The sequence below is a fragment of the Pseudomonas sp. 20P_3.2_Bac5 genome (assembly GCF_025466035.1).
Lineage (GTDB): Bacteria > Pseudomonadota > Gammaproteobacteria > Pseudomonadales > Pseudomonadaceae > Aquipseudomonas.
Window position 1 is genome coordinate 1 of the sequence record NZ_JANLOA010000082.1, and the last position, 114,190, is coordinate 114,190.

Annotated in this window: 98 protein-coding genes, 1 tRNA gene and 1 pseudogene (1 of these 100 cut by a window edge); 47 read left to right on the forward strand and 53 right to left on the reverse strand. The window is 63.3% G+C overall.

The genetic code is table 11. The features are described 5' to 3' along the window. The 5 genes from NTD88_RS14595 to kdpF form a co-directional block, all read right to left on the reverse strand. Positions 1-1,684: DUF4118 domain-containing protein (locus NTD88_RS14595; protein ID WP_262191733.1), on the reverse strand; the 1,684-nt coding region annotated here is incomplete at its 3' end. 9 nt (positions 1,685-1,693) lie between these two features. Continuing rightward, positions 1,694-2,254, reverse strand: a complete 561-nt coding sequence (gene kdpC / locus NTD88_RS14600; RefSeq protein ID WP_095157836.1) for a potassium-transporting ATPase subunit KdpC — start codon at positions 2,252-2,254, stop codon at positions 1,694-1,696. Between the two features lie 15 nt (positions 2,255-2,269). Then, on the reverse strand, positions 2,270-4,324 hold the full coding sequence (kdpB, locus tag NTD88_RS14605) for a potassium-transporting ATPase subunit KdpB (protein WP_262154726.1): 2,055 nt from the start codon (positions 4,322-4,324) through the stop codon (positions 2,270-2,272). Continuing rightward, a complete protein-coding gene (gene kdpA / locus NTD88_RS14610; protein WP_262154727.1) occupies positions 4,321-6,030 on the reverse strand; it encodes a potassium-transporting ATPase subunit KdpA in 1,710 nt (569 codons plus the stop codon). Before kdpA ends, kdpB begins: the two co-directional genes overlap by 4 nt. 9 nt (positions 6,031-6,039) lie before the next feature. Next, positions 6,040-6,294, reverse strand: coding sequence for a K(+)-transporting ATPase subunit F (gene kdpF, locus NTD88_RS14615; RefSeq protein ID WP_315975158.1), 255 nt, complete (start codon positions 6,292-6,294; stop codon positions 6,040-6,042). A gap of 109 nt (positions 6,295-6,403) precedes the next feature. Here kdpF and NTD88_RS14620 point away from each other — a divergent pair, with 109 nt between their 5' ends. Continuing rightward, positions 6,404-7,189 carry a sulfite exporter TauE/SafE family protein gene (locus tag NTD88_RS14620; protein WP_095157844.1) on the forward strand — a complete coding sequence of 262 codons (786 nt, stop codon included), beginning with the start codon at positions 6,404-6,406 and terminating at the stop codon, positions 7,187-7,189. A 199-nt stretch (positions 7,190-7,388) separates the two neighbouring features. On the opposite strand, the gene NTD88_RS14625 is transcribed toward NTD88_RS14620, so the two are convergent. The 4 genes from NTD88_RS14625 to NTD88_RS14640 form a co-directional block, all read right to left on the reverse strand. After that, positions 7,389-8,003 carry a hypothetical protein gene (locus NTD88_RS14625; RefSeq protein ID WP_095157846.1) on the reverse strand — a complete coding sequence of 205 codons (615 nt, stop codon included), beginning with the start codon at positions 8,001-8,003 and terminating at the stop codon, positions 7,389-7,391. Next, the gene (locus NTD88_RS14630; protein ID WP_262154728.1) at positions 8,000-8,944 is read right to left on the reverse strand and encodes a DUF2515 family protein; all 945 of its coding nucleotides are present in this window, start codon (positions 8,942-8,944) and stop codon (positions 8,000-8,002) included. Before NTD88_RS14630 ends, NTD88_RS14625 begins: the two co-directional genes overlap by 4 nt. Before the next feature lie 37 nt (positions 8,945-8,981). Beyond that, the gene (locus tag NTD88_RS14635) at positions 8,982-9,473 is read right to left on the reverse strand and encodes a PAAR domain-containing protein (RefSeq protein WP_262154729.1); all 492 of its coding nucleotides are present in this window, start codon (positions 9,471-9,473) and stop codon (positions 8,982-8,984) included. Positions 9,474-9,651: 178 nt separating this feature from the next. Continuing rightward, complete coding sequence (locus tag NTD88_RS14640; RefSeq protein ID WP_262154730.1) at positions 9,652-10,800, reverse strand: DUF1624 domain-containing protein; 1,149 nt, start codon at positions 10,798-10,800, stop codon at positions 9,652-9,654. Positions 10,801-10,942: 142 nt separating this feature from the next. On the opposite strand from NTD88_RS14640, the gene NTD88_RS14645 reads away from it, so the two are divergent. The 3 genes from NTD88_RS14645 (at position 10,943) to NTD88_RS14655 (ending at position 13,485) form a co-directional block, all read left to right on the forward strand. Further along, positions 10,943-12,229, forward strand: a complete 1,287-nt coding sequence (locus tag NTD88_RS14645; RefSeq protein ID WP_262154731.1) for an arsenic transporter — start codon at positions 10,943-10,945, stop codon at positions 12,227-12,229. A 43-nt stretch (positions 12,230-12,272) separates the two neighbouring features. Beyond that, positions 12,273-12,710 carry an MAPEG family protein gene (locus tag NTD88_RS14650; protein WP_262154732.1) on the forward strand — a complete coding sequence of 146 codons (438 nt, stop codon included), beginning with the start codon at positions 12,273-12,275 and terminating at the stop codon, positions 12,708-12,710. Between the two features lie 256 nt (positions 12,711-12,966). Continuing rightward, positions 12,967-13,485, forward strand: coding sequence for a cysteine hydrolase family protein (locus NTD88_RS14655; protein WP_095157861.1), 519 nt, complete (start codon positions 12,967-12,969; stop codon positions 13,483-13,485). A 53-nt stretch (positions 13,486-13,538) separates the two neighbouring features. Here the strand turns inward: NTD88_RS14655 and lysA are convergent, their stop codons facing one another. Then, the gene (lysA, locus tag NTD88_RS14660; RefSeq protein ID WP_262154733.1) at positions 13,539-14,777 is read right to left on the reverse strand and encodes a diaminopimelate decarboxylase; all 1,239 of its coding nucleotides are present in this window, start codon (positions 14,775-14,777) and stop codon (positions 13,539-13,541) included. 128 nt (positions 14,778-14,905) lie between these two features. Between lysA and NTD88_RS14665 the strand changes: the two genes are divergently transcribed. From NTD88_RS14665 to NTD88_RS14680, 4 genes are all read left to right on the forward strand, one after another. After that, positions 14,906-15,820, forward strand: a complete 915-nt coding sequence (locus NTD88_RS14665) for a LysR family transcriptional regulator (protein ID WP_095158031.1) — start codon at positions 14,906-14,908, stop codon at positions 15,818-15,820. Between the two features lie 490 nt (positions 15,821-16,310). Continuing rightward, positions 16,311-16,637, forward strand: coding sequence for a DUF485 domain-containing protein (locus NTD88_RS14670; RefSeq protein WP_095157865.1), 327 nt, complete (start codon positions 16,311-16,313; stop codon positions 16,635-16,637). Next, positions 16,634-18,292 (forward strand): cation acetate symporter, encoded by a 1,659-nt coding sequence (locus NTD88_RS14675; protein WP_095157867.1) that lies wholly within the window; start codon positions 16,634-16,636, stop codon positions 18,290-18,292. The genes NTD88_RS14670 and NTD88_RS14675 overlap by 4 nt, the downstream gene beginning before the upstream one ends. Before the next feature lie 91 nt (positions 18,293-18,383). Continuing rightward, the gene (locus tag NTD88_RS14680) at positions 18,384-19,628 is read left to right on the forward strand and encodes an OprD family porin (protein WP_262154734.1); all 1,245 of its coding nucleotides are present in this window, start codon (positions 18,384-18,386) and stop codon (positions 19,626-19,628) included. Between the two features lie 179 nt (positions 19,629-19,807). On the opposite strand, the gene NTD88_RS14685 is transcribed toward NTD88_RS14680, so the two are convergent. Next, positions 19,808-22,399, reverse strand: coding sequence for an EAL domain-containing protein (locus tag NTD88_RS14685; RefSeq protein ID WP_262154735.1), 2,592 nt, complete (start codon positions 22,397-22,399; stop codon positions 19,808-19,810). A 389-nt stretch (positions 22,400-22,788) separates the two neighbouring features. Between NTD88_RS14685 and NTD88_RS14690 the strand changes: the two genes are divergently transcribed. Beyond that, positions 22,789-24,408 carry a sensor domain-containing diguanylate cyclase gene (locus tag NTD88_RS14690; RefSeq protein ID WP_262154736.1) on the forward strand — a complete coding sequence of 540 codons (1,620 nt, stop codon included), beginning with the start codon at positions 22,789-22,791 and terminating at the stop codon, positions 24,406-24,408. Positions 24,409-24,426: 18 nt separating this feature from the next. Here the strand turns inward: NTD88_RS14690 and NTD88_RS14695 are convergent, their stop codons facing one another. Further along, entirely contained in the window at positions 24,427-25,386 is a 960-nt protein-coding gene (locus NTD88_RS14695) for a DMT family transporter (protein ID WP_095157873.1), read from the reverse strand. 103 nt (positions 25,387-25,489) lie between these two features. Here NTD88_RS14695 and NTD88_RS14700 point away from each other — a divergent pair, with 103 nt between their 5' ends. The 4 genes from NTD88_RS14700 (at position 25,490) to NTD88_RS14715 (ending at position 30,510) form a co-directional block, all read left to right on the forward strand. After that, on the forward strand, positions 25,490-26,374 hold the full coding sequence (locus tag NTD88_RS14700) for a LysR family transcriptional regulator (protein ID WP_262154737.1): 885 nt from the start codon (positions 25,490-25,492) through the stop codon (positions 26,372-26,374). A gap of 88 nt (positions 26,375-26,462) precedes the next feature. Next, entirely contained in the window at positions 26,463-27,473 is a 1,011-nt protein-coding gene (gene dusA, locus NTD88_RS14705) for a tRNA dihydrouridine(20/20a) synthase DusA (protein ID WP_110972650.1), read from the forward strand. A 118-nt stretch (positions 27,474-27,591) separates the two neighbouring features. After that, positions 27,592-28,518, forward strand: a complete 927-nt coding sequence (tal, locus tag NTD88_RS14710; protein WP_095157881.1) for a transaldolase — start codon at positions 27,592-27,594, stop codon at positions 28,516-28,518. Positions 28,519-28,608: 90 nt separating this feature from the next. Further along, entirely contained in the window at positions 28,609-30,510 is a 1,902-nt protein-coding gene (locus tag NTD88_RS14715) for an alkaline phosphatase D family protein (protein WP_262154738.1), read from the forward strand. Between the two features lie 36 nt (positions 30,511-30,546). Here the strand turns inward: NTD88_RS14715 and rssC are convergent, their stop codons facing one another. The 3 genes from rssC to NTD88_RS14730 all read right to left on the reverse strand — a co-directional run bounded on the left by rssC (position 30,547) and on the right by NTD88_RS14730 (position 33,232). Beyond that, positions 30,547-31,029 (reverse strand): anti-sigma factor antagonist RssC, encoded by a 483-nt coding sequence (gene rssC / locus NTD88_RS14720; protein WP_095157885.1) that lies wholly within the window; start codon positions 31,027-31,029, stop codon positions 30,547-30,549. After that, positions 31,026-32,210 (reverse strand): two-component system response regulator RssB, encoded by a 1,185-nt coding sequence (gene rssB / locus NTD88_RS14725; protein WP_095157887.1) that lies wholly within the window; start codon positions 32,208-32,210, stop codon positions 31,026-31,028. Before rssB ends, rssC begins: the two co-directional genes overlap by 4 nt. A gap of 317 nt (positions 32,211-32,527) precedes the next feature. After that, the gene (locus NTD88_RS14730; protein ID WP_262154739.1) at positions 32,528-33,232 is read right to left on the reverse strand and encodes a VacJ family lipoprotein; all 705 of its coding nucleotides are present in this window, start codon (positions 33,230-33,232) and stop codon (positions 32,528-32,530) included. A 169-nt stretch (positions 33,233-33,401) separates the two neighbouring features. Between NTD88_RS14730 and NTD88_RS14735 the strand changes: the two genes are divergently transcribed. Further along, the gene (locus NTD88_RS14735; RefSeq protein ID WP_110972655.1) at positions 33,402-33,992 is read left to right on the forward strand and encodes a phosphonoacetaldehyde phosphonohydrolase-related protein; all 591 of its coding nucleotides are present in this window, start codon (positions 33,402-33,404) and stop codon (positions 33,990-33,992) included. 122 nt (positions 33,993-34,114) lie between these two features. Beyond that, positions 34,115-34,378, forward strand: coding sequence for a DUF4404 family protein (locus NTD88_RS14740; protein ID WP_095157892.1), 264 nt, complete (start codon positions 34,115-34,117; stop codon positions 34,376-34,378). Positions 34,379-34,425: 47 nt separating this feature from the next. Here the strand turns inward: NTD88_RS14740 and queF are convergent, their stop codons facing one another. Together queF and NTD88_RS14750 are read right to left on the reverse strand one after the other, a co-directional pair. Next, positions 34,426-35,256, reverse strand: a complete 831-nt coding sequence (gene queF / locus NTD88_RS14745) for an NADPH-dependent 7-cyano-7-deazaguanine reductase QueF (RefSeq protein ID WP_262154740.1) — start codon at positions 35,254-35,256, stop codon at positions 34,426-34,428. A gap of 57 nt (positions 35,257-35,313) precedes the next feature. Further along, positions 35,314-35,805 carry a cupredoxin family protein gene (locus tag NTD88_RS14750; RefSeq protein WP_262154741.1) on the reverse strand — a complete coding sequence of 164 codons (492 nt, stop codon included), beginning with the start codon at positions 35,803-35,805 and terminating at the stop codon, positions 35,314-35,316. Between the two features lie 153 nt (positions 35,806-35,958). On the opposite strand from NTD88_RS14750, the gene NTD88_RS14755 reads away from it, so the two are divergent. Together NTD88_RS14755 and NTD88_RS14760 are read left to right on the forward strand one after the other, a co-directional pair. Beyond that, positions 35,959-36,639: a heavy metal response regulator transcription factor gene (locus tag NTD88_RS14755; RefSeq protein ID WP_095157899.1), complete on the forward strand. Its 681-nt coding sequence runs from the start codon at positions 35,959-35,961 to the stop codon at positions 36,637-36,639. Further along, on the forward strand, positions 36,636-37,979 hold the full coding sequence (locus NTD88_RS14760; RefSeq protein ID WP_095157901.1) for a heavy metal sensor histidine kinase: 1,344 nt from the start codon (positions 36,636-36,638) through the stop codon (positions 37,977-37,979). The genes NTD88_RS14755 and NTD88_RS14760 overlap by 4 nt, the downstream gene beginning before the upstream one ends. 9 nt (positions 37,980-37,988) lie before the next feature. Here the strand turns inward: NTD88_RS14760 and NTD88_RS14765 are convergent, their stop codons facing one another. The 3 genes from NTD88_RS14765 to NTD88_RS14775 all read right to left on the reverse strand — a co-directional run bounded on the left by NTD88_RS14765 (position 37,989) and on the right by NTD88_RS14775 (position 41,241). Further along, positions 37,989-39,233, reverse strand: a complete 1,245-nt coding sequence (locus tag NTD88_RS14765; RefSeq protein WP_095157903.1) for a lipoprotein-releasing ABC transporter permease subunit — start codon at positions 39,231-39,233, stop codon at positions 37,989-37,991. 66 nt (positions 39,234-39,299) lie between these two features. Further along, the gene (gene lolD / locus NTD88_RS14770) at positions 39,300-39,983 is read right to left on the reverse strand and encodes a lipoprotein-releasing ABC transporter ATP-binding protein LolD (RefSeq protein ID WP_175653784.1); all 684 of its coding nucleotides are present in this window, start codon (positions 39,981-39,983) and stop codon (positions 39,300-39,302) included. Positions 39,984-39,990: 7 nt separating this feature from the next. Next, on the reverse strand, positions 39,991-41,241 hold the full coding sequence (locus NTD88_RS14775; protein WP_262154742.1) for a lipoprotein-releasing ABC transporter permease subunit: 1,251 nt from the start codon (positions 41,239-41,241) through the stop codon (positions 39,991-39,993). Positions 41,242-41,335: 94 nt separating this feature from the next. Between NTD88_RS14775 and NTD88_RS14780 the strand changes: the two genes are divergently transcribed. After that, entirely contained in the window at positions 41,336-41,923 is a 588-nt protein-coding gene (locus tag NTD88_RS14780; protein ID WP_095157909.1) for a PilZ domain-containing protein, read from the forward strand. A 27-nt stretch (positions 41,924-41,950) separates the two neighbouring features. Continuing rightward, the gene (locus tag NTD88_RS14785; protein ID WP_095157911.1) at positions 41,951-42,673 is read left to right on the forward strand and encodes a glycerophosphodiester phosphodiesterase; all 723 of its coding nucleotides are present in this window, start codon (positions 41,951-41,953) and stop codon (positions 42,671-42,673) included. 42 nt (positions 42,674-42,715) lie between these two features. Here NTD88_RS14785 and sthA read toward each other — a convergent pair whose 3' ends face one another. The 3 genes from sthA to NTD88_RS14800 form a co-directional block, all read right to left on the reverse strand. Further along, entirely contained in the window at positions 42,716-44,110 is a 1,395-nt protein-coding gene (gene sthA, locus NTD88_RS14790; protein WP_095157913.1) for a Si-specific NAD(P)(+) transhydrogenase, read from the reverse strand. A 173-nt stretch (positions 44,111-44,283) separates the two neighbouring features. After that, the gene (locus NTD88_RS14795; RefSeq protein WP_262154743.1) at positions 44,284-45,306 is read right to left on the reverse strand and encodes an FAD:protein FMN transferase; all 1,023 of its coding nucleotides are present in this window, start codon (positions 45,304-45,306) and stop codon (positions 44,284-44,286) included. Between the two features lie 87 nt (positions 45,307-45,393). Beyond that, positions 45,394-46,857, reverse strand: a complete 1,464-nt coding sequence (locus NTD88_RS14800) for a glyceraldehyde-3-phosphate dehydrogenase (RefSeq protein ID WP_095157917.1) — start codon at positions 46,855-46,857, stop codon at positions 45,394-45,396. 169 nt (positions 46,858-47,026) lie between these two features. On the opposite strand from NTD88_RS14800, the gene mfd reads away from it, so the two are divergent. From mfd to NTD88_RS14815, 3 genes are read left to right on the forward strand one after another with little or no spacing between them, the layout of a single operon-like run. Continuing rightward, positions 47,027-50,476, forward strand: a complete 3,450-nt coding sequence (gene mfd / locus NTD88_RS14805) for a transcription-repair coupling factor (RefSeq protein WP_095157919.1) — start codon at positions 47,027-47,029, stop codon at positions 50,474-50,476. A gap of 10 nt (positions 50,477-50,486) precedes the next feature. Continuing rightward, positions 50,487-51,059: a CsiV family protein gene (locus NTD88_RS14810; RefSeq protein ID WP_095157921.1), complete on the forward strand. Its 573-nt coding sequence runs from the start codon at positions 50,487-50,489 to the stop codon at positions 51,057-51,059. A 4-nt stretch (positions 51,060-51,063) separates the two neighbouring features. Next, complete coding sequence (locus NTD88_RS14815; RefSeq protein WP_262154744.1) at positions 51,064-54,360, forward strand: DEAD/DEAH box helicase; 3,297 nt, start codon at positions 51,064-51,066, stop codon at positions 54,358-54,360. Positions 54,361-54,406: 46 nt separating this feature from the next. On the opposite strand, the gene nagZ is transcribed toward NTD88_RS14815, so the two are convergent. The 3 genes from nagZ to NTD88_RS14830 are packed head-to-tail and all read right to left on the reverse strand — an operon-like array spanning position 54,407 to position 56,711. Continuing rightward, positions 54,407-55,405: a beta-N-acetylhexosaminidase gene (nagZ, locus tag NTD88_RS14820; protein WP_175653864.1), complete on the reverse strand. Its 999-nt coding sequence runs from the start codon at positions 55,403-55,405 to the stop codon at positions 54,407-54,409. 22 nt (positions 55,406-55,427) lie between these two features. Continuing rightward, complete coding sequence (locus NTD88_RS14825) at positions 55,428-55,952, reverse strand: L,D-transpeptidase (protein ID WP_262154745.1); 525 nt, start codon at positions 55,950-55,952, stop codon at positions 55,428-55,430. A 45-nt stretch (positions 55,953-55,997) separates the two neighbouring features. Then, the gene (locus NTD88_RS14830; RefSeq protein WP_095157929.1) at positions 55,998-56,711 is read right to left on the reverse strand and encodes a TetR/AcrR family transcriptional regulator; all 714 of its coding nucleotides are present in this window, start codon (positions 56,709-56,711) and stop codon (positions 55,998-56,000) included. A gap of 205 nt (positions 56,712-56,916) precedes the next feature. On the opposite strand from NTD88_RS14830, the gene lexA reads away from it, so the two are divergent. Next, positions 56,917-57,531, forward strand: a complete 615-nt coding sequence (lexA, locus tag NTD88_RS14835; protein ID WP_262130908.1) for a transcriptional repressor LexA — start codon at positions 56,917-56,919, stop codon at positions 57,529-57,531. A gap of 13 nt (positions 57,532-57,544) precedes the next feature. Further along, a complete protein-coding gene (gene sulA, locus NTD88_RS14840) occupies positions 57,545-58,015 on the forward strand; it encodes an SOS-induced cell division inhibitor SulA (RefSeq protein ID WP_262154746.1) in 471 nt (156 codons plus the stop codon). Between the two features lie 57 nt (positions 58,016-58,072). Here the strand turns inward: sulA and NTD88_RS14845 are convergent, their stop codons facing one another. The 7 genes from NTD88_RS14845 to NTD88_RS14875 all read right to left on the reverse strand — a co-directional run bounded on the left by NTD88_RS14845 (position 58,073) and on the right by NTD88_RS14875 (position 66,370). Further along, the gene (locus tag NTD88_RS14845) at positions 58,073-58,306 is read right to left on the reverse strand and encodes a hypothetical protein (RefSeq protein ID WP_095157935.1); all 234 of its coding nucleotides are present in this window, start codon (positions 58,304-58,306) and stop codon (positions 58,073-58,075) included. A gap of 51 nt (positions 58,307-58,357) precedes the next feature. After that, positions 58,358-58,879 (reverse strand): DUF6586 family protein, encoded by a 522-nt coding sequence (locus tag NTD88_RS14850; RefSeq protein WP_095157937.1) that lies wholly within the window; start codon positions 58,877-58,879, stop codon positions 58,358-58,360. A gap of 157 nt (positions 58,880-59,036) precedes the next feature. After that, on the reverse strand, positions 59,037-61,646 hold the full coding sequence (gene topA / locus NTD88_RS14855) for a type I DNA topoisomerase (protein ID WP_262130910.1): 2,610 nt from the start codon (positions 61,644-61,646) through the stop codon (positions 59,037-59,039). A 100-nt stretch (positions 61,647-61,746) separates the two neighbouring features. Beyond that, positions 61,747-61,998, reverse strand: a complete 252-nt coding sequence (locus tag NTD88_RS14860; protein WP_095157941.1) for a DUF1653 domain-containing protein — start codon at positions 61,996-61,998, stop codon at positions 61,747-61,749. A gap of 77 nt (positions 61,999-62,075) precedes the next feature. Next, positions 62,076-63,251: an acetyl-CoA C-acyltransferase FadA gene (gene fadA / locus NTD88_RS14865; protein WP_095157943.1), complete on the reverse strand. Its 1,176-nt coding sequence runs from the start codon at positions 63,249-63,251 to the stop codon at positions 62,076-62,078. Positions 63,252-63,282: 31 nt separating this feature from the next. Next, on the reverse strand, positions 63,283-65,430 hold the full coding sequence (gene fadB, locus NTD88_RS14870; protein ID WP_262154747.1) for a fatty acid oxidation complex subunit alpha FadB: 2,148 nt from the start codon (positions 65,428-65,430) through the stop codon (positions 63,283-63,285). Positions 65,431-65,932: 502 nt separating this feature from the next. Continuing rightward, positions 65,933-66,370 (reverse strand): hypothetical protein, encoded by a 438-nt coding sequence (locus NTD88_RS14875; RefSeq protein ID WP_262154748.1) that lies wholly within the window; start codon positions 66,368-66,370, stop codon positions 65,933-65,935. Positions 66,371-66,479: 109 nt separating this feature from the next. Between NTD88_RS14875 and NTD88_RS14880 the strand changes: the two genes are divergently transcribed. Then, entirely contained in the window at positions 66,480-66,923 is a 444-nt protein-coding gene (locus tag NTD88_RS14880; protein ID WP_095157951.1) for a universal stress protein, read from the forward strand. 42 nt (positions 66,924-66,965) lie between these two features. Here NTD88_RS14880 and NTD88_RS14885 read toward each other — a convergent pair whose 3' ends face one another. After that, the gene (locus NTD88_RS14885) at positions 66,966-68,885 is read right to left on the reverse strand and encodes an ATP-binding cassette domain-containing protein (RefSeq protein WP_095157952.1); all 1,920 of its coding nucleotides are present in this window, start codon (positions 68,883-68,885) and stop codon (positions 66,966-66,968) included. A gap of 205 nt (positions 68,886-69,090) precedes the next feature. Here NTD88_RS14885 and NTD88_RS14890 point away from each other — a divergent pair, with 205 nt between their 5' ends. Beyond that, complete coding sequence (locus NTD88_RS14890; RefSeq protein ID WP_410017281.1) at positions 69,091-71,016, forward strand: transglycosylase SLT domain-containing protein; 1,926 nt, start codon at positions 69,091-69,093, stop codon at positions 71,014-71,016. Positions 71,017-71,112: 96 nt separating this feature from the next. Here NTD88_RS14890 and NTD88_RS14895 read toward each other — a convergent pair whose 3' ends face one another. After that, a complete protein-coding gene (locus NTD88_RS14895; protein WP_262154749.1) occupies positions 71,113-71,916 on the reverse strand; it encodes an MOSC domain-containing protein in 804 nt (267 codons plus the stop codon). A 73-nt stretch (positions 71,917-71,989) separates the two neighbouring features. Then, positions 71,990-72,925 (reverse strand): chemotaxis protein CheV, encoded by a 936-nt coding sequence (locus NTD88_RS14900; protein ID WP_095157957.1) that lies wholly within the window; start codon positions 72,923-72,925, stop codon positions 71,990-71,992. Between the two features lie 384 nt (positions 72,926-73,309). Between NTD88_RS14900 and NTD88_RS14905 the strand changes: the two genes are divergently transcribed. The 3 genes from NTD88_RS14905 to NTD88_RS14915 all read left to right on the forward strand — a co-directional run bounded on the left by NTD88_RS14905 (position 73,310) and on the right by NTD88_RS14915 (position 75,805). Next, a complete protein-coding gene (locus tag NTD88_RS14905) occupies positions 73,310-73,747 on the forward strand; it encodes a histidine kinase (protein WP_262154750.1) in 438 nt (145 codons plus the stop codon). Positions 73,748-74,249: 502 nt separating this feature from the next. Beyond that, positions 74,250-75,155, forward strand: a complete 906-nt coding sequence (locus NTD88_RS14910; RefSeq protein WP_256587814.1) for a sensor histidine kinase — start codon at positions 74,250-74,252, stop codon at positions 75,153-75,155. Then, complete coding sequence (locus tag NTD88_RS14915) at positions 75,152-75,805, forward strand: response regulator (RefSeq protein ID WP_095157960.1); 654 nt, start codon at positions 75,152-75,154, stop codon at positions 75,803-75,805. The genes NTD88_RS14910 and NTD88_RS14915 overlap by 4 nt, the downstream gene beginning before the upstream one ends. Here NTD88_RS14915 and yegS read toward each other — a convergent pair. Beyond that, the gene (yegS, locus tag NTD88_RS14920; protein WP_262154751.1) at positions 75,789-76,688 is read right to left on the reverse strand and encodes a lipid kinase YegS; all 900 of its coding nucleotides are present in this window, start codon (positions 76,686-76,688) and stop codon (positions 75,789-75,791) included. The genes NTD88_RS14915 and yegS overlap by 17 nt on opposite strands. A gap of 304 nt (positions 76,689-76,992) precedes the next feature. Between yegS and NTD88_RS14925 the strand changes: the two genes are divergently transcribed. After that, entirely contained in the window at positions 76,993-78,231 is a 1,239-nt protein-coding gene (locus tag NTD88_RS14925; RefSeq protein ID WP_262154752.1) for a glycosyltransferase family 4 protein, read from the forward strand. Positions 78,232-78,326: 95 nt separating this feature from the next. On the opposite strand, the gene glp is transcribed toward NTD88_RS14925, so the two are convergent. Next, positions 78,327-79,553: a gephyrin-like molybdotransferase Glp gene (gene glp / locus NTD88_RS14930; protein WP_262154753.1), complete on the reverse strand. Its 1,227-nt coding sequence runs from the start codon at positions 79,551-79,553 to the stop codon at positions 78,327-78,329. Beyond that, entirely contained in the window at positions 79,537-80,076 is a 540-nt protein-coding gene (gene moaB / locus NTD88_RS14935; protein ID WP_095157968.1) for a molybdenum cofactor biosynthesis protein B, read from the reverse strand. The genes glp and moaB overlap by 17 nt, the downstream gene beginning before the upstream one ends. A gap of 194 nt (positions 80,077-80,270) precedes the next feature. Here moaB and NTD88_RS14940 point away from each other — a divergent pair, with 194 nt between their 5' ends. The 3 genes from NTD88_RS14940 (at position 80,271) to NTD88_RS14950 (ending at position 81,214) form a co-directional block, all read left to right on the forward strand. After that, positions 80,271-80,492 carry a YgdI/YgdR family lipoprotein gene (locus NTD88_RS14940; protein ID WP_095157970.1) on the forward strand — a complete coding sequence of 74 codons (222 nt, stop codon included), beginning with the start codon at positions 80,271-80,273 and terminating at the stop codon, positions 80,490-80,492. A gap of 140 nt (positions 80,493-80,632) precedes the next feature. After that, positions 80,633-80,709 (forward strand) — tRNA-Pro (locus NTD88_RS14945). A 136-nt stretch (positions 80,710-80,845) separates the two neighbouring features. Continuing rightward, positions 80,846-81,214, forward strand: coding sequence for a glycine zipper domain-containing protein (locus NTD88_RS14950; RefSeq protein WP_262154754.1), 369 nt, complete (start codon positions 80,846-80,848; stop codon positions 81,212-81,214). A gap of 122 nt (positions 81,215-81,336) precedes the next feature. Here NTD88_RS14950 and NTD88_RS14955 read toward each other — a convergent pair whose 3' ends face one another. The 4 genes and pseudogenes from NTD88_RS14955 to NTD88_RS14965 all read right to left on the reverse strand — a co-directional run bounded on the left by NTD88_RS14955 (position 81,337) and on the right by NTD88_RS14965 (position 86,906). Beyond that, positions 81,337-82,920: a malate:quinone oxidoreductase gene (locus NTD88_RS14955; RefSeq protein WP_262154755.1), complete on the reverse strand. Its 1,584-nt coding sequence runs from the start codon at positions 82,918-82,920 to the stop codon at positions 81,337-81,339. A gap of 384 nt (positions 82,921-83,304) precedes the next feature. Then, on the reverse strand, positions 83,305-84,072 hold the full coding sequence (locus NTD88_RS29255; RefSeq protein ID WP_410017282.1) for a methyl-accepting chemotaxis protein: 768 nt from the start codon (positions 84,070-84,072) through the stop codon (positions 83,305-83,307). Positions 84,073-84,237: 165 nt separating this feature from the next. Beyond that, positions 84,238-84,930: pseudogene (locus NTD88_RS29260) on the reverse strand (methyl-accepting chemotaxis protein); the annotation flags it as partial. A gap of 215 nt (positions 84,931-85,145) precedes the next feature. Beyond that, entirely contained in the window at positions 85,146-86,906 is a 1,761-nt protein-coding gene (locus NTD88_RS14965; RefSeq protein WP_262154759.1) for an ABC transporter transmembrane domain-containing protein, read from the reverse strand. Between the two features lie 246 nt (positions 86,907-87,152). Here NTD88_RS14965 and NTD88_RS14970 point away from each other — a divergent pair, with 246 nt between their 5' ends. Beyond that, complete coding sequence (locus tag NTD88_RS14970) at positions 87,153-87,326, forward strand: PA1571 family protein (protein ID WP_175653801.1); 174 nt, start codon at positions 87,153-87,155, stop codon at positions 87,324-87,326. A 188-nt stretch (positions 87,327-87,514) separates the two neighbouring features. Here the strand turns inward: NTD88_RS14970 and pdxB are convergent, their stop codons facing one another. Continuing rightward, positions 87,515-88,660, reverse strand: a complete 1,146-nt coding sequence (gene pdxB, locus NTD88_RS14975; RefSeq protein ID WP_262154760.1) for a 4-phosphoerythronate dehydrogenase PdxB — start codon at positions 88,658-88,660, stop codon at positions 87,515-87,517. A 159-nt stretch (positions 88,661-88,819) separates the two neighbouring features. Between pdxB and NTD88_RS14980 the strand changes: the two genes are divergently transcribed. Further along, on the forward strand, positions 88,820-90,211 hold the full coding sequence (locus NTD88_RS14980) for an MATE family efflux transporter (RefSeq protein WP_262154761.1): 1,392 nt from the start codon (positions 88,820-88,822) through the stop codon (positions 90,209-90,211). A 3-nt stretch (positions 90,212-90,214) separates the two neighbouring features. On the opposite strand, the gene tusA is transcribed toward NTD88_RS14980, so the two are convergent. Next, the gene (gene tusA, locus NTD88_RS14985; protein WP_095157984.1) at positions 90,215-90,457 is read right to left on the reverse strand and encodes a sulfurtransferase TusA; all 243 of its coding nucleotides are present in this window, start codon (positions 90,455-90,457) and stop codon (positions 90,215-90,217) included. A gap of 27 nt (positions 90,458-90,484) precedes the next feature. Next, on the reverse strand, positions 90,485-91,549 hold the full coding sequence (gene rlmM, locus NTD88_RS14990) for a 23S rRNA (cytidine(2498)-2'-O)-methyltransferase RlmM (RefSeq protein WP_262154762.1): 1,065 nt from the start codon (positions 91,547-91,549) through the stop codon (positions 90,485-90,487). Positions 91,550-91,797: 248 nt separating this feature from the next. On the opposite strand from rlmM, the gene acnA reads away from it, so the two are divergent. Together acnA and NTD88_RS15000 are read left to right on the forward strand one after the other, a co-directional pair. Beyond that, entirely contained in the window at positions 91,798-94,497 is a 2,700-nt protein-coding gene (gene acnA / locus NTD88_RS14995; RefSeq protein WP_262154763.1) for an aconitate hydratase AcnA, read from the forward strand. Between the two features lie 608 nt (positions 94,498-95,105). Next, positions 95,106-96,671 carry a methyl-accepting chemotaxis protein gene (locus NTD88_RS15000; protein ID WP_095157990.1) on the forward strand — a complete coding sequence of 522 codons (1,566 nt, stop codon included), beginning with the start codon at positions 95,106-95,108 and terminating at the stop codon, positions 96,669-96,671. 57 nt (positions 96,672-96,728) lie between these two features. Here the strand turns inward: NTD88_RS15000 and NTD88_RS15005 are convergent, their stop codons facing one another. Then, entirely contained in the window at positions 96,729-97,631 is a 903-nt protein-coding gene (locus NTD88_RS15005) for an EamA family transporter (protein ID WP_262154764.1), read from the reverse strand. Between the two features lie 114 nt (positions 97,632-97,745). Between NTD88_RS15005 and NTD88_RS15010 the strand changes: the two genes are divergently transcribed. After that, the gene (locus tag NTD88_RS15010; RefSeq protein WP_262130929.1) at positions 97,746-98,528 is read left to right on the forward strand and encodes an AraC family transcriptional regulator; all 783 of its coding nucleotides are present in this window, start codon (positions 97,746-97,748) and stop codon (positions 98,526-98,528) included. 14 nt (positions 98,529-98,542) lie between these two features. Here the strand turns inward: NTD88_RS15010 and NTD88_RS15015 are convergent, their stop codons facing one another. The 4 genes from NTD88_RS15015 to NTD88_RS15030 all read right to left on the reverse strand — a co-directional run bounded on the left by NTD88_RS15015 (position 98,543) and on the right by NTD88_RS15030 (position 100,668). Beyond that, positions 98,543-99,427, reverse strand: a complete 885-nt coding sequence (locus NTD88_RS15015) for a pseudouridine synthase (RefSeq protein WP_262154765.1) — start codon at positions 99,425-99,427, stop codon at positions 98,543-98,545. 50 nt (positions 99,428-99,477) lie between these two features. Continuing rightward, positions 99,478-99,789, reverse strand: coding sequence for a transcriptional regulator (locus tag NTD88_RS15020; RefSeq protein WP_095157997.1), 312 nt, complete (start codon positions 99,787-99,789; stop codon positions 99,478-99,480). A 93-nt stretch (positions 99,790-99,882) separates the two neighbouring features. Next, the gene (locus NTD88_RS15025) at positions 99,883-100,314 is read right to left on the reverse strand and encodes a D-Ala-D-Ala carboxypeptidase family metallohydrolase (protein ID WP_262154766.1); all 432 of its coding nucleotides are present in this window, start codon (positions 100,312-100,314) and stop codon (positions 99,883-99,885) included. A 117-nt stretch (positions 100,315-100,431) separates the two neighbouring features. Next, positions 100,432-100,668, reverse strand: a complete 237-nt coding sequence (locus tag NTD88_RS15030; protein WP_095158001.1) for a glutaredoxin family protein — start codon at positions 100,666-100,668, stop codon at positions 100,432-100,434. A gap of 169 nt (positions 100,669-100,837) precedes the next feature. Between NTD88_RS15030 and NTD88_RS15035 the strand changes: the two genes are divergently transcribed. Then, positions 100,838-102,796 (forward strand): monovalent cation:proton antiporter family protein, encoded by a 1,959-nt coding sequence (locus NTD88_RS15035; RefSeq protein ID WP_095158003.1) that lies wholly within the window; start codon positions 100,838-100,840, stop codon positions 102,794-102,796. Between the two features lie 6 nt (positions 102,797-102,802). Here NTD88_RS15035 and NTD88_RS15040 read toward each other — a convergent pair whose 3' ends face one another. Then, the gene (locus NTD88_RS15040; RefSeq protein WP_095158037.1) at positions 102,803-104,011 is read right to left on the reverse strand and encodes an ammonium transporter; all 1,209 of its coding nucleotides are present in this window, start codon (positions 104,009-104,011) and stop codon (positions 102,803-102,805) included. 310 nt (positions 104,012-104,321) lie between these two features. On the opposite strand from NTD88_RS15040, the gene NTD88_RS15045 reads away from it, so the two are divergent. The 7 genes from NTD88_RS15045 (at position 104,322) to NTD88_RS15075 (ending at position 112,539) form a co-directional block, all read left to right on the forward strand. Beyond that, entirely contained in the window at positions 104,322-104,636 is a 315-nt protein-coding gene (locus NTD88_RS15045; protein ID WP_262154767.1) for a YqjD family protein, read from the forward strand. A gap of 9 nt (positions 104,637-104,645) precedes the next feature. Beyond that, positions 104,646-105,014, forward strand: coding sequence for a phage holin family protein (locus NTD88_RS15050; RefSeq protein ID WP_095158007.1), 369 nt, complete (start codon positions 104,646-104,648; stop codon positions 105,012-105,014). Beyond that, positions 105,011-105,355, forward strand: coding sequence for a hypothetical protein (locus NTD88_RS15055; protein ID WP_262154768.1), 345 nt, complete (start codon positions 105,011-105,013; stop codon positions 105,353-105,355). Before NTD88_RS15050 ends, NTD88_RS15055 begins: the two co-directional genes overlap by 4 nt. Before the next feature lie 100 nt (positions 105,356-105,455). After that, entirely contained in the window at positions 105,456-106,619 is a 1,164-nt protein-coding gene (locus tag NTD88_RS15060; protein WP_095158011.1) for an EAL domain-containing protein, read from the forward strand. A gap of 62 nt (positions 106,620-106,681) precedes the next feature. Further along, positions 106,682-108,013, forward strand: coding sequence for a deoxyguanosinetriphosphate triphosphohydrolase (locus tag NTD88_RS15065; protein ID WP_262154769.1), 1,332 nt, complete (start codon positions 106,682-106,684; stop codon positions 108,011-108,013). 229 nt (positions 108,014-108,242) lie between these two features. Then, positions 108,243-108,869: a response regulator transcription factor gene (locus NTD88_RS15070; RefSeq protein ID WP_262154770.1), complete on the forward strand. Its 627-nt coding sequence runs from the start codon at positions 108,243-108,245 to the stop codon at positions 108,867-108,869. Positions 108,870-108,876: 7 nt separating this feature from the next. Continuing rightward, entirely contained in the window at positions 108,877-112,539 is a 3,663-nt protein-coding gene (locus NTD88_RS15075; RefSeq protein ID WP_262154771.1) for a transporter substrate-binding domain-containing protein, read from the forward strand. Positions 112,540-112,578: 39 nt separating this feature from the next. On the opposite strand, the gene NTD88_RS15080 is transcribed toward NTD88_RS15075, so the two are convergent. After that, positions 112,579-112,923 carry a YggL family protein gene (locus NTD88_RS15080; protein WP_095155712.1) on the reverse strand — a complete coding sequence of 115 codons (345 nt, stop codon included), beginning with the start codon at positions 112,921-112,923 and terminating at the stop codon, positions 112,579-112,581. Positions 112,924-113,137: 214 nt separating this feature from the next. On the opposite strand from NTD88_RS15080, the gene dacB reads away from it, so the two are divergent. Beyond that, positions 113,138-114,190, forward strand: the 5' portion of a protein-coding gene (gene dacB, locus NTD88_RS15085) for a D-alanyl-D-alanine carboxypeptidase/D-alanyl-D-alanine-endopeptidase (RefSeq protein ID WP_095155711.1). It continues 396 nt past the right edge of the window; only the first 1,053 of its 1,449 coding nucleotides appear in the window; it begins with the start codon at positions 113,138-113,140; the stop codon falls past the right edge of the window.

Here is a 114,190-nt window from a genome sequence, read left to right on the forward strand (position 1 = left end):
CGTTGTCGCTGAATTGCAGCACGCCGCCACTGGCCACCTGCAAACGGCCTTCGGCGTCGCGCTCCAGCAGGCACGCCTGCAAGTCCGACCAGCCTTCCAGGTGTTGCCCGGCGGCGCTGAACACCGCCTGGCGGTCAGTGGCCGCGGTGAGTTTGCGCGACAGGTCGAGCAGTTGCCCGGTCTGCTCCTGAGTCTCGCGCAGCGCTTTGAGTTGCCGACGCTGCCGCGCGGCGAGGTTGCCGGTGAGCACCGCCATCAACAGGAAGAACAGCGAGGTCAGCACGTCTTCTTCGCGCTGGATGGCGAAGGAGAAATTCGGCGGGATAAACAGGAAGTCATACGCCAGGAACGACATCGCCGCACAGGCCAGCGCCGGACCGATGCTACTGCGCACCGCCACCAGCAGGACCGCAGCGAGGAACACCAGCGAGATGTTCGGCAGGTCCATGACCCGCGCCACCGCCGAAGCCAGCCCGGTAGCGAGCAAGGTCGCCAGCAGCGCCAGGGCGTAGTGACGCCAGACCCAGACGCGAGGCGCGACCGTCCGCGTCGGTTCCGGCTGGGCATCGCGGTCAAGGACGTTGATTTCCAGGCCGTGGGCCTCGCGCAGCAGGCGGGTCGCCACGCCCGCGCCGAACAGGCGGCGGCGCAGGCGATCCCGCGACTGCCCCACCAGCACCAGGCTGGCGCGGCGCTCGATGGCATGCTGGATCAGCGTGCGCGCCACTTCCCCGGCGCGCAGCACCACCACTTCGCCGCCCAGGCGCTCTGCCAGTTGCTGCGCCGCTTGCAGGCGCTGGCGAGCGGTTTCGTCGCGCAGGCGGCCGTTGTCGACATGCACCAGGCTCCACGGCAGATGACGGCGCTGGGCGACCCGGCTGGCATGGCGCACCAGCCGCTCGGCCTGGGCATCGCCATCCACCCCCACCAACAAGCGCCCGCGCAGCGCCGGGGCATCCTGGCCGAGACGACGATAACCATGGGCCAGGTCGGCATCGACCTGGGCCGCGGCGGTCTGCATCGCCAACTCGCGCAAGGCGGTGAGGTTGGTCTGGGTGAAGAAGGCATCGATCGCCGCCCTCGCCTGTTCCGGCACGTAGACCTTGCCGTCGCGCAGGCGCTCCAGCAGTTCTCGCGGCGGCAGGTCGATCAGCACCAGTTCGAAGGCTTCCTGCAGGACCCAGTCCGGCAGCGTCTCGCGCACCTGTACGCCGGTGATGCCGCGCACATGGTCGTTGAGACTTTCCAGGTGCTGGACGTTGACCGTGGTGTAAACGTCGATGCCCGCCGCCAGCAGTTCCTGCACATCCTGCCAGCGTTTGGCGTGACGGCTGCCGGGGGCGTTGCTGTGGGCCAGTTCGTCCACCAGCACCAGCTCCGGCGCGGCCTTGAGCAGGCCGTCGAGGTCCATTTCCTCAAGGGTCACGCCGCGGTATTCCGAGCGCACCAGCGGCTGCTGCGGAATACCGCCGAGCAGCGCCTCCGTCTCGCTGCGCCCGTGGGTTTCCACCACCCCGGCGAGCACGCGCACGTTATGCCGCAGGCGCGCATGGGCGGCCTGCAGCATGGCGTAGGTCTTGCCCACCCCTGGGGCGGCGCCGAGAAACACCTTGAGCCGGCCGCGGCCTTCGCGCGGCAGTTCGGCAAGCAGCGCGTCGGCGCGCTGCGAATCACTGTGGGTCACGCTGTGTCCTTATTTCGAAAGCGGGGCGAGCCGGTCGAGGGCCGCGTTCAGCGCCAGCACGCTGACCACCGGCGGACCGATCAAGGGTTGCAGGGTGGCCTGCTCCACCAGCGCTTGCAACGTCTGTTGCGAGATCTGCCGCGCCGCCGCCACCCGCGGCAGTTGATACGCCACCGCCGCCGGCGGCAGGTGCGGATCGAGGCCGCTGCCGGAGGTGGTCAGCAAGGCCAGCGGCACCGGCCCCTGCGCCTCACGATAGAGACCGCCGGCGGCCTCGTCGATCCGCGTGGCCAGGGCCGGGTTGCTCGGCGCCAGGTTGCTCGCACCGCTGGCCACGGTAGCGTAGTCGGCGGCGGACGGCCGCGACTGGAACCAGGCGTCGCCGCTGAACGGCTGGGCGATCAGCCAGGAGCCACGGACCTGGCCCTGTTCGTCGCGCATCAGGCTGCCATTGGCCTGCTCGGGAAAGGCCACCTGGGCGATGCCGGTGACCAGCAGCGGATAACCGACCCCGGTCAGCAGGGTCATCAGCAACAACAGGCTCAGGGCCGGACGTAGATGAGTCGTCATGGGTAATTCCTCGGTTCAGACCAGGTGCAGGGCGTTGAGCAGCAGGTCGATCAGCTTGATACCGGCGAACGGCACCAGCAGACCGCCCAGGCCATAGATCAGCAGGTTGCGCCGCAGCAGGTGAGCGGCGCTCGCGGCCTTGACCCGCACCCCGCGCAGGGCCAGCGGAATCAGCACGACGATAATCAGCGCGTTGAACACGATCGCCGAGACGATCGCGCTCTGCGGGCTGGCCAGGTGCATAAGGTTGAGCACGCCCAGTTGCGGGTAGATCGCGGCGAACAGCGCCGGCAGGATGGCGAAGTACTTGGCCACGTCGTTGGCGATGGAAAAGGTGGTCAGCGCGCCACGGGTGACCAGCAGTTCCTTGCCGACCTGAACCACATCCAGCAGCTTGGTCGGGTCGCTGTCGAGGTCGACCATGTTGGCCGCCTCGCGGGCCGCCTGGGTGCCGTCGTTCATCGCCATGCCGACATCGGCCTGGGCCAGCGCCGGGGCATCGTTGGCGCCGTCGCCGCACATTGCGACCAGGCGGCCGTCGTCCTGCTCCTGGCGAATGCGCGCCAGTTTCTTCTCCGGCGTGGCTTCGGCCAGCACGTCATCGACCCCGGCCTCGGCGGCGATGGCGGCGGCGGTCAGCGGGTTGTCGCCGGTGACCATGACGGTGCGGATACCCAACTTGCGCAGTTCGGCGAAACGTTCGCGGATGCCCGGCTTGACCACGTCCTTGAGGTGAATGACCCCGAGCAGGCGCTTGTCGACGCAGACCAGCAACGGCGTGCCGCCGCTCTGGGCGATCTTGTCCACTTCGCGGGCCAGCGGTGCCGGCATTTCCAGGCGTTGCAGGCCGACGAACGCCAGCACCGAATCCACTGCGCCCTTGCGGTAGCGACGCGGACCGAAATCCACACCGGACAGCCGCGTCTCGGCGCTGAACGCCACCGGCACCAGCTCCGCCATCGACGGCTCGGCGAAGTCATGCAACTGGCGCAGGTACTCGACGATGGACTTGCCTTCGGCGGTGTCGTCGGCCAGCGAAGCGAGCAAGGCGCCCTCGGCCAGCTCCCGCGCGGTGACGCCAGGCGCGGCGAACACGGCGCTGCAACGGCGGTTGCCAAAGGTGATGGTGCCGGTCTTGTCGAGCATCAGCACATGCACGTCACCCGCCGCCTCCACCGCGCGGCCGGAGCGGGCGATGACGTTCAGGCGCACCAGGCGGTCCATGCCGGCGATGCCGATGGCCGAGAGCAGGCCGCCGATGGTGGTGGGGATCAGCGTCACCAGCAGCGCCACGAGAAACACCATGGGAATGCTGCCGCCGGCGAAATGGGCGAACGGCTGCAGCGTGACCACCACCACGAGGAAGATCAGGGTCAGGCCGATCAGCAGGATGTCGAGGGCGATTTCATTGGGCGTCTTCTGCCGCTTGGCGCCTTCGACCAGGGCGATCATGCGGTCGAGGGTCGACTCGCCGGGGTTGCTGGTGATCCGCACCAACAGCCAGTCGGACACCAGCCGGGTACTGCCGGTGACCGCCGAACGATCACCGCCGGACTCGCGGATCACCGGCGCGGATTCACCGGTAATCGCCGCTTCGTTGACCGCGGCGATGCCTTCGATCACTTCGCCGTCGCCAGGGATCATCTCGCCGGCTTCGACCCGCACCACGTCACCCTTGCGCAGGGCCGTGGCGGCGACCACTTCGAAACCGCCGGCGCCGGTCCGGCGCCGGGCACTGAGGCCCTCGTTGCCGGCCTTGAGGCTGTCTGCGCGGGCCTTGCCGCGGCCCTCGGCGAGGGCTTCGGCGAAGTTGGCGAACAGCACGGTGAACCACAGCCACACCGCGATCTGCAGCGACACGCCAGTGGGCACGCCGCTGTCGGGCAACAGGCACAGCACCGTGGTGAAAATCGCGGTCAGCTCCACCACCAGCATCACCGGAGCACGCTTGAGCTGACGCGGATCCAGCTTGACGAAGGCCTGCAACAGCGCCGGGCGCCACAAGGCGGCGAACGAGGTCCGCGGGCTGCTGTTGGCTGCCGTGTTCACTTCGGGAATCGGCATGTTCATGGATTCACTCCTTGCAAGCCCAGGCTCAGGAATTCAGCGACCGGACCCAGGGCCAGGGCCGGCAGGAACGTCAGGCCACCGACCAACAGGATGGTGACCACCAGCAGGGTGACAAACAGCGGGCCGTGGGTCGGGAAGCTGTTCAGGCCCACCGGCGCGGTCTTCTTCAGCGCCAGGCTACCGGCCAGGGCGAGCACCGGGAGGATGTAGCCGAAGCGCCCGATCAACATGCCCAGGCCGATCATCAGGTTGTGGAAGGTGGTGTTGGCGCCCAGCCCGGCGAAAGCCGAACCGTTGTTGGCGCTGGCCGAGGTGTAGGCGTAGAGCAACTGGCTGAAACCGTGAGGTCCGGGGTTGCTGACGCTCGCCGCCGGACCGGGCAACGCGGTGGCGAGGGCGCCGAGGACCAGCACACCGAGCGGCATCACCAGCAGGGTCGCGACCAGCAGTTGCACCTCGCGGGCCTGGAGTTTCTTGCCGAGGTATTCCGGGGTGCGGCCGATCATCAGGCCGGCGAGGAACACCGCGATCAGCACGTTCAGCAACATGCCGTAGAGCCCGGCGCCGACGCCGCCGAAGATCACTTCGCCGACCATCATGTTGACCAGCGCGACCATGCCGGTCAGCGGGTTGAGGCTGTCGTGCATGGCGTTCACCGAGCCGTTGGAGGCGGCGGTGGTGGTCACGGTCCAGAGCACGCTGCCGGTGGTGCCGAAGCGGCTTTCCTTGCCTTCGAGCGGCGCGCTTTGCTCGACCTGCGGGTTACTCAAGGTCGGGTTGGCCTGGTACTCCGACCACAGCGCTGTAGCGCCGCCGATCAGGAACAGCGCCAGCATGCCGGCGATGATCGCGCGGCTCTGGCGCAGGTCCTTGACGTAGTGGCCGAAGGTGAACACCAGGGCCACCGGAATGAGGATGATCGACGCGACTTCGAACAGGTTGCTCCAGGCCGTGGGGTTCTCGAACGGGTGCGCCGAGTTGACGCCGAAGAAGCCGCCACCGTTGGTGCCCAACTGCTTGATGGCGATCTGGCTGGCGGCCGGGCCGAGCGGAATGAGCTGATCGGCGCCTTGCAGGGTGACCGCGTGAACGTAGTCACTGAAGGTCTGCGGCACGCCCTGCCAGACCAGCAGCAACGCCAGCACCAGGCACAGCGGCAACAGGCCGTAGAGGGTGGCGCGGGTCATGTCGACCCAGAAGTTGCCGAGGGTGCCGACGGAACGCCGGGCGATGCCGCGGCACAGGGCGACCAGCACGGCCAGGCCGGTGGCGGCGCTGACGAAGTTCTGCACGGTCAGGCCGATCATCTGGCTCAGGTAGCTGACCGAGGCTTCGCCGCTGTAGGACTGCCAGTTGGTGTTGGTCATGAAACTGACCGCGGTGTTGAACGCCAGCGACCACTCCTGGCCCGGCAGGTGCTGCGGGTTCAGCGGCAGGAACGCCTGCAGGCGCAGCACCGTGAACAACAGCAGGAAGCCGGCAAGGTTGAACGCCAGCAGCGCCAGGGCGTACTGCTTCCAGTTCTGCTCCTGTTCGGCCTTGACCCCGGCGATACGGTAGCAACCGCGCTCGACCGGTCCCAGCACGGGCGTCATCCAGGTGCGCTGGCCTTCCATCACCTTGTAATAGAAGCGCCCGAGCCAGGGTGCCGGCAACAGCACCAAGGCGAAGAACACCAGCAGCAATGCGTAATCGTAACTGTGCATGGCTGCTCCCTAGCCGCGATCGGCGCGCAGCAACGCGGCCATCAGGTACACAAACAACGCCACTGCCAGCAGCAGTGACACCCCGTCCAGAATGCTCATGAGAAATCTCCGTCCAACGGCACCTGCCGCGTAGGGAAATTCTCTGGCTGAGGCGAGTAAAGGGACGAGACCGAAGATGCGTGTTGCGCATAAAGAAAGCGTAAAACCAGCGCCCGCCGGCGATTTTGATGCGCTCGGCACAATCAGACCTGCACGCATATGCATAGAGCGAATCGATATCGGTTATAAGCTAATTCGATATGAATATATTTGGGTATAAAAAAAGTGGTTATGCTGCGCGCGCCCTTCGATTCAAGAGCGTGTCAGGTAACGTATGGATGTCGGTTCTTTTGGCTTCACCATTGCTGGTCTGGTAGTCGGTTTCATTGTCGGTATGACCGGTGTCGGCGGCGGCTCGCTGATGACCCCGATCCTGCTCTGGTTCGGCATCAACCCGGCCACCGCGGTCGGCACCGACCTGCTCTACGCGGCCATCACCAAGGCCAGCGGCGTCTGGGTCCATAGCAAACAGAAAAACATCGACTGGGCGATCACCGGTTGGCTGGCCCTGGGCAGCGTGCCGGCGGCGGCGGCGACCTTGTGGTTCCTCAGCACCCTGCACACCGACACTGCGGCGCTGAACGCCATCATCAAGCAGGGCCTGGCGGTGGTGCTGATCCTCACGGCGCTGGCGATCCTGTTCAAATCCCGTCTTCAAGCCTTTGCCAGCAAGCATGCCGGTGACCGTTACCACCTGAGCGGGCGCAGCCTGAATGTGCTGACCGTGATCACAGGCGTGGTCCTCGGCGTGATGGTCTCGCTGACCTCCATCGGTGCCGGCGCGCTGGGCACCGTGGCGTTGTTCCTGCTTTACCCGTACCTGGTGACCCGCCGCCTGGTCGGCACCGAAATCGCCCACGCCGTGCCGCTGACCCTGGTCGCCGGCCTTGGCCATGCCAGCATGGGCAACATGGACTGGTCGTTGCTGGGTTATCTACTGCTGGGCTCGTTGCCGGGGATCTACATCGGCAGCCACCTGACCGGGCGGATCTCGGACAACGTGCTGCGCCCTTGCCTGGCGACGATGCTGTTGTTGATCGGGTACAAGCTGGCGTTTTGAGATGCCGGAGAGGTGAATGAAAGAGGGCCGCTATTGCGGCCCTTTTGCATTTTTGGGGTTTGGGTGCAGGTGGGGGGAGCTGGCTTGGCAGTTTCCAGGCCGGTGTTGTCGGATGACAACAGGAGGGGCTTTACTGCGAAGTAGGACAGCTCTTCACGGCTGCCTCGAATGCCGTTTTGAACTCGGAAACGATACCGGCTTATGGATATCCCCATGGGGTGGCCAGTTGTAGCGTGATGAGGTAACGCTCCTCTGTTGGGCGACTATCATCTCTGAAGCGTCCAACTACCAGCATCACTTCATATTTGTTACTCGCTCGCCAGTAAGCACTACCGCCTCGGTTGACGTCTCGCAATCGGGCACGCCACTCAGGCGTGTCGGCGAACGGAGGGTCTTTTTCTGTCCCGATGGAAATCCAACCAGCCTTGCGCCATTGCTCCTGCAAATCCAGCACGACCCTTAGGGTGTCGTCGAGCACTAGCGGCTCAATTTGAGGGGACATGCGGATGCCGTCGACCAGCTCATCAGTGAAACCTATCGTGAAGAAACGGGCCAGAGGGGTTACAAATCCATATTGAGGGTCTATGAGTCGCAGTCGGGCATCAGTCTTTGGCACCATGAACCAGTGATGCCCAGGAATGGCGGGGTCGATCGCTGCGCTGGAGCGCTGACGCATGTCTTCCCAAGGTTCGCCAGGCGTCAATGCGATTTCGGGTTCATCTGCAAAAAGACGCACGCCCCCAAAGACCAGAAGTGCGGCAACGAATAGACCAAGCCCGCCACGTTGCCAACCTATCGGCCCGAGCCGGTTCATCGGACACCCAGGCCTTTGGCGATATCGTCAATGGCCTGTTCGATTCGATGCTGCTCAGTGCTGTGCAACAATCCTTCAAACTCCGCAGCTGCTTTAAGCACGAAAGTCATGCGTTGGTTGATATCGGCTAGGTTAGCGATGGGGTTGTTGCTGAACTCAATGGTGCGGCCATCGTTGAGGGAGCGGCATTGGCTTGCGAGCGTCAACTCAATCGCTTGAGCTACGCCGGACGGTATGCCCGTGACGTAGGAAAGATGGTTGCCTCGTAACAGGCTTACCAGTTTGGGGTCGGTATACATCGTGGGCTGAAGGATATTTCGTTGCTCATGGTCAGCTAGATACTCAACGCTTTTAGCGATATTGCCAGCATCAATAGCTTCGAAGGCTTGCAGGATTTCCCTATAGTCAGTACCGAACCTTAATTTATCTTGCTCGATGGGCCATAGCACTGGAGATTGGGCATTTCCATAAATATTCTTGCGCAAGCGTAAGCACGTTTTAAGCGACTGAAATCCCTTATCTTTATAAAACGCATGCAACGGAAACACATCCAAAAACAGCGTTGTATTACCCATCGCCATCATTTCGTACACATGCTGATAAAGCTGTTGCACGCTGGACAACGGCTCACCTTCACTCCGTATATCAACGCTTGGCACCGGATTATTACGGTTAGCCTTTTCATACTCCTTTTGTCTTTTCTCGTACTCCAGAAACCTGGCCCGTCTTTCGCGTTCTTCGGTGCTGAACAGTCCCCACACACCTGCTCTGGCACTTGTCCTCAAATGCTCCGCAGCCTCATATTCCGCCTGAATTTTCTCGATGGATTCAGATGCATGCAACAAGCCGCAGCCCACTTGTTTGGATGCAAACGCGGCGAGGCCAGTCCATTGAAAACGGTGATCGGATTGCCATAGCTGGGCGTAGGCAGAGTTGATCATCTGGTTACGCACCTTGGGATCGGCTATCAACTTTCCGCTAGGTGCAATGAAGTCTTCGGCTTGTTTCTGGTAAAAACGCCAGTTTTTCTCGCAGGCGGACTCGATTGTTTCCGTGAACCCGGAGGAGGCGATAGGGGCCGAGGCGAAGTTTTGGTGGATAGAGAAGGATTGTTGCCCCCAGGCTGGATTGGCCGGGCTGCTTGAAGCCGTGGTCGAGGGCTGATTGTGCCTCGGCGCCATGACGCTGTTGGTGGACTCGTAAGAGAAGCCGAAGTCCGAGGGAATCAACCCGGCGTAACACGGGCAGCCACTGAAGCTGTCCAGGCTTCCCGCGACCAGCACCGCCTTCGTTGATAAATGACGGAATGCCGCCGTGGATCTGATAGGTCTTCCCGGTCACGCCGCACGTCACCGAGTCACCCTGACGGGCCGAAGGCAAGCCCTCGATGATGAATTCGCTGTCGCCGGTTAGAACCTGGCCGCCACAGGTGGTCTTGTCGCCAATGCGAATGAGGTGGCCCAGCACCATGAATCTGCGTCCTTGTAGGTTCGCTCAAGAGCTCCCGGGAAAGGGTTCACCGGGCAAAGGGCAGATACTTGCTGGGCGCAGGCTGGCAGTCAGCAGGGCGATTCTTAGTGATATGTAGGATGTTTCTGAGGCAGCAATCGCTGACGGCCCTGGACCCATGGACCGTCAGTGATCTCGCTTATAAATACTTCAACCAGGCAATATCCCGCCGCCGTGCCTTCAACCGCGCAAACCAGCGCACCGGCAGGTACAACGCCAACGCCAGCAGTGCCGCCGCGATCCACACCGCCAGCACCGAATCAAAGCCGAAATACTGCCCATGGTTGGTACCCCAGATCGCCACGCTGGCGAGGTACAGCAGCTTCAACACATACAAGTGCAGCAAGTAGAAGAACATCGGCGCCGCGCCGAACACCGCCAGCCAGCGCACTGCGCGTCCGTCGTTGCGGCGTTCGAACAGCACCAGCAACAGCAGGCCGATCCCCAGCGTCAGGGCGAGGAACAACAACGACGGCGGGTATTTGGTGATGTTGAAAAAGCTCATCAGCGTCTGCACGGCCGTGTCACCGCTCAACCAGGGCTTTTCGCCATAGCCGTTGAGCAAGCGCAACACCAGGAACAGGCCCAAAGCCCCGATGGCAGTCCCCAGCAATAACTGGCGACGCTGACCCGCCTCAGTGCCCCGCGCAAACCATGGGCCGATGGCATAGCCCAGCGAAATCACGCCGATCCACGGCAACAGCGGATACGACGTGCGCAACCGCAACCCCTCGGACACCTCGATCCAGCCACGGTCATGCAGCACCGCCCACGGCACATGGGCCCAGTGCCCGACCGCGAAATGCAGTCCGTCGAGGAGGTTGTGCCCGGCCACCAGCAACACGCCAAGGGCGATCAGCACACCGCGCGGCAGCCACAGCAACGCGCTCAGTGCCAGCATGCTCAGGCCGATGGCCCAGATCACCTGCAGGTAGACCACGCTCGGCGGCAACTGGAAGGTCCAGGCGAAGTTGACCAGGGTGAATTCCAGCACCACCAGAAACAACCCGCGCTTGAACAGGAAGGCCGAGACGGCCGCCTTGCCCTGGTATTTCTCGCCGTAGAGAAACGCCGACAAACCGGTCAGCAGGATGAACACCGGCGCGCACAGGTGCGCCAGGGTGCGGCTGAGGAACAAGGCCGGATCGATCTGGGTCACATCCATCGGGTCGGCGACCTGCAGGTGCAGGTAGAAGGTTTCCCGGACGTGGTCCAGCAACATGAAGAGGATCACCAGCCCGCGCAGGGCATCGATCGAATGGAGACGCGTTGAAGGTAGGGGGGACATGCGACAGGATTTCTCATTCATGCAATGTAATAGTGTTACACATGATGGCACGTAGCCGCGCACCCTGTCACTTTGCCGATTACCCGATCCTCGCTACATTGACCGGCCTTGCGCCCATCACTCACCCCGCCGAGCCCACGCCATGCTGATCGCCGTCTCGATTTTCGTCCTCACCCTGGTGCTGGTGATCTGGCAACCGCGAGGCTTGAGCATCGGCTGGAGCGCCAGCGGTGGCGCGGTCCTGGCGCTGCTCGCCGGGGTGGTGCATCCGGGCGATATCCCGGCGGTCTGGGCCATCGTCTGGAACGCTACCGCCACCTTTATCGCGCTGATCATCATCAGTCTGCTGCTGGATGAAGCCGGCTTCTTCGAATGGGCCGCACTGCACATGGCGCGCTGGAGCAAGGGCCGCGGCGCACGCCTGTTCACCCTGATGGTGCTGCTCGGCGCGGCGGTGTCGGCGCTGTTCGCCAACGACGGTGCGGCGCTGATCCTTACCCCGATCGTGGTGGCGATGCTCCAGGCCCTGCGCTTTTCGCCGGCGGCGACCCTGGCCTTCGTCATGGCCGCAGGTTTTATCGCCGACACCGCGAGCCTGCCGCTGGTGGTGTCGAACCTGGTGAATATCGTCTCGGCGGACTTCTTCGGCATCGGCTTCGGCGAGTACGCGTCAGTGATGTGGCCGGTGAACCTGGCGAGCATCGCCGCCACCCTCGGGATGCTCTGGTGGTTCTTTCGCAAGGACATCCCGCGCCACTTCGAGCCGACCCTGAAAGCCCCGCGCGACGCCATCCGCGACGTGCACACGTTTTACGCCGGCTGGGTGGTGCTGGTGTTCCTGCTGCTGGCGCTGTTCGCCCTGGAACCGCTGGGAATTCCGGTCAGCCTGGTATCGGGTGTGTGCGCGCTGGTCCTGCTGCTGGTGGCCGGGCGCGGCAAGGTGATTTCCACGCGCAAGGTCATGCGTCACGCGCCCTGGCATATCGTGGTGTTCTCGCTGGGGATGTACCTGGTGGTCTACGGCCTGCGCAACGCCGGGCTGACCGAGTACATCAGCGGCCTGCTCGACCTGCTCGCCAGCCACGGCCTGTGGGCCGCGACCCTCGGCACCGGGCTGCTCGCGGCGCTGCTGTCGTCGGTGATGAACAACCTGCCCAGCGTGCTGGTCGGCGCGCTGTCGATCCACGGCGCCGAGGCCAGCGGGGTGATCCGCGAGGCGATGATCTACGCCAACGTGATCGGCTGCGACCTCGGCCCGAAGATCACCCCGATCGGCAGCCTCGCCACCCTGCTCTGGCTGCATGTGCTGGCGCGACGGGATATCCGCATCACCTGGGGTTACTACTTCAAGGTCGGCAGCCTGCTGACACTGCCGGTGTTGCTGGTCACGCTGGCCGCGCTGGCGCTGCGCCTGAGCCTGCCTGGCTGAGCGAAAGACTCAGCCAGACCTGATGTTTCTCAAAGGAGTGAATATGAGCCTTACCCTGTCGGTTTACGCCCTGTGTGTCGTGGTCCTGTTCCTGAAAATGCTCGGTATCTCTTGCTACCAAGGCTTTCACCGCATCAGCCGGTTGACCTTCGCCAACCCCGAGGACGCCCGCTTCGTGGGGCGCGCGGCCAGCCCGCAGGAACTGCCCGAAGTCACCCGGGCGGCAAAAGCCTGGGGCAACGACCTGGAAAACATCCCGCTGTTCTTCGTCCTCGGCGGCTTGTGCGTAGTACTCAAGACCAGCGTCAGCGCCACTATCCTGTTGTTCTGCGTGTTCACCCTGGCGCGGGTGGCGCACACTCTCGCGTACCTCAACCAGTGGCAGCCATGGCGGACGATGTTCTACGCCGTGGCGCTGGTTTGCCTGCTGGGCATGGCCGGGATGATCGTGGGCAGTGCCAGCGAGGCGCTGCTGGGTTGATCGCCCATCTCATGGAGTGGCAGCCATGTGCTGTCCAACAGATATTCAGCGCACTTGCCATCACCCCGCCAGTAACGCTACTGTCAGCCCCATGAATCGGTTCCGCAGCACCTCGACCACCCTGACCACTACCGCCACCGGCGGGCCGTGCGGGTGTTCGTGAGCGTCTGATGCCACACCCGAAAGGCCCCGCCAGCGATGGACGGGGCCTTTTTCGTTGTCCCGTGTCGCTGGCTCATCACAAGGAGCGACACCCATGCATGCACTCTTGATTCTCGATCTGCAGGTCGGCCTGTTCCACGGCCCGGAGCAGCCGTGGCGCGGCGACGCGCTGCTGGCCGCAGTGAACAGCCTGCTGGCCAAGGCCCACGCCGCCGGTGCGCCGATCTTCCTCGCCCGCCATGTCGGCCCGCCCGGCTCGCCGCTGGCGCCGGACAGCGCGCTGACCCAACTGATTCCGGAACTGGACCTGAACGGCAGCGAGACGGTATTCGAGAAACAGCGCCCCAGTGCCTTTGCCGGCACCGGGTTGCTGGAGAAACTCAAGGACGCCGGCGCCAGCGGGCTGGTGATCGCCGGGATGAAGACTCAGTACTGCGTCGACAGCAGTTGCCGCGTGGCGCGGGATCTGGGGTTCGACGCGGTACTGATCGAGGACGGCCACACCTGCTCCGACACGCCGCAACTGAGCGCCGAGGCGATCGTTGCTCATCACAACGCGACGCTGGCGGGGCCGTTCTGTCGCGTGGTGAAGGCGGCTGACTGGCAGTTTTGAGGAAGGAGCGGCTCGCACTTCGCGAGCAAGCTCGCTCCTACAAGGGCCTCGGGTTAGAGACCCTGTTCCAGCGCCAGCAGATCCGACAGCGGCTGGGCCCGGCGAATCAGCCGCGCCTCGCCGTTGTCCAGCAGCACTTCGGCCAGCAGTGGCCGGCTGTTGTAGTTGGACGACATCGACGCGCCATAGGCGCCGGTGTCGTGCATCACCAGCAGATCGCCCACCTGGGGTTGCGGCAACAGACGCGGGACCAGGCCCTGATCGTCCTGGGTGAAGACGTCGCCGGACTCGCACAGCGGACCGCCCACCACGCATTCCACCAACGGCCGCTCGACCGCCTGGCCCTGGGCATCCAGCACGCTCATGTGGTGATAGGCGCCGTACATGGCCGGGCGCATCAGGTCGTTGAAGCCGGCGTCCACCAGCACGAACTGGCGGCTGCCCGCGCGTTTCACCGCACGCACTTCGGTCACCAGACGGCCCGATTCGGCGACGAGGAAACGCCCCGGCTCGATTTCCATGCGCACCGGATGCGCGAGGAAGGCTTCGATTTCTTCCTTGGCTTTCTGCCAGGTGCTGGCATAACGCTCGACATCCACCGCCACATCGCCTTCGCGGTACGGCGTGGACAGGCCACCGCCAATCGAGAACGCCTCGATATCGTGGTCCAGGGCCTTGATGACCTCGACCATCGCCCCGCCGACCTGGGCCAGGTGGCCGTAATCGACGCCCGAACCGATGTGCATGTGCAGGCCCACCAGGTGCAGGCCCTTGGCACGGATCACCGCGAGTGCGTCGCCGATTTCTTCGTGCCAGATGCCGTGCTTGCTGTTCTCGCCGCCGGTGTTGGTCTTGCGGCTGTGGCCGTAACCGAAGCCGGGGTTGATGCGCAGCCAGACGCGGTGGCCCGGCGAGTGCTCGCCCAGTTGACGCAGCATGTCGATGGAGCCGCAGTTGACTTCAACCTTGAGTTCCACCACCCGGCGCAGGGTCGGTTTGTCCAGCAGGTCGCAGGTCAGGACCACCCCGGCCGGGTCGCCGTCCGGGCTGTAGCCCGCCAGCAGCGCCCGCTCCAGTTCACCAACGGACACCGCGTCGACGCGCACGCCGTGCTCGCGCATCAGCCGCAGGATGTGCAGGTTGGAGCTGGCTTTCTGGGCGAAACGGACCACGTCGAAGCAGCGCAGTTGCACGATGCGGTCACGGATGATGGCGGCGTCATAGGTCCAGAACGGCGTGGGGAACTGCTGCGCGGCGGCAACCAGGGTCTGCTGGGCGAAAGGAAGGGTCATGACGCGGGAATCCTGCGGGCGATGAGAATGACGCCATCATGCCCAACGCCTTCCATGCAGAAAAATATCTATTCTTTGTCAGTCGATTCAGTTTTGATATGACCACTTTTCCAGAGCAGGCCATCGCCGTGAGCATCTCCGTCCGCCACATCGAAGTGTTCCGCGCCATCATGCTGGCCGGCAGCGTCACCGGCGCGGCGCGCTTGCTGTTCACCTCGCAGCCGACTTTGAGCCGGGAACTGGCGCGCCTGGAAAGCCTCAGCGGATTGAAGCTGTTCGACCGCCAGGGCGGTCGCCTGTTGCCGACGGCACAGGCGTTGATGCTGCTGGAGGAAGTCGAGCGCTCCTATGTCGGGCTGGAGCGGATCAACAGCCTGGCGCAGTCGATCCGCCGCTTCGAGCACGGCCAGTTGCACCTGACCTGCCTGCCGCTGTTCTCGCAGACCCTGCTGCCGCGGGTGTGCAAACAGTTCCAGCGCCAGCAGTCGGGCATCAGCCTGTGCATCAGCGCCCAGGAATCACCGCTGCTGGACGAATCCCTCAGCGCCCAGCGCCATGACCTCGGCCTGACCGAGGGCGAGCAGGTGCCACGCGGCACCCGCGGCGAGTCGCTGTTCAGCGCCGACATGCTCTGCGTGCTGCCCGACGGCCATCCGCTGGCGGCGCGGGAGCAACTGGCGATGAGCGATTTTCACGGGGTCGATTTCATCAACCTCGCCGGGCGCGACATCTACCGCCAGCGCCTCGACGAGCACTTTCGCACTGCCGTGGTGGAGCGCCATACGGTGATCGAAACCACCAACGCCGCGTCGGTCTGCGCCATGGTTCGCGAGGGTCTTGGCGTGGCGATCATCAACCCGCTGAGCGCCCTGCAGGAAGCTGGCCGGGGCCTGGCGGTGCGACGCCTGACAGTGTCGATCCCTTACCGGGTGATGCTGATCCGCCCGGAATTCCGACCGTCATCGGTGTTCGTCGAAGCCTTTTGCCAAGCCCTGCACAACGAGGCGGCGAGCCTGATGGAGCGTCTGGCGCGGCTCGACTGACTGCACGATGCGCTCCGACTAGCGACTAATCCATTCAGCTACACCCGATCAGCCTCGAATCAGCCTTAAAACTACGAACACGTATAGTACAAATACCATATCAAACAGGTAACACTTCCATATCTGCACCGGAATGATATATAAAGCCCCCGGAGCCATCTGCGCCGCTTCCCGTCGACACGGAAACGGCAAACATAAAGAGCTAACAATCAGCCACCGGGTGCCACACATGTCGAAACTTGCCCAGGGCCTCGCCCCTGCCGCCCTCAGTACGTCCGCGCGACCGTCCGTTGTTCACGACCGCCGTCACCTCTCACACCGAACACCCGTCCACGACGATCCCCATCGCCGCGAATAACCGCGCGCGCTGACGCGCCAGCACTTCTCACGTTTCCCTCCGGTGACGGGCCACGCCCGCCGCCCCGGTGTCGCGCACCCTGAAATCCGTGCGTGGCGTGCAAGACCATAAGAAAGCCAAGGAGCCCCACCCATGAGCAATGCTGAACTGTCCCATAGCCAGCGATGTGCGCGGATCCGCGCCAATCCGAAATTCCAGCACCTGGTGCGCAGCCGTTCGCGGCTGTCCTGGTCACTCAGCGCCGCAGTGCTGACCGCCTATTACCTGTTCATGCTGGTGGTCGCCTTCCAGCCGCAATGGCTGCACACCCCACTGGCCGAAGGCCGCCAACTGACCCTCGGGATTCCCGTGGCGGCGTCGCTGATCGTGCTGTCCTGGCTGCTCACCGGCTGGTATGTGCGCAGCGCCAACACCCGCTTCGACGCGATGAGCGCCGACCTGCTGGAGGAGTTGAAATGAACCCACGCCTGCTCGCCCTCGGCGCCCTGCTGCTGGCCCCGGCACTGGTCTTCGCCGCGCCCATCGTCGCCGAAAAACAACCGGTCAACCTGCATGCCATCGGCATGTTCTTCGTCTTCGTCCTCGGCACGCTGGCGATCACCTGGTGGGCCGCCCGCCAGACCCAATCCACCTCCGATTTCTACACCGCCGGCGGCGGTATCAGCGGCTTCCAGAACGGCCTGGCGATCGCCGGTGACTACATGTCCGCCGCCACCCTGCTGGGCCTCTCCAGCCTGGTCTTCGCCAAGGGCTACGACGGTTTCATCTACACCGTGGCGTTCTTCGTCGGCTGGCCGATCATCACCTTCCTGATGGCCGAGCGGTTGCGCAACCTGGGCCGCTTCACCTTCGCCGACATCGTCTCTTACCGCCTCGACCAGACCCGCATGCGCACCTTCGCCGCCTTCGGTTCGCTGACCGTGGTGTGCTGCTACCTGGTGGTGCAGATGGTCGGCGCTGGGCAACTGATCAAGCTGCTGTTCGGCCTCGACTACCGCACTGCGGTGATCGTGGTCGGCGCGCTGATGCTGGTGTACGTGATCTTCGGCGGCATGATCGCCACCACCTGGGTGCAGATCATCAAGGCGGTCCTGCTGCTCGCCGGCGGCACCACCCTGGCGATGCTGGCCATGGCCGAGTTCGGCTTCAGCTTCGAGACCCTCGCCACCCGCGCCGTCGAAGCCCACGCCATCGGCTGGAACATCATGGGCCCGGGCGCGATGCTCGCCGACCCGATCAACGCCGCGTCGCTGTCCCTCGGCCTGGTGTTCGGCATCGCCGGCCTGCCGCATATCCTCATGCGCTTCTTCACCGTGCCGAACGCCAGGGAAGCGCGTAAATCGGTGTTCTACGCCACCGGCTTCATCGGCTTCTTCTTCCTTGTGGTGATGGTGCTGGGCTATGCCGCCATCGTCATCGTCGGCACCGATCCGCAGTTCTATGTTGGCGGCGACCTCAAGGGCGCGCTGATCGGCGGCGGCAACATGGTCGCCATGCATCTGGCCAAGGCCGTGGGCGGCAACCTGTTCCTCGGTTTCCTCTCGGCGGTGGCCTTCGCCACCATCCTCGCGGTGGTTTCGGGGCTGGCGCTGGCCGGTGCTTCGGCAATTTCCCACGACCTGTACGCCACCGTGCTGAAGAAAGGCACCGCCAGCGAAGCGCAGGAAATGCGCGTCACCCGCTTCGCCACCGTGGGTCTGGGCGTGATCGCCATCCTGCTGGGCTTCCTCTTCGAGAACCAGAACATCGCCTTCCTGGTTGGCCTGACCTTCGGCATCGCCGCGTCGACCAACTTCCCGGTGCTGATCATGGCCATGTACTGGAAGAACCTGACCACCCGCGGCGCCCTGGCGGGCGGCTTCGCCGGTCTGATTTCGGCGCTGGTGCTGGTGATCCTGTCGCCGGCCGTGTGGGTGACCGTGCTGGGCAATGCCAAGGCGATCTACCCCTACGACCACCCGGCGCTGTTCTCCATGCCGTTGGCGTTCCTGGTCACCGTGGTGGTCTCGCTGCTGGACACCAGCGCCCGCGCCGCCCGTGAACGCGACGCCTTCGACGACCAGTTCGTCCGCGCCCAGACCGGCCTCGGCGCCGCCGCCGCATCCAACCACTGATTCCTGTCACATCCCCCTGTAGGAGCGAGCTCGCTCGCGAAGGCCTGCGCCAGCAGGCCCCGCCCCACACATAACAACAAGAGAACCCAACATGCTCCGCACCCTGACCCCACTGGCCCTGGCCATCCTCTGCAGCAACGCCCACGCCGCCTTCCTCGACGACAGCAAGGCCAGCGTCGAAGCCCGCAACTTCTACTTCAACCGCGATTTCCGCCAGGACGGCGCGGCCCAGTCGAAAGCCGAGGAATGGGCGCAAGGCTTCATCCTGCGCTACGAATCCGGCTTCACCGAAGGCACCCTTGGCTTCGGCGTCGATGCCATTGGCCTGCTCGGCCTCAAGCTCGACTCCAGCCCCGACCGCGCCGGCAGCGGCCTGCTGCAACGGGACCGCGAAGCACCGAAGCGCGCCCAGGACAGCTCCAGCGACCTCGGTCTGACCGCCAAGGTCCGCGCGTCCAATAGCGTGCTCAAGCTCGGCACACTGATCCCCAAACTGCCGGTGCTGATGCCCAACGACTCGCGCCTGCTGCCGCAGGTTTTCCAGGGCGGCCAGGTGACAGTGCAGGAAATCAGCAACCTCAGCGTAGACCTGGGCCGGTTGCGCCAGGTCAACCAGCGTGATTCCCAGGACTACGAGGACATGAGCGTCACCACTGGCGCGGCGAAGAACATCGTTGTGCGCCAGACCACCACCGACCGCTTCGACTTCGGCCACGCGCTGTACAAGTGGAACGACAGCCTGAGCACCAGCTACAGCTACGGCGGCCTGGAAAACCTCTATCGCCAGCACATGCTCGGGCTCACTCACACCTGGGCGCTGGGCGACGGCCAGACGCTGAAAAGCGACCTGCGCTTCGCCCGCTCGCTGGACGACGGCGGCAGCAATATCGACAACAAGGCGCTGGGCGCGATGTTCACCTACGGCCTCAAGGGCCACGCCTTGGGGCTCGGCTACCAGCGCATGAGCGGCGACACCGGCTTCGCCTACATCAACGGCGCCGACGCATACCTGGTGAACTTCGTGCAGATCGGCGACTTCGCCAACAAGGACGAGCGCTCGTGGCAGGCGCGGTATGACTTCAACTTCGCCAGCGTCGGTATCCCCGGCCTGACCTTCATGACCCGCTACCTGAGCGGCGACAACGTCGACCTCGGCGCGTCACGGCCGAACGGCAAGGAATGGGAACGGGACATGGATATCGGCTACGTGATCCAGAGCGGACCGCTGAAAAACCTGGGGGTGAAATGGCGCAACGCGACCGTGCGCTCGACCAATTTCGGCAATGACCTGGATGAGAACCGGCTGATTGTGAGTTACACCGTGGCGCTTTGGTAAATCGCATCCCGTCGCTAGCCGACAGATCTTCAGCGTTCTGAAGATCGAGCGCCGCCCGCGCGGCGCTTCGCGGCGGTTCGGCGCCCCGACAAGCTCGCTCCTGCACTAAAGCGCTGATTCAAAACTTTGCGCGATTCTGTAGGAGCGAGCTTGATCGCGATGCGCACCACCCCGAAGTCCTACCCCACAACCCCCGCCTCTTCTTCGATCACCACCCGTTCCTCCAGCCACTGCGCCAGCGCATCCGGCGCCAATGGCGGAGAGAACAGATAGCCCTGGGCCACCGGATAACCCTGCTCCTGCAGCCAGACACTCTGCGAGTCGGTCTCGATACCCTCGGCCACCACCGTCAGGTGCAGGCTCTTGCCAATGCCGAGAATGGCATTGCTCAACGCCCGCGCCGCTTCGTCATGCTCAAGATCCGCGACAAAACTGCGGTCCAGTTTCAACTCCGACACCGGCAGGCGCCGCAGGTAGCTGAGGCTGGAATAGCCGGTGCCGAAATCGTCCATCGACAGGCGAATGCCCTGGGCATGTACTTCCTCGATGGTCTTCATGGTGCTGGGGTTGGTGTCCAGCAGAATGTTCTCGGTCAGTTCGAGGGTCAGGTCCGCCGGCGCCAGGTGATGGCTGCGCAGGGTGTCGGCGATCATCCGCGGCAGGTCGAGGTTGTGGAAACTGGTCGGCGACAGGTTGACCGCCACCGCCGGCACCACCAGGCCCCGGGCGCGCCATTCGGACAACTGCCGGCACGCCTCGCGCAGCGCCCAGCGTCCCAGTTCGGCCACCAGGCCACACTCTTCGGCCAGCGGAATGAAACGCGCCGGCGATACGTCGCCGAACTGCGGATGGGTCCAGCGCGCCAGCGCCTCGACGCCGTACAGGCGCCCGGTGGACATCTCGATCTGCGGTTGGTAATGCAGGCGCAACTGGCCTTTCTGCAGGGCCTCGCGCAGGGCGTTTTCCAGCGCCAGGCGCTCCTGCGCCAACTTGTTCATTTCGCTGCTGAAGAAACTGAAGCAGCCGCGGCCGCTGCTCTTGGCCTGGTACATGGCCATGTCGGCGCGGTGCAGCAGGGTTTCCACGTCGCAACCATCGGACGGGTACATGGCGACGCCCACGCTGGCGGAAATCGACAGGTTGGTGTTGGCGATGGTCATCGGCTGGCACAGCAACGTCTGGATGCGCTCCACCGCGTCGGCGGCATGGTCGCCGTCGCACTGCGGCAGGATCACCACGAACTCGTCGCCCGACAGCCGCCCGGCGATATCCGAACCACGCAGTTCACGGCGCATTTTCGCCGCCACGTTACGCAGCAGTTCGTCGCCGGCCGGATGACCAAGGGAATCGTTGACCTGCTTGAAGCGGTCGAGGTCGATGAACAGCACCGCCAGTTGCTCGTTGTTGCGCGCGGCGGTGGCGATCGCCTGATCGGCCTTGGCCTGCAACAGGCTGCGGTTGGGCAGGCCGGTCAGGGCGTCGTAGTAGGCCAGTTGGCGGATCCGCTGACGCGAGTTTTCCCGCTCCAGCGCCAGCGAACAGAGGTGCGCGCAGGCGTCCACCAGGCGCTGGTGGAACAGCGCCGAGGCGACATTGCGCGGCTGGCGGAAATAGAAGGCGAAGGTGCCGATGGCCTCGCCCTGGCTGTTGCGGATCGGCGTCGACCAGCAACTGCGAAAGCCCAGCGGTCGCGCCAGGTCCTGGTAGCCGGCCCACAGCGGGTCGCTGGCAATGTCGTCCACCAGCACCGATTCGTTGCGCCAGGCGGCGGTACCGCAGGAACCCACCATCGGGCCGATACGCACGCCATTCAGTTGGCGGCTGTAATCGCTCGGCAGGCTCGGCGCGGCGAGCGAATGCAGTTGCCCCTCTTCGTCGACCTTGAGGATCGAGGCGGTGATTTCCGGGGCGATGCGCTCCACTTCCAGGCAGATCAGCTCCAGCACTTCAGTCAGCGGCTGCTCCCGGGCCATGGACTCCAGCACCCGGTGCTGCAGGGCTTCGTGCATCTTGGCCTGGGTGATGTCGGTGAACAGGGTCACGGTGTGCTGCAACTGGCCGGCACTATCAAAGATCGGGTTGCTGACCACCTTCGCCCAGTAGCGCTGGCCATGCTTGCCGGTGACGATTTCCTCGCGCTGCATGGCACCGGCGGCGTACATCTCGGCGTAGTACTCGGCGATGGTCTGCTCGTCCCGGTCCGGCACCAGCAGCGCCATCGGGCTCAGGCCTTTGATCTCGTCGCCACGCCAGCCGAACATCCGCCCGAAGCCGGCGTTGGTGTAGGCGATGCGCCGCTGGCTGTCGCTGATCATCACCGCGGTGTCGCTGGCATCCGCCACCAGCGACAGCATGCGCAGGCGTTCCTGCTGGACCCGTTCCTGCTCCAGCCGCGCGCTGATATCGGTGGCCAGCTTGAGTACCTGGACAACCTCACCGTTGCCGTCGAACACCGGCGTATAGGTCGCCTCCAGCCAGCAACTGCTGCCGTCGCTGCGCACCCGTTCCTGGATTCCGGAACTTCCGCTGCCTTCGCGCAAGCGTGGCCAGAACAATTCGTAAGCCGGGCTCTCCACCAGCGTGCGCGGGCAGAAGAAGCTGTGGTGGCGGCCGCAGATGTCCTCCAGCGAGTACCCCAGCAGCACCAGGTAGTTCTGATTGGCCCGCAGCAGCGTGCCATCCGGGGCGAACTCGGCGATGGACATCACCCGGTCGAGGGCGGCCAGTTGAGCCAGCGACAATTCGATGGAACGGTTGTCGTGAGACGTCATGTTCTACTCAAGAGAATCCAGCCAGGCAGTGGCCGGGATAGACCAGGAACCTGTGCCCACTGCGGCGCCCGAAACCCGCGGCCGCATCCATGGCACATGCATTGATGTCAGCATGATATTACCCCTCCCGCATGGCGGTCCATCTCTCCACCGTGCAAAACAAGCCCTTCGGCGCAGTTGCCGGCCTCACCGAAACAACACAACTGTCTGAATCGGCGTGGTTTTCGGTTCACTGCGTGACCCATCAGTCAAATTCATGTCCACGTATACACTGTGGCTATTCGACCAAAGTCTCATTACCCTTGGCGCGACAACTTCGGGCTTCAGGCGCAGTATGCCGCGCTTCGTCACGGCCCATGGCGGTTTGCCATGACCGTGCGCGCCTTCAAATGATTCAGGATCGGGGCAAGGGGACTTCGGTGCAGTTGAGACATTTCTTCCGTTGGGATCTGCGCAGCCTGATTCTGCTGCTGACGCTGATCACCGCTCTGGTCACCCTGCTCAACAGTTTCTATGCCAGCTATCGCGTGCAGTACCAGTTGCTGATCGACAACGCGCTGGAAGCCAACCACGCCTATGCCTCGAAGCTCGCGTCCAGCACCGAAACCTACCTGCAAGCCTCGCAGCAACAACTGGCCTACGCCGCCGACCTGCTCGGCGAGCACTTCGACGACCTCGCACAACTGAACCGCGAAGCCGTGCGCCTGCGCCTGCAGACCAACACCTTCAACTCCATCGTCATTACCGACGACCAAGGCGTGGTGCGCTCCACCTCGCCGGACACCCTGCAGATTCTCGGCAAGAAGCTGCAATCGGAGGGTGCCCTGGCGGCCCTGCGCGAGCGCCGGCCGCTGATCTCCAGCCCTTACATGTCGGCGGCGAACAACCTGATCATCTTCATCTCGCAACCGGTGTTCGACAAAGCCGGCCGCTACCGCGGACTGATCGGCGGCAGCATCTACCTCAAGCACAAGAGCATCCTCAACGAACTGCTCGGCGAGCACTACTACAAGAACGGCTCCTACCTGTACGTGGTCGACAGCAACCGCCGCCTGCTCTATCACCCCGATGCCGACCGGGTCGGCAGCATCGTCGGCAGCAACAGCCTGATCGACACCCTCGGCACGCGGGACAACGGCACCCAACGGGTAATCAACAGCCAGGGCATGGACATGCTCGCCGGTTTCGCCTCCGTGCCCTCGGCGCATTGGGGCATCGTCGCCCAACGCTCCACCGAATCGACCCTCGAAGGGCTCGACCAGTTACTGATGAGCGTGATCTTCAAGACCATCCCGCTGGCGATCGTCAGCTTCATCCTGATCTGGTGGTTCTCGCGGATCATCGCCCAACCGCTCAGGCAGTTGGCCGCGGGCGCGAAGAAGATCAACGAGCCGGAAACCAGCGCGCAAATCGAGAGCGTGCGCTCCTGGTACTTCGAATCGTCGGAACTCAAGCGCGCCCTGTTGATTGGCCTCAACCTGCTGCATGAGCGCCTGGGCAAGCTCAATCACGACATCCAGACCGACCCGCTGACCGGCCTGCGTAACCGCCGCGGCCTCGACCTCGCGGTGACGCTGTGGCAGGCGGAAAAACGCCCGTTCTCGGTGATCGCCATCGACATCGACCACTTCAAGCAGGTCAACGACACCTACGGGCACGCCGCCGGGGACGAGGTGCTGCAAGCGCTGGCGGAGGTGATGCGCGGCTGCTCACGGGACCACGACGTGATCTGCCGTTCCGGCGGCGAGGAATTCTTCATGCTGCTGCCGGGCACCCGCCCCGACACGGCCGCGCGGGTGGCCGAGCGCTTGCGCCATCGGGTCGAGCAGATGGAATTCGAAACGGTCGGCAACCTCACGCTGTCCATGGGCGTGGCCAACTGGCCGCTGCACTCGGACAACGCCGCGCGGGTCTTCGAAGTGGCTGACGAGCAGCTTTATCAGGCCAAGATCGGCGGGCGCAACCGGGTCCGCGTGGCCGACGCAGCAGAGGTTGCCCATCAGGTCTGAGCCTCACAGGCCAAGGTGTCAGGCCGGGGCATCCTTGCCCTGGGCCTGCGGCGCAACCCTGGCCTTGCCCGGCTTCAACCGCGACACCCCGAACAGCACCAGCGCCAGCCCGGCGATCTGATACGCGGAAATGTCCTCGTTGAGCAGCGCCCAGGACGCCAGCACCGTCAGCACCGGGCCGAGGTTGCCCACCGCCGCCGTTTGCGTGGCGCCCATGCGCTGGATCGCCAGCGCCACCCAGTAAATCGGCAACACCGTGGAAAACAGCGCCATCAACGCGGCATTCACCCAGACCGCCGCGGGCAACTGGCCCAGTTGCGAGAAATCCCCGGTCAACAGGTAATGACCCAGAACCATGAGCGACGAAGCCGTGCCCGCCAGGCCGGCGAGGCGCATCGAACTCATGGTCTTGAGCATCACGCCGGTGCCGGAGTAGTACAGCGCGTAGGTCACGGCGCTGGCGAAAACCCACAGCGAACCGAGAATCACCTGATCGCCCACCCCCGAAACGCTGACGTCATGCACAAAGGCCACGCCCAGGCCGAGGTAGCAGATGCCCATCGCCACTAGCACTCGTGGGGTCGGCCGCTCGCGCAGGGCCACGGCCTGGAAGATCAGTACCAGGGTCGGATAAGTGAAAAGGATCAGCCGCTCCAGCCCGGCGCTGATGTATTGCAAGCCGTAGAAGTCGAACAGGCTCGCCAGGTAATAGCCGAACAGCCCGAGCAACAGCACCCGCCCGGCACTGCCCCAGCTCAGCGGTGCATTGGCGTGGCCGCGACTGAACCACACCAGCCAGAGAAACAGCGGCAACGACAGGGCCATGCGCAGGGCGAGCAAGGTGATCGCATCCACCGGGCCCGCCGCGTAGGCAAGCTTGACGAAGATCGCCTTGAAGCTGAAACCCAAGGCCGACAGCACTGCGAACAGGCTGCCGTTATCGATGTAACGCTGAATCCGGGGAGGAAAGCTGATCATGGAGGTCCGCACCAAAATGTGACAGGCTTTATTCTGAACAGAAAGCCAGCACGCCAGAATCGCTTTTTTACGAAGCAGGCTTTCTGAATTGGAGAACCCCCTGATGCACTTCGACCTTCCCGACCTGCGCCTGATCGCCGCCATCGCCGAAACCGGCAGCCTGAGCAAGGCGGCGGCGAGCTTTCCGGTGGCGGTATCGGCCGCCAGCACCCGCCTGCGCCTGTTCGAGGAACGCAGCGGCCTGACCCTGTTCGTGCGCAAGGCCGACGGCATGCACCTGACACCGGCGGGCCGGCTGGTGCTGGAATCTGCGCGCGGCGTCCTCGGCGAAGCCCGCAAGCTGCACGACACGCTCAAGGAACTGGCCGGGCAGAAACGCATCAACCTGCACCTTGCGGCATCCACCGTGACCAACAGCACCATCCTCCCGACGGTGCTCGGCCCGTTCCTCTTCGACTACCCGGAAATCGACCTGCAACTGGTGGAGCACAAGAGCGTCGACATCTTGCGCATGGTCCTCGCCGGCGAATGCGAGATCGGCGTCTACGACGGCAACCTGATCAACGACGGCGTGGTCTCCCTGCCCTTCCGCACCGAGCGCCTGGTGCTGCTGGTGCCGCTCGACCACCCCCTGACCGAACGGACCGCCTTGCGCCTGCGCGACGCCCTCGACTACGCCTTCGTCTGCCTGCCGGCGGAGCGGGCCATGCAGCGCTTCGTCGAAGAACTGGCGATCAACCTGTCGATGCCGCTCAAAGTCCGCGTCCGCGCCCCCGGCTTCGAAGCCATCGCGCAACTGGTGGCCCAGCGCGCCGGCATCGCCATGCTCCCGGAAACCACCGCACGCCGCCTGGAACAGGAACTGCCCGTACGCTGCCTGCCACTGGAAGAGCGTTGGGCGACGCTGGAGTTGCGGATTTGTTTTCGTGAGTGGGAGAAGCTGAGTTCACATGGGCGGCAGTTGGTGACGTTTTTGTCGGGGCGATAAGCCGGCAAAGCGCATTCCTGTTAAACTCCGCCGCCTTTTTTCAGGGTGCGTAATGCATCCGAAGACGGCAGCAGACGAGACCACCGGCATGCACAATACCCCCGCGGAAAACCCGAGCAATCCTTCGAGTCCGGTACTCAGGAGGTTTTCCGTCGCCCCGATGATGGACTGGACAGACCGCCGCTGCCGATTCTTCCTGCGCCTGCTGTCCCGCCACGCCCTGCTCTATACCGAAATGGTCACCACCGGCGCCCTGCTTCATGGCGATGCCGCGCGTTTTCTCGGCCACGATGCCGCCGAGTACCCGCTAGCCCTGCAATTGGGCGGTAGCGTGCCGGCCGATCTGGCCGCCTGCGCGAAGCTGGCCGAGGTGGCGGGCTACCAGGAAGTGAACCTGAACGTCGGCTGCCCCAGCGACCGGGTGCAGAACAACATGATCGGCGCTTGCCTGATGGGTCACCCGGCGCTGGTGGCCGATTGTGTGAAGGCGATGATGGACGCGGTATCGACCCCGGTGACGGTCAAGCACCGGATCGGCATCAACGGCCGCGACAGTTACGCCGAGCTGTGCGATTTCGTCGGTCAGGTCCGCGATGCCGGTTGCCGCAGTTTCACCGTGCATGCCCGGATCGCCATCCTCGAAGGGCTGTCGCCGAAGGAAAACCGCGAGATCCCGCCGCTGCGCTATGACATCGCCGCGCAGTTGAAAGCGGACTTCCCTGACCTGGAAATCATCCTCAATGGCGGGATCAAGACCCTCGAGGAATGCCACGAGCACCTCAAGACCTTCGACGGCGTGATGCTCGGCCGCGAGGCTTACCACAATCCCTATCTGCTGGCCGAAGTCGACCAGCAACTGTTCGGCAGCGATGCCCCGGTGATTTCCCGCAGCGAGGTGCTGGAGCAGTTGAAGCCATACATCGCCGCCCACCTGCAGGCCGGCGGCGCCATGCACCACATCACCCGGCATATCCTCGGTCTGGCCCAGGGCTTCAAGGGCGCGCGCAAGTTCCGTCAGTTGCTTTCGGTGGATGTGCACAAGACCAACGACCCGCTGGCCCTGCTCGATCAAGCTGCTGAATTGTTAAAGGGCCACTAGGAACCGGCGCGCTCCGCGGCACTCGAAGACATACCCTCCCGACGCCCGCCGGCACGGCCCTTGAGCCGCTGACGGCGCTCGGGTAATGTCGTCGCACCGCACAGGACAGAGCACGCTCATGACTTCCAAGCTGGAACAACTCAAGCAGTTCACCACGGTCGTCGCCGACACCGGCGATATCGACGCGATCAGCCGCCTCAAGCCGGTCGATGCCACCACCAACCCTTCCCTCCTGCTGAAAGCGGCCGCCATGCCCGGCTACGCCGACCTGCTGAAGCAGGTGATCGCCAGCAGCAAGGGCAATGTCGATCTGGCCTGTGATGCCTTCGCCGTCGCGGTGGGCAGCGGCATCCTGAAAGCGATCCCCGGCCGCATTTCCACCGAAGTGGACGCGCGCCTGTCCTTCGACGAGCCGGCGCTGCTGGCCAAGGCCCGCCAACTGATCGAGCTGTACGACAAGGCCGGCGTTGGTCGTGATCGCGTGCTGATCAAGCTGGCCTCCACCTGGGAAGGCATCCGCGCCGCCGAAACCCTGGAGAAGGAAGGCATCCAGACCAACCTGACCCTGTTGTTCTCCTTCGCCCAGGCTGCCGCCTGCGCCGATGCCGGGGTGTTCCTGATTTCGCCGTTCGTGGGCCGCATCTACGACTGGTACAAGAAGTCCAGCGGTCAGGACTATGTCGGCGCCGAAGATCCGGGCGTGCAGTCGGTCACCCGCATCTACAACTACTACAAGGCCAATGGCTACGACACCGTGGTCATGGGCGCGAGCTTCCGCAACCTCAGCCAGATCGAAGAGCTGGCCGGCTGCGATCGACTGACCATCAGCCCGGACCTGCTACAGAAACTCAGCGAAGACCAGGGCACCCTGGCCCGCAAACTCGCCCCCGGCGCCAGCGCCGAGCCACGCCTGACGCTGAACGAAAGCCAGTTCCGCTGGGCCTTCAACGAAGACGCCATGGCCACCGAAAAACTCGCCGAAGGCATTCGCCTGTTCGCCCGTGACCAGGAAAAACTCGAAGCCCTGCTTTCTGCAAAGGCTTGATACAAATCTCGGTTTGCCAGTAGTCGCGACAGCGCGGAAAGTCCCGCCTCTTCCGCAACTACTGGCAAACAGCCTCGTGTTCCCGCATTGATGTCCGACTCTTCTTTTTTGCCGTTGGTCCTGGCCGGGCCACTGCTTCGCCGCCTGGAGCCGACGCGCATGGTGTTCTGGCTGGTCGCCTCGCAGCCGCTGAACGCCGAACTGCACCTTCATGTTGCACATTCCGATCCGCTGGTCCTGCCACTGGACGCCACTCGCTGCCAGATCATTCCGGTGGGTCGCCAGGCGTTCGTGCACCTGATCGATGTGTCTCTGGAAACACCGCTACCCTGCGACACCCGGATCGACTACGACCTGCTGCTCGATGGCCACGGCATCGCCGAGTGGGCGCCGCATCTGCTTTATGACGGCGCACAGCGTGCGAACTTCGTCGTCCGCGAACGGCTGGATCAGTTGCTCCACGGCTCCTGCCGCAAACCTCACTTTCCCGCCGAAGACGGCCTGCTCTGCGCCGACCGGCTGCTGGCCAGCCCGCATCAGCCCGCACAGCGCCCAGCCTTGTTGATGATGAGCGGCGATCAGGTCTACGCCGACGATGTCGCCGGGCCGATGCTGCGCGCCATTCATACGCTGATTGCACGGCTCGGCCTGTTCGAGGAATGCCTGGACGGCGCGGTGATCCGTGACAGCGTCGAGCTTTATGGCCATCCCGCCAGCTACTACCACCGTGGCGACCTGCTGCCAGCGCTGAAAAGCAACGAAACCCTGCGCGAGCGCTTCTTCGGTGGCGTGCGCAAACCGATCTTCACCAGCAGCAATGCCGACAACCACTTGGTGACCTTCGGCGAAACCCTGGCGATGTACCTGCTGGTCTGGTCGCCCGTGCCGTGGACGCTGATTGCGCCGGACATGCCGCCGCTGAACGCCGAACACCAAACGCGCTACAGGCTGGAACAGGGTTGCCTGGATGGCTTCGTCGCCGGGCTGGGCGGGGTCGCCCGGGTGTTGGCGCACTTGCCGAGCCTGATGATTTTCGACGACCACGACATCACCGATGACTGGAACCTTTCGGCGCAATGGGAGGAAACCGCCTACGGCCATCCGTTCTCGCGCCGGATCATCGGCAACGCCCTGCTTGCTTACCTGCTCTGCCAGGCCTGGGGCAACAACCCGGACGTGTTCGGTGATCTCCTGGAAAAATGCCGGCAACTCTTCGCCAGCACCGCGGACGACCGCCACCTGGACAGTCCGCAGCAGGATCAGTTGATCAACGACCTGCTGCGCTTCCAGCAGTGGCATTACCAACTCCCGACCAGCCCAGCGCTACTGGTGCTGGACACCCGCACCCGGCGCTGGCGCAGCGAAAGCAATCTGAAGAAACCTTCAGGCCTGCTGGACTGGGAAGCGCTCTGCGAGTTGCAGCAAGCGCTGCTCGACCACCCGTCGGCGATCATCGTTTCGCCCGCACCGATCTTCGGCGTCAAGCTGATCGAGACGGTGCAGAAGGTGTTCAGCTGGTGCGGTTACCCGCTGCTGGTGGACGCGGAAAACTGGATGGCTCACCGCGGCGCGGCACAGGTGATCCTGAACATCTTCCGCCACTCGCGCACGCCGGGGCACTACGTGATCCTCTCCGGCGACGTGCACTATTCCTTCGTCTACGAAGTGCTGATCCGCCACCGCCAACGCAGTCCGCACCTGTGGCAGATCACCAGCAGCGGCATCAAGAACCGCTTCCCCGCGCGCCTGCTGGACACCTTCGATCGCCTCAACCGCTGGCTCTACGCACCGCGCTCGCCCTTGAACTGGTTCACCCGCCGGCGACTGATGGAAGTGGTGCCGCGCATACCCAGCCACAGCAAAGCCGGCGAGCGGCTGTGGAACAGCGCGGGCCTGGGCCAGGTGTTTTTCAATGAACAGGGGCAACCGGAGCGGGTGTTCCAGTTGAATGCGGATGGGTCAGAGGCGACGGAGTTTCCGCGGCGGGAATGACAAGGGCCTCATCGCGGCGATGAGGCCCTGAAGGATTCAGCTACGCTCGAGCGCGTTCACCAGGTCATGGAAGGCTTCACGGTTGGAGTCATTCAAGCCCATCAGGATTTTGTGCGCCTCCAGCACCTTGGCCCGCACCACCTCTTCGTCCTGGTCCTGGGAAGGCAGGTCGGTCAGGCATTCCGGGCACGGAATCGGCCGGTCGACGATGTTGAACACCTGATCGAAGCCCATCGACTGCAACAGGCGAGTGATGTCGGCGTGGGTGGTCACCACGGTCGGCAGCAGGCCAACCTTCTGCCGCGACAGAATCGACAGCTTGGCCAACAGGCCGAGCGTGGTGCTGTCGATGCTCTGGGTTTCTGTGAGATCGATGACGATCGCCGAGAAATTCAGCGCGGTGAAGATCTTCTCAATAGTTGCATCCAGCGCCGAACACAGGGTCAGACGCACTTCACCGACAAACTTCAGAACAAAGGTGCCGCTCTGTTCGGCGAACTGGATTCTACCGGTACTCATTGAAGGTTCCTGCTCAACACCAATAGGGCGATATCATCCGGCATCTCCCCAAGCGTAGCCAATCCGAATCGTTGCCGCAGGCCATCCAGGCTGCCGCCCGCATCCCTGACAATCTCAGGCAGGGATGCTTCTTTTTCTTTGAGTGTTGCGCCGGGCAAAAGGTCCAGAATGCCATCAGATAGCAGGGTCAGGCTGAACTGCGACGGCAGCTCCAGGACGTGATCCTGGTACGTTGCTTCGTCGAACAGACCGACCGGCAATCCTCGGCCTTCCAGATAAAGGCTCTGCTCCGGGGTATACAGTACCGGCAGCGGCAGGTGGCCGCCGATGGCATAGGTCAGCAATCCGTTGTCTTCATCGATGACACCGCCAACCATGGTCACGTGCTTGCCCAGCTTGCAGTTGATCAGGCCGCGGTTGATGTGCCCGAGCACTTCCGACGGCTTGAAGTCCCGCAGGGTGCCGCTGCGCTTGAATTCGAACAGCAGGCGGGTGGTCATGAACTTCAGCAGTACGGTCACGAAGGCCGAGGACGCGCCATGGCCGGACACGTCCGCCAGGTAGAAGGCGATCCGCCGCTCGTCGACGCGGAAGTAATCAGCAAAGTCGCCAGAGAGATACAGCGACGGGATGATCTGGTGTTCGAAGGAAAACTCGCCAATGCTCCACGGGCTTTCCGGGAGCATGTTCATCTGCACCTGGCGACCCGCTGTCTGGTCTTCCTGAAGCAGGTGGAGGCTGGCTTCAAGTTCGCGGTTGGCGGTTTCGAGCTTTTCCCGGTAGCGCTGGTTTTCCTTGATCAGGTACGCACGATCGAGCGCGCGGCGAACCGAGTGCTCGAGCACTGCGAGGTCTTCAAGCGGCTTGATCAGGTAATCGGCAGCGCCCAGACGCAGGGCTTCGACAGCATCGTTCATCACGCCCGCACCGGAAACCACGATCACCGGCAGGTCAGGCGCACGTTCGGTCACTTGTCGGATCAGCTCCAGACCGCCCATTTGCGGCATGCGCAGGTCACAGAGCACAAGGTCGGGACGATCCTGCTCGAAGACTTGAAGGCCCTGCTGGCCATTGCTTGCCTGCAGGACACTGAAACCGCTGTCTTCCAGGTAGGCGGCGAGGCTCTCGCGCACCACGTCGTCGTCATCGATTATCAGCAGCGTTGCACTGGTTTTCTGCATGTGGGCAAACGGCGCCAGAAATAGGTTGGCGTAAGCGGCTCGACAGGTTGGAGCACACGTACTGGATTCTCTTCTAGCCACTCTGTCTATCTGAGTTGTAGGTCAGAAAAAGCCGACCGGCAACTTGCAGAGGTGCCCTGTAAGGCGCAGACGGTACTCCCATCCGCCAGGCGTTTCAAGCATGCACCGCCGCTCGCGTGCGGCTGTTTGCAGTGCAAATCACCGGTGGTTATAAAAACCCGGTTTGTGGCAACTCAATGGAAGGATGCCCCAATGAAAAAGGCGACCCGGAGGTCGCCTTTTCTACTTGCCGACGATCAGAAATCGTCTTCGACGTCGCCGTCCTTGACCTTGAACTCGCGGTTCTGCAGGTAGGCGTTGCGGATGAAGATGTACTTGTCGCCCTGGATCATCTTCTCCGCCGACAGCAGGCTGGCGCGTGTGTCGACCAGGTCGACGCCGATCGCGGTGTTGCGGGTCGGCACGTGATTCACGTAGCGGTAGGGTTCGGTGTAGGTATCGGGATACTTGCCCAGCGCATCGCGCACGGTGCTCGGACCCAGCAACGGCAGCATCACGTAAGGACCGCTGTGTACACCCCAGTAGCCCAGGGTCTGGCCGAAGTCTTCATCATTGCGCTGCAGGCCCATTTTGGTCCCCACATCGAAGAAGCCGCCAAGACCGAAGGTGGTGTTGACGATCAGCCGGGCGGTATCGACACCGGCCGCATGGGGCTTGAGCTGGAGGATGTTGTTGGCCAGGTTGGTCACATCACTCAGGTTGAGGAACATGTTATGGATGCCGTCTTCCACGAACTGCGGCGTTACAAACCGGTAGCCCTGGGCGATCGGCTTGAACGCATAGGTGTCGACCGTGTCGTTGAAACGGAAAATCGGCCGGTTGATGCTTTCCCAAGGGTCTTCCTCGGTAGCCGCCTGAGCCGCGAAAGGCGCCAGCAGCGCAGTTGCGCACACGCTGGCCCGGAACAAACGATCGAGCACGCTCGCACCGATCCCACGCATAGATGTTCTCCTGATGAACGCAACGCGCGAAACAGCTCCGCGCCAAAGTGGACGAGTATAAAGCCTAGTAACGTTTGCGTCGCAAATAGTTGACGCCACGCGCGTCAAACGCCCGTCACCAAATCGTCACGAACGGCCAGTAGTGTCCTGATATTTCAGGGATGTTGCCATGCCTCACGCGCCCGCCTTCACCGCGCTCCTGTTCGGACTTCGTGGCTGCCTGGTCGACTTCGGCGGCCGTAGCCTGGACAGCGCGCCGGACCTCCCCGTTCTCCCCACCCCCGGTGCCCTCGACGTACTCGACTGGCTACGCCGCCATCGCGTGCCCTGCGCCTGGCTGGACGAAGTGCCGGCGCACACCGGCCAACACCTGAGCCGCGCCCTGCCCGACTGGCTGGCGGCAACGCCGCACCACGACGCCAAGCCCTGGCCCGCGCCGGACGCCTGTTGGCGGGCATTGATGGCCATCGAGGCCAGGCAACTGGATGGCTGTGTGCTGATCAGCGGCGAACCGCGGCTGCTCCAGGCCGGCCTCAATGCCGGCCTGTGGACCATCGGCCTGGCGGCCTGCGGCCCGTTGTGCGGGTTATCCGAAACCGAGTGGCAAGCGCTGGACGACAAGCAGCGCGAGCACAAACGCGGCAAGGCCACCCTGCAACTGTTCAGCCTCGGCGTGCATTCGGTGATCGATCATTTGCAGGAGCTGGCCGACTGCCTCGCCGATATCAGCCAGCGCCGGCTCAAGGGCGAAAAACCCTGATCACCCGCGCTTGATCCGGATCATGCAAAGCCGGCCCGTGTGGATTAATCTGTCAGCCATGCATGGACCTTTCGCACAAGGCAGGGGTCCATGGCTGTGCCTACTGATAAAGGGAGATCACCATGCCTGCCCGCGAACTGCAAGAACAGCTCAACACCCTGCGCGAGCAACTGGAGCAAAACCCGCCGCTGTCGCTGGAAGAGCGTGAGCAACTCCAGGTGCTGATGCAGCAAATCGATGCCCAGATCAAACTGGAAGCGGCAACCCAGGACACCAACCTGGTCGACGGCGTCAACCTCGCCGTGGAACGCTTCGAGGTCGATCACCCGGGCCTGACCGCCACCTTGCGCAATATCGTCCAGAGCCTGCAAAGCATGGGGATCTGAACCCACCCCGCTCAAATAAAAAGCCCCGTCCAGACGGGGCTTTTTCGTTACTGCCGGACCAACCGCCGGTTATCCGGGCTCACCTGACCGAGGCTGCGGTACGGGTTGATGTCCAGCCCGCCACGGCGCACATAGCGCGCGTACACCGTTAGGTGCTGCGGATCGAGCAGGCGCTTGAGGTCGAGGAAGATGCGCTCCACGCACTGCTCATGGAAGTCCGCGTGCTGGCGGAAACTGATCAGGTACGTCAGCAGGCTTGCCGCGTCCAGCTCCGGGCCGCGGTACTCGACGACCACGCTGCCCCAGTCCGGCTGACCGGTCACCGGGCAGTTGGACTTGAGCAAATGGCTGTGCAGGGTCTGCTCGACCACCTTGTCCGTGTTGCAACGCAGCAACTCAGGTTGCGGTTGCTCGTAGTTGCTGATGCTGACGTCCAGCTCGTCGATGCACTGGCCCGGCAACCCGGCCACACCCTCTTTTTCCACATCACCCAGGGTGCGGATACGCACGCTCACCGGCTTGCCGGCGGCCGCGCCGAGGTCTTTCTCCAGGCAGGCCTGCAGCGCCTGCGGCGAGTCGAAAGCGGTCTGGTTCAGCGAATTGAGGTAGAGCTTGAACGACTTGGACTCGATGATGTTCGGCGAATCCGCAGGAATGGCGAACTCACCGATGGCCACCACCGGCTTGCCCGATGGCAGCAGCCAGGACAGCTCGAAGCAGTTCCAGAAATCGGTGCCGTGCCACGGCAGGGTCTCGGCGCTGACGCCCAGCTCGGCCCATTTGGCGGTACGCGGGATCGGGAACAGCAACGAAGGCGTGTAAGTGGAAACGTATTCGCTGGCTTTACCCAGCGGGGAATGTTCTGCAGCGGGGTGCATGGCTCAAACCTGAAGGACGAAATTGCCGTAGTTTATCGGGTTTGCGCCTGCCTTTGGTCATTGCGCGATGGTCAGCTTGCCAACCATCCCGGCCTGATAGTGCCCCGGCACGTTGCAAGCGAACTCGATCGGGGTCGACTGGCTGAAGCTCCAGGTCAATTCACCGCGCTGGCCCGGCGCGACCATCACCATGTTCGGCTCGTCATGCTGCATCGCGCCGTGCTCCATTCCCCCATGGCCCATGCTGGCGTGGTCCATCGTCGCCATCGCCAGCATTTCCTTCTGGTGCTGCGCATGCATGGCCGCATCGCCAAGGTTGAACTCGTGGGTCACCTGACCCTTGTTGATCACCACGAAACGCACCGTCTCCCCGGCCTTCACCTCCAGGCTGCGCGGCTCGAAGTACATGTCGCCCAGCACCACCTCGACGGTGCGCGTGGCCTTGGCCGCTGGCGCTGGCTGGCCGAAAGCGAACTCGTGTGCGCCCGGCGCGGCCATGGCCGGAAGGCTGAGCAGTGCGAGGACGGCAGCGGTTATCAGGGATTTCATCGGGGTGTTCCTCATCATCGATTGCTTCATGCCGCCATAGTGCAAAGCCGGCGCTGGCGTCCACCTGACGAAAAGATTACAACTTTGTCAGCTTCGCCCTGCCTGAATGCAGGAAAGGTATAACGTCCCTGCCCCACCGCCTCCGAGAACCCCATGAAACTGTTGATCGTCGAAGACCAGGCCAAGACCGGCCAGTACCTGCGCCAGGGCCTCAGCGAGGCGGGGTTCAGTACCGAGCTGGCCAACGACGGCGACAGCGGCCAGCACCTGGCGCTGACCGGCGACTATGACCTGCTGATCCTCGATGTGATGCTGCCCGGTCGCAATGGCTGGCAGATTCTCCAGGCTGTGCGTGACGCCGGCCTCAATGTGCCGGTGCTGTTCCTCACCGCCCGCGATGCCGTGGAAGACCGGGTCCACGGCCTGGAACTGGGCGCCGACGACTATCTGGTCAAGCCGTTCGCCTTCTCCGAGCTGCTGGCGCGGGTCCGCACCCTGCTGCGTCGCGGCCTCAACCCGGCTCAGGAAACCACCCTCGGCCTGGCCGACCTGCGCCTGGACCTGATCCGCCGCCGGGTCGAACGCGGCGGCCAGCGTCTGGACCTGACCGCCAAGGAGTTCGCCCTGCTGGAACTGCTGCTGCGGCGCCAGGGCGAGGTGCTGCCCAAATCGCTGATTGCGTCGCAGGTCTGGGACATGAATTTCGACAGCGACACCAACGTCATCGAAGTGGCGATCCGCCGGCTGCGTCTGAAGATCGACGATGCCCACGACAATAAGCTGATCCACACGGTGCGCGGCATGGGCTATGTGCTCGAAGAGCGTCCGGCCTGATGCTCCGGCTGTCCCTCGGCGCCCGCCTCGCCCTGCTGTTCGCCGCCTGCACCGCCGTGGTGTCGCTGCTGGCGGGGATCCTGTTCAGCCGCGCCAGCGAAACCCACTTCATCGAACTCGACCAGCAATTGCTCAACAGCCGCCTGCCGGTCCTGCAGCGCATGCTCGAGGGTGTGCACAGCAGCGCCGACCTCGCCTTGCGCCTGCCCGCCCTGCAGAGCGAGCTGAGCCACCAGTCCGATCTGGCCCTGCGTATCCGCGGCACCGACGGCGAGATCTGGTTTGACAGTCGCGCGGGCCTGCCTGATGCGCCGGCAGGGCCTGGCCTGAACACCCTGCGCGCCGAACATGCCGACTACCGCAGCCTCGGCGTGCAACTGCCAGACCTGCAACTGACGCTGCTGCTCGACATCACCCACCACCAACATTTCCTGCAACGCATGCAGCGGCTGATCTGGCTGACCGTCGGCCTCTGCGCCCTGGCCACCGCCCTGCTCGGGGTCTGGGCTGCGCGCAGCGGCCTGCGCCCGTTGCGCCAGATGGGCGAAATTGCCGCCAGCGTTTCCGCGCGCTCGCTGACCACCCGCCTGCCGGTGGGGCAGATGCCGGTGGAACTGGCGGAACTGGCAACCACGATGAACGCCATGCTGGAGCGACTGGACGACGCCTTCCAGCGCCTCTCGGCCTTCTCCGCCGATATCGCCCATGAATTACGCACGCCGCTGTCGAACCTGCTGACCCACACCCAGGTCACCCTGACCCGGCCGCGCAGCCTGGACGAATACCGCGAAGCGCTGCACGGCAACCTCGAAGAGCTGCAATGGATGGCGCAACTGGTCAACGACATGCTTTACCTGGCCAAGGCCGACCACGGCCTGCTGATGCCCAACCGTGAGCCATTGGCGTTGCACGAGGAAGTCGATGCGCTGCTGGAGTATTACGCGCCACTGGCCGAGGACGCCCAGGTCCGGCTGGCGCGCAACGGCGCCGCCACGCTGGACGGCGACCGGCATATGCTGCGCCGCGCCTTGTCCAACCTGCTCGACAATGCGCTGCGCTACACCGCACAGGGAGGGGATATTCAGGTAGGTATCGCGGAAAGTAGCGGGCAACTACGCCTGGAAGTGGCCAACCGTGGCGAGCCGATCGATCCGGCGCTGCTGCCGCGGCTGTTCGATCGTTTCTACCGCGCCGACCCGGCACGCCGGGCTGGCAGCAGCGAACATGCGGGGCTGGGCTTGGCCATCACCCAATCCATCGTCCGTGCCCATGGCGGGACGCTGCGCGCCGAATCGGCCGATGGCTGGACGCGTTTCATCATCCAGCTACCGGCCGCCTGACAACGCCGTTTACTCGTAGCGCAGCGCCATGGCCGGCTCGACCTGCGATGCACGCCAGGCCGGGTAAATCGTCGCGAGGAAGCTCATCACCAGGCCGGCGCTGCAGATCAGCGCCACATCGCCCCACTGCAACTCCGATGGCAGCGAGCTGATGAAATACACGTCAGAGGTGAAGATATGCTGGCCGCTGATGCGCTCCAGCCAACCCACCAGCGCGCTGACATTCAACGCCGCTAACACCCCGAACACACCGCCGATCAGGGTGCCGACCACGCCGATCAGGCTGCCCTGAACCATGAACGCGCCCATGATCTGCCCGGGTGTTGCGCCGATGGTGCGCAGGATGGCGATATCCGCGCCCTTGTCGTTCACTACCATGATCAGGGTGGCGATGATGTTGAACGCCGCCACCGCGATGATCATCAGCAGCAACAGGCCGATCATAGTCTTTTCCATTTTCATGGCGCTGAACAGGCTGCCCTGGGTGTGGGTCCAGTCGTCGGCGCGGTACTGATCGCCAAGGCCCGCGACAATCGCCGCGGACACCGCCGGCGCGGCGTACAGATCCTTGAGCTTGAGGCGCACGCTCTGCACCTGGTTCGGCTCCCAACGCTGCATCTGCGCGGCGTCGGCCACATGGATCATGCCCATGGAGCCATCCAGCTCGGCGCCTACCTTGAAGATCCCGACCACGTTCAGGCGCTGCATGCGCGGGGTGATGCCACCCGCTTCGCTGCTCACCTCGGGCACGATCAGGGTCAGCTTGTCACCGACGCTCAGGCGGAAACGCCGCGCGGTGATTTCGCCGATGACCACGCCGAACTCGCCCGGCTTGAGGTCTTCCAGGCGACCCTGGACGATGTGCTCGGCGACGATCGAAACCTTGCCTTCCTGTTCCGGGTCGATGCCATTGATCTTGATCGGCTGCATCGAGCCCTTGTAGGAGAGCATGCCTTCCATTTCGGTGAAGGGCACCGCGGCGATGACCTCGGGATTCTTCAGCGCGGCGGCGGCCACCGGCTGCCAGTCGTCCAGCGGCTTGACGCCGACGATGGTGGCGTGCGGCACCATGCCGAGGATGCGCGAGCTCATCTCGCGCTGGAAGCCGTTCATCACCGACAACACCACGATCATCGCCAGCACGCCCAGGGACAGGCCGATCATCGAAGTCATGGAAATGAACGAGATGAAATGGTTGCGGCGCTTGGCGCGGGTGTAGCGCGCGCCGATGAAAATAGACAAAGGTCTGAACATGAACGGATGCACCCAGCAAGAATAACGGCCAGGGCGCCCGGCATCGGCACGGGCGCCCTCCTCGAATCAGATCGGAACCAGGTGACCCTCTTCCAGGCGCAGCACACGATCCATCTGCCGCGCCAGGTTCAGGTCATGGGTTACCACCAGGAACGCGGTCTGCGACGAGCTGCTCAGCTCGCGCATCAGGTCCTGGATGCCCTGGGCGGTGTGTTGGTCGAGGTTGCCGGTGGGCTCGTCGAGCATCACCAGGCCCGGCCGGTTGACCAGGGCGCGGGCGATGGCCACGCGCTGGCGCTCGCCACCGGACAGTTCGGACGGCTTGTGGCTCAGGCGGTGACCGAGACCGACACGCTTGAGCAGCGCCTCGGCGCGCTCGCGGGCTTCCGGGATCGGCGTGCGGCCGATCAGCAGCGGCATGCACACGTTTTCCAGCGCGGTGAATTCCGGCAACAGGTGATGGAACTGGTAGACGAAGCCCAGCGCGCGGTTGCGCAGCAGGCCGCGGGCACGCTCGCCGAGGGCCGAAAGCTCCTCGCCGGCCAGCCAGACGCTGCCTTGGCTCGGCGTATCGAGGCCGCCCAGCAGGTTGAGCAAGGTGCTCTTGCCCGAACCGGAACTGCCGACGATCGCGACCCGCTCACCGGGGAGCAGTTCCAGTTGCAGGTTCGACAGCACCTGCACCGACTCCGGGCCTTCCTCATAGGATTTGCCCAGGTTGCGGCAACTCAGTACGGCTTTATCACTCATGCCCAACTCACTCATAACGAAGCGCCTCCGCGGGCTGGGTGCGTGCCGCACGCCAGGCCGGATACAGGGTGGCGAGGAAACTCAGGACCAGCGCCGCGCCACAGACCATCCACACGTCTTCGGCCATGATCCGCGACGGCAGGTAGTCGATGAAGTAGACATCGGCGTTGAGGAACTTGTGACCGATCAGCCGCTCGAGGCCGGCGATGGCGGCACTGACATTGAGCGCCGCAAGGATCCCGACCGCGGCGCCGATGGCCGTGCCGACCACGCCGATCACCGTGCCCTGGACCATGAAGATCGCCATGATCTGCCGCGGCGTCGAACCAAGGGTCCGCAGGATCGCGATATCGCCGCGCTTGTCGTTCACCACCATCACCAGCGTGGATATGATGTTGAACGCCGCCACCGCGACGATCAGCAGCAGCAACAGGCCGATCATGGCCTTTTCCATGCGGATCGCCTGGTACAGGTTGCCGTAGCTGCGGGTCCAGTCGCGGGCGTAGAACTCTTGGTCGCCCAGTTCCCGGGCAATGTTGTAGGCGTTGCGCGGGGCCTGGAACAGGTCATCGAATTTCAGCCGCAGGCCCTGGACCTGATCGGCTTTCCAGCGGTGCAGGCGGGACAGGTCGGAGAGGTTGGTCAGGCCCAGGTAGCCGTCGATTTCACCGGCGCCGACATGGAAGATGCCGGTCACGGTGAAACGCTTCATGCGCGGGAACATCCCGGCCGGGGTGACGGTGACCTCGGGCGCGACGAAGGTCAGCTTGTCGCCGACGCTGACGCCCAGTTTGGCGGCCGCCTTGTCGCCGATCATGATGCCGAAGCTGCCGGGCTCAAGGTCTTCGAGGCGGCCTTCGCGGATGAAGTCGCCGATAATCGAAACCTTGCGCTCTTGCGCCGGGTCAACACCGTTGAGCAGTACCTTCTGTACCTTGCCTTCGTGGGTCAGCAAACCCTGCATCTGAGTGAATGGCGCCACTGCCAGCACGGACGGATTCTGCTTAACTCTATCGGCAAGGGCTGGCCAATCGCTCAGCGGTTGACCGGTCTCCAGCGTGGCATGAGGGACCATGCCCAGTACGCGGGTACGCATCTCATGATCGAAGCCGTTCATGACCGAGAGCACCACGATCATCACCACCACGCCGAGGGCGAGGCCGATCATCGAGGTCAGGGAAATGAACGAAACGAAGTGATTGCGCCGCTTGGCACGGGTGTAGCGCGTACCGATGTATACGAAAAGAGGTCTGAACATGTCGGGGCTTGTTCGGATGAAAGAGGAACGTCCTTGTGGCGGGGCCAGGACGGCGGATTTACACTCAGACCACCGCCGCTACCATGGGTTCGCCATGTCGACAATAGATGAAGAAGATCGCCGCGAATACTACCGTATCGAGGACCGGATCGCACTGGAAATTACCCCGCTGAGCGCGGCTGAAGCCCTTGGCACAGACTTGTTGCAGGATGATTCGCCGCTGTTCAATCTGCTTAGCGAACTGCACCTCAGCGAGTTCGAATCCCAGCACCTGCTACGCCAGCTCAGCGAAAAGGATCGCACCCTGGCGGCCTTCCTCAAGGCCCAGAACAAACGCATCGACCTGCTCAGTGCAGTGGTGGCACAGACCCTGATCGGCGAGATTGGCGCGCCGCAGCCGGTCATCCTGTCCGAAGGCGGTGTCGAGTTCACGCACGCCAGCGCGTTCACGCCCGGCAGCCGCGTGGCACTGAAAATGGTGCTGATGCCGCGGGCCTCGGGCTTGCTGTTGCGAGCGAAAGTCACGCACTGTGACAAGAAGGCCGACGGCCATTACGAGATCGGTACCGAATTCGTCGATATCAGTGACGCCCAGCGTCAACTGCTGGCGCGCTACATCCTGCAACGGCAGGCGCAACAGCGCCGCCAGGCCCTGGAACAGAACGGCCCGGCAGCCTCCTGAGCTTCAGTCTTTCTTGAAGGAACAAACGTGACCCAGATTTACGGCCATCGTGGCGCCAAGGGCGAAGCCCCCGAAAACACCCTGACCAGCTTCCAGCAGTGCCTGAAACACGGCGTGCGGCGTTGCGAACTCGATCTGCACCTGTCAGCCGACAACGAACTGATGGTGATCCACGATCCTACCCTCAAGCGCACCACCGGCCGTCGCGGCAAGGTGGTGGAGCACAGCGCTGCGGAGCTTGTGACCTACGACGCACGCAACGGTGGTCCGGGCTGGGTGCAGCCGTGCCCGATCCCGCGCCTGGAAGAGTTGTTCGAGAAATGCCCGTTCGAGCACTGGCAACTGGAGGTCAAGAGCGCCTCGCGCACCCGCGCCGCCACCACGGTCCTGGCCATCCGGGAAATGGCCCAGCGCTTCGGCCTGCTCGACAAGGTGACCATCACCTCCAGCTCGCGGGAAGTGCTCGCCGCTGCCCTGGAACTGACGCCGGACATCTCACGTGGACTGGTAGCGGAATACACCTGGCTCGACCCACTGAAGGTCGCGCAGAACTATGGCTGTGAATTGCTGGCACTGAACTGGACGCACTGCAGCCCCGAACGCCTGGCCAAGGCCCAGCGCCAGGGGCTGCATGTGTCGGTGTGGACGGTCAACGAACCGGCGCTGATGCGTCGGCTCGCTGACTTCGGCGTAGACAGCCTGATTACAGACTTTCCCGGTTTGGCCACTGCCACCCTCGAGAATCGCTGAAATCGGTCTCCCCGGCCGGCTCAGGCCACCGGCCGGAGCCGCTCAAAAAAGCCGGTTGAGGCCGTCGTACGCAGCCACCCGATAGGCCTCGGCCATGGTCGGGTAGTTGAAGGTGGTGTTGACGAAGTACTTCAGCGTATTGCGCTCACCCGGCTGGTCCATGATGGCCTGGCCGATGTGGACGATCTCCGACGCCTGGTAGCCGAAGCAGTGCACGCCGAGGATTTCCAGGGTTTCGCGGTGGAACAGGATCTTCAGCATGCCTTGCGGCTCGCCGGCGATCTGCGCACGCGCCATGCTCTTGAAGAACGCCTTGCCGACTTCGTAAGGCACCTTGGCCTGGGTCAGCTCCTGCTCGTTCTTGCCGATCGAGCTGATCTCCGGAATGGTGTAGATCCCGGTCGGCACGTCGTTGACGAAGCGCCAGCTACCGTTGTCGACGATGCTGCCGGCCGCCGAGCGACCCTGGTCGTGGGCAGCACTGGCCAGGCTTGGCCAGCCGATCACGTCACCGGCGCCATAGATGTTCGGCACCTGGGTCCGGTAGGCTTCGTCGACTTCGATCTGGCCACGGCTGTTGACCTTGATGCCGATGTTTTCCAGGCCCAGGCGGTCGGTGTTGCCGGTACGGCCGTTGCACCAGAGCAAGGCGTCGGCCTTGATCTTCTTGCCCGATTTCAGGTGCAGGATCACACCGTTGTCCAGGCCTTCGACACGCTCGTAGTCTTCGTTGTGGCGAACAGTGATGTTGTTGTTGCTGAAGTGGTAGCTCAGGGCCTGGGAGATTTCCGAGTCCAGGAAGCTGAGCAACTGGCCACGGTTGTCCACCAGTTCCACCAACACGCCGAGACCGCTGAAGATCGACGCGTATTCGCAGCCGATCACACCAGCGCCGTAGACGATCAGTTTGCGCGGGGTGTGGCCGAGGCTGAGGATGGTGTCGCTATCGTAGATACGCGGGTGGTGGAAATCGATATCGGCCGGGCGATAAGGACGCGAGCCAGTGGCGATGATGATGTGCTTGGCCACCAGCTTCTCGACCACACCGTTGGCGCAGACCACTTCGATGGTCTGCTCGTCGGCGAAGCTGCCGGTGCCGACGAACACGTCGACGCGGTTGCGGGCGTAGTAGCCGGTACGCGAAGCGACCTGCTTGGAGATCACCTTTTCCGCGCTTTTCAGCACGTCAGGGAACGAGAACCAGCGCGGCTCACCAATGGCCCGGAACATCGGGTTGGTGTTGAACTGCATGATCTGGCGCACCGAGTGACGCAGGGCCTTGGACGGGATGGTGCCCAGATGGGTGCAGTTGCCGCCGACCTGACGACGGCTATCGACCATCGCTACCTTGCGTCCTGCTTTGGCGGCATTCATTGCCGCCCCTTCTCCTGCGGGGCCGGAACCCAGCACCACTACGTCGTAGTTGTAGACAGCCATGCGTACTCCTTCAGAACAGGCCCGGGCGCCACGCCGGCGGCCGGGGCTTCGATCATGACGCCTCGGGGGCGCCATGAAAAAATTCGGGTGCAGTCTAATCAAGCTTGAACGGCGCGCACATTAACCCTTGGTCGCGTCGTAGGCTATTTTTCTCTGCACTACATGCAAGACATTCATTTCTCGTTCGTTGCGTCGCCCGTTCCGACGATTCGCTCGAATGCCGGGGTCACACGGGCAATGAACCCCGTCTCGGCCCGCACCACAAATACGGCGGCGAGGTCCTGTGCCACGGCAAACTCCCAGCCCTGCTCCGGGCCCAGTATCAGCAACAGCGTGGAATAACCGTCAGCCACCAGCGCGGAGGGATCGAACACCGTCACCGCCGCCAGCGCATGCGCGACCGGCCGGCCAAGACGGGCGTCGAAGGTGTGGGAAAAACGCTGGCCATTCTCCTCGAAATAGTTACGGTAGTCACCCGACGTCGACACACCAAGGCCGTCGATACTGAGCACCTGCTGGGCAATCTGGCGGTCTTCGCGCGGCAGTTCCAGAGCGACTCGCCAGGGACTGTCGTCAGGCTTGTGCCCCACGGCCTTGAGTTCGCCCGTGACCTCCACCAGCATATTGTTGATGCCCAGGGCGCGCAGGCGCTCGACGATCAGATCAACACTGTAGCCGGCGGCGATGCTGTTGAAGTCCAGCTCCAGGGCGATGTCCTTGCACAACTGCTCGCCGTCGATGCGCAGATGGCCCTGGCCAATACGCTGGCGCACCTCTGCCAGCCGGTTCGGATCGGGGATTTTCTCCTCCCGCGCCTGAGGACCGAACCCCCACAGGTCCAGCAGCGGCTCGACACTCAGGTCGAAGGCCCCACCACTTTCGCGCCACAACGTGTCGCCCAGTTGCACCAGCTTGAGCACACCTTCCGGCATGACCTGACAGCTGCCTGCGGGCAGACGATTGAAGCGCGCGACCATGGAATCGCTACGGTAGGTGGAAAACTGCTGGTCGATGCTCGCGAGAATGCCCTCGATCTCGCGCTGCACCTGCTCCGCATCCGGCCCCTCGGCGGGCCGCACGTACTGCACGGTGTAGCTGCTGCCCATGGTGGGGCCGCTGATGCGCTCGACCGGGTCGTCCTTTTCGCAGCCGGCCAACATCAACAAAGCACAGAGGGTGCCCAAGGCTCCTTTCAAAACGCTCCTCCTTACTCGGCCGGCTTCACAACGCTCAAAAAAAACGGGAACCCGTAGGTTCCCGTTCTTTTCAACACACCAAGAAGCTTAGCGTGGGAATGCAGGCGGGTTCACACCAGCCATGTCTTCCATCACGCGCACTACCTGGCAGCTGTAACCGAACTCGTTGTCGTACCAGACGTACAGAACAACGCGGCTGTCGTTGCAGATGGTCGCTTCGGCGTCGACCACACCCGCGTGGCGGGAGCCGACGAAGTCGGTGGAGACCACTTCCTGGGAGCTCACGTAGTCGATCTGCTTGTGCAGTTCCGAGTGCATGGCGGTCTGACGCAGGTACTCGTTGATCTCGTCGCGCGAGGTCGCCTTTTCCAGGTTCAGGTTCAGGATGGCCATGGAGACGTTCGGCGTCGGAACGCGGATGGCGTTGCCGGTCAGCTTGCCCTTCAGGACAGGCAGAGCCTTGGCGGCGGCGGTAGCAGCGCCAGTCTCGGTGATCACCATGTTCAGCGGCGCGGCGCGGCCACGACGGCTGCCCTTGTGGAAGTTGTCGATCAGGTTCTGGTCGTTGGTGAACGAGTGAACGGTTTCGACGTGGCCGTTGATGATGCCGTACTTGTCATTCACGGCTTTCAGCACCGGCACGATGGCGTTGGTGGTGCAGGAAGCGGCGGAGATGATCTTGTCGTCGGCGGTGATTTCGCCGTGGTTGATGCCGTGAACGATGTTCTTCAGCGCGCCCTTGCCAGGTGCGGTGAGGATCACGCGGGCAGCGCCCGGGCAGGCCAGGTGCTGGCCCAGGCCGTCGGCGTCACGCCATACACCGGTGTTGTCGACGATCAGGGCATTGTTGATGCCGTACTGGGTGTAGTCGACTTCACTCGGGCTCTTGGCATAGATCACTTGGATCAGGTTGCCGTTGGCGGTGATGGTGTTGTTTTCTTCGTCGATGGTGATGGTGCCATCGAACGGACCGTGAACCGAGTCACGGCGCAGCAGGCTGGCACGCTTGACCAGATCGTTCTCGGCGCCTTTGCGCACAACGATGGCCCGCAGGCGCAGGCCGTCGCCGCCACCGGTTTTCTCGATCAGGATGCGCGCCAACAGGCGGCCGATGCGACCGAAGCCGTACAGGACAACGTCGGTGCCTTTGCGTGCGGAAGCGTTCTGCTGACCGACGACTTCAGCCAGTTCTTCGCGAACGAACTGCTCGGCGCTACGGCCATTGCCTTCCAGCTTGAACTTGTTGGCCAGCTTGCCGAGGTCAACCGAAGCAGCGCCCAGTTTCAGCTCGCTCATGGCCTTGAGCAGGGGGAATGTCTCGTGGACGGACAGTTCGGTTTCGTCAGTCTGGCGATGGCGAGCAAAGCGGTGAGCCTTGAGGATCGCGATCACCGAACGGTTGATCAGGCTACGGCCATAGATCGAGCTCACCACGTTGTTATTGCGGTAGAGCTGACCGATAAGCGGGATCATCGCTTCTGCAAGTGCTTCACGATCGATCCACTCACCAAGACACTGGTCGGGCTTCTGAGTCACGGGAACCTTCCACATGTAGGGACAGAAAAAAGGGGCTACATTATGACGCCGCATATCGCTTCGAGCAATGAGCGCCTGTCGACAGTCCCACCTGAAAGGATTTTGCCCGCTGCACGCCTGACAGCACGGGCATTGGCCCGTTACAATCGGCCTCTTTGTCGCAACGCTTGGAGCTCGACCTCCCGTGCCTGTTCTGCGTCTACCGCACCTTCCGGCCACTGCCGGCAAACAAACCTGGGGCAACCTGCCCGGCGCCGCACTCAGCCTGGCCATCGCCGAAGCTGCCAGTGCCGCCAAACGCTTCACCCTGCTGCTGACCGCCGACAGCCAGAGCGCTGACCGGCTGGAGCAGGAGCTGCGTTTCTTCGCGCCTGAACTGGCGGTATTGCCGTTCCCCGACTGGGAAACCCTGCCCTACGACCTGTTCTCGCCGCACCAGGACATCATTTCGCAACGGATCGCCAGCCTGTACCGGCTGCCGGAGCTGGACCACGGCATTCTCGTGGTGCCGATCACCACCGCCCTCCATCGCCTGGCGCCAACCCGCTTCCTGCTGGGCAGCAGCCTGGTGCTGGACATCGGCCAGAAGCTCGACGTCGAGCAAATGCGCACGCGCCTGGAAGCCAGCGGCTACCGCTGCGTCGACACGGTCTACGAGCACGGTGAATTCGCCGTCCGCGGCGCCTTGATCGACCTGTTCCCGATGGGCAGCAAGCTGCCATACCGGATCGACCTGTTCGACGATGAAATCGAAACCCTGCGTACCTTCGACCCGGAAACCCAGCGTTCCATCGACAAGGTCGAGTCGGTGCGCCTGCTGCCCGCGCGGGAATTCCCGCTGCAGAAGGACGCCGTCACCCGCTTCAAGGCGCGCTTTCGCGAGCGTTTCGATGTCGACTTCCGCCGCAGTGCGATCTTCCAGGACCTGACCAGCGGGATCATCCCCGCCGGCATCGAGTACTACCTGCCGCTGTTTTTCGACGAAACCTCGACCCTGTTCGACTACCTGCCCCAGGACACCCAGGTGTTTTCCCTGCCGGGCGTAGAACAGGCCGCCGAACACTTCTGGAACGATGTGCGTGGCCGCTATGAAGAGCGCCGCATCGACCCGACCCGCCCGCTGCTGCCACCCGCCGAGCTGTTCCTGCCGGTGGAAGACTGCTTCGCCCGGCTCAAAGGCTGGCCGCGCATCGTCGCCAGCCCGGACGACATCGAGGGCGGTGGCGGCCGTGAGCGCTTCCCCGCGCGCAAGCTGCCGAACCTGGCCATCGAAGCCAAGGCCAGCCAGCCGCTGGCCGCGCTGTCGGCGTTCCTCGATGATTTCCCCGGCCGGGTGCTGTTCACCGCCGAGTCGGCGGGCCGCCGTGAAGTGCTGCTGGAGCTGCTCGAACGCCTGAAGCTGCGTCCGCAGACCGTGGAAGGCTGGGAAGACTTCGTCACCGGCAAGGACCGCCTGGCGATCACCATCGCGCCGCTGGACGATGGCCTGGTACTCGACGACCCGGCCGTGGCGCTGGTCGCCGAAAGCCCGCTGTTCGGCCAGCGCGTCATGCAGCGCCGGCGCCGGGAAAAGCGCAGCGACGTCAACAACGACGCGGTCATCAAGAACCTCACCGAGCTGCGCGAAGGCGCGCCGGTGGTGCATATCGACCACGGCGTCGGCCGCTACCTGGGCCTGGCGACGCTGGAAATCGACAGCCAGGTCGCCGAGTTCCTCACCCTCGAATACGCCGAGGGCGCCAAGCTCTATGTGCCCGTCGCCAACCTGCACCTGATCGCCCGCTACACCGGCAGCGACGATGCCCTGGCGCCGCTGCACCGGCTCGGCTCCGAGACCTGGCAGAAAGCCAAGCGCAAGGCCGCCGAACAGGTCCGTGACGTGGCCGCCGAACTGCTCGACATCTACGCCCGCCGTGCCGCGCGCAAAGGCTACGCCTTCGCCGACCCGGCCGCCGACTACGCCACCTTCAGCGCCGGTTTCCCCTTCGAGGAAACCCCGGACCAACAGTCCGCCATCGAAGCCGTGCGCGAAGACATGCTCGCCGCCAAGCCGATGGACCGCCTGGTCTGCGGCGACGTCGGCTTCGGCAAGACCGAAGTGGCGATGCGCGCGGCGTTCATCGCCGTGCACAGCGGCCGTCAGGTGGCGATCCTGGTGCCGACCACCCTGCTCGCCCAGCAGCACTACAACAGCTTCCGCGACCGCTTCGCCGACTGGCCGGTGAGCGTGGAAGTGATGAGCCGCTTCAAATCGGCCAAGGAAATCAGCAGCGCCATGGCCGAACTGGCCGAGGGCAAGATCGACATCGTCATCGGCACCCACAAGCTGCTGCAGGACGACGTCAAGTTCAAAGACCTGGGCCTGGTCATCATCGACGAAGAGCACCGCTTCGGCGTGCGCCAGAAAGAGCAACTGAAAGCCCTGCGCAGCGAAGTCGACATCCTCACCCTCACCGCCACGCCGATTCCGCGCACGCTGAACATGGCGGTGTCGGGCATGCGCGACCTGTCGATCATCGCCACCCCGCCGGCGCGGCGCCTGTCGGTGCGCACCTTCGTCATGGAGCAGAACAAGAGCACCATCAAGGAGGCGCTGCTGCGCGAGCTGTTGCGCGGCGGCCAGGTCTACTACCTGCACAACGACGTGAAGAGCATCGAAAAATGCGCCGCCGACCTCGCCGAGCTGGTGCCTGAGGCGCGCATCGGTATCGGCCACGGGCAGATGCGCGAACGCGAACTTGAACAGGTGATGAGCGACTTCTACCACAAGCGCTTCAACGTGCTGATCGCCTCGACCATCATCGAGACCGGCATCGACGTGCCGAGCGCCAACACCATCGTCATCGAGCGCGCCGACAAGTTCGGCCTGGCGCAGTTGCACCAGTTGCGCGGCCGGGTCGGACGCAGTCACCACCAGGCCTACGCCTACCTGCTGACGCCGCCGCGCCAGCAGATCAGCGCCGACGCGGAAAAACGCCTGGAAGCCATCGCCAACACCCAGGACCTGGGTGCCGGTTTCGTCCTGGCGACCAACGACCTGGAGATCCGCGGCGCCGGCGAGCTGCTCGGCGAAGGCCAGAGCGGGCAGATCCAGGCCGTCGGGTTCACCCTGTACATGGAAATGCTTGAACGCGCGGTCAAGGCCATCCGCAAGGGCACCCAGCCGAACCTCGACCAGCCGCTGGGCGGCGGGCCGGAAATCAACCTGCGGTTGCCGGCACTGATTCCCGAGGATTACCTGCCCGACGTCCATGCCCGCCTGATCCTGTACAAGCGCATCGCCTCGGCGGTGGACGAGGAAGGTCTCAAGGACCTGCAAGTGGAGATGATCGACCGCTTCGGCCTGTTGCCCGAGCCGACCAAGAACCTGGTACGCCTGACCCTGCTCAAGTTGCAGGCGGAAAAGCTCGGCATCAAGAAAGTCGATGCCGGCCCCAATGGCGGCAAGATCGAGTTCGAGGCCGAGACACCGGTCGATCCGCTGGTGCTGATCAAACTGATCCAGGGTCAGCCCAAGCGCTACAAGTTCGAAGGCGCCACGCAATTCAAGTTCATGGTGCCCATGGAGCGCGCCGATGAACGATTCACCACACTGGAAGCGCTGTTCGAGCGCCTGACACCGAAAACCGCTTGAAGGAAGATCCATGCGCGCCATTCGTAACCTGAGCCTGCTGCTGGCGTTGTGCTCGCCAGCAGCCTTTGCCGACACCCAATACCTGATCGAGATGATCCTGGTGCGGCAGAACGCCGTGCCTGCCGTCACCAGCCAGTTCGCCCCGGAAAACTGGAGCGATGGCGCCAAGCCGGTCGCCGACTACGACATTCGCCAGCCGCTCCTCACCGAGCAGGCCGAGCGCCTTGCCGCCGACAGCCAGTACAGCGTGCTGCTGCACAAGGCCTGGCAGCAGAACGTCGGCGCCGAAGGCTCGAAAATCGCCTTCAGCGATGGCCAGGAACAGTTCGGCCACTTCCCCATCGAGGGCAACCTGAGCGTGAGCGAAGGCCGCTTCATCGGCGTCGAGGCCACTCTGTGGGTCAACCAGTTCGACGCCAATGGCGGCGTACTCCAGAGCGAGCAGTTCAAGCAAAGCAACAGCAACGTCAAGAACGCCGAGCTGACCTACCTCGATGGCGGACACCTGGCGCTGGTGTTGAAGATTCGCAAGGCCGGTACTCCCGCCAACGCAGCGCCCGACCCTGCACTGATGGAGCAGTAACGGAATGCCGGGGCCGCTCGATTCGCTGCTTGCCGACGGCAAGTGGAAAGAGGGATTCAGCCACAACGCCCTGAGTCGAGGACTACGTTATGCAGAAGATCAGCGTGTCAGCATCAAGAGCAACGGCGGCGACATAATCCTCGCCACCTGCGCAGGCTCAGGCGGCAATCGTTACCAGCAGACCATTTCCGCCTTCACTCGCGCGGGACGTCCCGGGCTTACCTGCCGCTGCTCGTGCCCGGTCAGCCAGAGTTGCAAGCACTGCGCCGCCGTGTTGTTCCATGCCCAGCAAAAGCTCACGGCCGGCTCAGGGCAGGAAATGCCCAGCGACCTGCAAACCTGGCTGGACGGCCTCGAGAAACCTCGCGCGGACAGCGGCGCGGCCAAACCGGACCGGCAAGGTCGCGGTGTCTACTACTTCATCCGGCTCGAAAACGGTACACCCTTCCTCAATGTGAAGAAGGGCACGCGCCAACCCGATGGCCGCATCCAGGTTGCCCGGCTGCACTCGATCTATGACCTGCTGTACGAACCGCCGAAGTTTGTGATGCCCGAGGACCGCGAGATTCTTCTGCGGCTCAACCGCAAGCCCGGCAGTTACCAGATGAGCTTCCCGCTAGACGACCCACATGACGGCGAACTGTTCCAGCAAGCCTTGGACACCGGCCGACTGATGATCGACGAGGACATGCCTCCCGTGCAGCCCGGCCCTTCCCGGCACGGCGAGTTTCGCTGGGTACGCATGAACAACGGCAACTACCGCGGCGACTGGTATGACGGGGAGGAGCCGGTAGGCATGACACTCCCCTTCCAGCCGCTGTATTACTTGAGCGGATTGACCTTGCAGGCCGGCCTGCTACAGCACGACCTGGACCCTTACGTCGCCCTGCAACTGACCCGCGCCCCGGACGTTCCGGAGCCGCTGGTGGCACAACTCAGCCACCGCCTGAGCGCGCTGAATCAACAGGTCCCGACCCCGACAAAATTGCAGGAAGAAACAATCGACCATCTAAGCCCCGCTGCCCACCTGATCCTGGGCAGCCACGAATTCAGCGCCTACGCCCCGAAAACCGGGCGCATGCAACGGCAACTGCAACACCGCGCCGCGCTCTCTTTCAACTATGACGGCGTCCGCGCCAGCGGCACCGACGGAAAATCCCCGACCCGCCTGGTCGGCAGCACCACCCAACATATTCAGCGCGACACACAGGCCGAACAGGCGTTCAGGAAAACCCTGCAACGCTGGGGCTTCAAGGTCGCCACCCGGCAAAGCAAGGCGCTGCCGGAGACTGCCGGGGAACTGCTCCTGCTCGACACCGACCAGCAGTGGCTGGCATTCGCCCGCGAGGGCATCCCGGCGTTGCGCGAGGCCGGCTGGGAACTCGAGATCCACGATGACTTCGCGTTCATCCTGCAGGAGGTCGACGACTGGTACGCCGATATCGAGGAAAATCCCAGCCAACAGTGGTTCGACCTGGAACTGGGCATCGTCGTCAACGGCGAGCGTCACAGCCTTCTGCCGATCCTTCTGCACCTGCTGCGCAGCAACCCCGAACTGCTTCGGTCCGGCGAACTGGCCAGACGCGGTGACGACGAACACCTGCTGATCGACCTGAATCGCCACCGCCATGGCAGCGCCGCAGCCCGCGTCGCCCTGCCCTACGCGCGCATCAAGCCGCTGATGGCCACCTTGGGCGAGCTGTACCTGACCGAAAATGATGGCCGCTCACTGCGCCTTGCCGCACCGGATGCGGCGCGCCTGAGCAACCTGGACGAGGTGCCCCTCACCTGGCTCGGCGGCGAACGTGTACGCGACTTCGCGACGCGCCTTAAAAGCGCCCAGTACACCGAAGTCCAGGCACCGGAAGGCCTCAATGCCACGCTGCGCCCCTATCAACTGGAAGGCCTGAGCTGGCTGCAAACACTGCGCAGCCTGGACATCGGCGGCCTGCTTGGCGACGACATGGGCCTGGGCAAGACCCTGCAGACCCTCAGCCATGTGCTGACGGAAAAGAACGCCGGCCGCCTGCAGAGTCCGGCACTTGCCGTCATGCCCACCAGCCTGATCCCGAACTGGCTGGACGAAGCCGAGCGCTTCACCCCGCAACTGCGCGTGATCGCCCTGCACGGGCCGGGCCGCACCAAGCACTTCGCCAATCTGAAGGACTACGACCTGGTACTCAGCACCTACGCGCTGCTGCCCCGGGACCTGGAGCACTTCACCCCGATCGACTGGCACCTGGTGATCCTCGATGAAGCGCAGAACATCAAGAACGCCACCAGCAAGGCCGCACAAGCCGCGCGCGAGCTAAAGGCCACCCAGCGCCTGTGCCTGACCGGCACGCCCATGGAAAACAACCTCGGCGAACTCTGGTCGATCTTCCACTTCCTGATGCCGGGCTGGCTGGGCGACAGCAAACGCTTCGCCCGCGACTACCGCACCCCGATCGAAAAACATGGCGACGGCGAACGCATGAGCCATCTGGCCGGCCGCATTCGCCCGTTCCTGTTGCGCCGTACCAAGGAGCAGGTGGCCAAGGAACTGCCGGCCAAGAGCGAGATCATCCACTGGGTCGACCTCAGCGATGCCCAGCGCGATACCTATGAAACGGTGCGCGTGGCCATGGACAGCAAGGTCCGCGCCGAAATCACCCGCAGCGGTGCGGCGCGCAGCCAGATCGTCATCCTTGATGCCCTGCTGAAGCTGCGTCAGGTGTGCTGTGACCTGCGCCTGGTGGCCAACGCCAATGTCAAAGGTCCGCAGTCCGACAAGGGCAAGCTGGGCAGCCTGATGGACATGCTCGATGAGCTGCTCAACGAAGGCCGGCGCATCCTGCTGTTCTCGCAGTTCACCTCGATGCTGACGTTGATCGAAGAAGAACTGCAAAAGCGCAAGGTGAGCTACAGCCTGCTGACCGGCGACACCAAGGACCGTCGCACGCCCGTGCAGCAGTTCCAGAGCGGCGAAACGCCCGTGTTCCTGATCAGCCTGAAAGCCGGCGGCACCGGGCTGAACCTGACTGCGGCCGATACGGTGATCCACTACGACCCCTGGTGGAACCCGGCCACGGAAAACCAGGCCACCGACCGCGCCTACCGCATAGGCCAGGACAAGCCGGTATTCGTCTACAAGCTGATCACCCGCGGAACCGTGGAAGAGAAGATCCAGAAGCTGCAAAAAGACAAAGCCGCCCTGGCTGCAGGGCTGCTTGAAGGAAATGAGGCGGGTCAGTGGAAGCTGGCGGCGGACGATATCGAAGCACTGTTCGCGCCGCTGCCGGAAAGTAAGAAAGCCAAGTGATGAAGGCAACAGCCCGCCGCCTCTCGACGGCGGGCATGCTCGGCAATCAGTCGACCAACTGGGCCTGTTTCAAGGCGCCCAGCGCTTCCAGCCAGCGCGGCTGCTGGCGGTAGTCGGTACGGGCAAAGCCCTGGCCGCGCATGGCCGCGATGCGCGGCGATGGCGTGACCTTCAAGCGCTGGGCAGCACTCAGGGCCAGCTCGGCCGCCGCCCGGTCGTTGCACACCAGGCCCATGTCGCAACCGGCGGTCAACGCGGCCTCGATGCGGCTGGCCGCATCGCCAACCACGTGGGCGCCGGCCATGGACAGGTCATCGCTGAAAATCACCCCGTCGAAGCCCAACTCGCCACGCAGGATGTCTTGCAGCCAGCGGCGGGAGAAGCCTGCCGGCTGGTTGTCGACCTGTGGATAAATCACGTGGGCCGGCATCACTGCGGCCAGTTGGCCGCTCAGACGGGTGAACGGCACCAGGTCCGCCGCGCGGATCTGCTCCAGGCTGCGCTCGTCAGTAGGAATAGCCACATGGGAGTCGGCTTCCGCCCAGCCGTGGCCGGGGAAGTGCTTGCCACAGGCGGCCATGCCGGCGGCGTTCATGCCGCGGATAAAAGCGCCGGCGAGCGCGGTCGCCCGCTCAGGATCGCCTTCGAAAGCGCGGCTGCCGACCACGGCACTGCGCTGGTGGTCGAGGTCCAGCACCGGCGCGAAGCTCAGGTCCAGGCCGACCGCCAGGACTTCGGTGGCCATCAGCCAACCGCACTGCTCCGCCAGGTACTCGGCATTGGGATTGTCGGCAATTGCACGCATCGCCGGCAGGCGCACGAAGCCCTGGCGCAGGCGCTGCACGCGGCCGCCTTCCTGGTCGACGGCAAGGATCAGCTCAGGGCGAATGGCGCGGATCGACGCGGTCAGCTCGCGCACCTGGCGCGGGCTGTCGATATTGCGCGCAAAAATGATCAGGCCGGCCACTTCGGGCTGGCGCAGGAGGTGGCGGTCTTCGGCGGTCAGCCAGGTACCGGCGATATCCACCATCAGGGAGCCTTGCAGGCTGGCACTCATAAATGATCCTTCAGTTGACGGGGGCACTGGCCCACTGCGGGCAGGCGGCTTCTTCTATTTGCACCGGACAATGCGCCGGAACCCGCTCGAACAGGCTCACCAGATCGGCATTGCGCAGGCGCACGCAGCCATGGGACAGCGGCACGCCCATGGGTTCCGTGTCAGGTGTGCCATGCAGGTAAATATAACGACGGAAGGTGTCCACCGCACCGAGGCGGTTGCGGCCGGGCTCGCAGCCACTGAGCCAGAGAATCCGCGAGAGGATCCAGTCGCGCCCGGGAAATTGTGCGTGCAGGTCGGGGGTCCAGGTTTCGCCGGTCCAGCGTCGCCCGCGAAGCACCGCGCCTTGAGGCAGCCCGACGCCGATCTTCGCGCGCACCTGATGCAGGCCGCGCGGCGTGCAGCCGGAGCCGTTGTTTTCACCTGGACCATTGAGCGCCGTGGACACCGGCAGACGCACGACCAGACGGCCTTGGGAGAACCCGTAGAGGCATTGGTCGGCGAGGGAAATATGCAGCAGATCGAGAGTAGACATGGGGCGCTAGCTTAGCCGAAGCCAGTCGTCGCGCCCAGTCGCGAATCAGGCCTTGGCCGGTGCCGGCGCGCTACCTGACTTGTTGCGCGGACGCAGTTGCGCGGCAGCCATGGCCTCGTCAGTGACACCGCTGTCGGCACGCATGCCGGCGGCGAGAAACGGCACCATCAGGCGCATGACCTGCTCGATGGAGGTGTTGATGCCGAAATCGGTTTCCGCGATGGCCCGCAGCGCCTTGATCCCCGACATGCTGAACGCCGCGGCACCAAGCATGAAGTGCACGCGCCAGAACAGCTCGATGGGCGGGATGCGCGGAGCGGCCTCATTGACCAGCAGCATATAGCGGCGGAACACCTTGCCATACATGTCTTCCAGGTAACGCCGCAAGTGCCCTTGGCTCTGACTGAAGGCCAGGCCCAGCAAACGCATGAAGATGGACAGGTCGTTGCCGCTGCGTGGCTGCACCACCAGCGCCTGCTCCACCAGCATCTCCAGCAGCTCTTCGAGGTTCGGCTTGTGCTCGGGACGCGCCTGTCGACGATCCAGCTCACGCTCGAGGCTCTGGCAGAAAGGCCCGAGGAAACGCGAGAAAACCGCCTGGATCAGCGCCTTCTTCGAACCAAAGTGATAGTTGACCGCGGCCAGATTGACTCCGGCTTTGCTGGTGATCAGCCGCAACGACGTTTCAGCGAACCCTTTTTCCGCGAACAGCTGCTCGGCAGCATCGAGAATGCGTTCAACGGTTTCCGATTGGGCCATGGGTAATCCACCTGACAAACAGTTGTTTGAAACATACGTTTCATGGTCGTGACTGTCAAGTCAGGCGGGCAATTAGATCACAGCTTCAGGCGCCAGGCGGGCAAAGTTCACGCGGCTTTTTCCGACTGCTTGCAGCTTCATGCTTGCAGCGACACTTCTACTGTATATAATCCCAGTCACTGTATAAAAAGACAGAGCCATCGACATGCTAAAACTGACGCCACGCCAAGCTGAGATTCTGGCTTTTATCAAGCGCTGCCTGGAAGACAACGGCTTCCCCCCTACCCGGGCTGAAATCGCCCAGGAACTGGGCTTCAAGTCTCCCAACGCCGCCGAGGAGCACCTCAAGGCGCTGGCGCGAAAAGGCGCCATCGAAATGACCCCCGGTGCTTCCCGCGGCATTCGCATCCCCGGCTTCGAAGCACGCCAGAGCCAGGACGACAGCTCGCTGCCGATCATCGGTCGCGTGGCCGCCGGCGCGCCGATCCTCGCCCAGCAACACATCGAGGAATCCTGCGCCATCAACCCCACCTTCTTCCATCCTCGCGCCGACTACCTGCTACGCGTGCACGGCATGAGCATGAAGGACGTCGGCATTTACGACGGCGACCTGCTGGCCGTACACACCTGCCGTGAAGCGCGCAATGGTCAGATCGTCGTAGCCCGACTGGGTGACGAAGTGACGGTCAAGCGCTTCAAACGTGAAGGCAGCAAGGTCTGGCTGCTTGCGGAGAATCCCGAATTCGCGCCCATCGAGGTGAACCTGAAAGAACAGGATCTGGTGATCGAGGGTTTGAGTGTCGGCGTCATTCGCCGATAAATCAGGAGGCGTCATGCAGTTTCCACACGCACCACAGCAAGTACAGTTAACCCTGTTCGAGGCATTCCTGGCCCAGCCGGTCCTGCCGAAGCTGAAAACCGAAGCGCCCGCACGCGTCAGCACCCCGGACGCGTTCAGCGAGTTGTCTTTCCGTGGTGCGCTGGAGCACTGCCAGAATCTGCTGGCGCCGATCCTGCGTGAGCTGAGTGAAGAACAGGATGCCCGCTGGCTGACCCTGATCGCCCCGCCCGCCAGCCTGACGCAGACCTGGCTGCGCGAAGCCGGGCTCAACCGCGAACGTATCCTGATCCTGCAACCACGCGGCAATCAAAGCGCGATGCAACTGGCCTGCGACGCCCTGCGCCTGGGCCGCAGCCACACCGTGGTGAGCTGGCTGAACCCGGTCAGCGCCGCCGCGCGGCAACAACTGACCCGTGCCGCACGCGCCGGTAGCGCGCAAAGCCTGAATATTCGTTTGGGCTGATACTTGAATTGACCCGCGAGAGTCCGGCTTCCTCATTGCGAGGAAGCCCGGTCACCATCAATGAAGGACCCGCGGACCTTCGTCCCGCTCGATCTCACCTTCCACCAGACGACCTGCCATCTGCACGCCAACGCTGAGCATAGCCTTGGCCACCTCTACATGCTGGCCCTGCAGGAACGCCTTGGCGTCTTCGGAGAAGTTCAGGGTTACCAACGAACCCTCGTCCTCGGCACGGCGCAGCTCGATCCGGCCATCAGGCAACTCGACAATTTCTAGAAAGGACGTGGGCATATCAGGAATGTTCTCCAGGAAAGACCGGCATTGTAACAGTGACCGTTACGATCAGCACTCACTCAACCCCTCGCGAAAACGGACGGTAAGCTTCTTCAGATTCTGCCGCCACTCCTCCAATTCCTCCCGAGAAAGCGGCGCCACCTCGGGTGCGTCGAGGCTGACAGCATGAATCAACGGCTGAGTAACATCGCCTTTCGGGGCTTTTGTTGCGACCGGCGGTTTGAACAAATCGGAATAAGCTTTTAACAGTCGTGCCAGCCAGGTCTCTGATTGCTGGGCCAGTTCCACCAGTTCGGCCATTTCCGGAATGGCGATCGCCTCCAGCACCTCAGGGGTCAGCAAGGCCTCAGCCCGTGGCGCGGCGGCCTGTGGCAACCGATAGAAGCCGGCGATTTCATGGCACAGCCCCAGCAGTGCACCGTAGAGGTGAAACAACGCTGACTCGCGCTCGGCCTGGAGCAGCGCCTGGGCGTTCATGGCCCGACTCTCCTGAGCCTTGCCCATACCTTCAAGCGCAAGGCCGGCGAAGAAAATTTTCTGATTGGTACGGGTATAGAGTTCCTGGGCCATGAAGGCGCTCTCCGATAAGGCTGCGGGGCGAGGTCTGTCAGTTTCGGGGAAGCGTTTCCCCCGCGCAAGGATCTGTGATGGATAAGGTCCGTCCAGACAAACAAAAAAGCCGTGCCCGACACTGTCAGACACGGCCCTCGAACGCGAAGATCAGCGCTTAGCGCTTGTCTTCGACCTTCCACGCATTGCCGTCATAGAACGCACGCCAGCCGGTCGGCTTGCCTTCCACTTCGGTCTGCACGTACTGCTCCTTGGTCTTGCGGCTGTAGCGAATCACCGCCGGGCGACCATCCGGATCCTTCTGCGGCGCTTCGCAAAGGAAGTGGTACTTCGGATCGATCTCGTGCTTGTGCGGGATGATCTCGATCACCAGCGGCGCACGGGTTTCACGGTTTTTCGGGAACTGGCTGGCAGCCAGGAACAGCCCGGAAGCACCATCACGCAACACGTAGGTGTCGTTGACCTTCTCGCACTTGAGCTCCGGCATGTCCACCTTGTCCATCTTCGGTGGCGCCGCCTCTCCGTTCTTGAGCAGCTTGCGGGTGTTCTTGCACTCCGAGTTGGTGCAACCGAAGAACTTGCCGAAACGCCCGGTCTTGAGCTGCATTTCACTGCCGCACTTGTCGCATTCCAGGCTCGGACCTTCGTAGCCCTTGATCCGGTAGTTGCCTTCCTCGATCTCGTAGCCGGTGCAGTCCGGGTTGTTGCCACAGATGTGCAGCTTGCGCTTCTCGTCCAGCAGATAGGCATCCATCGCCGTCGAGCAGATCGGGCAACGGTGCTTGCCAAGCAGCACGAGGGATTCGGACTCGCCTTCGTCATCCGCGGCAATCTCGTCGCCCGGCACCAGGTTCACGGTGGCCTTGCAGCGCTCTTTCGGCGGCAGGCTGTAGCCCGAGCAACCGAGGAACACACCGGTGGACGCGGTGCGGATCATCATGTGCCGGCCGCATTCCTTGCATGGAATGTCGGTCGGGGTCGGCTGGTTGGCGCGCATGCCGTTTTCGCTGGCCTCGGCGACCTGCAGCTTCTTGCTGAAATCACCGTAGAACTCGTCCAGCACGTTCTTCCAGTCACGCTCGCCATGGGCCACGTCGTCGAGGTTCTCCTCCATGCCGGCGGTGAAGCCGTAGTCCATGAGGTTGGAGAAGCTCTCCGACAGGCGCTCGGTGACAATGTCGCCCATCTTCTCGGAGTAGAAGCGGCGGTTGTGCAGGGTCACGTAGCCGCGGTCCTGGATGGTGGAAATGATTGCCGCGTAGGTCGATGGACGACCGATACCGCGTTTTTCCATTTCCTTGACCAGGCTTGCCTCGGAGTAACGCGCAGGCGGCTTGGTAAAGTGCTGGCTCGGGTCGATCTGGATCAGCTTGAGCACTTCGCCCTGGTTCATTTCCGGCAGAACGTCGTCGTCGCCCGGTTTGCTTTGCTGCGGCAGCACCCGGGTGTAACCGTCGAACTTGAGGATGCGGCCCTTGGCGCGCAGCTCGAAATCACCTGCGGCAACGCTGACAGTGGTCGACAGGTACTGCGCCGGTGGCATCTGGCAGGCCAGGAACTGACGCCAGATCAGCTCGTACAGGCGCTCTGCATCGCGCTCCATGCCGCTGAGCTTGCTCGGATGGGTATTGACGTCGGAAGGACGAATCGCTTCGTGCGCCTCCTGGGCGCCTTCCTTGCTGCCGTAGACCAGCGGGGCCTCGGGCAGGTATTTCTTGCCGAATTCGCTTTCGATGTAGCTGCGCGCCATCTCCAGTGCATCCGTCGACAGGTTGGTCGAGTCGGTACGCATATAGGTGATGTAACCCGCTTCGTAGAGCCGTTGCGCCATCATCATGGTCTTCTTCACGCCGAAGCCGAGACGATTGCTCGCCGCCTGCTGCAGGGTCGAAGTGATGAAGGGTGCCGACGGCTTGCTGCTGGTCGGGCGGTCTTCGCGCTTGGCCACGGTGTAGCTGGAAGACTTGAGCTTTTCCAGGGCCGCCATGGCCTGTGCTTCGTTCAGCGGTTTGAAGGCCTCGCCTTTTTCCCGGGCAACCTCGAAGCGCACCTTGGCGTTCTTGGCAGTACCGAGGTCAGCGTGGACTTCCCAGTATTCTTCCGGGATGAAGGCACGGATTTCCCGCTCACGCTCCACCACCAGCTTCACGGCTACCGACTGCACGCGGCCGGCCGACAGGCCCCGGGCAATCTTCTGCCACAGCAGCGGCGAGACCATGTAACCGACCACGCGGTCGAGGAAGCGGCGGGCCTGCTGCGCGTTGACCCGGTCGATATCCAGCTCGCCTGGCTGGGAGAAGGCTTCCTGGATGGCCTTCTTGGTGATTTCGTTGAACACCACGCGCTTGTAGCGGCTGTCATCCCCACCGATGGCTTCCCGCAGGTGCCAGGCAATGGCTTCCCCTTCGCGGTCCAAGTCGGTTGCGAGATAGATGGTGTCGGCATCCTTGGCGAGGCGGCGCAGCTCCTCGATCACCTTCTCCTTGCCCGGCAGAATCTCGTACTTGGCTTTCCAGCCATGATCGGGATCGACACCCATGCGCGCTACCAGTTGCTTGCGCGCCTTTTCCTTGGGCGACAGCGCCGGGGCCTCGCCCGCGGTCTTGCCACGCTTGGCAGCCGGTTCCTTGGTGGCACTGGCCGAACCGCTGGTGGGCAGGTCTCGGATATGGCCGATACTCGACTTCACCACGTACTGGTTGCCCAGGTACTTGTTGATGGTCTTGGCCTTAGCCGGGGATTCCACAATGACCAGCGATTTGCCCATGGATCGGAAAATTCCTGAATACTGAAAATAAAAACACGGCAGGTACCTGACGCGGCACCGCTATATATAGTGGCTATAGAATGAGGTCAAGCGCGGGAGTTCAGCCGCCTGCACCATCCGGACGGGAAAACAGTGTCGTTTCCGCCTCAATCAAAGCAAAGCGTGGCACCTGCTCGCCGTCAACTTCGACCGACTCGAGAAACATCGAAAGAGGCCTGACCCAAAGACCGAATTCGCCGTACAGGGCTTGGTAAAACACCACCCACTCCTCGGTCTCGGAATGCTGTGCAACGCTGAAGACACGGTACTCAGGCCCCTTGTAGTGCCGGTATACGCCTGGTTGTATCTGCATGCCGCTGGCCCTCTTGAAAAAAAATTCCGAAAAAACAAAAACCGGGGCACCAGGCCCCGGTTTGGTCAACCACGCGATCAGACGCGCTCGAAGACCGTGGTGATACCCTGGCCGAGGCCGACGCACATGGTCGACACGCCGAAGGTACCGCCGTTCTGCTTCATGACGTTGAGCAGAGTGCCGGAAATCCGTGCACCCGAGCAACCGAACGGATGGCCCAAAGCAATCGCGCCGCCGTGCAGGTTAACCTTCTCGTCCATCTTGTCGAGCACTTTCAGATCCTTCAGCACCGGCAGGGCCTGTGCAGCGAAGGCTTCGTTGAGCTCGAAGAAGTCGATGTCGGCAATGCTCAGACCCGCGCGCTTGAGCGCTTTCTGGGTCGCCGGCACCGGGCCGTAACCCATGATCGCCGGGTCGACACCCGCCACCGCCATCGAGCGGATCACCGCCAGCGGCTGGATGCCCAGGTCCTGGGCACGCTGGGCCGACATCACGATCATGCACGAAGCGCCATCGGTGATCTGCGAGGAAGTACCCGCCGTCACGGTGCCGCCTTTCGGGTTGAACGCAGGGCGCAGTGCAGCCAGGCTTTCCAGGGTGGTGTCCGGACGAATGGTTTCATCGTAGTCGAAGACCTTGAGGAAGCCATTCTCGTCGTAACCCTGCATCGGGATGATCTCGTCCTTGAACTTGCCTTCCACGGTCGCCTTGTGGGCGAGCTGGTGGGAGCGCAGACCGAACAGATCCTGCTGTTCACGGCTGATGCCGTGCATTTTGCCGAGCATCTCGGCGGTCAGGCCCATCATGCCCGACGCCTTGGCGGCGTACAGCGACATGTGCGGGTTCGGATCGACGCCGTGCATCATGCTGACGTGACCCATGTGCTCGACACCACCGACGACGAACACATCACCGTTGCCGGTCATGATCGCCTGAGCGGCGGTGTGCAGCGCGCTCATGGACGAGCCGCACAGGCGGCTGACGGTCTGGCCCGCAGCAGTGTGCGGGATCTGGGTCATCAGCGACGCCATGCGCGCGATGTTCCAGCCCTGCTCCAGGGTCTGGTTCACACAGCCCCAGATCACGTCCTCGACTTCAGCCGGGTCGACCTTGCTGTTGCGCTCCAGGACCTTGCTGATCAGGTGCGCGGACATGTCTTCGGCGCGGGTATTGCGGTGCATGCCACCCTTGGAGCGGCCCATCGGTGTGCGACCGAAGTCGACAATCACCACGTCTCTTGGATTCAGGCTCATATATTTTCTCTCGCTCTATACCGTTGGGCGCTTAACCGAAGAAGCTCTGACCATTCTTGGCCATTTCACGCAGCTTCGCGGTGGGGTGGTACAGCGGACCCAGATCGGCGTACTTGTCTGCCAGGGCAACGAATTCGGCCACACCGATCGAATCGATGTAACGCAGCGCGCCGCCACGGAAGGGAGGGAAACCAATGCCGTAAACCAGGCCCATGTCGGCCTCGGCCGCGGTTTCGACGATGCCGTCTTCCAGGCAGCGCACGGTCTCCAGGCACAGCGGGACCATCATCCAGTTGATGATGTCTTCATCAGTGACTTCGCGTTGTTCGAAAATGATCGGCTTGAGCACTTCGAGGACCGAGGCGTCAGCGACTTTCTTCGGCTTGCCGCGCTTGTCGGTTTCGTAGGAGTAGAAGCCCTTGCCGTTCTTCTGGCCCAGGCGGTTGGCTTCGTACAGCGCATCGACAGCCGAACGACGATCATCCTTCATGCGGTCCGGGAAGCCCTCGGCCATTACGTCGCGACCGTGGTGGCCGGTGTCGATGCCGACCACGTCCATCAGGTACGCCGGGCCCATCGGCCAGCCGAATTTTTCCATGACTTTGTCGATGCGGACGAAGTCCACACCAGCGCTGACCAGCTTGGCGAAACCGCCGAAGTACGGGAACAGCACGCGGTTGACCAGGAAGCCCGGGCAGTCGTTGACGACGATCGGGTTCTTGCCCATTTTCTTGGCGTAGGCCACGGTGGTGGCGACGGCCACTTCACTGGACTTCTCGCCACGGATGACTTCGACCAGCGGCATCATGTGCACCGGGTTGAAGAAGTGCATGCCGACAAAGTTTTCCGGACGCTTGAGCGCCTTGGCCAGCAGGTTGATGGAGATGGTCGAAGTGTTCGAGGCGAGAATCGCATCGTCCTTGACCTGGCCTTCGACCTCGGCCAGAACGGCCTGCTTGACTTTCGGGTTTTCGACCACGGCTTCAACGACGATGTCGACGTTGGCGAAATCGCCGTAGGACAGGGTCGGACGAATCGCGTTCAGCGCCTCGGCCATTTTGGCCGGGGTCAGGCGACCCTTCTCGACGCGCTTGCCGAGCAGCTTGGAGGCCTCGTTCAGGCCCAGCTGGATGGCTTCCTCGCGGATATCCTTCATCAGGATCGGCGTGCCCTTGACCGCGGATTGGTAGGCGATACCGCCACCCATGATGCCGGCGCCGAGTACGGCGGCCTGCTTCACGTCATGGGCGATTTCGTCGTGGGCCTTGGCTTTGCGCTTGAGTTCCTGGTCGTTCAGGAACAGGCCGATCAGGCTTTCGGCAACCGAAGTCTTGGCCAGTTTGGCGAAGCCGGCGGCCTCGACTTCCAGCGCCTTGTCCCGACCGAAGTTGGCGGCTTTCTGGATGGTCTTGATCGCTTCGACCGGCGCTGGGTAGTTCGGGCCGGCCTGGCCAGCAACGAAGCCCTTGGCGGTTTCGAAGGCCATCATCTGCTCGATGGCGTTGAGCTTGAGTTTTTCCAGCTTCGGCTGACGCTTGGCCTTGTGGTCGAACTCGCCGCTGATGGCGCGCTTGATCAGGTCCAGAGCTGCTTCAGCCAGCTTCTCGGGGGCGACAACAGCATCGACAGCGCCAACTTTCAGCGCATCTTCAGCACGGTTTTCCTTGCCCGATGCGATCCACTCGACCGCGTTGTCGGCGCCGATCAGGCGCGGCAGGCGAACGGTACCGCCGAAGCCCGGGTAGATACCCAGTTTGACTTCCGGCAGGCCGATCTTGGCGCTGCTGGACATGACCCGGAAGTCGGCCGCGAGGCACATTTCCAGGCCGCCGCCCAAGGCGATGCCGTTGATGGCAACGACAGTCGGCACGCCGAGGTCTTCAAAGTCGCTGAAAATGCGGTTGGCTTCCAGGTTGCCGGCAACCAGCTCGGCCTCGGGCAGCTTGAAGTTATCGACAAACTCGGTGATGTCCGCGCCGACGATGAAGACGTCTTTGCCACTGCTGACAATCACGCCTTTGATCGATGCGTCGGCCTTGATGGTGTCCACCGCCTGACGCAGTTCGTTCAGGGTAAGACGGTTGAATTTGTTGACGGACTCACCCTTGAGGTCGAACTTCAGTTCGACGATGCCGCTTTCAAGAGCCTTAACCGTGATGGCTTTACCTTCGTAAATCATCAACTGATCTCCACGATATGGAAGCTGAACTGTACACGCTGATCGCTGTGACGACGGTCGACCGGCTCATGGCCGTTGGATGTCGATCCGTTGTCCCAGACATACCCGTCAGCGCGATAGTCGGGATTCTGTACGAGCTTTCTGACGATACAAACGCTCAATTCATACGCCCGTTTGATTCGGGTGTGCACACAGTTACCGAAATGGTCGGCTTTGTCAAACCCCCATGAGCGCTGGACAAACGCGACTTTCCGGTCATTTCTGGTTGAGACTTGAGCAACTCGCCATGACGGTGATCCACCATCATTCACGTAAGCGATTAGACGTTGCGCGCGGCAAATGGATCCGGCGCATAAACAGCGTGGAGGAGAAAAAAGAAGGGCGTTTTACCGGGCACGAAAATAAATCGCGCACTACACTGCGAGCTACTGAAGCACTTCCCGGCCTGCCTGGCCTTTTTTTTCGATGCATGCAGCCCGCCCGGGAAACCTGGCGGGCTTTTTCATGCGAGGGTTTTCAACGCCTCAGCAACATCCTGCAACACCGAGGCATCCTCACGCTCACCCCAGCAGAGGGCGACCATCTGCGCAGTGGCCTCGACTTTATAGACACTCGCCGGCAACCGCTTGAGCTGTTCCAGCACCCGCTCATCGGCGCAGGGCTCGCGCCACTGGTTGAGCCAGATGCCCGGCGTGGTTTGCCAATAACACCAGACATCGCTGCTGCCACGGCGTCGGGCCTGATGGTATTGCGCACAGGTGCCCGGTGGTTCTTCCGGCAGCCAGTGCGGCCAGGTCTGCGGTGCAAGCTGCATCGCCAGCCCCATGCGTCGAGCCTCCAGGCGCAGCGCCATACGCCCGCTCATGCGCCGCGAAGGCAACAGCCAGGCCAGCGGACTGAGGATCAGCGCGAGGATTGACACTACTACCCAGACCGTCATATCTGTTATTCCTATCAAGACTTTGCAAATGAGCTGGTTAGCCGCACTGGATGCGATCAGCCTGAAACGGACCATACTTTAACTATCGCGATTGTCAGGAGAGCCTCTCATGCCCTACGAACACATACTGGTCGCCGTCGACCTGACCGAAGAATGCGACCCGGTCATCAAACGCGCCCGCGAGCTGGCAACCCCGGGCAATGCCAAAGTGTCGCTGGTACATATCGTCGAGCCGATGGCCATGGCGTTTGGTGGCGACGTGCCGATGGACCTGTCGCAACTGCAACAGCAGCAGTTCGACCAGGCCAAGGAGCGCCTGGAGCGTCTGTTCAACAAATACCCGGAAATCAATCGCGGCGATTCGCACCTGACCTATGGCCAGCCACGCCAGGAGATCCACCAGCTGGCCAAGGAGCAGAAATGCGACCTGATCGTGGTCGGCAGCCATGGCCGCCACGGCCTGGCCCTGCTGCTCGGCTCCACCGCCAATGACGTGCTGCACGGCGCGCCGTGCGATGTGCTGGCGGTCCGCCTGCAGAAGAAAGCCGAGTAACGCAAAAAGGCCCGGAGCTTTCGCTCCGGGCCCCTTCCCGCCTCAACCGTCCAGTTCGGCCCAGCGCTCGACCAGCACGTCCAGCTCTGCCTGCATCCGCTCGAGGTCAGCCAGCACCTTGCTGGTGTGCTCGCTGGACTTCTGATAGAAGCCCGCATCGGAAATCTGCAGTTGGATCGCGGCGATCTTCTGTTCAACCGCCTCAATCTGGCCCGGCAGGGCTTCCAGCTCGCGCTGGAACTTGTAGCTGAGCTTTTTCTTGGTATCCGCAGCCGCTGCAACCGGCGCAGCCTCGGCCACAGGCGCGGTGACCACCGCGGTGTTCAGCTCGGACTTGCCGGACTTGCTCTCGCTGACGCCCAGCAGACGCGGCGAACCGCCCTGACGGATCCAGTCCTGATAGCCGCCGACATACTCGCGTACCTTGCCCTCGCCCTCGAACACCAGGGTGCTGGTCACCACGTTGTCGAGGAATGCCCGGTCGTGGCTGACCATCAGCACGGTGCCCTTGTAGCCCGCCAGTACTTCTTCCAGCAGCTCCAGGGTTTCCACGTCGAGGTCGTTGGTCGGTTCGTCGAGTACCAGCAGGTTGGCCGGCTTGCTGAACAGCTTGGCCAGCAGCAACCGCGCACGCTCGCCCCCGGACAGCGCCTTGACCGGCGTGCGCGCACGCTGCGGGCTGAACAGGAAGTCACCCAGGTAGCTCAGGACATGGCGGCTCTGGCCGTCGATATCGATGAAGTCACGACCTTCGGCAAGGTTGTCGATAACGGTCTTTTCCAGCTCCAGCTGATTGCGCAACTGGTCGAAGTAAGCCACTTCCAGACGCGTACCCGAATCGACCTTGCCGGCGGTCGGCTCCAGGTCACCCAGCATCAGCTTGAGCAGCGTGGTCTTGCCGGTACCGTTGGCACCCAGCAGGCCAATACGGTCCTCGCGCTGCAGGACCATCGAGAAATCCTTGACCAGGGTCGGGCCGCCGGGGTGAGCGAAGCTGACGTTTTCCAGCACCATCACCTGCTTGCCGGACTTCTCCGCAGACTCGATCAGGATATTGGCCTTGCCCTGGCGTTCGCGACGTTCGCTGCGCTCGACCCGCAGCGCCTTCAGCGCACGCACGCGGCCTTCGTTACGGGTACGCCGGGCCTTGATGCCCTGGCGGATCCAGACTTCTTCCTGGGCCAGGCGCTTGTCGAACAGCGCGTTGGCGGTTTCCTCGGCGGCCAGTGCGGCCTCCTTGTGCACCAGGAAGCTGGCGTAGTCGCCGTTCCAGTCGATCAGGCCGCCACGGTCCAGTTCAAGAATGCGCGTGGCCAGGTTCTGCAGGAAGGAACGGTCGTGGGTGATGAACAGCACCGCGCCGCCGAAACCGCTGAGGGCATCTTCCAGCCAGGCGATGGCACCGATGTCCAGGTGGTTGGTCGGCTCGTCGAGGAGCAGCAGGTCCGGCTCGCACACCAGCGCCTGCGCCAGCAGTACGCGGCGGCGCCAGCCACCGGACAGCTCGGCCAGGGTCTTGTCGGCCGGCAACTGCAGGCGGCTCAGGGTGCTGTCCACCAGTTGCTGCAAGCGCCAGCCGTCGCGGGCTTCCAGGTCCTGCTGGACGTGCATGAGTTTTTCCAGATCGGCATCGGTATGGATGTTCTGGCTCAGGTGGTGGTACTCGGCGAGCAATGCGCCGACGCCAGCCAGGCCTTCGGCAACCACGTCGAATACGGTACGGTCGTCGGCTACCGGCAATTCTTGCGGCAGCTCACCGATTTTCAGCCCTGGCGCACGCCAGATTTCGCCGTCATCGGCCTTTTGGTCGCCCTTGACCAGGCGCATCATGCTCGATTTGCCGGTGCCGTTGCGGCCGATGATGCAGACCCGCTCACCACGGGCGATCTGCCAGGACACCTTGTCCAGTAAGGGCATGGTGCCAAAAGCGAGGGACACATCGCTGAATTTGAGCAGGGTCATGTTGTTCTCCAGAAAGCGGGCGCGCATTCTACCTGACTTGACCGGGCAACACAGTACACATGGCCGTCCGCCAGCCCGCAGCGCGTTACATCCGGATGCAAGCACAATGCTTTCATCCGGCGCGGGCAAACGGCTAAGCTTAAGCCCGTGAACCCACAGTGCTGGCGACGCCGACACTCGTTTTGGTCAACTGTCTGGAAGTATCATGCGCCGCCTGCTCAACATCGTTTCCTGCCTGCTCCTCTCGGCCTCCGTGGCCGGTGCCGTGCAGGCTGCCGACCTCGCCCAACAACGCCAGATGTACGACGAAGCCAAGCGCGCGCTGGCCAAGGGCGATACCGGGCCCTACCGACGTTACGCCGCCGCCCTGCAGGACTATCCGCTGGAGCCGTACCTGGCCTACGACGAGCTGACCGCGCGACTCAAGACCTCCAGCAATGCCGAGATCGAGAGCTTCCTGGCCAAGAATGGCGACCTGCCCCAGGCCAACTGGATGAAGTTGCGCTGGTTGCGCTGGCTCGCCGAGCGCGGCGAGTGGCAGACCTTCATCAAGTACTACGATCCCAAACTCAATTTCACCGAACTGGACTGCCTCAACGGCCAATACCAGTTGGGCCACGGCCTGCGCGCCGAAGGCTTCGCCACCGCAGAAAAACTCTGGCTGGTAGGCAAGTCGCAACCGGCCGCCTGTGACGTACTGTTCGACCAGTGGGCCGCCCAGGGCCAACTGACCGAAGCCAAGCGCTGGCAGCGCACCAAGCTGGCAGCCCAGGCGCGCAACTACGCGCTGGCCACCAATCTGGTGAAGACCCTGCCGACCCTCGGCGAACAAGGCCGCCTGCTGATCGATGTCGCGCAGAAGCCGGAACTGCTCAATCAGCCGTCGCGCTTCGTGCCGGTCAACGAAGCGATGTCCGATGTGGTCAGCCTCGGCTTGCGCCGCCTGGCCCGTCAGGACCCGGACCGGGCCATGGCGCTGCTGGACGACTACGCCACCCGCATGCATTTCTCCAGCGACGAAAAAGTCGCCATCGCCCGCGAAATCGGCCTGACCCTGGCCCGCCGCTACGACCCGCGCGGCCTCGACCTGATGACCCGCTACGACCCGCAACTGCGCGACAACACCGTCAGCGAATGGCGCCTGCGCCTGCTGCTGCGCCTGGGTCGCTGGGAAGATGCCTACGAACTGACCAAGCGCCTGCCGCAGGATCTGGCCACCACCAACCGCTGGCGCTACTGGCAGGCCCGCAGCCTGGAGCTGGCCCAGCCGCGGAACCCGCAAATCCCGTTGCTGTACAAGACCGTGGCGCGCGAGCGTGACTTCTATGGTTTCCTCGCCGCCGACCGCGCACAAACGCCGTACCAGTTGAACAACAAGCCGCTGGTGATCAGCCAGCAACTGATGAACAAGGTGCGCAATACCCCGGGCGTGCGCCGGGCGCTGGAATTCCATGAGCGGGGGCAGATCGTTGACGGTCGCCGCGAGTGGTACCACGTCAGCCGTCACTTCAACCGCGACGAAATGGTCGCCCAGGCGCGCATCGCCTATGAACTGCGCTGGTACTTCCCAGCCATTCGCACCATCAGCCAGGCACAATATTGGGATGACCTGGATATCCGCTTCCCGATGGCCCACCGCGACACGCTGGTACGCGAAGCCAAGGTGCGCGGCCTGCATTCGAGCTGGGTATTCGCCATCACCCGTCAGGAAAGTGCGTTCATGGACGACGCCCGCTCCAGCGTCGGCGCCAGCGGCCTGATGCAACTGATGCCGGCAACCGCCAAGGAAACCGCACGCAAGTTCAGCATTCCGCTGGCTTCGCCGGCCCAAGTACTCAACCCGGACAAGAACATCCAGCTCGGCGCGGCGTACCTGAGCCAGGTCCATGGTCAGTTCAACGGCAACCGGGTGCTCGCCTCGGCGGCGTATAACGCCGGCCCCGGCCGCGTGCGTCAGTGGCTACGCGGCGCGGACCACCTGAGTTTCGACGTCTGGGTCGAATCGATCCCATTCGACGAAACCCGCCAGTACGTGCAGAACGTGCTGTCTTATGCGGTGATCTACGGGCAGAAGCTCAATTCGCCGCAGCCGCTGGTGGATTGGCATGAGCGATATTTCGACGACCAGTGATTGGGCGCGGGGCCCGCTTTAGCGGGCCTTCGCGAGCAAGCTCGCGCCTACAATGCCCCTGTAGGAGCGAGCTTGCTCGCGAATGGGCCCAAGCTTTTACTCCAGCACCTCAATCGCCATCCCCACCTCAAGCACACCCTCGCCATCGGCCACCAGGTTCTGGCCGAACATGGCCTCCCCTTCTTTCTGCCGATAATTCATCAGCGTGGCAAACGGCTCGCGGTCCGGGCTGCGTTCGCCGGTGGCCGGGTCGATGGTGGTGAGGATGCAGCGCCCGCACGGTTTGACCACGCGGAAAGTCTGCTGGCCAATACGAATACGTTTCCAGCCGTCCTCGGCGAATGGTTCGCTGCCCTCGATAACCAGATTCGGACGAAAACGCATCATTTCCATGGGGCGACCGACCCGCTGTGTCAGGTCATCAAGCGACGCCTGACCAATCAGCAGCAGCGGGAAACCGTCGGCGAAGGCCACGCGGTCACTGTTTTCGCCATAGCCAGAAGGCAAGTAGCGTGTGCGCTTTTCAGGCACATGCACCAGGCGCACCGCACGCCCCATAAAGGCGCTCAGCCACTCCGCCGCCACATCGCCGGCATCCGGAACCTGGAGGGTATCGCGCCAGATGGTGACGCCACGCAGCGCATCGTCCGGGCTCGGCACCGCGACATGCAGCGTTGGCTGGCCCGGTGCATTGAGCAGCAGTCCGCCGTCAGCCGCATACAGCGCCGACAACTGGCTCATCTGTGGGAAAGCGCGTTGGGTCAGAAAACGGTTGTTGCCAGCATCCACCAGCATCCAGCGACGATCACCCGCCAGGCCCAGCAGCCCGGCGGGCGACTGCTGCAGCGCTTCGCCCTGCGCGGATTTGACCGGGTAACGATAAAGCGCACTCAAACGCATGAGCCGATGCTCCCTGACGAAAAAGCGCAGCTTACACCCGATGCCCGGCAATGGCTGCCGGGCAGGCGTGGGGTCAGACGGTGGCTTCGTCAAGCATCAGGCGCTGGCGAACCACATCCACCAGGCGGTCAGGCTGGAATTTGGAGAGGAAGTTGTCGCAACCGACCTTCTTCACCATGGATTCGTTGAAGCTGCCGGACAGCGAGGTGTGCAGTACCACGTACAGTGCGCGCAGACGCGGATCGTTGCGGATCTCCGTGGTCAGGCGATAGCCGTCCATTTCCGGCATTTCGGCGTCGGTGAAGATCATCAGCAGTTTTTCACAGACATCCTCGCCAGCATCCGCCCAGCCCTTGAGCATTTTCAGGGCCTTGAGGCCATCGCTGGCCACGTGCAACTTCACGCCCAACTGGGAGAGGGTTTCACGCAATTGCGCCAGGGCCACAGTGGAGTCGTCCACCAGCAGCACTTCGCGGCCATAGGCGCGGCGCAGGACCGGATCGTCGAGCTTTTCCCGGGAAACCTTGGCGTTGTACGGCACGATTTCCGCCAGCACCTTTTCTACGTCGATGATTTCCACCAACTGCTCGTCGACCTTGCTGATGGCGGTGAGGTAATGCTGACGCCCCGCGCTGGTTGGCGGCGGCAGGATGGCTTCCCAGTTCATGTTGACGATGCGGTCGACGCCACCGACGAGGAAGGCCTGCACCGAGCGGTTGTACTCGGTGACGATGATGGTGCTGTTCGGACCCGGTTCCAGGGGACGCATACCAATGGCTTGCGACAGGTCGATAACCGGCAGGGTCTGGCCGCGCAGGTTGACCACGCCGCAGACGTAGGTGTGGCGCTGGGGCATCAGGGTCAGCTTGGGCAACTGCAGGACTTCCTGCACCTTGAAGACGTTGATCGCGAACAACTGCCGCCCCGCGAGGCGAAACATGAGGATTTCCAGGCGGTTCTCGCCTACCAGCTGTGTCCTTTGGTCTACCGAGTCGAGAATGCCAGCCATTGAATCCCCCAGGCTTGTTGCAAAAGGTAAATATGCATCGGCCTTATATCGGCCGCTTATGCGACAGCTTGACCCTATGAAGAAAATGCTGCGTGAAGCGTTGATATCACTTTAGCATCATGCTTTACTGCACTCACAGTCTTTCCTGCCATCCCGCTCCGCAACGGGGCCACACCTTAAATTCCTCATCAGGGAAACCCCTACCATCAATCGGGAGGGACCTGATGTTCGTGAAATCAGTTAGCCATTAATGTGACGCCATTCTCAATGCATGAATGGAGTCGGGCCCTTGTTCGCTATCACTTCGCTGTGGCCAGCCTCTGTCCCTGACCTGTCACCCGTCTGCTTCCAGGCCTGTTGCCTATGCCAGCCAGGAGCCGACTGATGCTGAACGACTCACCGGATATGAGCCCGCTACACGATTTCCTGGATGACGCCCACGCACTCTTGAGCCGCGCCCACGACTGCTTGCAACATTTCCAGTTGATTGGCGAGGATGCGGATGCCAGTGATTGCCTGATCAGCACCCTCCGCACCCTTATGGAAAAAGCCGGGCCTCGGGAGCAGGTGCAGATCGCCGATTTCTGCGAGCAACTGATTGCCCTGCTGGAACCGGGCCATCCCCGTAACCCGCTGCGCGGGCCGGCGCTGGGTATCCTTGAAGCATGCCTGAGCCTGCTGGCCTGGCAGATCGAATTGATCGATCCGTTTACCGGCTCACTGAATCTGGACAGTGAAGAACAACAGGAGTTGCTCACACATCTGGACAAGGCACTCGATCCTGCGCGGACGCCGTGCAATCAATCCGTCGAAAACGTCTGATCAGCTCGCGCGCTGCATCCCAGAGCCTTCAGCAGCGCATGGAAAGATGATCGAAGACAAACAAACGACAACTAAGCTCACACGAAAAACTTGTCCGGCATACAGCATGCTAGTGTTTTGCGTGCACTAACGTGCAACTAAGTACAGCCGTCTAAAACAACTCTGCCGATTTGGAAAAAGTACATCCGACTTTTTAATGAACGTTTAAGTTCGCCAGTCGTAGTGGCAAAGTGCTAGAATCCGCGCCAGGCGGAACGCCCGTACCAGCCCGCAAAACCTGACTATTCAGACCAATTATCGGTCCGCGACCATTCGACCCCGAAGTGATACCATGCGCCGCTCCGAGCCGGTTGCCGACTGTTGCCACTGCTGGAACATGGCGCTTTCAGCGCACTAAAAAAGTGCCTGACCGCCCGTTGCAACATGATGATAAAAGTTGTTGAAGGCCCCTCTAAAAAGCCTTTCAATCAACCCCGAACTGGCTTTGAAAAGTGATACTCCAGTGGCTTCATTTTCCGTGCACTCAAGCCTCAAGACCTTCACCCGGCACCCACGCGGCACGGCCCTGTTGCAGCGTGCGATAGCACTGACTTGCCTGGCTTCGCTGGCGGTTGCCCTGGCCTGCTACTTCAGCGCCACGCCACTGCCCCCGATCCTGCTGGTGCTACAGGCCATCACCCTGCTGGGCGTGCTCGTCACGATACGCAAACCCAAAGACGTGATCGTCATGACCCCGCAGGAGCTGGCCGACCGCCTGCTCAAGGTGCAGGAAAGCGAGCGGCTGCGCCTGAGCCGCGAACTGCACGACGACATCGGCCAACTGCTGACCGCCGCCAAGCTGCAGGCCGAATGGCTGCAACGGCGCCTGCCGGAAACCCTGCAGGATTCGTGCGCCGCCTTGCGCGATACCCTTGACGAAACCCTTTCCCACGCCCGCAGCCTGGCCACCAGCCTCGCTCCGCGCCAGCTCAACAGCCTCGGCCTGGAAGCCAGCCTGCGCACGCACCTCTCGCGCACGCTGGACAACACCGACGTGCGTTGGAGCCTCGAATGCAAAAGCCGCCTGGACGGCCTCCCGGAAGAGATGGTCATGGCCGCCTTCCGTATCACGCAGGAAGCGATAACCAACGTTTTGCGCCATGCCCGGGCGCGAAACCTGATCGTGCAGTTTCAGCGCAAGCCGGAAGGCCTGTCGCTATCGATCAGTGACGATGGCCAGGGTTTCCTGCCCTCTTCCCACCCCGGCGAGGAAGGCCAGTGCGGAATGGCCGGCATGGCCGAACGCGCGCACCTGCTCAATGGCAGCCTGACGGTCCACAGCGAGCCTGGCAAAGGCTCGCGGATCGACGCGCTCCTTCCCTGGGCACCCCGCTCGCGCGAGCGCGCCAACTCAAGTAAGACTTCATGACTTGTAAATTGCTGCTGGTTGACGACCATTCCCTGATCCGTGCCGGCGTCCGCGCCCTGGTATCCGATATTCCCGGCTACACCGTCGTGGGCGAAGCCAGCGATGGCAGCCAACTGGTCGACCTGATCCACGAACTGGACCCGGACATCGTCCTGCTCGACCTGTCGATGCGCGCCATCGGCGGCCTTGAGGCCCTCAGCCACCTGCAGGCCGAAGGCAGCCGCTGCAAGGTGCTGATCCTGTCGATGCACACCGACCCGGACCTGATCATGCAGGCGCTGGAAACCGGCGCCCATGGCTACCTGCTCAAGGACACCACCGCCACCGAGCTGGAACAGGCCCTCGCTGCCCTGAGCAATGACGAGCGCTACCTCAGCCCGGCCATCGCCCACACCGTGATCAACCAGGCGCTGCTGCGCACGCAGAAGGTGGAACCGGCGGAGAACCACAACCTCACCGCTCGCCAACTGGAAATCCTGCGCCTGATCGTGCGCGGCAAGTCCACCCGGGAGATCGCCAACGGCCTCGGCCTGAGCGTCAAGACCGTGGAAACCCACCGTTCTCAGATCATGAAGCGCCTGCAGATCTACGACGTGGCCGGCCTCGTGCTGTTCGCCGTGCGCGAGCAGATCATCAGCCTCGACGACTGAGCAGCGGCGACCCTGCCGGCATGTGCACCCGCAACGCGCCGGGCAGCACCCGGAAGCGCAGGCTTTCGCCTTGCAGCGGTTCGCCATCGAGGTTGATATCCAACCCTTGCGAGCCCTTGACCTCGACCCACGGCAGCCGGGCGCGGATGAACATGCTGTCCAGCCCCAGGCCGCCGCTGAGCAGGTCGCGCAGGGTGCCGACCACCTCCTGCGGCGCCGGCAGGATGCTGATGTCCAGCAGCCCGTCATCCACCAGCGCCTCCGGGCACAGCTCATGGCCACCGCCGGCCTGGCGGCCATTACCGATGCCCAACGCCAGCAACTCGCCCTGCCAATGGAAATCCGGCCCTTGCAGGCTGACGGAGGCGGCGCTCAATTCGCTGAAACGCGACAGACCGGTGAACAGATAGGCCGCGGCGCCGAGAACCTTTTTCAGGTCCTCCGAGGTGTTGGCGGTCACCTGGCTGCCAAAGCCACCGGTGCCCATATTGAGAAACACCTCACCGCCGACCTCACCCAGATCGATCGACGTCGCCTCGCCCTCCAGCAACGCCAGCGCTGCCTGTGGCTCCAGCGGAATGCCGGCGGCGCGAGCGAAATCGTTGGCGGTACCCAGCGGCAACAGCACCAGGCTGGCATCGCAGTCGGCATCGGCCATGGCGTGCACCACATCCCGCAGCGTGCCGTCGCCACCACCCGCGATCAGTTGCGGATAACCGGCCGCCAGCGCTTCATGCACCAGCCGCTGGGCATCTCCGCCCTCCCAGGTCAGGCGCACATCCAGCTGCCAACCGCGCTCGCGCATGCCCTGCACTGCGGCGCGGACGTCTTCGTTCATCGCCTGCTTGCCATGCAGAATCAGCAGCGCTTTACGTTCGCTCATCGATAGACCCCTTCTCGGCCGGACATTCAACTCCCTATCTCGACCACAACCGACAGGCAGTTGCTGCACATCGCACACGTAAAGTTCTGCAATCTTACGAATGACATTTGAAAGATCCCCCAAGCACGACCATGCTTCGACAAATAATTGGCTAAATTCACCAAGCCAATCAGACAAGTCACTTAATTGACGAAAGATGATCCGTGATGCCCGCAGCGTCGTCACGTCGGAGCCAGCACCGAGCTGACGCCGCGGGCGTTTTCGTTCCACCCGCCCAAGCCCCTCCGGCAAGCGAGGAAGTGTCATGCGCGTACTCTGGACACTGCCCTACCTCCCCTGGCCCACCACCAGTGGCAGCAAGACCCGCCAGTTCAATCTGTTGCGCGGCCTGGCGCAGCGAGGTCATCGCATCACTGTGCTGACCCAGTCCAGGGTGCCCCTGACCGAGCCGGCGCGACAGGCGCTGATGCCGCTGGTGGAACGCCTGATCGTACTGCCGCGCCGTCCTTTGCACAGCCCGCTCAATCTGCTGGCGGCGCTCAATGTCAGCTACCCGATGCGCACCAGCATCAATGGCCTCGCTCCACACCTGCGTCACCGCTTCGAAGCGCTACTGCAGGAGCATTGGGACGTGATCCAGATCGAGCACAGCTACAGCTTCCAGCCGTTCGAACGGGCACTGCAGGCCAGCGGCCTGCCGTTCATCGTCAGCGAACATCAGGTCGAATGGCGCAAGGGCGCCGCCTGCCAGGACCGCCTGCCGCTATGGCTGCGCCCGTTCAACAGCTTCGACGGCTGGCGCTACCGCCATTGGGAAACCCGCGTACTGAAGCAGGCCAGCGAAGTGGTAGCAGTGAGCCCCTACGATGCCCGGCAGATCAGCGAAATGACCGGCCGGCCGACGCAGGTGGTGGTGAACGGCGTCGATTGCGACCACTACCAGGACATCCGCTTCTGCCCGCGCAGCCAGCGCCTGTTGTTCGTCGGCAACTTCGAGCATTGCGCCAACCAGGAAGCCATCGAATGGGCGCTGGACGAGATCCTGCCGCAAGTCTGGCAAAGCAACCCGGCGGTACGCCTCGCCATCGCCGGCCATGCGCTGCCGGATCACTGGAAACTGCGCTGGGACGACCCGCGCATCGAGTGGGTCGGCTACCTGCCGGACCTGCGCGAACTGCAAAAACACTCAGCGATCTTCTTCGCCCCGCTGCGCCAGAGTGGCGGCTGCAAGATCAAGCTGCTCGAAGCCATGGCCGCAGGACTGCCAGTGGTGACCACCCGCGAGGGCGTTTCGGGGCTGCAGGTGCGCAGTGGCGAGCATTACCTGGGTGGTGATGCGGGAGACGACCTGGCCCTGACCATCACGCAACTGCTCAACCAGCCCCAGCGGATGCAGCAGTTGTCCGAGGCAGGACGAGTGTTTGTTCGCGAGCGGCATGACTGGAGCGTGGCGGCGGCGCAACTGGAAGGGGTGCATGCGCGGCTGGCCAGTCGGCCGGTGGCGGTGGGGGATGTGGTGGGCGGGATGATGCCGTTGACCTGAAATGGGGTGGCGACACCGCATCGCGAGCAAGCTCGCTCCTACAGGCTGGAGCGAGCTTGCTCGCGATAAGACCACCGAACCGTCGCGATGCGACCTCAGCCAAGCAACTCACTCAGCGGAATGAACTGCACGATATCCCCCTGCATCGGCGTCGTGCCTTCCAGCACTTCCACCAGCCCCTCGGCCCAGGCGGCGCTGCGCAGCACGCCGGAGCTCTGGTTGCGGTAGATCAGCGCCTTGCCCTGCTCCAGGCGAGCACGCAGGTATTCGCGGCGATTGCCAGACTTCGGCCAGTCGAAGCCAGCCGGCACGGCGAACTGCAATGGTTTGACCTCCTGCACGCCCTGACGGCGCAGCAGATAAGGCCGGGTCAGCAAACCGAAAGTAACCAGCGTCGAAGCCGGATTGCCAGGCAGGCCGATCACCGGCACGCCGTTGTACTGGCCAACCGTCAGAGGCTTGCCGGGCTTGATCGCCAGCTTCCACAACGCGAGTTCCCCCGCCTCGCGCAGGGCGACACCCAGGTAATCGGCCTCCCCCACGGAAACACCGCCAGTGGACAGGATCAGGTCAACATCACCGAGCCCTCCCAGGCATTGCCGGGTCTGTTCCAGATCGTCCGGGAGGATTCCGGCATCCACCACTTCGCAGCCCAAACGCTGCAACCAACTGCATAGCAGGCGGCGGTTGCTGTTGTAGATCTGTCCCGGACCCAGCGGCTGACCCGGCTCGACCAGCTCATCCCCGGTAGACAACACCGCAACCCGCACCCGCCGCACCACCGTGACTCGGCCATAGCCGAGGGTGGCCGCGAGGCCCAACTCGATCGGGCCAAGACGGGTTCCGGCCACCAGCACCAACTCGCCGGCGCGGGTTTCCTGGCCTTGCGGGCGAATGTTCTGGCCCACGCTCAAGGCTTCGTTGAAGCGCACGCGCTGGTCATCCAGCACGTCGGCATTTTCCTGCATCTCGACGCAGTCGGCACCGGCCGGCACCGGCGCTCCGGTGAAGATTCGCGCGCACGTGCCAGGTTGCAGCGGCTCGGGCGATTGCCCGGCGAAGATCCGCTGGCTGACCGGCAGCGGCTCGCCCTGCCAGTCGCTCACGCGCAGGGCGTAGCCATCCATGGCGCTGTTCGGCCAGGGCGGCAGGTCGAGGGTGGCGTGCAGGTCATTGGCCAACACCCGACCCTCGGCATCCGCAAGGGTGACGTCTTCGACTTCAGTGATCGGCGCCGCCTCGGCCAGCGCCAGCAGGCGTTCGAGCGCCGCCTCGACCGGCAGCAGCGGCTTGGCCGCCGGCAACTCAGCCACGGCTTTCACAGGGCGCGGCCTGCTTCAGGTGCGGAACGAAGTTGCACGGGCGATGGCGGTTGTCCAGTTGCTCGGCGAGGATGCCGTCCCAACCGGTGCGTACCGCATTGGTCGAACCCGGCAGGCAGCACACCAACGTGCCATTGGCCAACCCGGCCAAGGCGCGGGACTGCACGGTGGAGGTGCCGATATCGGCCAACGAAATCTGCCGGAACAGCTCGCCGAAGCCATCGACCTGCTTGTCCAGCAAACAGGTGACCGCCTCGGGGGTGCTGTCGCGACCGGTGAAACCGGTGCCGCCGGTGATCAGCACGACCTGCACCACCTCTTCGGCGATCCAGGTGGCGACCTGGGCGCGGATCTTGTACAGGTCGTCCTTGAGCAGTACCCGCTCAGCGAGGTTGTGACCGGCCTCGGTGAGGCGATCGACGAAGACCTGGCCGGAGGTGTCGGTTTCCAGCGTGCGCGTGTCGCTGACGGTCAACACGGCGATATTGAGTGGCACGAAGGGGGCGTCTGCCTTGGCTTTCATGGCATTGGGTCCGTTGAAGAATGGGAATGGGCGGTGTTATATCACAGGGAAAGAGGCCCCGCGCAGCCTAGCCGACCGGGTATTGCGCCCGGTCAATGACGCGATTAACCGCTACGCTAATGATCGCAAGGAACTTGCTGTAACCGTATGCGTCTGAAGAACAATACCCGGCCTTCACCTATTGGAGATTCACCATGATTCAACGGACCCTTCCCGCTTTCCTGCTCGCCCTCGGTATTGGCGCCCTCGCCGGTTGCGCTTCGCCGACCGTGATTACCCTCAACGATGGCCGTGAGATTCAAGCCGTCGACACCCCGAGCTTCGACGAAGATTCCGGCTTCTACGAATTCGAACAACTGGACGGCAAGCGCACCCGCGTCAACAAGGACCAGATCCGCACCGTCAAAGAACTCTAAAAGCAGCCACACGTTTCAAGCCCCAAGCTGCAAGAGAAGACCGCGTCCCATCCCGCGCTTTCTTGCGGCTTGAAGCTTCCAGCGCGAAGCGGCTCCGCGGGGCTTGTAGATGGAAATATTTTGAGTAAAATTTTCCTCATCGGAGTGTAGCGCAGCCAGGTAGCGCGTCTCGTTCGGGACGAGAAGGCCGCAGGTTCGAATCCTGTCTCTCCGACCAGATCGCTCATCGTCCAAGCCCGCTTCTCGCGGGCTTTTTCGTGTACGCCCCCGTTTTTTCCTGGAGTGGTCCGGCAAGCCCGGAGTGCTTCATTTCGCGTGCCTGATCGCACGCTTTTTCCTTGAGGTTGTTTTTCATGCGCAAGACTTTTGTCGCCGTCACTCTGGGCCTGCTGTTCGCACAAGGCGCCGTCGCCGGCGATGGCACTGCTGCACTGGGCGGTGGCCTGGGCGGTGCACTGGGTAATGTGGTCGGCCAGCAGATCGGTGGCAGCACTGGCGCGGCGATCGGTGCCGGTGTCGGCGGCGCGGCGGGTGGTGCCGTAGCGGCGAAGAAAGGCAACAAGACCAAGGCAGCGGTCGGTGGTGGCCTGGGTTCGGCAGGTGGTTCGTTGCTGGGCAACAAGCTCGGTGGCAGCACCGGTGCGACGATTGGCGCCGGCTTGGGCGGAGCCGCGGGTGGTGCACTGGGCAATCACCTGGGGGACAAGAAGAAAAAGCATTGATGGTGGGGTGAGCCAGTCGGGTTGGAGTTGACTGGTCTGCCATCAATCGCGAGCAAGCTCGCTCCTACGGGGATATGCAAATTCTGTAGGAGCGAGCTTGCTCGCGAAGCGGTCCAACTGCCTTACTGGGCAGCCGCCACTTCTTCCGGCAACACCGGCATGAAGGTCAGGCCCAGACGCGAGCTGGTCCACTCACGGGTCTGGTTGGTCAGCTCAAGGTTGTTGTTGAGCTTCTGGCCGTAGGTCGGAACGATCTTCTTCAGACCGGCCTGCCACTCAGGCGTCTTGATGCGGTCCTTGAAGGTTTTTTCCAGCACGCTGAGCATGATCGGCGCGGCGGTGGAAGCACCTGGCGAAGCACCCAGCAGCGCGGCGATGGTGCCGTCTTCAGACGCAACGATCTCGGTACCGAACTGCAGAATGCCGCCGTGCACCGGATCTTTCTTGATCACCTGTACGCGCTGGCCGGCCTGCAGCAATTTCCAGTCTTCGTTCTTCGCCTGCGGGAAGTACTCGCGCAGCGCCGCCATGCGGTCGTCGAAGCTCAGCATCAACTGGCCCATCAGGTAGGTGCTCAGGTCGATGTTGTCGATACCGGCATGGGTCATCGGCATGATGTTGTGGCTGGTCAGGGCCGCGAACATGTCCAGCAGCGAACCGTTTTTCAGGAACTTGGTGGAGAAGGTCGCGAACGGGCCGAACAGCAGGACTTCCTTGCCATCGATGACGCGGGTGTCCAGGTGCGGAACCGACATCGGCGGCGCGCCGACCGAAGCCTTGCCGTACAGCTTGGCCTTGTGGCGAGCGACGATGTCCTGGTTGTCAGTCATCAGGAACTGGCCACCCACCGGGAAGCCGGCATAGCCTTCGGCTTCAGGAATGCCGGACTTCTGCAGCAGCTTCAGCGCGCCACCACCGGCACCGATGAAGACGAACTTGGCCTTGACGCTGGACTCGACGCCCTTGTTGCCAAGGTCGGCAACGACCACGGTCCAGGTGTTGTCGGCATTGCGCTTGATGTCGCGGACTTCGTGGCGCACGTGCAGCTTGACGTTCTCGCTCTTGGTCAGCGAGCCCACCAACTGGCGGGTGATTTCGCCGAAGTTCACGTCAGTACCGATCGGCATGCGAGTCGCGGCGATCTTCTGGTCGGCGGCGCGGCCTTCCATCACGATCGGCACCCACTTGGCGATCTGGGCGTGGTCTTCGGAGAACTCCATGCCGCGGAACAGCGAGCTGTGCTGCAGGGCTTCATGGCGCTTCTTGAGGAACTCGACGTTCTTGTCGCCCCAGACGAAGCTCATGTGCGGCACGCTGTTGATGAACGAAGTCGGGTTGCGCAGCACGTCCTGCTCGACCTGATAGGCCCAGAACTGCTTGGAGATTTCGAACTGTTCGTTGATCGCCACGGCCTTGCTGATGTCGATCTTGCCGTCGGCGCCTTCGCTGGTGTAGTTCAGCTCGCAGAACGCGGAGTGGCCGGTACCGGCGTTGTTCCAGGCGTTGGAGCTTTCTTCGGCGACCTGATCCATGCGCTCATAGATGTTGATCGACCACTGGGGTTCGAGTTCGTGGAGGTAGGTCCCGAGGCTGGCACTCATGATGCCGCCGCCGATCAGCAGCACATCGACAGTCTTTTCCGGTTCACTGGGCTTGGAACAACCAATGACGCTCAGGCACAGGAGCGCCAAAAGGATTTTTTTCATATTTCAATCCAATTGAAGTGAAGTGATTGGCCTGACCGCCGCACCCGGGTGCACGCCCTGGTTTTATGGTTTTGCTCACACGATGCCGAACATGCACAAGGCCCGGACGGTTGCGCCGGACCCAACACGGGCGAATGGCTGGGGTATCGGAGAAGCGGGGAGCGGTCTTTTGCCGTGGCTGCCGCGGCAGCCTCTGGTCTAAACACGGGACATGGCCCGCGCTGTCCGGCCTAAAGCAGGAAGCGGGCCAACTTCAGCTCGACCAACGGCTAATAGGCGAGGCGTGTGGTCGCACCCCATATTTGCCGGTTTTCATGGCGGGATCCCGCCAGGCTTGCTGCCTGTTTAGTCAGCAAGTGGCGGATTTCCCCCAGGCTTAAACGTTCAAGCGGACAAACGCGCGGTGACTGCACCCAGTTGCCCGGAGAGTTCATGCAGGCGATGGCCGGCGCGTTCGGTACGTTGCACGGCGCCCTGGTTGTCGGTGGCGATACGGGTGATTTCCACCAGATTGCGGGAAATATCCTCGGCAACGCTGGTCTGTTCCTCGGCGGCGGTAGCGATCTGCCGGTTCATGTCGCGGATCTCCTCCACCGCCAGGGTGATGCGTTTCAACATGTCGCCCGCGCGCTGAACCTGCTCGGCCCCCTCCTCGCTCTGCGCCTGGCCCGCCTCGATCGCCTTGACCGCCTCCACCGCGCCGGACTGCACCGCACTGATGATCTGGTTGATCTCGGCAATGGATGACGCTGTGCGCTGCGCGAGGTTGCGCACTTCATCGGCAACCACGGCGAAACCACGCCCGGCCTCGCCGGCCCGCGCCGCTTCGATAGCCGCGTTGAGCGCCAGCAGGTTGGTCTGCTCGGCGATGCCGCGGATCACTTCCAGCACCTTGCCGATCCGTCCGCTGTCCTGCTCCAGGTGCCGGATCACCCCGGCAGTACCGGCGATTTCCCGGTTGACCCGGGAAATGGTGTCGATGGTCGCCTGCATCACCTGCTCGCCGGCCTGGGCGCTGTGGTCGGCATCATCCGCCGCCCGTGCCGCTTCTGCGGCATGGCGGGCGACTTCCTGGGCAGTGGCGGACATCTCGTGCATCGCCGTGGCGACCTGGTCGGTGCGCTGGAACTGGTCGTCGGTCCCGCGGGCCATGCCGCCCGCCAGGGTGCGCAGGTCGCCGCTGGCACTTTCCAGCTCACCGGCGTTGTCCTGCAGGCGGCCAACGGTGTCGGCGAGGAAGTCACGCAGGGTGTTGGCCGCCACCGCCAGCCGGCCCAGTTCGTCCTGGCGATCGCTGGCAACGCGGGCATCGAAACGGCCCTGGCTGAGATGAGCGACGTATTCGATCAGGCGCCGGATCGGCTCGATCAAGCTGCGGTTGACCAGCCACAGGCTGAACAGCCCAATCGCCAGCGCCGACAGCAACATGATCGACAGGCCCAGCCAGACGGTGCGCTGCGCCTGCTCGCTGAGTTCCCCGGCCTGCGCCGTGGACGCGGCGCGCAACTGGCTGACCAGTGCGCTCATCTGCTCGCTGGCCGCACGGTCCACGCCCTTGACCGCCAAGTCCCCCGCCGCCGGATCAGCCCCCGCCGCAAGAAACGCCTCGCGGCCGCGGGCATAGGCCTCGCCCAACTGCCGGTGACTGTCTTTCAACTGCACGAGGCTGTTGTGCAACGGCGCATGGCCAGCGTTCTCCCGCACCAGTTGGCCGAGGATATCCTGCACCTGGCGCTCCTGCGCCTGGAACTGCTGCCAGTATTTGTCCAGGTCCGCCGGCTGCTTGCCGCGCAGCAGCACGTTCTTCCACTCCTGGACCTGGATCTTGAATTGCAGGTTGGCTTCATCGATCTGCTGCGACGCCCGCAACGGACCACTGACCAGTTGGCTGTAGCCATCCACACTGGCGGACAGCAGACGGAAACAGACCAGGGCAATCAGCAGCATCGCCAACAGGCTGCCGGCAAGCAGGGCGAGGATTTGCATTCTCAGGGAGGTACGCAGAGGCATCGGCGGGATCTCGGAACAAAGGATGGAAACGGCGGCAACGGCCGAGCAAAGACATCCATGTCCTCGAATCACAGGCAAAAAAAAGCTGCCATCAGGGGACGGCAGCGAAACTGCATCGAGCACTTACGCAACAGTTGAAATCGATACTCTCAGGGGATTGCTACAGAAATGTGACAGCCGATACAAATCCTGTCACATATCTGTAAAAAACCGGTTCAGGGGCCGAACTGCAATTCCGCCAACCGCGCATACAGCGGGCTTTCGGCGATCAACTGCAGGTGCGTCCCCACCGCCACCACCTTGCCCTGATCGATCACCGCGATGCGATCGGCATGCTGCACCGTGGCCAGGCGGTGGGCGATCACCAGCGTCGTGCGCCCGGCCATCAAGGTCGGCAGGGCTTGCTGGATCAGGTACTCGCTCTGCGCATCGAGGGCGCTGGTGGCCTCATCCAGCAACAGGATCGGCGCATCCACCAGCAAGGCCCGGGCAATCGCCAGGCGCTGGCGCTGACCGCCGGAAAGGCCGAGGCCGGCGTCGCCGAGGTGGGTCTGGTAGCCGTTGGGCAATTGCAGGATGAATTCGTGAGCATGCGCGCTGCGGGCGGCGGCTTCGACCTCGGCGAAACTGGCGTCGGCGCGGCCGTAGCGGATGTTGTCCTCGACACTGCCGAAGAACAGCGCCGGGTTCTGCGCCACCAGGGCGAAATGCCGGCGCAGCTCCTGCGGATCGACCCGGGTCAGCGGCTGGCCGTCGAGCAGAATCTGCCCTTGTTGTGGATCGTAGAAACGCAGCAGCAGGTCGAACAGCGTCGACTTGCCCGCGCCGGACGGCCCCACCAGCGCCAGGGTCTGGCCCGGCTCGACGGTCAGGTCAAGGCCATCAATCGCAGGTCGCGAGGCCCGCGACGGGTAGGCAAAGCGCACCACCTGCAACTCCAGCCGGCCGCTCACCCGTGGCGGCAGACGCATGCCACCGTCCTGCGGCGCGACAATCTCGCTGCGCGCGGCAAGCAACTCGGCAATACGCTCGGCGGCGCCCGCGGCGCGCTGCAACTCCCCGATCACTTCACTGACGGTGCCGAAGGCGCTGCCGACGATCAGGCTGTAGAAGACAAAAGCGGCCAACTCGCCACCGGAGATACGCCCAGCGATCACATCCATCCCGCCGACCCAGAGCATCACCCCCACCGCACCCAGCACCAGCACAATCACCAGAGTGATCAGCCAGGCGCGCTGGACGATACGTTTGCGCGCCGTGGCGAACGCCGCCTCCACCGTTTCACCGAAACGCTGGCGATCCCGTGGCTGGTGGTTGTAGGCCTGCACCGTCTTGATCTGGCCGAGGGTTTCGGCGACGTAGCTGCCGACATCGGCGATGCGGTCCTGGCTCTCCCGGGACAACGAGCGCACCCGGCGGCCGAAGATCAGGATCGGCGCCACCACCAACGGTAGCGCCAGCACCACGATGCTGGTCAGCTTGGGGTTGGTGACGAACAGCAGCACGATGCCGCCCAGGACCATCAGCATGTTGCGCAGGAACAACGACAGCGACGAGCCGATCACCGACTGCAGCAGCGTGGTATCGGCGGTCAGCCGCGACTGGATTTCGGAACTGCGGTTGTGCTCGAAAAAGCCGGGATGCAGGCCAATCAGGTGATCGAACACCTGTTGGCGAATATCGGCCACCACCCGCTCGCCAATCCACGACACCAGGTAGAAACGGGCGAACGTCCCCACCGCCAGGGCCAGCACCAAGGCCATGAACAGCGCGATGGACTGCCCGAGCAGGTCGGCCGAGCGGGTCACGAAACCCTGGTCCACCAACAGGCGGATGCCCTGGCCCATGGACAAGGTGATGCCCGCTGTCACCACCAGCGCCAGCAAGGCGAGCAACGACTGTTTGCGGTACGGGCGAACGAAACGCCAGGCCAGTTGCAGGGCCTGGCGCTGACGCGAGGAAAGCGGATTGAACATGAGGGCTGCCGTCTGTCGGATCTGCCGTGCAGCCTACACCCGGGAGGCGCATTGCCGCCATTGAGCGCGGGGGTTTACAACGCAGGGGCGCAGGCCATAGACCGGATCGGTCTAAAGCACCTCTGGCTCTGCACTGAACTTTCTGGTGGACTGATTGCTCGCATGATGTGAACGGCGATGGAGTTGTAACAGACCGGTCATCACGCGGATTTAATCTAGGCTTGCCACCTGAAGAGGAGACAGGAAATGAGCTTGCAACATAGCAGCGCGAATACCCAGCAACGTTCGGTACAACCTGTACCGGTGCACGGTTCGATCATCGACGCCCAAGGGCGCGAGATCCCGATCACCGAGCAGATGATCCAGCAAGCGTGCAGCGAACTGGAAAAAAGCCGGGTCGCCCCGGCGAAGAAGAGCTGAAGCTCCACCTCATTCGAAACCCGGCGCCTGCGCCGGGTTTTTTATTGACGAAAACCGCTGGCTCCCGCCTCCGGCCCTACGCGAGCAAGCTCCCGCAAAAACGGCGTCGCTTCAGAAGTCGTCACTCACGCTGCCGGATACAGGAGCCAGCAGCCTCGCCACAGCGAATGGATAAGCTCGCAGACCTGTCAGTTTTCCAGCACACACCCCAACGCCCGCACAATCTGGCGCAGCGCCGCCGACTCCCCGTCGATCCGTACCCGCAGCCCTTCGATTTCCCGCCGCACCGGATACCCCTTGCGCAACAGGTCGAAGTTCGCCCGCTGCTGCGCCGGATCGGCGCTCAGGCTACGGCGGAAATCAGCATCGTCGCGTCGCGGGTCATAGACCGCCCGGCACAGTGTCGCCAGCGCCCAGACCGGATCGCTGTCGCCCTGCAACTCCAGCCGCGCCAGCCACGGGCGCGGCAGCAAATCGGCAAGCCAGACCTGCGCCGCCTCGCCACGCCAGGCGCAGAACGCCTGATAGATCTGCGCCGTGCCGCGCTGCTTGCCGTCGAGGCTGTAACCGGCGATATGCGGGGTGGCGATAACACACAGGTCGGCCAGCTCCGCGTCCACTTGTGGCTCTTCTTCCCAGACGTCCAGCACCGCCAGCACATCCTCGCGATCCAGCAACAGCTCACGCAGCGCGATGTTGTCGATCACCGGGCCACGGCTGGCGTTGATCAGCCAGGCGCCCTCGCGCAGGCTCGCCAGGCGCTCGGCGTCGAGCAAATGCCAGGTGGCCTGCTCGCCCGAGCGGGTCAGCGGGGTATGCAGGCTGATGACATCGCACTCGGCGAGAATCTGCTCCAGCCCGACATACTCACCACCCTCCGTCGCCTGCCGCGGCGGGTCGCAGACCAGCACCTTCCAGCCCAGCCCGCGCAGCACTTCGACCAGACGCCCGCCGACTTCACCGGCGCCAACCACACCGTAGGTGCGCGACGCCAGGTCCGCGCCATCCAGCTCGGCGAGGGTCAACAGGCTGCCCAGCACATAATCCACCACCCCACGGGCATTGCAGCCCGGCGCGCTGGACCAGTGAATGCCGGCCTCGGCGAAGTACGGCAGGTCCAGGTGATCGGTGCCGATAGTACAGGTGCCGACGAAGCGCACCCGGCTGCCCTCCAGCAACGCACGGTCGACCTTGGTCACCGAGCGCACCAGCAACACGTCGGCATCGCGCACGCAGTCGCGGTCGATGGCCCGGCCGGGGTAACGGCGGATCTCGCCAAACCCGGCAAAGAAGGCATCGAGCAGCGGGATGTTTTCGTCGGCAACTATCAGCATGGTGCTCTCCTGTGGGGGAGCGCAGTGTAGGGCCGGGAGTGGGTAAGGGGCTACAAGGTGTTGCGATCGACCTGCACATCCAACCCACCCATTTCCTGACCAATGCGTCAGGGCGTAGACTGCCCGGTTTTCCGCACACTGCCACCGGACGACCGCCTAGTGACCCTTTCCGCTACAACCACCCTCTCCCGCCCCGCCCGAATACGCGCCGAAACACGCGGGCTGCTGCACCTCGCCACGCCGATCATCGTCGCGCAACTGGCGACCACCGCCATGGGCTTCGTCGATGCGGTGATGGCCGGCCGGGTCAGCCCGGAAGATCTGGCGGCGGTCGCGCTCGGCAACTCGATCTGGATTCCGGTGTACCTGCTGATGACCGGCATCCTCCTGGCGACCACGCCGAAAGTGGCGCAGCGCTTCGGTGCCGGCCAGCACGGCGAAATCGGCCCGCTGGTACGCCAGGCACTGTGGCTGGCGCTGGTGGTAGGTCTGCTGTCCAGCGCCATGCTGCTCAGCGCCGAACCGATCCTGCGGCTGATGAAGGTCGATCCCCAACTGATCGGCCCGAGCATGGGCTACCTGCAAGGCATCGCCTTCGGTTTCCCCGGCATCGCCCTTTACTACGTGCTGCGCTGCTACAGCGATGGCCTGGGCCGCACCCGGCCGAGCATGGTCATCGGTCTGTGCGGGTTGTTGCTGAACATTCCGCTGAACTGGGTGCTGATCTACGGTCACTTCGGCATGCCGGCGCTGGGCGGTGTCGGTTGCGGCTGGGCCACCGGCATCGTCGGCTGGTTCATGGCCCTGAGCATGGCGGCCTGGAGCCGCTGGGCCCCGGCCTACGCCAGTAGCCGCGTACTGGTCAGGCTCGACCGGCCGCAGTGGGCGGTGATCAAGCGCCTGCTCGGCATCGGCCTGCCAATCGGCATCGCCGTATTCGCCGAATCGAGCATCTTTGCGGTGATCGCCCTGCTGATCGGCAGCCTCGGCCCGACCGTGGTGGCCGGGCACCAGATCGCCCTGAACATCAGCTCTCTGCTGTTCATGATTCCGTATTCGCTGGGGATGGCGGTGACCGTGCGGGTCGGTCAGGCGGTGGGGGCCGGCGACCCGTACCAGGCGCGCTTCGCCGCCCTGGTCGGGCTGGGTACGGCGCTGGTGTTCGCCGCGTTCTCGGCCAGCTTGATTCTGTTGCTGCGCGAGCAGATCGCGGCGATCTACACGCCGGACACCACGGTGATCCAGATTGCCGCGATGCTTATCGTGTTCGCCGCGCTGTACCAGTTCTCCGACGCCATCCAGGTCATCTGCGCAGGTGCGCTGCGCGGTTATCAGGACACCCGGGTGACGATGATCCTGACCCTGTTCGCGTATTGGGGCATCGGTCTGCCGGTCGGCTACCTGCTCGGCCTGACCGATGTCTTCGGCCCGGCCAGCGGCCCGAGCGGGTTGTGGCAAGGCCTGATCGCCGGCCTGACCTGCGCGGCGCTGATGCTGTCGATCCGCCTGGCGCGCAGCACCCGCCGGCATATTCGCCGGGCGGGACGCTGAGGTTCAGTCGAGCTTCTTGCGGATCCAGTAGAGGTAGGTGCCGCCCTCTTCCTGCTGCTGCACCAGTTCGTGACCGAGGAATACGCAAAACTTGGGAATGTCGCGGCGGGTCGAGGGGTCAGTGGCGATGACCTTGAGCAGGCCGCCCGCGGCGAGGTCGCGCACGTGCTGGTGCAGCATCATCACCGGCTCCGGGCAGTTCAGGCCGGTGGCGTCGAGCACGGCATCAGGGGTGAGATCGGTCATTCGGGACTCCGTAATCAGTAAGCGAATTCAGCGCGGCTTGAGGTCGAGACGGCGCAGGTGGCAGGTCACTTCCTCGCGGTCGTGATAGAGCTGCTTGCAGCCGATCGAGACCTTTACCTTGCGCGCCTTGAAGCCTTCCTCGATGCGGTCCAGCAGACGGCGCACTTCGGCGTAGCGCTGCTTCATCGGCAGTTTCAGGTTGACCACCGCCTCGCGGCAGTGCCCGCCGCCCAGCCATTCCTCGACCATCGCCGCGGTGCGCGCCGGTTTCTCGACGATGTCGCAGACCATCCAGTCCACGGTCTGCTTGGGCTTCCAGGTGAAACCGTCGACCATCAAATGCTGGACCAGCCCGGTGTCCATCAGGCTTTCGGCCATCGGCCCGTTGTCGATGGCGGTCACCAGCATGCCGCGGCGGACCAGTTGGTAGGTCCAGCCGCCCGGCGCGGCCCCGAGGTCAACGCCGGTCATGTCATCCGACAGGCGCTGGTCCCACTGGTCGCGCGGGATGAAGTGGTGCCAGGCCTCTTCCAGCTTGAGGGTCGAGCGGCTTGGCGCCTCGCGGGGGAATTTAAGGCGCGGGATGCCCATCGGCCACATCGCCGAGTTGGCCGCGTCGGCCACGCCGAGAAACACCCGCCGACCGCTGACGAAGGTCAGCAACAGCCGCGCGCTCGGGCCGTCCTCGACCAGACGGCCGGCCTTGAGCAAGGCCTTGCGCAGCGGGCCTTCGAACTTGCGGCAGAAGGTCGAAAGCTCCTTGCCGTCGTTGCTGTCCATCACTTCCAGCCAGAGACTGCCGGCCACCGGGTAATCCGCCAGATGCTCCAGCAATACGCTGATGCGGTCGGTTTCCGGCAGCTCGACAAAGCTGCCCCGCGCCCATTGGCGAGGGAAGATCAACTGGTTGAAACGCAGCTCGCGCATCATCCGCTCGGCGCCTTCGGCGTCGTTGCAGATGAACTCGGCGCAGGCGCTCTGCGGCTTGGCCTTGGCATAGCCGGCAACGCCAAGACGCGCGGCGTGTTCACTGATCTCGGAACAGACCTCGCCCTCGAAACCGGGCCGGCAATGCATGAACAGGGTATTCATCACTCACTCCAGAACGGCTGGCAGCCGATGCGCCCCAGCCCTGACCGGGGACAAGCTGCCCCGGTGAAAATCGGCGAATGATAAAGGAGTTTCGGAACTGGCGACATGCCCCGCCGGTCCAGTAAAGGGTCAGGTCGATGAAACAGGACTAACCTGACTGTTCAGCCAGGTCCGTGCCGTGCGGATCGTCACAGAGCCGGTGAAGCGGCGACAGCAAGGCCGCTCACCGACTCAGAAGGAGTTGGTCAATGCCCTCGCTCGACAGCCTGAAAACCCTCAAGACCCTGGCGGTGAATGGCCGCCCTTATCACTACTACAGCCTGACCGAGGCCGCCCGCCAGTTGGGCGACCTGCAGCGCCTGCCGATGTCGCTGAAGGTGCTGCTGGAAAACCTGCTGCGCTGGGAAGACGGCAAGACCGTCACCGGCGCCGACCTTACCGCCCTCGCCGACTGGCAGCGCGAGCGCCGCTCGGACCGCGAAATCCAGTACCGCCCGGCGCGGGTGCTGATGCAAGACTTCACCGGCGTGCCGGCGGTGGTCGACCTGGCCGCCATGCGCGCGGCCATGGAGCGGGCCGGCGGCGATCCACAGCGGATCAACCCGCTGTCGCCAGTGGATCTGGTGATCGACCACTCGGTGATGGTGGACCGCTACGCCACTCCAAGCGCCTTCGCGCAGAACGTCGATATCGAAATGCAGCGCAACGGCGAACGCTATGCCTTCCTGCGCTGGGGCCAGAACGCGTTCGACAACTTCCGCGTGGTGCCGCCCGGCACCGGCATCTGCCACCAGGTCAACCTGGAATACCTCGGCCGCACCGTCTGGACCCGCGAGGAAGACGGCCGCACCTACGCCTTCCCCGACACCCTGGTCGGCACCGACTCTCACACCACCATGATCAACGGCCTCGGCGTGCTCGGCTGGGGCGTGGGCGGTATCGAAGCCGAGGCGGCGATGCTCGGCCAGCCGGTATCGATGCTGATTCCCGAGGTGATCGGCTTCAAACTCACCGGCAAGCTGCGCGAAGGCATCACCGCCACCGACCTGGTGCTGACGGTCACGCAAATGCTGCGCAAGAAAGGCGTGGTGGGGAAATTCGTCGAGTTCTACGGCGACGGCCTCGCCGACCTGCCGCTGGCCGACCGCGCCACCCTGGCCAACATGGCCCCGGAATACGGCGCGACCTGCGGGTTCTTCCCGGTGGACGAGGTCACCCTGGATTACCTGCGCCTGTCGGGTCGGCCGGCGGAAACCGTGGAACTGGTCGAAGCCTATTGCAAGGCCCAGGGCCTGTGGCGCCTGCCCGGCCAGGAGCCGCTGTTCAGCGACACCCTGGCGCTCGACATGCTCGAGGTCCAGGCCAGCCTGGCCGGGCCGAAACGGCCGCAGGACCGGGTCTCCCTGCCCGGCGTCAGCCAGGCCTTCGATGATTTCCTCGGTTTGAACGTGCGGCGCGCCAACAGCGGCGCCGACGGCGACCAGCCCGGCGAAACCCGCTTCAGCCTCGACGGTCAGGAGCACACCTTGAAGGACGGCGCCGTGGTGATCGCCGCGATCACCTCCTGCACCAACACCTCCAACCCCAGCGTGATGATGGCGGCCGGCCTGCTGGCGAAAAAAGCCGTGGAAAAGGGCCTGCAACGCAAGCCCTGGGTCAAGAGTTCGCTGGCTCCCGGCTCCAAAGTGGTGACCGACTACTACAACGCCGCCGGCCTGACCCGCTACCTGGACGAACTGGGCTTCGACCTGGTGGGCTACGGCTGCACCACCTGCATCGGCAACTCCGGGCCGCTGGCCGACCCGATCGAGGCGGCCATCGCCAAGGCCGATCTGGTGGTGGCGTCGGTACTGTCGGGCAACCGCAACTTCGAAGGCCGGGTCCATCCGCTGGTCAAGACCAACTGGCTGGCCTCACCGCCGCTGGTGGTGGCCTACGCCCTGGCCGGCAGCGTGCGCGTCGACCTGAGCCGCGATCCGCTCGGCACCGACGCCAACGGCCAGCCGGTGTACCTGCGGGATATCTGGCCGAGCCAGCAGGAAATTGCCGCGGCGGTGGCGCAGGTGGACACGGCGATGTTCCACAAGGAATACGCCGAGGTCTTCGCCGGCGACGAGCAATGGCAAGCCATCGAAGTGCCGCAGGCCGCGACCTACGTCTGGCAGGACGATTCCACCTACATCCAGCATCCACCGTTCTTCGAAGGGATTTCCGGTCCACCGCCGGCGATCGAGGATGTCCACGGCGCGCGGATTCTGGCCCTGCTCGGGGACTCGGTGACCACCGACCACATCTCGCCCGCCGGCAATATCAAGGCCGACAGCCCGGCCGGGCGCTACCTGCGGGACAAAGGCGTGGAGCCGCGAGACTTCAACTCCTACGGCTCGCGGCGCGGCAACCACGAAGTGATGATGCGCGGCACCTTCGCCAATATCCGTATCCGCAACGAAATGCTCGGCGGCGAGGAAGGCGGCAACACCCTGCACATCCCCAGCGGCGAAAAACTGGCGATCTACGATGCGGCCATGCGTTACCGCGACGAAGGCACCCCGCTGGTGGTGATCGCCGGGCAGGAATACGGCACCGGGTCGAGCCGTGACTGGGCTGCAAAAGGCACCAACCTGCTGGGGGTCAAGGCGGTGCTGGCGGAAAGCTTCGAACGCATCCACCGCTCCAACCTGGTGGGCATGGGCGTGCTGCCGCTGCAGTTCAGCGCCGGGCAGGACCGCAAGCTGCTCAAGCTCAGCGGACGCGAGCAGATCGACATCCTCGGCCTTACCGGGGCGCGCATCGAACCACGGATGAGCCTGCACCTGCGCATCAGCCGCGAGGACGGGAGCGAGGAAACCATTGCCGTGCTTTGTCGCATCGATACTTTGAATGAAGTGGAGTACTTCAAGGCGGGCGGCATTCTGCATTACGTGTTGCGGCAATTGATTGCACATTGAGAGGAGCGAGTGATGGCTACCAAGTGCATGCCGGAAGTTGTTTAGCGCTCTCTAGATCGAGCGCCGCCCGCGCGGCGCATCGCGGATGAATCCGCTCCTACATTTTTTGCAACGTGCCATGACCTGTCAGAGAGGTGTTGCCCGCCTTTGGCTTTCGACGATGAATCGCGGGGCGGCTGTTGAGGTCGACTCGATACCGTGTCGTACCACCAAGGCGGTCAACCATGGCCTGACAGGTATAGGTACGTTGCAGCAAATGTAGGAGCGGATTCATCCGCGATGCGCCGCGCGGGCGGCGCTCGATCTTGAGGGCGCTGAAAACCTGTCGGCTAGCGCCTGGTCGCCATTACCCGGCTTCCTGACTGGCGCCTGCTGCACTTCGTATTTTTCACCCATCCGCGACACGCACCACTATGAACCATCGGTCACTCACTGACTTATGTTGCGAAAATGTGAAAGAATGCGCGCAAATTACTTGAACGTGACGACTTCACATAACTTACCCGCCTCAAGCGAATATTGAGCGGGATCAATAAAACCCAAATATTCATTCAATAATTTCGTGCGTTAGCCGATACCACACGAAAGCCTTGCGGATTGAACAGCTTATGCGTAACAACCAGCCGATTACCCAGCGCGAACGGACTTTCCCTGCCCAACAACGGTTGATTTCGACTACCGATGCCAAGGGTGTCATTACGTATTGCAACGAAGCTTTCATCGAGATCAGCGGTTTCTCCCGCGACGAACTGATGCGTGCGCCACACAACCTGGTTCGCCACCCGGACGTGCCGCCAGCGGTGTTTGCCCACATGTGGACCACCCTCAAGCAAGGCCTGCCCTGGATGGGCATCGTCAAGAACCGCTGCAAAAGCGGCGATCACTACTGGGTAAACGCCTACGTCACGCCGATCTACGACAACAACCAGATCGTCGGTTACGAGTCGGTGCGGGTAAAACCGACCGCCGAGCAGGTCCGCCGCGCCGAGGCGCTGTACAAGCGCATCAACGATGGCAAGTCGGCCATCCCGCGCCGCGACAAGTGGCTGCCGGTGCTGCAGGACTGGCTGCCGTTCATCATGGTCAGCCAGATCGGCTTCCTGATCGGCATCTGGTTGGGTCACTCGTGGGGCTTCGCCCTCGCCGCCGCACTCTCGGTGCCGCTCGGCCTGCTGGGCCTGAGCTGGCAACAACGCGGCCTCAAGCGCCTGCTGCGCCTGGCCGAACAGACCACGTCCGACCCGCTGATCGCGCAGATGTTCACTGACAGCCGCGGCGTCCAGGCTCGCCTGGAAATGGCCATGCTCAGCCAGGACGCACGCCTGAAGACCTGCCTGACCCGCCTGCAGGACACCGCCGAACACCTCAACGAGCAAGCCCGGCAGTCCGATGCCCTGGCCCACAACAGCTCGTCAGGCCTGGAGCGCCAGCGCGTCGAGACCGAACAGGTCGCCGCCGCCGTCAACGAAATGGCCGCCACCACCCAGGAAGTGGCCAACCACGTACAGCGCACCGCCGACGCGACCCAGGCCGCCAACCGCCTGACCGACCGTGGCCGCAGCATCGCCGGGGAAACCCGCGACGCCATCCAGCGCCTGTCCACTGCCGTGGGCGAGACCGGCCAGACCGTCACCCAACTGGCCCGCGACAGCGATGAAATCGGCGGCGTAGTGGATGTCATCAAAGGCATCGCCGACCAGACCAACCTGCTGGCACTGAACGCCGCCATCGAAGCCGCCCGCGCCGGTGAAATGGGCCGCGGCTTCGCCGTGGTAGCCGACGAAGTCCGCCAACTGGCACAGCGCACCAGCGAATCCACCGGGCAGATCCACAGCCTGATCGCCAAGCTGCAGCAGACCGCGTCCAACGCCGTGCAAACCATGGAAGCCGGGCACCGTCAGGCCGAAGAAGGCGTGGCCCGGGTCATGGAAGCGGACCAGGCGCTGGTGGGCATCAGCGAGGCGGTGGCCAATATCACCGACATGACCACCCAGATCGCCGCTGCCACCGAGCAACAGACGTCGGTGGCCGAGGAAATCAGCCGCAATATCAGCACCATCGCGGCGCTGGCCGACCAGACTTCCGAGCAGGCCCAGCATTCGGCCCTGCTCAGCGAAGAACTGACCCTCACCGCCACCACCCAGTACTCGCTGGTGGAACGCTTCAACCGCTAAGCGCGAAACGGTGAAACGAAAAGGCCCGGGAAAGCGATTTCCCGGGCCTTTTTCATTTCACGATGACTCCAGCCCGGCCTTTCGCCGAACTTCTCGCCCCAATGCCACTCGCCCTTTCTTCATGCCAATAGCAAGTGCAGACAAGATCAGCGCGATGGATATCCAGTCCCATCCGCTCGGAACCTGATGAACGATAAAGATCGAGCTGACAATTCCGAATACCGGAATCAAAAGTGACAGGGGTGCCACCTTCGAGACCGCATATTCACGCAGAAGGAAATTCCACCCCCAATAGCAAAAGTGCGTCGCGGCATACACCTGAAATGCCAGTGAAAAGAGTGCGCTTGAATCCATCGCTGATGCGAGATCATCAAAGGGTGCAGCCCCCTGTAGCCACCACGTCAGCAGCAGAAGCGGTATCGGAGGAAAGAGGCTCGCCCACACGACAAAGGCGAATATCTCCTTCACCTTGGAAATCTTGATGATGACGTTGCCGATACTCCATGCCACGGCGCTGATCATGACCAACAGGAAACCTGTAGACGTGGCTTTTCCAGGGCTGCCCAGCAGAATGCCGGCCAGCCCTGTTGCAGCCAGCCCGATACCGATAAGTTGAGGCCAAGTAAGACTCTCGCGGAACAACAGTACGCCCCACCCCAACGTGAAGAACGCACTGAACTGAATCAACAACGACGCACTGCCGGGCGGCACCCCCATGGCAATTCCGAGATTGATCAACGCCCACATGGCAACACCAAAAATCAAGCCATAGGCCACCAACCACTGCATGGCGACGTTTGGACGCTTCACGAAAAATACCCAGGGGAATGCGGCAAGCGCGAATCGAATGGCGGTCAAGAGCAACGGATCAATGTGGGCCAATCCCAGCTTGGTGATCGGGAAGTTGAATCCCCACACAGCTGTCACAAGGACAGCAAGGAGCAAATGTTTTCTCTGCATGGTCGGCGGTCTTTTCTAGTCCTGGCAGGAAGTAGCCTGGAAACGTAGGGAACTATGCCGCGCCTACGATTGGCCCACTTTCAATTTCAGGTCATGCAAAGATAAAATCAGGCCATGATGAAAGTTATGGTCAATCCCTACGAAGACACGCCCGGTGATGTGGTTGTGACAAGGCAAGACTATGCCGACGGCGAACTGTTCCCGATGCATAGCCATCGGAGAGGCCAGTTCGCCTACGCCGCTTGCGGCGTCATCACCGTCGAAACCGAGGCAGGCAACTGGGCCGTCCCGCCGCTACGGGCTATCTGGGTGCCCGCTGGATTGAGCCATGCCATGCAGATGCGTGGCCCCGTGACCATGCTTAACACTTACATTCGCCCGCACGCGGCACAAAGCGTCGGACTTCCCGAGCATTGCCAGGTCTTTGGCGTCTCGACATTGGTACAGCAACTGCTAGAGAAGGCTGTTGATGTTCCCGCCCATCACTCATCAAAAGGGCGCGATGCACACTTGATGGGACTGCTCCTCTATGAAATTGCCAATATGCCTGCGCTGTCGCTCAATGCGCCCATTCCCGGCGAACCGCGCCTTGCACTGGCATGTAACGGCTTCCTTGCTGCGCCTTCCCTGGAAATCGGAATCGACGACATGGCAGAGCGTGCTGGAATGAGTCGCCGGACATTCACCCGTCAGTTCCGAACCTATACAGGGATTAGCTACATTGAGTGGCGTCAACAGGCGTGTTTGTTGGCGGCCGTCGTTCGATTGGGGAATGGCGAACCTGTTACGCGCGTTGCCATGGATCTTGGATACAGCAGCCCAAGCGCCTTTGCGACAGTGTTCAAAAGCGCCCTTGGTGAGACCCCAAGCAGATACTTTCAGGGGCCTCAGTACTGACGGGTGTCAGGGGCCTACCAATCCAGCGACAAGCGGCTCTCGAAGTACCGCGCCTCGCCCGTCAACGGATCCTCGAAGCGCAGGCTCCGCGCCAGCAGCTTCAACGGTCTGGCGTAATCGTCCTCACCCTGTAGCACATCGGGGTAGAACGGGTCGTTGCAGAGCGGCGCACCGAGCGCCGCCATATGCACCCGCAACTGATGGGTCTTGCCAGTGACCGGCGACAAACCATAGCGCCAAAGCTCGCCATTTTTCTCCAGCACCTCGGCCACGGTCTCGCTGTTGCTCGTGCCGGGCACTTCCTGCATGCGGAAAAATGGCTCGCCGCTGGCCATGCGGCTTTTGTGCACCAAGGGGAAATTCAGGTCCGGTAAGGCCGGGGCGATGGCCTGGTACTGCTTGTCGATGCGACGGGTGGGGAAAAGTTGCTGGTACGCCGAGCGGCTGTCCGGGTTGGCGGAAAACAGCACCAGCCCGGCGGTGTGCCGGTCGATGCGGTGCAGCGGCACCAGATGAGGGTTGTCGAGGCGGCGGATCAGGCGCCGCAGCAAGGTCTGTTCGACATACTCGCCGGTCGGCGTCACCGGCAGGAAATGCGGCTTGTCAGCCACCACCAGATGCTCATCGACATGGAGAATGTGCTCCAGCACCGGAATCGGCTTCTCGTTGGGGACTTCACGAAAATAGTGAATGCGCAAACCCGGACGATAAGGATGATCGACGCCGATTGGCTGACCCTGGGCATCCAGCACCCGCCCCCGGGCGATGCGATCGAGCCACTGCTCCCGGCTGATCGCCTTGAAGTGATCGCACAGGCAATCCAGCACGCTGACCCAGTTGCCCGGCGGCAGGCAAACCGTACTGGCCTGATGCTGGGCCGGGTTGAAGGAAGCACTCATGGAAACACTCACGACCTGATGGCCGGCCATTATCGCGAATGACCGCCACCTCAGCCAGCCTCGACCGCCGCCTGGTCGCACGCGGTCTTCAACCAGCGCAGCACATCGACCGCCTCCCAGCGGCTGGCGTCGTACAGGGCGTAGGCCAGGCCCTGATAGCCGACCACGTCCAGCGGCCGGTGGAAGCCGGCGCGCTGGAACAACGCCTCGACCTCGGCAAAGCAGGTATTGAAGTGCACCTTGCCGAACGGCGTACGGTCGTCGGTGACCAGCCCGTCGATGCGCAGGTCCAGCACGGCTTCACTCACACGCTCGACGGACATGTGGTTGACGCTGTATTTCAGTTGTTCGACGTTGACCATCGCTGTTCTCCGGGCGCGAAAGAGCCGGCCCCAATACTGTATTTATATACAGGATAGGAGGCCGGCGGCATGGGCGTCAATCAACGCCCGGGTTCATTGCAGACCCGGCAGATAACCGGTGCCCTTGCGGATGGTCAGCACCTCGCGGCGCTGGCGGCCTTCGGCGAAGCCCAGATGAACCCAGCCGTCGAACTCGAAGATCAACTGATCGAACGACAAAGCGCTGTCCATGATTCGCCGCGCAAGGTCGCGCGGGGTCAGCGAGACGGCAATGATATCGGCGGCCAGTCCGCCGATATGCGCGCTGGAGCGGGAACCGCCGATACGGCGGTTGAGCAGCTCGCTACGGTAGCCGCTGGTGATGAGGATCGGCTGCTCGACCAGGCTGCGCACCGCTTCGAGGCTGCGGCAGGTCTCCACAAGGTTGGCGATGGTCTGGCTGTCAGGATCGTTATCAATGCCTTCGCGGCTGGCGACTTGCGAGGCGGTCATTTCGGCAAGGGTGAAATGCGGGGTGAGAAACATCGGAGCCACTCCTTTGGCTGGGGAATTGGCGCAGGCCACAGACCCGCGCCAGCGGATTCTCCAACCCGCACCCCAAGGATGCACCCGCACATGTGCGTCGAGATGTTAATCACCGGCTCAGCGCAGGAAAGCCACCACCTGGTCCGCATCGAACGGCCAGTTCAGCTCGGCGCCGCTGTCGCAGCGGCGCAGGACCGGAATCAGCAACCCGTAGCGCTCCACCTGGAGGGCGTCGTCGCCGATGTCGACCAACTCGACCAGCAGCCCATGCTCGACGAACGGCATGAGCAAGGCTTCGGCGACTTCGCACAGGTGACAACCCAGGGTGCCGAACAATTGGCATTCAGGAAGCATGAAAAATACCGATACAAAATGGACGATGGCGTCATTCTAGGGCCACGAAAAAACGCCGTCGAGACACACAGGACGACTACACCCCGGATTGACCTGGATCAATTCGCAATCCCGTGGAGGACTGTACTCTGGTCGTTTTTTTGCCGTTTTTTTACATGGAGTATGTGGTGTGTTTGCAAACCTGCTGATCATCCTGGCGTCGTCACTGGTCGTCATTGCCGTGTTCAGGCGCCTGCAATTGCCGCCTGTGCTGGGCTACCTGTGTGTCGGACTATTCGTCGGTCCGACGGCGCTGGACTGGGTCAACGAAAGTGAAGAACTGCCGGACCTCGCGGAAATGGGCGTGGTGTTCCTGCTGTTTTCCCTGGGCCTGGAGTTCTCGCTGTCGAAAATGCTCGCCCTGCGCCGGGTGGTGTTTGGCCTTGGCAGCCTGCAGGTCGCCTGCACCGGCCTGCTCCTGGCCGGCGTCTTGTCGCTGCTCGGCATGCCCAGCACCGCCGCGCTGCTGCTCGGTGGCGGGCTGGCGCTGTCGTCGACGGCGATCGTCAGCAAGGAGCTGACCAGCCTCGGCGAAATCTTCAGCAGCCACGGCCAGAACGCCATCGGCGTATTGCTGTTCCAGGATGTGGTGGCGGTCCTGCTGCTGACCCTGGTGCCGGTGTTCGCCGGCGAAGGCGGCCAGGCCTGGTATTGGGCGCTGCCGCTGACCCTGGGCAAGACCGTGGTGCTGTTCGTCGGCCTGCTGCTGGCCAGCCGCTGGCTGTTGCCGCGGCTGTTCCACGAGGTGGCCAGCTCGCACTCGGCGGAGCTGTTCGTGTTGCTGGCGCTGGTGATCGTCCTGCTTACCGCCTGGTTGACCCACCTGCTCGGCCTGTCGCCGGCGCTAGGCGCGTTCCTCGCCGGCATGCTGCTCGGCGAAAGCAACTACCGGCACCAGATCGAAGCGGATATCCGCCCGTTCCGCGACATCCTGCTGGGTCTGTTCTTCGTCAGTATCGGCATGCTCATCGACCTGCAACTGTTCGCCAGCCATGGCCTGGAAATCCTCGGCCTGACCCTTGGCCTGCTGCTGTTGAAAGGTTGCGTGGTGGCGGCGCTGGTGCGGGTGCGTGGCAGTGACGCGGAAACCGCCTGGCGCAGCGGCCTGGCCCTGGCCCAGGGCGGCGAGTTCTGCTTCGCGCTGATGGCGCAGATGCAACTGAGCAACCTGTTGCCGGAAGAACTCGGCCACCTGCTGCTCGCCGCGACCTTCTGCTCGATGCTGGTCACGCCGCTGCTGCTGCGCGCCGCGCCCGCCATCGCTCTGCGCCTGCACCGCAAGCCCAACGAAGAAGTCCACCTGGAAGAAATCGAAGCGCAGAGCGCCACAATGGACGGCCATGTGCTGATCTGCGGCTACGGCCGTGTCGGTCAGTCCATTGGCCGTTTCCTGCGCCGCGAGCAACAGGCGTTCATCGCCCTCGACGATGACCCGGTGCGGGTCCAGGAAGCCGCCGCCGGCGAAAACTGCGTGCACTACGGCGACTCGCGCCGGGGCGAATTGCTGGAGGCGATTGGCCTGGACCGGGCACGCTTGCTGGTGATCGCGGTGGACAACACCGACGTGGCAATGACCGTGCTCAAGGCCGCGCGCCACCTCAACAGCCAGATCCCGATCCTGGTGCGCACCCGCGACGACAGCCTGCGCGACGAGTTGCGCGCCGCCGGCGCCAGCGCGGTGGTCCCGGAACTGCTGGAGTCGAGCCTGATGCTGGCGTCCCACGCGCTGATCATGCTGGGCGTGCCCGAAGCACGGGTCCGCGAGCGCATCGACGAAGTGCGGCAGAACCGCTACCGCTTGCTGCACGGTTTCTACCACGGTGCGCAAACCCATCTGGTCGACGCCGAAGGCAAGCCCAAGGTGCTGATGCACGCGGTCAATCTCGGCGCCGACGCCTATGCTTGCGGGCGCAAGCTGGAGGATCTCGGGCTGGAGCAACTGGGCGTCGAACTGCGTGCGGTGCAGCGCAACGGCAGCGAGCTGGCGGTAGATACCGCGACCTGCCTGCACGCCGGTGATGCCGTGCTGCTGTGCGGCCCGCTGGCCGCCATCGAGGCCAGCGAGTCGCGTTTGCGCACCGGCCGCTGAGGCCGATCAGTCCTGGCTGGTGGCGCCGATCTTGTGGATCGACAGGTCGGCGCCGTAATACTCCTGCTCCTGGCTCAGGCGCAGGCCATGGACCCGCTTGATGCTGCCGTACACGACAAAACCGCCGGCCAGCGCCACGACCACACCGGCCAGGGTGCCGATCAACTGGCTGGCCAGGCTCACGCCACCGAGGCCGCCGAGCAGTTCCTGACCGAAGATGCCGCAGGCGATCCCGCCCCACACGCCACAAATGCCGTGCAACGGCCAGACACCCAGCACATCGTCGATCTTCCAGCGGTTCTGGGTCGCGGTGAAGCACCAGACGAACAGGCCACCGGCAATCGCGCCGGTGGCGAGCGCGCCCACCGGATGCATCAGGTCGGAGCCCGCGCAGATCGCCACCAGCCCGGCCAGCGGGCCGTTGTGCAGGAAGCCCGGGTCATTGCGACCGACCAGCAGCGCCGCGACGGTGCCGCCCACCATCGCCATCAATGAGTTGACCGCCACCAGGCCGCTGACCGCAGACAGGGTCTGGGCGCTCATCACGTTGAAGCCGAACCAGCCGACGATCAGGATCCACGACCCCAGCGCCAGGAACGGAATGTTCGACGGTGCAAACGCCACCAGCCGGCCGTCGCGGTAGCGTCCGTTGCGCGGGCCAAGCAGCAGCACCGCCGCCAGCGCCAGCCAGCCGCCCATGGCGTGCACCACCACGGAGCCGGCGAAGTCATGGAAGCCCGCGCCAAAGCGCTCCTGCAGCCATGCCTGCACCCCGAAGTTGCCATTCCAGACGATGCCTTCGAAGAACGGGTAGACGAACGCAACGATCAGGAAGGTTGCGCACAATTGCGGGGCGAAGCGTGCACGCTCGGCTATCCCGCCGGAAATGATCGCCGGGATCGCCGCAGCGAAGGTCAGCAGGAAGAAGAACTTCACCAGGCCGTAGCCGTGCTCGGCGCCGAGGGTCGCGGCCGGGTGCAGGAAGTGCGTGCCGTAGGACAGCCAGTAGCCGATGAAGAAATAGGCCAGGGTCGATACGGCGAAGTCGCTGAGGATCTTCGACAGCGCATTGACCTGATTCTTGTGCCGCACCGTGCCGACTTCGAGGAAGGCAAAACCGGCGTGCATGGCCAGCACCATCACCGCCCCGAGGAGGATGAACAGGGTATTGGAGCCCTGGACCAGAGAGTCCACGGCGCTTTGCAAATTTTCCATGAAGTCGGCAGACCTGCAGAATGGAAAAAGCACCAAAGCGGTTCGAAAGCCTTCCAGCGCGCACCAACCTGGATCAATTGGGCGCCCATCCGTGACCGGAAAGACCGCAGCGTGGTGATTTTTCCTGGGTTTGTCTTGAATTGGGTTATGGTTTAGCGGCCGGCCAGAGCGGCCTGCGCCCGCAAACGGCGCAGGCGCCCGGCAAAGCGCACCACTGCGAAGCAAATGCTGTACCAGCCACATCGCAGTGAACCTTCCGCCTCACCGCGCACTCGAAATTCCAATTGCCAAACCCCTCATGGAGAATCGTATGGCCCGCAAATCCGCAGAGACCGCCCAGGACATCCTCAAGGCCGACTTCCAGGCGCTGGTGCGTGACACCGAGAAGCTTCTGGAACACAGCGCCACCCTCGCCGGCGACCAGGCCGACGAGCTTCGCGCACAGATCCACGACAGCCTGCTGCGCGCCCGCGAAACCCTGCAACAAACCGAAAACAACCTGCGCGTGCGCGGTCAGGCAGCACTGACCAGCACCGAAGATTACGTGCAGAGCAATCCATGGCAATCCATCGGCATCGCCGCCGGGGTCGGTTTCCTGGTGGGCCTGCTGGCCAGCCGGCGCTGAGGAACGGGCATGGAAAACCAAACCCCCGGCTCGTCTTCGCGGCGCCTCGGCGCCGCCATCCTCGGCCTGCTGCACGGCCATGTTGAGCTGTTCGGCATCGAGCTGCAGGAACAGAAAGCCCGCACGCTGAGCCTGCTGCTGTTTGCCGGGCTGGCACTGGTGTTCGCCCTGCTCTTGCTCACCGCACTGTCGGCCCTGCTGCTGGTGTTGCTGTGGGACAGCTACCGTCTTGCCGGAATCATCGGCCTCTGCGTGTTCTACAGCCTGGCCGCAGTGTTCTGCGCCATTCGCCTGAAAGCCGCGGTGCACGACGAATCCTCGCCGTTCAGCGGCACCCTCGAAGAACTTGCCAAGGACCGGGAGCGCCTGTTGCCATGAGCCTGACAGAACTTCCACAAACCACCGATCGACGCGAACTGCGCAAGGCGCTGGTGCGCCTGCGCATGGAAATGCACCGCCAGGAAATCCGCCATGAGGCGGGCCAGGCCCTCAAACCGCTGACCCGCCTGCGCAGCATGGGCGACAACCTGCAAAGCGGGCTGCAAGGCGGACTGGGCATCAAGCACGCGCCGCTGTGGGGCATCGGCGCGTTGGTGGTGCTGGGTTTTCTCACGGGCAAAGGTGCACGCAGCGGCAACCTCGGCCGGCTGACCAAGCTCACCAGTAGCCTTTTGCCGCTAATTCGCCTGTTCATGCAATCACCGCCCAACCAGCGCTGAGCGAACTGGCGGCATTCTTGCAGAACGATGCCCTCAAGGCGGGCTCCGGTCCGCCGCCGCGCTTTCGAGCGTCCCGCGTCTGACTCAACAAGGAGCCGCCGTGTCCGACGAGCAACCGCTCGCCTGTTTCCAGCCGTTCATCGACACCGCCACAGGCCGTATCGCTGGCGTCGAAGCCCTGGGTCGCCTGCGCCGAAGCGATGGTCAATTGCGCTCGGTAGGGCCCCTTTTCAGTGACCCGCACATTCCCTCCAGCGAGTTGCTGCAACTCGACCGGACCCTGCGGGAACAGGCCCTCAAACAATTTCGCCAGGCACCGGAAGACTGGTTCCTGAGCCTGAATATCTCGCCGCGCTGGGTCAGTGAACTGCAACCCGGTCAGCCGCTGCCGAGCCTGATGCAATTGCAGCAACAGGGCATCGACCCGCAACGGGTGGTCTTCGAGATCACCGAGCTGGGTGGCGACCCTGAACGCCTGTCCATGGTGGTGCGGCACTACCGGGAAGCCGGCGCGCGCGTTGCTATCGATGATTTTGGCGCCGGCTATTCGCAACTGGACCGGGTGTTGTCGCTGCAACCGGACATCCTCAAACTCGACATGCGCCTGTTCCAGGCTGCGGCCCGCGGCGGACCGAGCAGCGAGGTGGTCAAGGCGCTGGCCCAGATGGCCGAGAAGACCGGCTGCTGGATCATCGCCGAGGGCGTCGAAACCGAAGCCGAACTGAACTTCGCCCTGGAATGCGGCGCACGCTACCTGCAGGGCTTTCTCTTCGCCGCTGCCGAACCCGGCTTCTTCCCGGCGCAGACCTTCGCCGGGCGCTTCGCCCAACTGCGCGAGCAGTACGTGCAAGGCAAGCTGGCCGAGCGCGCGCGGTTGATGCAGCGGCGTCAGCAACTGGTGGAACTGATGCCACGGCTGCAGGACTGGGCACTGACCAACGCGCCGATCGAAGCGCTGCCGGACCTTCAGGCCTACCCCTGGCTGCTGCGCTTCTTCCTGTGTGACCGCCACGGCACCCAACTGACGCCGAACCTGGAATGGCGCCAGCAAGGCTGGCACGTCGATTCCAGCTATCTGGGCCACAACTGGTCCTGGCGCCCTTACTTCTATCACCTGCTGGCCGAGGGCTGGGACGAGCGCCGACTGATCCTTTCCAGCACCTACCGCGACGCCACCACCAACCAGTACTGCCTGACTGCCGGGCAATTTTTCGATGGTGGACGCCGCCTGCTGCTGATCGATCTCGACGCCGCCGGACTTTGAGCTTGCGGCCCGGCGGCCGACACGGGAAGCTAGGCCCCTGCCCCTGATACGGAGAACCGGCCTTGGATTGGCACACACTGCTCACCCGCGAACGCCTCGGCAAACCCCTGCACAGCCCTGAAGAGTTGGGTCGCAGCCCCTTTCACAAGGACCATGACCGCATCATCTTCTCCGGCGCCTTCCGCCGCCTGGGCCGCAAGACCCAGGTTCACCCGGTCACTAGCAACGATCACATCCACACCCGCCTGACCCACTCGCTGGAAGTGAGTTGCGTGGGTCGCTCGCTGGGCATGCGCGTTGGCGAAACCCTGCGCGACGCCCTGCCCGACTGGTGCGAGCCGAGCGACCTGGGCATGGTCGTGCAATCGGCCTGCCTGGCCCACGACATCGGCAACCCGCCGTTCGGGCACTCTGGCGAAGACGCCATCCGCCACTGGTTCCAGCAGGCCGCCGGACGCGGCTGGCTGGATGCGATGAGCGAGGCCGAACGCGGCGACTTCCTCAACTTCGAAGGCAACGCCCAAGGCTTTCGTGTGCTCACCCAGCTCGAATACCACCAGTTCGACGGCGGCACCCGGCTGACCTACGCCACCCTCGGCACGTACCTGAAATACCCGTGGACCGCCCGCCACGCCGACTCGCTGGGCTACAAGAAACACAAGTTCGGCTGCTACCAGAGCGAACTGCCGCTGCTCGAACAGATCGCCCACAAGCTCGAACTGCCGTTGCTCGACAACCAGCGCTGGGCGCGGCACCCGCTGGTGTACCTGATGGAGGCGGCCGATGACATCTGCTATGCGCTGATCGACCTGGAAGACGGCCTGGAGATGGAACTGCTGGACTACGCCGAAGTGGAGTCGCTGCTCCTCGGCCTGGTCGGCGACGATCTGCCGGAAACCTACCGCCAGCTCGGCCCGCAGGACTCGCGGCGGCGCAAGCTGGCGATCCTCCGCGGCAAGGCCATCGAACACCTGACCAACGCCGCGGCACGGGCGTTCGTCGAACAGCAGCGGGCGTTGCTGGCCGGCACGCTGGAGGGCGATCTGGTCGAACACATGGAAGGGCCGGCGAAACGCTGCGTGCTGCAGGCCAAGGACATCGCGCGCAAGAAAATCTTCCAGGACAAACGCAAGACGCTGCATGAGATCGGCGCCTACACGACCCTGGAAATCCTCCTCAACTCCTTCTGCGGTGCCGCCCTGGAACAGCATGGCGGACGCACGCCGTCGTTCAAGCATCGACGCATCCTCGACCTGCTCGGCAACAACGCTCCCGATCCAAACGCCTCGTTGCACGCGGCGTTCCTGCGCATGATCGACTTCATCGCCGGGATGACCGACAGCTATGCCAGCGAAATGGCCAGGGAAATGACCGGGCGTTCCAGTCCGGTCTGAACCTCACTGCCCGTCCGGCCCCGTCATCGGGCCGGACATTGAGGTAACAGGCGATATTGATGCCAATCGATAATTAGCCAAGCAACTTCAAAAACAAACTTTGTAGTAAATAGCAAAATACAAAGTAGGAAAATTCCTATATTAAAGCTCAACCCCACTCTATCTAAGTGCACGCTGCATATCTGGGCTATGGTGCCGGCTCTACATGAGTCCCTTTTGGAAGATGAGCATGCACTCTGTTTTTATTGTCGATGACCATCCTGTCATACGCTTGGCCTTGCGCTTGCTGCTGGAGAACGAGGGTTATCGGATCGCCGGGGAATCCGATAACGGTGTAGACGCCATGCAGATGCTCCGCGAAAGCCCGCCGGACCTGGTCATTCTCGATATCGGCATCCCCCGGCTCGACGGCCTGGAAGTCCTTTCGCGCTTCAACAGCATGTCGCTGCCCCTGAAAATACTGGTGCTGACAGCACAGTCCCCGGCGCTCTTCGCCATTCGCTGCATGTTGTCCGGCGCTTGCGGTTACGTCTGCAAACAGGAAGACCTGAGTGAACTGCTAAGTGCCGTCAAAGCGGTTCTTTCCGGATATAACTACTTCCCCAGCCAGGCGGTCTATCCGTTGCGCCAACAGGTTGAAATCGAGGAAGAAATAGAACTGTTCAAGTCGGTCAATGATCGCGAACTCATGGTGCTGCAACTGTTCGCCCAAGGCAAAAGCAACAAGGAAATTGCCGAAGGCATGTTCCTCAGCAACAAGACTGTCAGTACTTACAAGAAACGCCTGATGCAGAAACTCAAGGCGCGTTCATTGGTAGAGCTGATCGAGATGGCCAAACGCAACGAACTGGTGTGACCCGACCATGCTCAAGTCCATGCTGCTCGGCCTGCTGCTGGTCATGGCCTGCCTGAGCCCCGCGCTGGCAGACGACATCGGCGAGACCCACTACAAGCTGCTCAGCCGAAGCACCCAGATGCCGCTGGGCATCTCCCTGACGCCGGCCCAGCAAGCCTGGATCCAGACCCGCCGTGAACTGGTGCTGGGCACCTCGGCCCCGGACTACCCGCCGTTCGACATGACCGCCAGCGGCCGTGACTACGAAGGCCTCACCGCCGACTACGCCGGGCTGCTGGGCCTGACCCTCGGGCTACCGATCAGGATCAAGCGCTACGCCAGTCGCGACCTGGCCTTGCAAGCCCTGGTGGACGGCGACATCGACCTGCTGGGCAGCGCCAACAGCTATGACGTCGCCACTGCCGGCGTGGCCCTGTCCCAGCCCTACGCCGAAGACCAACCGGTACTGGTAACCCGGGAAAACGAGACCCGGCCGCTGGATACCGGCCTGAGTGGCCTGCGCCTGAGCATGATCGCGCACTACCTGCCGCTCGCCGAAGTCCGCGCCACCTACCCCCACGCCAGCATCAGCACCTACAGCTCCTACCACCACGCCCTGAATGCCGTGGCCTTCGACCAGGCCGACGTCTTCCTCGGCGACACCGTGTCGACTCACTACCTGCTCAATCAGAGCCACCTGCAAAACCTCAAGATGGCCAACTTCGCCAAGCATGAGGCCATGGGTTTCGGCTTTGCCGTCCACCAGAGCAACGCCGTGCTGCTGACGCTGGTCAACAAGACCCTGGAAGCCGTCACCAGCAGCACCCGCGCCAGCATCTTCCGGCGCTGGAGTGCCGGCAGCAGCATCCTGCTGACCGACCGCAAGCTGCAATTGTCGCCCAGCGAAGAACTCTGGCTGGCGAAGAACCCGGTCGTAAGGGTGACCGTCGACGAGCATGCCGCACCGCTGACCTTCTTCGACAAGTCCGGCAACCTGCGGGGCATCGCCGCCGACCTGCTCGAACTGATTCGCCTGCGCACCGGCCTGCAATTCGAAATCCGCCGCAGCAGCGGCATCAGCGACATGATCGATCAGTTGAACCATGGCCATGCCGACATGATCGCGGCGATCTCCTACAGCCCCGAGCGCGCCGCCACCTTGACCATCAGCCGGCCCTACCTGGAAAACTCCTACGTGCTGGTCACCCGCGACGGCAAGGACGCGCCCCAGTCCCTCGAACAACTGCAAGGCCGGCGCCTGGCGGTCACCCGCGGCAATATCCTCAACGAAAACATTCGCAAGCTGTACCCCGACATTCAGCTGGTGGCCACCGAAGACATCGCCGCGGCCGCCTCATTGCTCGCACACCGTCAGGTCGACGGCATGGTCATGGCCCTGATCAACGCCAATTTCAACCTGACCACCCAGCGCGACCTGGTGATCCGCTCCACCGTCAGCGATGCCTCGGCCACCTTCTCCCTGGCGACCTCGCGCAACGCCCACGAACTCGCCTCGATCCTCGACAAAGCGCTGACCAGCATCGTCCCCGAGGAAATGGGCATCATCAACAGTCGCTGGCGCGCCTACAGCGGCAACACCTATTCCTACTGGCAGAGCTACCAGCAGACCATCCTCAAAGTGATCCTCGGCACCTTGGTCCTGCTGCTGCTGTCACTGGCCTGGAATGCCTGGATGCGCCGCCAGATCAAACAGCGCGAGGCCGCTGAACGCGCACTCAACGACCAGCTCGAATTCATGCGCGCGATGGTCAACGGCACGCCCCACCCGATCTATGTCCGCGACCGCGACGGCCTGCTGCAGACCTGCAACGAAAGCTACCTGCAGGCCCTCGGCGCCGGGCCCGAAGATGTCCTCGGCAAATCCATCGACGACGCCCCTCTGGGTGGCTCGGACGATGCGCGGAAAATCCAGGCCGACTACCTGCGGGTCATGAACGAAGGCCGCTCGCTGATCCTCGACCGGCCACTGATGATGAAGAACGTCGAACTGACGATCTACCACTGGATCCTGCCGTACCGCGACTCCCTCGGCGAAGTCAAAGGCATCATCGGCGGCTGGCTGGACATCAGCGAGCGCCGCCAACTGGTCCACGACCTGCGCCTGGCCAAGGAGCAGGCCGATGCCGCCAGCCGCGCCAAAAGTACCTTCCTCGCAACCATGAGCCACGAAATCCGCACGCCGATGAATGCCCTGATCGGCATGCTCGAACTGGCGCTCAAGCGCCCCGACGGGCAGCCCATGGATCGCCCGGCCATCGAAGTCGCCTACCATTCGGCGCGGGACCTGCTGTCGCTGATCGGCGATATCCTCGACATCGCCCGCATCGAATCCGGGCACCTGAACCTCAGCCCCGAACGGGTCGACCCGGCGGAGCTGGTGCAGTCCACCACCCAGGTCTTCGAAGGGATGGCGCGGCAGAAAGGCCTGGAACTGACCCTCGCCATCTCCCGCACCGCGCACCGCGACATACTGCTCGACCCCATGCGCTTCAGGCAGATCCTCTCGAACCTGGTCAGCAACGCCATCAAGTTCACCACCTGGGGCCAGGTCAAGATCGACTTGGCCATCTCCAACCTGCCCACCACGGGCGACGCCAACCGCGACGACCTGCAACTGGAACTGTCGGTCTGCGACACCGGTGTCGGCATCGCCCTGGACGACCAGCAGCGGCTGTTCCAGCCGTTCGCCCAGATAGAACCCGACAGCTCGCAAGCACGGAGCGGCAGCGGCCTGGGCCTGGTCATCAGCCGCAGCCTGTGCGAGATGATGGGCGGCAAGCTGAGCCTGTTCAGCAAGCCCGGCGAAGGCACGGAAATCCGCGTCAGCCTGCCGCTGCGCAGCCTGCCGGAGTGCCGCGAGCCCAAGCCCCAGGAGCTGGCGCCGCCGATGCCCGCTGCCGGCCTCAACGTGCTGGTGATCGACGACCACCCGGCCAACCTGCTGCTGGTGGCGCAGCAACTGGAATTCCTAGGCGTGCAATACACCTGCGTCGACAACGGCGCTCAGGGCCTGGCAATGTGCGAGTCGGCTCACTACGACGTATTCATCGTCGACTGCAACATGCCACATATGGACGGCTACCAGTTCACCCGCGCGGTACGTGCGCAGGAACAGCAACAAGGCAGGACGCCCTCGACGATTCTCGGCTACACCGCCAACGCCCAGCCGGAAGTCCGCGAGCGCTGCGAACAGGCCGGGATGAGCGACTGCCTGCTCAAACCCATCGGCTTGCACACCCTTGGCCAGCGCCTCGCCAGCGTGTCAACGCAGCCAGCAGCCACCAGCCCTCCCGCGTTGTTTGATCTCAAGGGCCTCGAACCGATCATCGGCGACTGTCCCGCAGAACTGCGCCGTCTCTTGGAAACGCTGCTGCGCAGCAGCCCGGAAGACCAGCAACGGCTGCAGGAAATCGACACCCATGGCGACCCGCTACCGTTGCAGAATATCGCCCACCAGATTCTCGGGGTGGCACGCATCGTCCAGGCCGAAGCGCTGATGCTGGCCTGTGAAAAGCTTGAGGAAGTCTGTGAGCGGTTCGCACCGGAGCCGGTGCTGAGGCGCCGCAAGCGGCAAGTGCTGTATCAGATGAGACGGGTCGACGAGACCCTGCGGCAAACTCTGGCGAGCCTGCCAGAATCGACGGACGTCGATCAGGAAGGAAAAGACTGAAACGAACGCGGCAGCCACCAGGGCTGCCGCATTTGCTTGTCAGGCAACCGGGTGGACCGGTTTTTCCGGGTACCAGGCGTCCAGCAGCGGGCTGATTTCGATCTTGGTCAGCTCGCCACGGCCTTTCAGCCAGGCTTCAACGGTAGCGCGCTGCTCTTCGGTAGCCGAGCCACGCTTGGCCGAGCAGACCAGACCGAAGTCATCACCGCCGACATAGTCCAGACCGTTGGCATCCATAGCCTCGGTCAGGAAGGCGTCGAGGAAGGCGTCGATGGCTTCATCGCTCAGGTCTTCCTTGAATTCCAGGTTCAGTTCGAAACCCAGCTCCTGGAATTCATCCACACAGAGTTTTTTGCGCAGACGGCGGGAACGGTTGGTAGCCATGAAACAATCCTCTTGAGTATTAACGCGCGGCACTTTAACAGCTTCGCCCGTGCACTGCCCGATAAAACCCGACAATCCGCCACACGGACGCGCATTCGCGGCGCACGCGGGCGCAGGCTTGGGGCATAATGCGCGCTATCATTTTTTCATGCCGGGGCCATCATCCTGTTCAGCCCCGTTTTTTTCACCCCTCGCCCGCAGGGTTTCAGTGCTTATGACCCCATCCCTTCGCTCGCTGTTGTTCGCCGGTCTGCTCCTGCCACTCGCGCTGCCGGCCCATGCCGTCCCCGTCAGTAACACGCTGCCGCCCAAGGTCCAGCAAGCCCTCAAGAGCAACAAACTCCAGGATTCAGCCCTCTCGCTGGTGATGCTGCCGCTCAACGGCCCGGGCACCCCGACCATTTTCAACGCCGACGTCTCGGTCAACCCGGCCTCCACCATGAAGCTGGTGACCACCTACGCCGCCCTGGAAATGCTCGGCCCCACCTACCAGTGGAAAACCGAGTTCTACAGCGACGGCCCGCTGAGCAACGGTGTGCTCAACGGCAACCTGTACCTCAAGGGCGGTGGCGACCCCAAGCTGAACATGGAAAAGCTCTGGCTGCTGATGCGTGACCTGCGCGCCAATGGCGTGCAGACCATCACCGGCGACCTGGTGCTGGACCGCAGCCACTTCATCCAGCCGCAACTGCCGCAGTTCAACGACGATGGCGGCGATGAGAACAAGCCGTTCCTGGTCAAGCCCGACTCGCTGCTGGTCAATCTCAAGGCCTTGCGCTTCGTCGCCCGCAATGACGGTGGCCGAGTACTGGTCTCGGTCGAGCCGCCGATTGCCAGCATCCGCATCGACAACCAGGTCAAGGCCCTGCCGAGCAAGCAGTGCACCGGCGAAGTCCGCTACAACCCGGTGGTCCAGGCCGACGGCGTGACGGTAACGGTCACCGGCCAGCTGGGCGAAGGCTGCAACTCGCAGACCTACCTCTCGCTGCTCGATCACCCGACCTACGCCGCCGGCGCCGTACGGGCGATCTGGAACGAACTGGGCGGCACCATCCAGGGCCGCGACCGCGTCGAGGACGTGCCGAAAAGCGCACGCCTGCTGGCCCGCGCTTTCTCCCCTGATCTGGTGGAGATCATTCGCGACATCAACAAGTACAGCAACAACACCATGGCCCAGCAGTTGTTCCTGAGCCTTGGCGCGCGCTTCCGTACCGATGCCGACGGCGACGACGCCCGCGCCGCGCAGCGAGTCGTGCGCCAGTGGCTG

What these genes read in the sequence shown, in the direction of transcription:
- kdpC (WP_095157836.1), bottom strand. Translation starts at nt 2,254, where the DNA reads ATGACGACTCATCTACGTCCGGCCCTGAGCCTGTTGTTGCTGATGACC.
- kdpB (WP_262154726.1), bottom strand. Translation starts at nt 4,324, where the DNA reads ATGAACATGCCGATTCCCGAAGTGAACACGGCAGCCAACAGCAGCCCG.
- kdpA (WP_262154727.1), bottom strand. Translation starts at nt 6,030, where the DNA reads ATGCACAGTTACGATTACGCATTGCTGCTGGTGTTCTTCGCCTTGGTG.
- kdpF (WP_315975158.1), bottom strand. Translation starts at nt 6,294, where the DNA reads ATGCATATGCGTGCAGGTCTGATTGTGCCGAGCGCATCAAAATCGCCG.
- NTD88_RS14620 (WP_095157844.1), top strand. Translation starts at nt 6,404, where the DNA reads ATGGATGTCGGTTCTTTTGGCTTCACCATTGCTGGTCTGGTAGTCGGT.
- NTD88_RS14625 (WP_095157846.1), bottom strand. Translation starts at nt 8,003, where the DNA reads ATGAACCGGCTCGGGCCGATAGGTTGGCAACGTGGCGGGCTTGGTCTA.
- NTD88_RS14630 (WP_262154728.1), bottom strand. Translation starts at nt 8,944, where the DNA reads ATGATCAACTCTGCCTACGCCCAGCTATGGCAATCCGATCACCGTTTT.
- NTD88_RS14635 (WP_262154729.1), bottom strand. Translation starts at nt 9,473, where the DNA reads ATGGTGCTGGGCCACCTCATTCGCATTGGCGACAAGACCACCTGTGGC.
- NTD88_RS14640 (WP_262154730.1), bottom strand. Translation starts at nt 10,800, where the DNA reads ATGTCCCCCCTACCTTCAACGCGTCTCCATTCGATCGATGCCCTGCGC.
- NTD88_RS14645 (WP_262154731.1), top strand. Translation starts at nt 10,943, where the DNA reads ATGCTGATCGCCGTCTCGATTTTCGTCCTCACCCTGGTGCTGGTGATC.
- NTD88_RS14650 (WP_262154732.1), top strand. Translation starts at nt 12,273, where the DNA reads ATGAGCCTTACCCTGTCGGTTTACGCCCTGTGTGTCGTGGTCCTGTTC.
- NTD88_RS14655 (WP_095157861.1), top strand. Translation starts at nt 12,967, where the DNA reads ATGCATGCACTCTTGATTCTCGATCTGCAGGTCGGCCTGTTCCACGGC.
- lysA (WP_262154733.1), bottom strand. Translation starts at nt 14,777, where the DNA reads ATGACCCTTCCTTTCGCCCAGCAGACCCTGGTTGCCGCCGCGCAGCAG.
- NTD88_RS14670 (WP_095157865.1), top strand. Translation starts at nt 16,311, where the DNA reads ATGAGCAATGCTGAACTGTCCCATAGCCAGCGATGTGCGCGGATCCGC.
- NTD88_RS14675 (WP_095157867.1), top strand. Translation starts at nt 16,634, where the DNA reads ATGAACCCACGCCTGCTCGCCCTCGGCGCCCTGCTGCTGGCCCCGGCA.
- NTD88_RS14680 (WP_262154734.1), top strand. Translation starts at nt 18,384, where the DNA reads ATGCTCCGCACCCTGACCCCACTGGCCCTGGCCATCCTCTGCAGCAAC.
- NTD88_RS14685 (WP_262154735.1), bottom strand. Translation starts at nt 22,399, where the DNA reads ATGACGTCTCACGACAACCGTTCCATCGAATTGTCGCTGGCTCAACTG.
- NTD88_RS14690 (WP_262154736.1), top strand. Translation starts at nt 22,789, where the DNA reads ATGATTCAGGATCGGGGCAAGGGGACTTCGGTGCAGTTGAGACATTTC.
- NTD88_RS14695 (WP_095157873.1), bottom strand. Translation starts at nt 25,386, where the DNA reads ATGATCAGCTTTCCTCCCCGGATTCAGCGTTACATCGATAACGGCAGC.
- NTD88_RS14700 (WP_262154737.1), top strand. Translation starts at nt 25,490, where the DNA reads ATGCACTTCGACCTTCCCGACCTGCGCCTGATCGCCGCCATCGCCGAA.
- dusA (WP_110972650.1), top strand. Translation starts at nt 26,463, where the DNA reads ATGCACAATACCCCCGCGGAAAACCCGAGCAATCCTTCGAGTCCGGTA.
- tal (WP_095157881.1), top strand. Translation starts at nt 27,592, where the DNA reads ATGACTTCCAAGCTGGAACAACTCAAGCAGTTCACCACGGTCGTCGCC.
- NTD88_RS14715 (WP_262154738.1), top strand. Translation starts at nt 28,609, where the DNA reads ATGTCCGACTCTTCTTTTTTGCCGTTGGTCCTGGCCGGGCCACTGCTT.
- rssC (WP_095157885.1), bottom strand. Translation starts at nt 31,029, where the DNA reads ATGAGTACCGGTAGAATCCAGTTCGCCGAACAGAGCGGCACCTTTGTT.
- rssB (WP_095157887.1), bottom strand. Translation starts at nt 32,210, where the DNA reads ATGCAGAAAACCAGTGCAACGCTGCTGATAATCGATGACGACGACGTG.
- NTD88_RS14730 (WP_262154739.1), bottom strand. Translation starts at nt 33,232, where the DNA reads ATGCGTGGGATCGGTGCGAGCGTGCTCGATCGTTTGTTCCGGGCCAGC.
- NTD88_RS14735 (WP_110972655.1), top strand. Translation starts at nt 33,402, where the DNA reads ATGCCTCACGCGCCCGCCTTCACCGCGCTCCTGTTCGGACTTCGTGGC.
- NTD88_RS14740 (WP_095157892.1), top strand. Translation starts at nt 34,115, where the DNA reads ATGCCTGCCCGCGAACTGCAAGAACAGCTCAACACCCTGCGCGAGCAA.
- queF (WP_262154740.1), bottom strand. Translation starts at nt 35,256, where the DNA reads ATGCACCCCGCTGCAGAACATTCCCCGCTGGGTAAAGCCAGCGAATAC.
- NTD88_RS14750 (WP_262154741.1), bottom strand. Translation starts at nt 35,805, where the DNA reads ATGAAATCCCTGATAACCGCTGCCGTCCTCGCACTGCTCAGCCTTCCG.
- NTD88_RS14755 (WP_095157899.1), top strand. Translation starts at nt 35,959, where the DNA reads ATGAAACTGTTGATCGTCGAAGACCAGGCCAAGACCGGCCAGTACCTG.
- NTD88_RS14765 (WP_095157903.1), bottom strand. Translation starts at nt 39,233, where the DNA reads ATGTTCAGACCTTTGTCTATTTTCATCGGCGCGCGCTACACCCGCGCC.
- lolD (WP_175653784.1), bottom strand. Translation starts at nt 39,983, where the DNA reads ATGAGTGATAAAGCCGTACTGAGTTGCCGCAACCTGGGCAAATCCTAT.
- NTD88_RS14775 (WP_262154742.1), bottom strand. Translation starts at nt 41,241, where the DNA reads ATGTTCAGACCTCTTTTCGTATACATCGGTACGCGCTACACCCGTGCC.
- NTD88_RS14780 (WP_095157909.1), top strand. Translation starts at nt 41,336, where the DNA reads ATGTCGACAATAGATGAAGAAGATCGCCGCGAATACTACCGTATCGAG.
- sthA (WP_095157913.1), bottom strand. Translation starts at nt 44,110, where the DNA reads ATGGCTGTCTACAACTACGACGTAGTGGTGCTGGGTTCCGGCCCCGCA.
- NTD88_RS14800 (WP_095157917.1), bottom strand. Translation starts at nt 46,857, where the DNA reads ATGTGGAAGGTTCCCGTGACTCAGAAGCCCGACCAGTGTCTTGGTGAG.
- NTD88_RS14810 (WP_095157921.1), top strand. Translation starts at nt 50,487, where the DNA reads ATGCGCGCCATTCGTAACCTGAGCCTGCTGCTGGCGTTGTGCTCGCCA.
- NTD88_RS14815 (WP_262154744.1), top strand. Translation starts at nt 51,064, where the DNA reads ATGCCGGGGCCGCTCGATTCGCTGCTTGCCGACGGCAAGTGGAAAGAG.
- NTD88_RS14825 (WP_262154745.1), bottom strand. Translation starts at nt 55,952, where the DNA reads ATGTCTACTCTCGATCTGCTGCATATTTCCCTCGCCGACCAATGCCTC.
- NTD88_RS14830 (WP_095157929.1), bottom strand. Translation starts at nt 56,711, where the DNA reads ATGGCCCAATCGGAAACCGTTGAACGCATTCTCGATGCTGCCGAGCAG.
- lexA (WP_262130908.1), top strand. Translation starts at nt 56,917, where the DNA reads ATGCTAAAACTGACGCCACGCCAAGCTGAGATTCTGGCTTTTATCAAG.
- sulA (WP_262154746.1), top strand. Translation starts at nt 57,545, where the DNA reads ATGCAGTTTCCACACGCACCACAGCAAGTACAGTTAACCCTGTTCGAG.
- NTD88_RS14845 (WP_095157935.1), bottom strand. Translation starts at nt 58,306, where the DNA reads ATGCCCACGTCCTTTCTAGAAATTGTCGAGTTGCCTGATGGCCGGATC.
- NTD88_RS14850 (WP_095157937.1), bottom strand. Translation starts at nt 58,879, where the DNA reads ATGGCCCAGGAACTCTATACCCGTACCAATCAGAAAATTTTCTTCGCC.
- topA (WP_262130910.1), bottom strand. Translation starts at nt 61,646, where the DNA reads ATGGGCAAATCGCTGGTCATTGTGGAATCCCCGGCTAAGGCCAAGACC.
- NTD88_RS14860 (WP_095157941.1), bottom strand. Translation starts at nt 61,998, where the DNA reads ATGCAGATACAACCAGGCGTATACCGGCACTACAAGGGGCCTGAGTAC.
- fadA (WP_095157943.1), bottom strand. Translation starts at nt 63,251, where the DNA reads ATGAGCCTGAATCCAAGAGACGTGGTGATTGTCGACTTCGGTCGCACA.
- fadB (WP_262154747.1), bottom strand. Translation starts at nt 65,430, where the DNA reads ATGATTTACGAAGGTAAAGCCATCACGGTTAAGGCTCTTGAAAGCGGC.
- NTD88_RS14875 (WP_262154748.1), bottom strand. Translation starts at nt 66,370, where the DNA reads ATGACGGTCTGGGTAGTAGTGTCAATCCTCGCGCTGATCCTCAGTCCG.
- NTD88_RS14880 (WP_095157951.1), top strand. Translation starts at nt 66,480, where the DNA reads ATGCCCTACGAACACATACTGGTCGCCGTCGACCTGACCGAAGAATGC.
- NTD88_RS14885 (WP_095157952.1), bottom strand. Translation starts at nt 68,885, where the DNA reads ATGACCCTGCTCAAATTCAGCGATGTGTCCCTCGCTTTTGGCACCATG.
- NTD88_RS14890 (WP_410017281.1), top strand. Translation starts at nt 69,091, where the DNA reads ATGCGCCGCCTGCTCAACATCGTTTCCTGCCTGCTCCTCTCGGCCTCC.
- NTD88_RS14895 (WP_262154749.1), bottom strand. Translation starts at nt 71,916, where the DNA reads ATGCGTTTGAGTGCGCTTTATCGTTACCCGGTCAAATCCGCGCAGGGC.
- NTD88_RS14900 (WP_095157957.1), bottom strand. Translation starts at nt 72,925, where the DNA reads ATGGCTGGCATTCTCGACTCGGTAGACCAAAGGACACAGCTGGTAGGC.
- NTD88_RS14905 (WP_262154750.1), top strand. Translation starts at nt 73,310, where the DNA reads ATGCTGAACGACTCACCGGATATGAGCCCGCTACACGATTTCCTGGAT.
- NTD88_RS14915 (WP_095157960.1), top strand. Translation starts at nt 75,152, where the DNA reads ATGACTTGTAAATTGCTGCTGGTTGACGACCATTCCCTGATCCGTGCC.
- yegS (WP_262154751.1), bottom strand. Translation starts at nt 76,688, where the DNA reads ATGAGCGAACGTAAAGCGCTGCTGATTCTGCATGGCAAGCAGGCGATG.
- NTD88_RS14925 (WP_262154752.1), top strand. Translation starts at nt 76,993, where the DNA reads ATGCGCGTACTCTGGACACTGCCCTACCTCCCCTGGCCCACCACCAGT.
- moaB (WP_095157968.1), bottom strand. Translation starts at nt 80,076, where the DNA reads ATGAAAGCCAAGGCAGACGCCCCCTTCGTGCCACTCAATATCGCCGTG.
- NTD88_RS14940 (WP_095157970.1), top strand. Translation starts at nt 80,271, where the DNA reads ATGATTCAACGGACCCTTCCCGCTTTCCTGCTCGCCCTCGGTATTGGC.
- NTD88_RS14950 (WP_262154754.1), top strand. Translation starts at nt 80,846, where the DNA reads ATGCGCAAGACTTTTGTCGCCGTCACTCTGGGCCTGCTGTTCGCACAA.
- NTD88_RS14955 (WP_262154755.1), bottom strand. Translation starts at nt 82,920, where the DNA reads ATGAAAAAAATCCTTTTGGCGCTCCTGTGCCTGAGCGTCATTGGTTGT.
- NTD88_RS29255 (WP_410017282.1), bottom strand. Translation starts at nt 84,072, where the DNA reads ATGGCCCGCGGGACCGACGACCAGTTCCAGCGCACCGACCAGGTCGCC.
- NTD88_RS14965 (WP_262154759.1), bottom strand. Translation starts at nt 86,906, where the DNA reads ATGTTCAATCCGCTTTCCTCGCGTCAGCGCCAGGCCCTGCAACTGGCC.
- NTD88_RS14970 (WP_175653801.1), top strand. Translation starts at nt 87,153, where the DNA reads ATGAGCTTGCAACATAGCAGCGCGAATACCCAGCAACGTTCGGTACAA.
- pdxB (WP_262154760.1), bottom strand. Translation starts at nt 88,660, where the DNA reads ATGCTGATAGTTGCCGACGAAAACATCCCGCTGCTCGATGCCTTCTTT.
- tusA (WP_095157984.1), bottom strand. Translation starts at nt 90,457, where the DNA reads ATGACCGATCTCACCCCTGATGCCGTGCTCGACGCCACCGGCCTGAAC.
- rlmM (WP_262154762.1), bottom strand. Translation starts at nt 91,549, where the DNA reads ATGAATACCCTGTTCATGCATTGCCGGCCCGGTTTCGAGGGCGAGGTC.
- acnA (WP_262154763.1), top strand. Translation starts at nt 91,798, where the DNA reads ATGCCCTCGCTCGACAGCCTGAAAACCCTCAAGACCCTGGCGGTGAAT.
- NTD88_RS15000 (WP_095157990.1), top strand. Translation starts at nt 95,106, where the DNA reads ATGCGTAACAACCAGCCGATTACCCAGCGCGAACGGACTTTCCCTGCC.
- NTD88_RS15005 (WP_262154764.1), bottom strand. Translation starts at nt 97,631, where the DNA reads ATGCAGAGAAAACATTTGCTCCTTGCTGTCCTTGTGACAGCTGTGTGG.
- NTD88_RS15010 (WP_262130929.1), top strand. Translation starts at nt 97,746, where the DNA reads ATGATGAAAGTTATGGTCAATCCCTACGAAGACACGCCCGGTGATGTG.
- NTD88_RS15015 (WP_262154765.1), bottom strand. Translation starts at nt 99,427, where the DNA reads ATGAGTGCTTCCTTCAACCCGGCCCAGCATCAGGCCAGTACGGTTTGC.
- NTD88_RS15020 (WP_095157997.1), bottom strand. Translation starts at nt 99,789, where the DNA reads ATGGTCAACGTCGAACAACTGAAATACAGCGTCAACCACATGTCCGTC.
- NTD88_RS15025 (WP_262154766.1), bottom strand. Translation starts at nt 100,314, where the DNA reads ATGTTTCTCACCCCGCATTTCACCCTTGCCGAAATGACCGCCTCGCAA.
- NTD88_RS15030 (WP_095158001.1), bottom strand. Translation starts at nt 100,668, where the DNA reads ATGCTTCCTGAATGCCAATTGTTCGGCACCCTGGGTTGTCACCTGTGC.
- NTD88_RS15040 (WP_095158037.1), bottom strand. Translation starts at nt 104,011, where the DNA reads ATGGAAAATTTGCAAAGCGCCGTGGACTCTCTGGTCCAGGGCTCCAAT.
- NTD88_RS15045 (WP_262154767.1), top strand. Translation starts at nt 104,322, where the DNA reads ATGGCCCGCAAATCCGCAGAGACCGCCCAGGACATCCTCAAGGCCGAC.
- NTD88_RS15050 (WP_095158007.1), top strand. Translation starts at nt 104,646, where the DNA reads ATGGAAAACCAAACCCCCGGCTCGTCTTCGCGGCGCCTCGGCGCCGCC.
- NTD88_RS15055 (WP_262154768.1), top strand. Translation starts at nt 105,011, where the DNA reads ATGAGCCTGACAGAACTTCCACAAACCACCGATCGACGCGAACTGCGC.
- NTD88_RS15070 (WP_262154770.1), top strand. Translation starts at nt 108,243, where the DNA reads ATGCACTCTGTTTTTATTGTCGATGACCATCCTGTCATACGCTTGGCC.
- NTD88_RS15075 (WP_262154771.1), top strand. Translation starts at nt 108,877, where the DNA reads ATGCTCAAGTCCATGCTGCTCGGCCTGCTGCTGGTCATGGCCTGCCTG.
- NTD88_RS15080 (WP_095155712.1), bottom strand. Translation starts at nt 112,923, where the DNA reads ATGGCTACCAACCGTTCCCGCCGTCTGCGCAAAAAACTCTGTGTGGAT.